The 115,343-nt window shown below is 37.9% G+C and carries 80 protein-coding genes (1 of these 80 only partly in view); 48 read left to right on the top strand and 32 right to left on the bottom strand.

What is annotated here, in order from left to right:
- The first annotated feature begins 141 nt into the window (after positions 1-141).
- From EZ456_RS14065 to EZ456_RS14010, 12 genes are all read left to right on the top strand, one after another.
- Entirely contained in the window at positions 142-492 is a 351-nt protein-coding gene (locus EZ456_RS14065; RefSeq protein WP_131531131.1) for a glycoside hydrolase family 78 protein, read from the top strand.
- 1,391 nt (positions 493-1,883) lie between these two features.
- Positions 1,884-4,754, top strand: a complete 2,871-nt coding sequence (locus EZ456_RS14060; protein WP_131531130.1) for a SusC/RagA family TonB-linked outer membrane protein — start codon at positions 1,884-1,886, stop codon at positions 4,752-4,754.
- A gap of 11 nt (positions 4,755-4,765) precedes the next feature.
- Positions 4,766-6,532 (top strand): RagB/SusD family nutrient uptake outer membrane protein, encoded by a 1,767-nt coding sequence (locus tag EZ456_RS14055; protein ID WP_131531129.1) that lies wholly within the window; start codon positions 4,766-4,768, stop codon positions 6,530-6,532.
- Positions 6,533-6,556: 24 nt separating this feature from the next.
- Entirely contained in the window at positions 6,557-9,787 is a 3,231-nt protein-coding gene (locus tag EZ456_RS14050; RefSeq protein ID WP_131531128.1) for a SusC/RagA family TonB-linked outer membrane protein, read from the top strand.
- 9 nt (positions 9,788-9,796) lie between these two features.
- Positions 9,797-11,548: a RagB/SusD family nutrient uptake outer membrane protein gene (locus tag EZ456_RS14045; protein ID WP_131531127.1), complete on the top strand. Its 1,752-nt coding sequence runs from the start codon at positions 9,797-9,799 to the stop codon at positions 11,546-11,548.
- 185 nt (positions 11,549-11,733) lie between these two features.
- Positions 11,734-15,885 (top strand): hybrid sensor histidine kinase/response regulator transcription factor, encoded by a 4,152-nt coding sequence (locus EZ456_RS14040; RefSeq protein WP_131531126.1) that lies wholly within the window; start codon positions 11,734-11,736, stop codon positions 15,883-15,885.
- A 274-nt stretch (positions 15,886-16,159) separates the two neighbouring features.
- The gene (locus tag EZ456_RS14035) at positions 16,160-18,925 is read left to right on the top strand and encodes a glycoside hydrolase family 2 protein (RefSeq protein WP_131531125.1); all 2,766 of its coding nucleotides are present in this window, start codon (positions 16,160-16,162) and stop codon (positions 18,923-18,925) included.
- Between the two features lie 175 nt (positions 18,926-19,100).
- On the top strand, positions 19,101-20,102 hold the full coding sequence (locus EZ456_RS14030; protein ID WP_131531124.1) for a glycosyl hydrolase: 1,002 nt from the start codon (positions 19,101-19,103) through the stop codon (positions 20,100-20,102).
- A gap of 155 nt (positions 20,103-20,257) precedes the next feature.
- Positions 20,258-20,740, top strand: a complete 483-nt coding sequence (locus EZ456_RS14025; RefSeq protein WP_131531123.1) for a hypothetical protein — start codon at positions 20,258-20,260, stop codon at positions 20,738-20,740.
- A gap of 323 nt (positions 20,741-21,063) precedes the next feature.
- Positions 21,064-22,038 carry a glycoside hydrolase family 5 protein gene (locus EZ456_RS14020; protein WP_131531122.1) on the top strand — a complete coding sequence of 325 codons (975 nt, stop codon included), beginning with the start codon at positions 21,064-21,066 and terminating at the stop codon, positions 22,036-22,038.
- Between the two features lie 8 nt (positions 22,039-22,046).
- Positions 22,047-23,276 carry a glycoside hydrolase family 27 protein gene (locus EZ456_RS14015; RefSeq protein ID WP_131531121.1) on the top strand — a complete coding sequence of 410 codons (1,230 nt, stop codon included), beginning with the start codon at positions 22,047-22,049 and terminating at the stop codon, positions 23,274-23,276.
- Positions 23,277-23,691: 415 nt separating this feature from the next.
- Positions 23,692-24,036 (top strand): sigma factor, encoded by a 345-nt coding sequence (locus tag EZ456_RS14010; RefSeq protein WP_131531120.1) that lies wholly within the window; start codon positions 23,692-23,694, stop codon positions 24,034-24,036.
- A gap of 784 nt (positions 24,037-24,820) precedes the next feature.
- Here the strand turns inward: EZ456_RS14010 and EZ456_RS14005 are convergent.
- The 4 genes from EZ456_RS14005 to EZ456_RS13990 all read right to left on the bottom strand — a co-directional run bounded on the left by EZ456_RS14005 (position 24,821) and on the right by EZ456_RS13990 (position 26,830).
- Positions 24,821-25,180, bottom strand: a complete 360-nt coding sequence (locus EZ456_RS14005; protein WP_131531119.1) for a DUF1801 domain-containing protein — start codon at positions 25,178-25,180, stop codon at positions 24,821-24,823.
- A gap of 224 nt (positions 25,181-25,404) precedes the next feature.
- Positions 25,405-25,659, bottom strand: coding sequence for a hypothetical protein (locus EZ456_RS14000; RefSeq protein WP_131531118.1), 255 nt, complete (start codon positions 25,657-25,659; stop codon positions 25,405-25,407).
- A 51-nt stretch (positions 25,660-25,710) separates the two neighbouring features.
- Positions 25,711-26,331, bottom strand: coding sequence for a Crp/Fnr family transcriptional regulator (locus EZ456_RS13995; protein ID WP_131531117.1), 621 nt, complete (start codon positions 26,329-26,331; stop codon positions 25,711-25,713).
- Positions 26,332-26,560: 229 nt separating this feature from the next.
- On the bottom strand, positions 26,561-26,830 hold the full coding sequence (locus EZ456_RS13990) for a hypothetical protein (RefSeq protein WP_131531116.1): 270 nt from the start codon (positions 26,828-26,830) through the stop codon (positions 26,561-26,563).
- Between the two features lie 318 nt (positions 26,831-27,148).
- Between EZ456_RS13990 and EZ456_RS13985 the strand changes: the two genes are divergently transcribed.
- On the top strand, positions 27,149-27,556 hold the full coding sequence (locus EZ456_RS13985) for a hypothetical protein (RefSeq protein WP_131531115.1): 408 nt from the start codon (positions 27,149-27,151) through the stop codon (positions 27,554-27,556).
- 381 nt (positions 27,557-27,937) lie between these two features.
- Here the strand turns inward: EZ456_RS13985 and EZ456_RS13980 are convergent, their stop codons facing one another.
- The 6 genes from EZ456_RS13980 to EZ456_RS13955 form a co-directional block, all read right to left on the bottom strand.
- Complete coding sequence (locus EZ456_RS13980; protein ID WP_131531114.1) at positions 27,938-30,229, bottom strand: GH92 family glycosyl hydrolase; 2,292 nt, start codon at positions 30,227-30,229, stop codon at positions 27,938-27,940.
- A gap of 82 nt (positions 30,230-30,311) precedes the next feature.
- Positions 30,312-31,538, bottom strand: a complete 1,227-nt coding sequence (locus EZ456_RS13975; RefSeq protein ID WP_131531113.1) for an acyltransferase family protein — start codon at positions 31,536-31,538, stop codon at positions 30,312-30,314.
- Between the two features lie 75 nt (positions 31,539-31,613).
- Positions 31,614-32,594, bottom strand: a complete 981-nt coding sequence (locus EZ456_RS13970; RefSeq protein WP_131531111.1) for a metallophosphoesterase — start codon at positions 32,592-32,594, stop codon at positions 31,614-31,616.
- 129 nt (positions 32,595-32,723) lie between these two features.
- Positions 32,724-34,322, bottom strand: a complete 1,599-nt coding sequence (locus EZ456_RS13965; RefSeq protein WP_131531110.1) for a RagB/SusD family nutrient uptake outer membrane protein — start codon at positions 34,320-34,322, stop codon at positions 32,724-32,726.
- 11 nt (positions 34,323-34,333) lie between these two features.
- The gene (locus EZ456_RS13960; protein WP_131531109.1) at positions 34,334-37,363 is read right to left on the bottom strand and encodes a SusC/RagA family TonB-linked outer membrane protein; all 3,030 of its coding nucleotides are present in this window, start codon (positions 37,361-37,363) and stop codon (positions 34,334-34,336) included.
- Positions 37,364-37,428: 65 nt separating this feature from the next.
- The gene (locus EZ456_RS13955; RefSeq protein WP_131531108.1) at positions 37,429-38,316 is read right to left on the bottom strand and encodes an inositol oxygenase family protein; all 888 of its coding nucleotides are present in this window, start codon (positions 38,314-38,316) and stop codon (positions 37,429-37,431) included.
- Positions 38,317-38,817: 501 nt separating this feature from the next.
- Here EZ456_RS13955 and EZ456_RS13950 point away from each other — a divergent pair.
- The 4 genes from EZ456_RS13950 to EZ456_RS13935 all read left to right on the top strand — a co-directional run bounded on the left by EZ456_RS13950 (position 38,818) and on the right by EZ456_RS13935 (position 43,631).
- Positions 38,818-39,825, top strand: coding sequence for a LacI family DNA-binding transcriptional regulator (locus EZ456_RS13950; RefSeq protein ID WP_131531107.1), 1,008 nt, complete (start codon positions 38,818-38,820; stop codon positions 39,823-39,825).
- A gap of 126 nt (positions 39,826-39,951) precedes the next feature.
- Positions 39,952-41,580 (top strand): sodium/sugar symporter, encoded by a 1,629-nt coding sequence (locus EZ456_RS13945; protein ID WP_131531106.1) that lies wholly within the window; start codon positions 39,952-39,954, stop codon positions 41,578-41,580.
- Between the two features lie 55 nt (positions 41,581-41,635).
- Positions 41,636-43,051, top strand: a complete 1,416-nt coding sequence (locus EZ456_RS13940) for a glycoside hydrolase family 28 protein (RefSeq protein WP_205945092.1) — start codon at positions 41,636-41,638, stop codon at positions 43,049-43,051.
- Positions 43,052-43,259: 208 nt separating this feature from the next.
- A complete protein-coding gene (locus EZ456_RS13935) occupies positions 43,260-43,631 on the top strand; it encodes a hypothetical protein (RefSeq protein ID WP_131531104.1) in 372 nt (123 codons plus the stop codon).
- Position 43,632: 1 nt separating this feature from the next.
- Here the strand turns inward: EZ456_RS13935 and EZ456_RS13930 are convergent, their stop codons facing one another.
- Positions 43,633-43,914, bottom strand: a complete 282-nt coding sequence (locus tag EZ456_RS13930) for a hypothetical protein (RefSeq protein ID WP_131531103.1) — start codon at positions 43,912-43,914, stop codon at positions 43,633-43,635.
- 276 nt (positions 43,915-44,190) lie between these two features.
- On the opposite strand from EZ456_RS13930, the gene EZ456_RS13925 reads away from it, so the two are divergent.
- Together EZ456_RS13925 and EZ456_RS13920 are read left to right on the top strand one after the other, a co-directional pair.
- A complete protein-coding gene (locus tag EZ456_RS13925) occupies positions 44,191-44,514 on the top strand; it encodes a TfoX/Sxy family protein (RefSeq protein WP_131531102.1) in 324 nt (107 codons plus the stop codon).
- A 183-nt stretch (positions 44,515-44,697) separates the two neighbouring features.
- Positions 44,698-46,578, top strand: a complete 1,881-nt coding sequence (locus tag EZ456_RS13920; protein ID WP_131531101.1) for a gamma-glutamyltransferase family protein — start codon at positions 44,698-44,700, stop codon at positions 46,576-46,578.
- Between the two features lie 253 nt (positions 46,579-46,831).
- Here the strand turns inward: EZ456_RS13920 and EZ456_RS13915 are convergent, their stop codons facing one another.
- The 3 genes from EZ456_RS13915 to EZ456_RS13905 are packed head-to-tail and all read right to left on the bottom strand — an operon-like array spanning position 46,832 to position 48,872.
- The gene (locus EZ456_RS13915) at positions 46,832-47,338 is read right to left on the bottom strand and encodes a GNAT family N-acetyltransferase (RefSeq protein ID WP_131531100.1); all 507 of its coding nucleotides are present in this window, start codon (positions 47,336-47,338) and stop codon (positions 46,832-46,834) included.
- Positions 47,339-47,340: 2 nt separating this feature from the next.
- Complete coding sequence (locus EZ456_RS13910) at positions 47,341-47,952, bottom strand: FMN-binding negative transcriptional regulator (RefSeq protein ID WP_131531099.1); 612 nt, start codon at positions 47,950-47,952, stop codon at positions 47,341-47,343.
- A gap of 29 nt (positions 47,953-47,981) precedes the next feature.
- Positions 47,982-48,872, bottom strand: a complete 891-nt coding sequence (locus tag EZ456_RS13905) for a DMT family transporter (RefSeq protein WP_131531098.1) — start codon at positions 48,870-48,872, stop codon at positions 47,982-47,984.
- 94 nt (positions 48,873-48,966) lie between these two features.
- Here EZ456_RS13905 and EZ456_RS13900 point away from each other — a divergent pair, with 94 nt between their 5' ends.
- Positions 48,967-50,379 (top strand): aminotransferase-like domain-containing protein, encoded by a 1,413-nt coding sequence (locus tag EZ456_RS13900; RefSeq protein ID WP_131531097.1) that lies wholly within the window; start codon positions 48,967-48,969, stop codon positions 50,377-50,379.
- A gap of 478 nt (positions 50,380-50,857) precedes the next feature.
- Here EZ456_RS13900 and EZ456_RS13895 read toward each other — a convergent pair whose 3' ends face one another.
- The 3 genes from EZ456_RS13895 to EZ456_RS13885 are packed head-to-tail and all read right to left on the bottom strand — an operon-like array spanning position 50,858 to position 52,723.
- Positions 50,858-51,052, bottom strand: coding sequence for a hypothetical protein (locus EZ456_RS13895; RefSeq protein WP_131531096.1), 195 nt, complete (start codon positions 51,050-51,052; stop codon positions 50,858-50,860).
- 11 nt (positions 51,053-51,063) lie between these two features.
- Positions 51,064-51,786: a hypothetical protein gene (locus EZ456_RS13890; protein ID WP_131531094.1), complete on the bottom strand. Its 723-nt coding sequence runs from the start codon at positions 51,784-51,786 to the stop codon at positions 51,064-51,066.
- Positions 51,770-52,723, bottom strand: coding sequence for a hypothetical protein (locus EZ456_RS13885; RefSeq protein WP_131531093.1), 954 nt, complete (start codon positions 52,721-52,723; stop codon positions 51,770-51,772). Before EZ456_RS13885 ends, EZ456_RS13890 begins: the two co-directional genes overlap by 17 nt.
- Before the next feature lie 398 nt (positions 52,724-53,121).
- Here EZ456_RS13885 and EZ456_RS13880 point away from each other — a divergent pair, with 398 nt between their 5' ends.
- The 8 genes from EZ456_RS13880 (at position 53,122) to EZ456_RS13845 (ending at position 65,101) form a co-directional block, all read left to right on the top strand.
- Entirely contained in the window at positions 53,122-54,540 is a 1,419-nt protein-coding gene (locus EZ456_RS13880; protein ID WP_131531092.1) for an amidohydrolase family protein, read from the top strand.
- Between the two features lie 27 nt (positions 54,541-54,567).
- A complete protein-coding gene (locus EZ456_RS13875) occupies positions 54,568-55,785 on the top strand; it encodes a hypothetical protein (RefSeq protein WP_131531091.1) in 1,218 nt (405 codons plus the stop codon).
- Entirely contained in the window at positions 55,782-56,285 is a 504-nt protein-coding gene (locus EZ456_RS13870) for a hypothetical protein (RefSeq protein WP_131531090.1), read from the top strand. The genes EZ456_RS13875 and EZ456_RS13870 overlap by 4 nt, the downstream gene beginning before the upstream one ends.
- A 708-nt stretch (positions 56,286-56,993) precedes the next feature.
- A complete protein-coding gene (locus EZ456_RS13865) occupies positions 56,994-58,076 on the top strand; it encodes an efflux RND transporter periplasmic adaptor subunit (RefSeq protein WP_131531089.1) in 1,083 nt (360 codons plus the stop codon).
- Between the two features lie 24 nt (positions 58,077-58,100).
- Entirely contained in the window at positions 58,101-61,271 is a 3,171-nt protein-coding gene (locus EZ456_RS13860; RefSeq protein WP_131531088.1) for an efflux RND transporter permease subunit, read from the top strand.
- Entirely contained in the window at positions 61,264-62,697 is a 1,434-nt protein-coding gene (locus EZ456_RS13855; protein WP_131531087.1) for a TolC family protein, read from the top strand. The genes EZ456_RS13860 and EZ456_RS13855 overlap by 8 nt, the downstream gene beginning before the upstream one ends.
- 731 nt (positions 62,698-63,428) lie before the next feature.
- Complete coding sequence (locus EZ456_RS13850) at positions 63,429-63,890, top strand: VOC family protein (protein WP_225876546.1); 462 nt, start codon at positions 63,429-63,431, stop codon at positions 63,888-63,890.
- Between the two features lie 65 nt (positions 63,891-63,955).
- Complete coding sequence (locus EZ456_RS13845) at positions 63,956-65,101, top strand: serine hydrolase domain-containing protein (RefSeq protein WP_131531086.1); 1,146 nt, start codon at positions 63,956-63,958, stop codon at positions 65,099-65,101.
- Positions 65,102-65,130: 29 nt separating this feature from the next.
- Here EZ456_RS13845 and EZ456_RS13840 read toward each other — a convergent pair whose 3' ends face one another.
- Positions 65,131-65,355, bottom strand: coding sequence for a DUF3606 domain-containing protein (locus tag EZ456_RS13840; RefSeq protein ID WP_131531085.1), 225 nt, complete (start codon positions 65,353-65,355; stop codon positions 65,131-65,133).
- 299 nt (positions 65,356-65,654) lie between these two features.
- Between EZ456_RS13840 and EZ456_RS13835 the strand changes: the two genes are divergently transcribed.
- From EZ456_RS13835 to EZ456_RS13810, 6 genes are all read left to right on the top strand, one after another.
- Positions 65,655-66,866: a glycosyltransferase family 87 protein gene (locus EZ456_RS13835; RefSeq protein ID WP_131531084.1), complete on the top strand. Its 1,212-nt coding sequence runs from the start codon at positions 65,655-65,657 to the stop codon at positions 66,864-66,866.
- 105 nt (positions 66,867-66,971) lie between these two features.
- Positions 66,972-67,145, top strand: coding sequence for a DUF3606 domain-containing protein (locus tag EZ456_RS13830; protein ID WP_131531083.1), 174 nt, complete (start codon positions 66,972-66,974; stop codon positions 67,143-67,145).
- A gap of 10 nt (positions 67,146-67,155) precedes the next feature.
- Complete coding sequence (ligD, locus tag EZ456_RS13825) at positions 67,156-69,852, top strand: DNA ligase D (protein WP_131531082.1); 2,697 nt, start codon at positions 67,156-67,158, stop codon at positions 69,850-69,852.
- Positions 69,853-69,901: 49 nt separating this feature from the next.
- Complete coding sequence (locus EZ456_RS13820) at positions 69,902-70,198, top strand: Dabb family protein (RefSeq protein WP_131531080.1); 297 nt, start codon at positions 69,902-69,904, stop codon at positions 70,196-70,198.
- Between the two features lie 363 nt (positions 70,199-70,561).
- Positions 70,562-70,882, top strand: coding sequence for a hypothetical protein (locus EZ456_RS13815; RefSeq protein ID WP_131531078.1), 321 nt, complete (start codon positions 70,562-70,564; stop codon positions 70,880-70,882).
- 103 nt (positions 70,883-70,985) lie between these two features.
- The gene (locus tag EZ456_RS13810) at positions 70,986-71,183 is read left to right on the top strand and encodes a hypothetical protein (protein ID WP_131531076.1); all 198 of its coding nucleotides are present in this window, start codon (positions 70,986-70,988) and stop codon (positions 71,181-71,183) included.
- A 192-nt stretch (positions 71,184-71,375) separates the two neighbouring features.
- Here EZ456_RS13810 and EZ456_RS13805 read toward each other — a convergent pair whose 3' ends face one another.
- Complete coding sequence (locus EZ456_RS13805) at positions 71,376-73,763, bottom strand: TonB-dependent receptor (protein WP_131531074.1); 2,388 nt, start codon at positions 73,761-73,763, stop codon at positions 71,376-71,378.
- A 158-nt stretch (positions 73,764-73,921) separates the two neighbouring features.
- Here EZ456_RS13805 and EZ456_RS13800 point away from each other — a divergent pair, with 158 nt between their 5' ends.
- Together EZ456_RS13800 and EZ456_RS13795 are read left to right on the top strand one after the other, a co-directional pair.
- Complete coding sequence (locus tag EZ456_RS13800) at positions 73,922-75,088, top strand: DUF3095 family protein (protein WP_131531072.1); 1,167 nt, start codon at positions 73,922-73,924, stop codon at positions 75,086-75,088.
- Positions 75,089-75,210: 122 nt separating this feature from the next.
- Complete coding sequence (locus EZ456_RS13795) at positions 75,211-76,374, top strand: sensor histidine kinase (RefSeq protein ID WP_131531070.1); 1,164 nt, start codon at positions 75,211-75,213, stop codon at positions 76,372-76,374.
- Between the two features lie 171 nt (positions 76,375-76,545).
- On the opposite strand, the gene mgrA is transcribed toward EZ456_RS13795, so the two are convergent.
- Positions 76,546-77,535, bottom strand: a complete 990-nt coding sequence (gene mgrA, locus EZ456_RS13790) for an L-glyceraldehyde 3-phosphate reductase (protein ID WP_131531068.1) — start codon at positions 77,533-77,535, stop codon at positions 76,546-76,548.
- A 406-nt stretch (positions 77,536-77,941) separates the two neighbouring features.
- Between mgrA and EZ456_RS13785 the strand changes: the two genes are divergently transcribed.
- Positions 77,942-79,114 (top strand): aldose epimerase family protein, encoded by a 1,173-nt coding sequence (locus tag EZ456_RS13785; RefSeq protein WP_131531066.1) that lies wholly within the window; start codon positions 77,942-77,944, stop codon positions 79,112-79,114.
- Between the two features lie 509 nt (positions 79,115-79,623).
- Here EZ456_RS13785 and EZ456_RS13780 read toward each other — a convergent pair.
- The gene (locus EZ456_RS13780; RefSeq protein ID WP_165501323.1) at positions 79,624-80,289 is read right to left on the bottom strand and encodes an HAD family hydrolase; all 666 of its coding nucleotides are present in this window, start codon (positions 80,287-80,289) and stop codon (positions 79,624-79,626) included.
- A 219-nt stretch (positions 80,290-80,508) separates the two neighbouring features.
- Here EZ456_RS13780 and EZ456_RS13775 point away from each other — a divergent pair, with 219 nt between their 5' ends.
- The gene (locus tag EZ456_RS13775; protein WP_131531062.1) at positions 80,509-81,117 is read left to right on the top strand and encodes a Crp/Fnr family transcriptional regulator; all 609 of its coding nucleotides are present in this window, start codon (positions 80,509-80,511) and stop codon (positions 81,115-81,117) included.
- On the opposite strand, the gene EZ456_RS13770 is transcribed toward EZ456_RS13775, so the two are convergent.
- Positions 81,114-81,752, bottom strand: coding sequence for a phosphatase PAP2 family protein (locus EZ456_RS13770; RefSeq protein ID WP_131531060.1), 639 nt, complete (start codon positions 81,750-81,752; stop codon positions 81,114-81,116). The two genes, EZ456_RS13775 and EZ456_RS13770, sit on opposite strands and share 4 nt — an antisense overlap.
- 559 nt (positions 81,753-82,311) lie before the next feature.
- Positions 82,312-82,662 (bottom strand): hypothetical protein, encoded by a 351-nt coding sequence (locus EZ456_RS13765; protein ID WP_131531058.1) that lies wholly within the window; start codon positions 82,660-82,662, stop codon positions 82,312-82,314.
- A 195-nt stretch (positions 82,663-82,857) separates the two neighbouring features.
- Between EZ456_RS13765 and EZ456_RS13760 the strand changes: the two genes are divergently transcribed.
- Both EZ456_RS13760 and EZ456_RS13755 read left to right on the top strand, forming a co-directional pair.
- Positions 82,858-84,075, top strand: coding sequence for a sterol desaturase family protein (locus EZ456_RS13760; RefSeq protein WP_131531056.1), 1,218 nt, complete (start codon positions 82,858-82,860; stop codon positions 84,073-84,075).
- A complete protein-coding gene (locus EZ456_RS13755; RefSeq protein WP_131531054.1) occupies positions 84,065-84,757 on the top strand; it encodes a lysoplasmalogenase in 693 nt (230 codons plus the stop codon). The genes EZ456_RS13760 and EZ456_RS13755 overlap by 11 nt, the downstream gene beginning before the upstream one ends.
- Positions 84,758-85,003: 246 nt before the next feature.
- On the opposite strand, the gene pbpC is transcribed toward EZ456_RS13755, so the two are convergent.
- From pbpC to EZ456_RS13740, 3 genes are all read right to left on the bottom strand, one after another.
- Positions 85,004-87,385: a penicillin-binding protein 1C gene (gene pbpC / locus EZ456_RS13750; RefSeq protein ID WP_131531053.1), complete on the bottom strand. Its 2,382-nt coding sequence runs from the start codon at positions 87,383-87,385 to the stop codon at positions 85,004-85,006.
- A 192-nt stretch (positions 87,386-87,577) separates the two neighbouring features.
- Positions 87,578-88,129, bottom strand: a complete 552-nt coding sequence (locus EZ456_RS13745; protein WP_131531052.1) for an REP-associated tyrosine transposase — start codon at positions 88,127-88,129, stop codon at positions 87,578-87,580.
- 147 nt (positions 88,130-88,276) lie between these two features.
- Complete coding sequence (locus EZ456_RS13740; RefSeq protein WP_131531050.1) at positions 88,277-93,868, bottom strand: alpha-2-macroglobulin family protein; 5,592 nt, start codon at positions 93,866-93,868, stop codon at positions 88,277-88,279.
- Between the two features lie 214 nt (positions 93,869-94,082).
- Between EZ456_RS13740 and EZ456_RS13735 the strand changes: the two genes are divergently transcribed.
- Positions 94,083-94,505, top strand: a complete 423-nt coding sequence (locus tag EZ456_RS13735) for a nuclear transport factor 2 family protein (RefSeq protein ID WP_131531049.1) — start codon at positions 94,083-94,085, stop codon at positions 94,503-94,505.
- A 50-nt stretch (positions 94,506-94,555) separates the two neighbouring features.
- Positions 94,556-95,707, top strand: a complete 1,152-nt coding sequence (locus tag EZ456_RS13730) for an ATP-binding protein (protein ID WP_131531048.1) — start codon at positions 94,556-94,558, stop codon at positions 95,705-95,707.
- Positions 95,708-95,715: 8 nt separating this feature from the next.
- On the opposite strand, the gene EZ456_RS13725 is transcribed toward EZ456_RS13730, so the two are convergent.
- On the bottom strand, positions 95,716-96,120 hold the full coding sequence (locus EZ456_RS13725; RefSeq protein ID WP_131531047.1) for a hypothetical protein: 405 nt from the start codon (positions 96,118-96,120) through the stop codon (positions 95,716-95,718).
- Between the two features lie 135 nt (positions 96,121-96,255).
- Positions 96,256-98,817: a type I DNA topoisomerase gene (topA, locus tag EZ456_RS13720; RefSeq protein ID WP_131531046.1), complete on the bottom strand. Its 2,562-nt coding sequence runs from the start codon at positions 98,815-98,817 to the stop codon at positions 96,256-96,258.
- A gap of 569 nt (positions 98,818-99,386) precedes the next feature.
- On the opposite strand from topA, the gene EZ456_RS13715 reads away from it, so the two are divergent.
- Positions 99,387-99,899, top strand: coding sequence for a glutathione peroxidase (locus EZ456_RS13715; protein WP_131531045.1), 513 nt, complete (start codon positions 99,387-99,389; stop codon positions 99,897-99,899).
- A gap of 123 nt (positions 99,900-100,022) precedes the next feature.
- Here the strand turns inward: EZ456_RS13715 and aqpZ are convergent, their stop codons facing one another.
- From aqpZ to EZ456_RS13700, 3 genes are all read right to left on the bottom strand, one after another.
- Positions 100,023-100,730 (bottom strand): aquaporin Z, encoded by a 708-nt coding sequence (gene aqpZ / locus EZ456_RS13710; RefSeq protein ID WP_131531044.1) that lies wholly within the window; start codon positions 100,728-100,730, stop codon positions 100,023-100,025.
- A 356-nt stretch (positions 100,731-101,086) separates the two neighbouring features.
- A complete protein-coding gene (locus EZ456_RS13705) occupies positions 101,087-101,923 on the bottom strand; it encodes an MBL fold metallo-hydrolase (protein ID WP_131531043.1) in 837 nt (278 codons plus the stop codon).
- 46 nt (positions 101,924-101,969) lie between these two features.
- A complete protein-coding gene (locus tag EZ456_RS13700) occupies positions 101,970-102,413 on the bottom strand; it encodes a MarR family winged helix-turn-helix transcriptional regulator (protein WP_131531042.1) in 444 nt (147 codons plus the stop codon).
- Positions 102,414-102,584: 171 nt separating this feature from the next.
- Between EZ456_RS13700 and EZ456_RS13695 the strand changes: the two genes are divergently transcribed.
- Complete coding sequence (locus tag EZ456_RS13695) at positions 102,585-103,817, top strand: MFS transporter (RefSeq protein ID WP_131531041.1); 1,233 nt, start codon at positions 102,585-102,587, stop codon at positions 103,815-103,817.
- A 211-nt stretch (positions 103,818-104,028) separates the two neighbouring features.
- Here EZ456_RS13695 and EZ456_RS13690 read toward each other — a convergent pair whose 3' ends face one another.
- A complete protein-coding gene (locus EZ456_RS13690) occupies positions 104,029-105,045 on the bottom strand; it encodes a LacI family DNA-binding transcriptional regulator (protein WP_225876545.1) in 1,017 nt (338 codons plus the stop codon).
- Between the two features lie 462 nt (positions 105,046-105,507).
- Here EZ456_RS13690 and EZ456_RS13685 point away from each other — a divergent pair, with 462 nt between their 5' ends.
- From EZ456_RS13685 to EZ456_RS13670, 4 genes are all read left to right on the top strand, one after another.
- Complete coding sequence (locus EZ456_RS13685) at positions 105,508-108,711, top strand: SusC/RagA family TonB-linked outer membrane protein (RefSeq protein ID WP_131531038.1); 3,204 nt, start codon at positions 105,508-105,510, stop codon at positions 108,709-108,711.
- Between the two features lie 91 nt (positions 108,712-108,802).
- On the top strand, positions 108,803-110,536 hold the full coding sequence (locus tag EZ456_RS13680) for a RagB/SusD family nutrient uptake outer membrane protein (RefSeq protein WP_131531036.1): 1,734 nt from the start codon (positions 108,803-108,805) through the stop codon (positions 110,534-110,536).
- Between the two features lie 37 nt (positions 110,537-110,573).
- Positions 110,574-113,648, top strand: coding sequence for a SusC/RagA family TonB-linked outer membrane protein (locus tag EZ456_RS13675; RefSeq protein WP_131531034.1), 3,075 nt, complete (start codon positions 110,574-110,576; stop codon positions 113,646-113,648).
- 98 nt (positions 113,649-113,746) lie between these two features.
- Positions 113,747-115,343 carry the 5' portion of a RagB/SusD family nutrient uptake outer membrane protein gene (locus EZ456_RS13670; RefSeq protein WP_131531032.1) on the top strand. Its footprint extends 155 nt past the window's final position, so the window shows 1,597 of its 1,752 coding nt (coding positions 1-1,597); it begins with the start codon at positions 113,747-113,749; its stop codon lies beyond the right edge, outside the window.

The following is a 115,343-nucleotide window of genomic DNA, read 5'->3' as shown; positions in this document are numbered from 1 at the left end:
TTGTGGTGATTTTTAATTGCTAGATTTATTTTAACGATCAGCTAAATTGTTCGTTTAATAACCAAACTGAAACTCAGTTGGGTGAAGTGACTTAATTCCCCTAATTAGAGAGAATAAAAACACTATCCGAATTTTTGTATCATGAAACAAACTCCTGCTTTTATTGCTACTATAAAAAAAATACAGATCACATTTGGATTAACCTGTTTGCTTACCCAGCTTTATGATCAGGTAGAGGTGACAGGATTGAAATGTGAATACCGGGAAAATCCACTCGGGATCGAAACACTTCATCCGCGCTTGAGTTGGCAGTTGCGTTCGCAGCAAAAAAATGTAGAGCAAACGGCCTACCGCATTTTGGTTGCAGATAATATTGACTTGCTTGCGAAAAATATTGGCAACATATGGGACAGTAAAAAGACAGTTTCGGATGCCTCTATCCAGATTAAATATAATGGCGCCAAATTACTGCCCACCAAGGCACACCTTTAGCCAACAAAAGGGCAAGCGCAATTAAATCTATAACTGTTCTGTACATATTTTAAAAACACTGACAGCTGCAAATAGATTTGAAAATATTCTTTTTCGAACATTATACCGTTTTTTCATTCATTTGCAAGGGAGAAATTATAGGTGACCGACCTGTTGAGGATTTGACTCTGACATTGGCCTTTGAAGTTAGATTACCTGCCTCGTAGCATATTCATGAATCTAGATAAGTAATTATTATAGATAATCATATCGTCAAACGTTTTAAGAACTAGTTACTATAGTTGCGTATTTTCATGAGCACAGAAGATGTCAATCCGGCTTAAGCGCAGAACATAAAATACAACTAAGATTTCAATATCAACAATCTAGCCGGTCTGCGCTGGCAACTTATAGGTGCGTCTGTTATTGCGCCAGTACTATCCGTTTACCAGTATCTGTTTTGTGCCAGGCCATCGCTATTCATTTAAGTGCATGGCTTCTGTTTCAATGGTTAGCTTTCTTTTGGCGGCAAGCTTAAATACTTGCGGGATTATCTCAGTAGTGATCGTTTTCAAAATCTCTTTTGTTATACTGCCGCCACTGGTTTAAGTATTATTGGTGGTGATGACTAAGGGTTGTTGGGTGCTTTGTGTGGTAACTTTTTTTTGAATTGGGATAAATGGAGGGGGCAGAGGAAGGACTTTGAAAATTTTCTTGGGTGGAGGGAGAGGCGGAGGTAATGGGATGGGTTAGGTTAGTGTTGTTGTTTGTTTCAATAAAATGGGCCGTTGTTTTTGCTTGGTATCAGATGGGGTTTGGGTTGTTTTTGGCTGTTCTCTGAGGGGCAGGCCATTTACTTTATCTTTTGTTCTGGATCGACGCTGCATGTTTTCTGATAGGAAAGGTAGATCTTCTGTTATTTTCTCTTTTTGTCGGCGTGTGTGGATGGGTATTGATTGAATCCGGGTGCAAATTTAGCTTTCCTGACCTGCACGTAAGAAGAAATTCTGGCATAAACGCATCATAACCGCATTGTCCAAAATTATCTATTATTACGCTGTTTTGAATGATAATTATTTGATTATCAAATCATTGTGTGTTTGTTAACATTTGTGCTATAATGATTATCAATCCTGTAGCTAATACGCTTCAACTTGTGATAGATTTATATTCGAATTTTGGGGGCGCCACAGAATTTGACTTAACCAAATATTCTTTCCGACTTTAACCATTGCAACAAAATGCTGTTTGAAAGTATACAAACTAAAGAAATTACTAACCAGATTAACCAAACATTATGAACAATTTTACTACAGTAACCAAACTGTTTCTTTCTCATCAATTGCAGCTTTTTTGTCCCAAGGAAATCCTGTCTGCTATTTGATCTCTTTAACCAATAATTTTTAAATAACATGAGAAAGAAAATTACAATTAAGCTTTTAGGGATTTTTATGTGCTTTTTCAGCATTGTAATAACGAAAGTTTCTGCGCAGGAAAAGCCCTTAAACAATATTAATAAGAAGGATAGCGTTATTGCTTTCGGCGATTCTGTATCTTCTAAAACAAGGATTTATCTTCCTTTTAGTATCCCATTATTTGCAAACTTATCCACTGTCTCCACACAAACCGTAGATAATTCAGATTTATTAAAGCACCCTGTTAACAGTGTTACTAATGCTTTAACAGGTAGAATAGCAGGCTTAAATACTCAGCAAAACTCCGGACAGCCAGGTTTTGATGCCGTTAGCTTGTCATTAAGAGGTAGAACGCCATTGATTTTAATTGATGGAATACCTCGTCTGATTTCAACAATCACTTTAGAAGAAATAGAGTCGGTAACGATTTTGAAAGATGCCATGTCTACCGCTTTATTAGGCGTTAGAGGAGCAAATGGTGCATTATCTATAACTACTAAACAAGGCTATAATGGTAAGGAACGCATTTCATTTACCATACAATCGGCGTCTCAAAGGCCGCTAAAAATGCCGCAAGCATTAAATGCCTTTGATTATGCTACACTAAGAAATGAAGCAATCCGTAACGAGCTTTCTGTAAATCCATTTTACAATACAGCATTACTTTACACTGCAACAGACCTTCAGGCATTTAAAGATGGCTCAGATCCATTCGGTCATCCTGACGTAGATTATCGGAACGAAGTTTTAAAAAGCAGAGCGCCTTTAAACCGATACTCTCTTAATATGAGTGGTGGAAATAGTACAATTACCTATTTTGCAGGTGTAGAACACCTTAAACAAGATGGACTTTTTAAAAGCACTGATATTTATGATACCAATAATTATCTGGCAAGTTATTTACTTCGTTCAAATATTAACATTCAGATCAATCCAAAACTTTCTGGTGGTATTCATTTATTTGGGAGAATAGGCAATACTAACGAACCAGGAGCTACTACAAGTGCCATTTACAGTTCGTTGCTAACCACGCCAAGCAACTCCTATCCAATATTTAATCCAAACGGAAGTCTTGCAGGTACAACAAGATTTACAAATAATATTTATGGAATGGCTGTTCAATCTGGTTATCGCCAAACCTTTAGACGTGATATCATCTCTGATTTTTATGTAAAAAGAACACTTGACGATATTACACCGGGCTTATACATAAAGGGTATGGTTTCATTTGCTTCTTACTTAATTGAGGAAACAAATAGAAGCAAACCCGTTGTTGCATTTCAAAGAAACGTTTCTGCTTCAGGCGTAGAAACGTACTCAAATGCACTAACGCAACCATCGCCTCAAACGAATGTTTCTATAATTAGTACCACCAGCGGGCAACCAAACGTAGGGCAGGGACGACAAACCTATCTGGAATTTTCTGCAGGCTACAACCGTACTTTTAAAGATCTTCATAATGTTAATGCGGCCGTAGTAGCTAATTATGATAGTAATGTTTACGGTTCTAATATTCCCTACAGTATAAAGGGCCTTTCTGGGAATGCATCATACGTATACAATGAAAAATATATTGGTGAATTTGCAGCATCTTACAGTGGGTCCAATTACTATCCAGGTAAGAGCCACTATAAAATGGGATTTTTTCCTGTTGCAGGATTGGGCTGGATAATTTCGAAGGAGGATTTTCTTAAAGATAGTAAAGCATTAAATTTCTTAAAATTAGCGGCTAATTACGGTAGAGTTGGTCATGATAACCCTGGTTATTTTTCTTATATACAACGCATATTTGGAGGTGCTGTAGCCTATTTTGGAACAGGAGCAGGAACAGTAACTACACTAAATGAGAGTACGCTGGCTAATGCAGACATAACTTATGAATACGCAAATAAGTTAAATATAAATCTTCAAGGCAAGTTTTTTAATAATCAATTAGGCTTTTCATTAGATTATTACAATAATAAGTTTAAAGATTTATTAACGCAAAGAGGAAGGAATACTTCGCTGCTAGGTAATTTTTATCCAAATGAAAATATTGGAAGGAACAAATATAATGGAGTTGAATTGCAATTGTCATGGCAACAGCAAAAGGCAAGCAACTTTAACTACTACGCAGCGCTAAATGTTGGTTTTCAACAATCGGTTGTTGAGTTTTTTGATGAAGTTGAACAGCCTTTTCCCTGGATGCAAAGAACCGGTCAGCGGGTTGGTCAGTCTTTTGGTTACGTAGCTGATGGACTTTACCAATCTCAGGCAGATATTGCAAACTCGTCTCAAAATGGCATAGCAACATTCATAGGTTACACGCCACAGCCTGGAGATATTAAATACAAAGATTTAAATGGTGATGGCATTCTAAATCAATTCGACCAAACCGTAATAGGCAGTAAAAGCCCATTAGCTATTTTTGGTGCAAATTTTGGGTTCAGCTATAAATTCTTCGATTTTAGTGCTTTGGTTCAGGGAGTTGCTAATTATACCATTAACCTAAGCAGCAACAATTATTTTGAGTTTCAAAATGGTGGACTTGGAAATGCTTTCTCGCAACATCTCGATCGTTTCACACCGGCAACTGCAGCTACTGCAAGCTATCCTCGTTTAAGTGTCGGATTCAATCAAAACAACCATACTTTCTCCAGTTATTGGCTCAGGCGGGCAGATTACATCAGGCTCAAAAATATTGAAGTTGGTATAACCATTCCCTCACGCCTTGTAAGTATTCTAAAAATAAGCTCGATTAGGGTTTTTGCAAACGGTACAAATTTATTTACGGCAACCAAACTAAAAGGTAATCTAGATCCTGAAGTTCCTGTTGATGCGTATCCATTGCAAAAGCTTTATAACCTGGGTGTTAATGTTAAATTCTAATCACAAAAATCATGAAAAAATCTTTTTCAATATATTTATTTTTTGTCTGCTTGGTGGCTTTACATTCCTGTAAAAAATTCGAAGACGAGCCAAAGGATTTAGATACATATGATATCATTTTTGACCCGGCAGATTTAAATGCGGTTAGGGCACAGGAATTTCTTAATAATATTTACACATTTCTGCCAACTGGCTTTGCCCGGGTTGGAGGAGATTTTTTGGATGCAGCAACTGATGATGCGGTTTCAATTGTTCCTACAGCCAACATAACTTATTATACCAATGGAATTGTAAGTGTTGTTAATAATCCCGACCAATATTTCAGCAATGCTTATTTTGGAATACGGCAGGCTAATATTTTTCTTGCAAACAGTGCGAAAATACCTGTGCCTGCCGGTAATCCCATCCGTACAAAACGTTTTAATGCCGAGGCCAGATTTATAAGGGCTTTCTTATATTTTCAACTTTTACAGCGTTACGGGGGTGTTCCATTAATTTCAGACAATGTATTTACCTTAAATGATAACCTTCAACTCAAGAGAAATACATTTGAAGAATGTGTAAATTATATTGCAAGCGAATGTGATGCGATAAAACCAGATCTGTATCCAGATAACGATTCTAATGCCAATAACTTTGGCCGCATTGTTCAAGGTGCAGCCGTTGCTTTAAAATGCAGGCTTTACCTTTATGCTGCTAGTCCGCTTTTTAATGGAGGAGGAGTAGAGGCAGATGCAGAACTTAAAAAACTTACAGGATACTTAACTACAGACATTACTCGCTGGCAGAAAGTTGTAGATGCTGTAGTAGAATTTAAAGCATTAGGAAATTATTACTCCTTACAAACAGGAGCTTCGGCATCTGGTTACAGAAATATTTTCATCAATAAAAAAAATTCGGAAGTAATTTTTGCAAAGCAAAGTGTAAATAATTTTGATATTGAGAACAACAATGCACCCGTTGGATATGTGGGATTTGCAGCTATTGCTGGTGGAGGGAGAACAAACCCAACGCAAAATTTTGTTGATGCATTTACAACGATAAACGGTAAACCAATAAGCCAGGATTTAAAATCTACAATAAATCCAAATGGATATGACCCAGCTAGTCCTTATGCAAATCGCGACCCTCGGTTTTATGTAACAGTTTTCTTTTCTAATGCTAATACACCATCGGCTGCTAGTTATAATTGGCTTAACAGGGCGGTTGAAACATTTGAAGGCGGAAGAGACAAACCCAATAACAATCTTATAACACAAACCAGAACCGGTTATTACCTTAGAAAGTTTATGGGGAACTTCGTTACCGGTACCACCTATTCTCAACAGAGCCACAACTTTATTTATTTCCGGTATGCCGAAATTCTGCTTAATAATGCTGAAGCATTAAATGAATTAGGCGGAAGAACTGAAGATGCCGTGAAAGAAATAATCGAAATACGGAAACGTGCTGGAATAAATGCTGGTACTGATGCCCGTTATGGAATTCCATCAGGCATATCTCAAGCGGCTATGAGAGATATTATCAGAAACGAAAGAAGAATTGAACTTTCTTTCGAAGAACATCGATTCTTCGATGTTCGCCGTTGGAAAAATGCTAACACAGAGTTGAATAAAACCCTTACCGGTATGAAAATTATAAGAGAAGCAAACGGTTCTTATACGCATGAAATTGTTCCTGTGGTAAGTATTACTTTTCAGGATAAACTCTATCATAATGCATTTCCTTATGATGAGACCGTTAAAAATTCGGCATTGAGACAAAACTTTGGTTGGTAATTAAGAATGTAAAAGATACGTAAAATGAAAAAATTTAAATTTTTTAGCATAGTATTTTTACTGCTGCTAATTACAAACTATGCAAGTGCACAGAACAAAACCATTAGCGGTGTGGTGCGTGATGTTCAGGGACCATTGCCAGGTGCAATTGTTGAAGAAAAGGGTACCGAAAACCGAACATCAACAAACGGTAACGGAGAGTATAAATTAACATTAAGAAGTACAGGAAATACCTTAATCGTTAGATTGATTGGATACGTTAATCGAGAGATTTCTATTAGCGGAAACAATTTAGCACAAATTGTTTTGCAGCAAGCTTCACAAGATTTATCAGAAGTGGTAGTAACAGGCTACACAACACAAAAAAAGATAACCCTCACCGGAGCTCAAAGTGCTGTTTCAGGTAATGATATCCGTCAAAATCCATCCGGAAGTTTACAAAATACTTTAGCGGGAAGGGTAACTGGATTTATATCGCAACAAAGAGTTGGGCAACCGGGTAGCGATGGAGCAGCATTTTTGGTAAGGGGTGAATCATCTTTAAACAACAACGCTGTAAATGGAGTTGCCAGTACCACAAATAACCCTCTAATTATTGTTGATAATATTGAATATTCTTATGAGCAATTCTCCAGGCTTGAAGCTAATGAAGTAGAATCAATTACCATACTAAAAGATGCCTCACAAACAGCAGTATACGGAATTAAAGGAGGGAATGGAGTTGTAATTGTTACCACCAGGCGGGGAAAGATTGGAAAGCCGAGGATTTCTGTCCGCACTGATTTTGCGCTTTCAGAACCAACAATTTTACCCGATTACCTTGATTCATACAATACAGCACTTTTAAGAAACCAAGCAGAAATTAATGATAATTCTTATGCCCCGAACCCATCATTTAAGCCAACCTGGAGTGCAGCTGATTTAGAAGCTTTTCGCACAGGTTCTGACCCGATAGGTCATCCCAATGTTAATTGGAAGGAAATGCTTTTTAAAAAATATGCTCCACAGTTAAAAACCAATTTCGATATAATTGGCGGTACAACAAAAGCAAGGTATTTTGTATCTCTAAGCTATCTTAATCAAGGTGGTAACACGAAAGATTATTATGAAGATTCAGGTGATAACATCAATAGTGGGTTCTACAATAAAAGATTTAACTATCGCTCCAACCTTGATATTAGTGTAACAAAAAACCTGACATTGCAATTAGATGCTTTCGGTAATATTGGAGAAATCAATAGACCAAATATTTTTTATCCAAGTACAAATGGAAATAAAGATGATTTATTTGCCGATTTCGGTAGCTACCTAGCACTGTCACCAATGGCATACCCAATTAAAAATCCTGATGGGAGCTGGGGTTACAGTCAGTTTCAAGCAAATAGTGCAAATTATTTAACACCTAATATTATCGAAAGACTAACCTACGGTGGGTTTAGACGGAACAACGAAAATAATATGGTATTATCTACTACAGCAACTGAAAAACTTGATTTCATAACCAAGGGATTAAGTGTTCAGGGTAGGGTAGCCTACACCAATAACTACACTGTTGCAAGGAGTTTAACCAGAACGAATTTACCTTCATATATCTTCAGACCGGCAGTTTTCGCGGCCGATGGTTCACTCACTAGTGCTGAACGTTACGACCCAGCCTTTGCAAACGTTTATACTATTGGTAGGTTGGGCAATGCTTATGGTACAAATGGTTCAGCTGGAAGCACGCAACGAAGACTTGCCGCACAGGCGCTGATAACGTATAGCAGGCAGTTTGCAGAAAATCATCACGTCGATTTTTTGGGTGTTTATAGTTTATCAAGCAATAATGTACGTAGTGACGATTTGACTTACAATTTTGTGCCGGCCAGTGTAATTAGCCGAGTTGCCAAATTAGGATACGATTATAAAAATAAATATATCGTAAATGTAACGGGTACACTAAGTGGTTCAAATAGATTTACCGGTAAAAAGAAGAATGGATTTTTTCCTGCCGCGTCTGCCGCATATAACATTGCAGAAGAAGAATTTTTTAAGAAAAGAATTTCATTTATTAACCTATTAAAATTTAGGGCATCATGGGGTATTGTTGGTAATGATCAATTGGCTCCAGGACGGCAATATGCGTATCAGCAAAGTTATGCTACCTCTACAACGAATTCTTACAGAACGAGCAACAATGGAACAAATTATTCCTTTGGCGAATCAAACGGAACATTATCTGCAAATACGGGCTACGCAGAAGGTGCTTTAGCAAACACGGATGTAACCTGGGATAAGGAAAGGCAATTTGATATTGGTTTGGATTTTGCGTTTTTCAACAATAAACTTACTGGTTTAGTAGATTACTTTAAATACAGAAGATACGATCAGTTGATTGCGATAAATTTAATTTCTGATCTTCAGGGTGTTTCACTACCTCCGCAGAATATTGGAGAATCTACCCGGAAAGGTTTGGAATTTGAACTAAACTATCGCTCAACAATCGGTAACGAGTTTGCATACAATGTTAGAGGTACTTTTTCCAATGTTAAAAATGCAGTGGTATTTAATGGCTTTGCCGATCCACAATACCCATGGCAGTCTGCTGTAGGTAAGCCGATTGGAGCAGAAGGTCTTTATCAATATCTAGGCTTCTTTAAAGATATGAACGATGTAACCAATAGTCCAACATCAACTTTTATACAAAGGCCTGGAGACTTAAAATATGCTGACCTAAATGGTGATAATGTAATTGATGATAAAGATAGGGTTGTTGCAGACTACAGCAATACCCCTCAAAATACTTTTGGGTTTCAGTTTGGTTTTAATTATAAAGGAATAGGTTTAAGTATATTATTTCAAGGTGCTACTAAATTTTATCTCCGTGGTACGGAAGAGGCTATTCGTCCTTTTTCTGCTAATCTTCAAGCAATACATCAACAGGCATGGACTCCAGCACTTGGCGATAACGCTAAGTTTCCGGTATTAACCACGCTGAGATCGATAAGCGATCCAGGAACCAATTCAACTTATTGGGCTGTTCCTGGTGACTATTTACGTCTTCGTACAGCTGAATTATCTTATGATATTCCTACAAGTATTGTAAAAAAACTAGGACTTCAAGGCATTAGATTTTTTGCAAGCGGTAATAATTTAATCACCTGGTCTAAAGCATTCAATTTATATGCTATTGATCCGGAGGCAACGCCGGGCAACGATCGTCAGGCATATCCACCATCACGCATCTATAACATAGGTTTGAACGTTAACTTATAACATACAAAAATGAAAAAGATTACCATTATTTTATCGGTTTGTATAGCAGCAATGGCCTGTAAAAAATCAACTTTTTTGGATAATAAATCTAATAATGCCCTTAATGAGGAAACAGTTTTCACAGATAGTGTAAATGCTATTAGCTTTTTAACCCGTGTCTATATGGAAATAGGGTATTCTTATGATAAGGATAGGTACGAAGCTGGTAGTACAGAGCAAGCTACTGATGATTCAGAATATGTAAATCTCAATCCTGCAAGAAGACCACTAATATTGTATGGATCTACCTATACTGCCGATAATACTACTGTATTTACTGAAACCTGGGTGCTACCTTATCAAAATATTAGAAGGTTAAACCTGTTTTTGTCGAAAATGCCAGTAATGCCATTTAAAGAAGTAACCAAAAAAAGGTTAATTGCAGAAGCCAAAATGTTAAGAGCATGGTATTATTATAATTTGTTAATCACTTTTGGAGGTGTACCCATTATAGGCGAAACATTATTTCCGGGAGATGAAATTATAACAGTTCCTAGAAGTACATTTAGTAATTGTGTTGATTATGTTGAGAAAGAATTGGATGCTGCTGCGGCAGATTTACCAATCGACCAGATTGGTAACGATTACGGACGTGTTACTAAGGGCGCAGCTTTAGCCGTTAAAGCTAAAATGTTACTCTTTGCAGCGAGCCCGCTTTTTAATGGGAATACTTGGCCTAGCGTTTCGGGTGGCACCAAAACACCGGAGCGTATTGCAGTTGCAGGTTATCCGAATTTTGATGTTATGCGCTGGCAAAAAGTGTTAGATGCAGCTGAGGCTGTTATAGCGCTTGGCTATACCTTAAATGTAGAAAATGCCAATCCAAATCCTGGTTATGGTTTTTACAACATGTTTTTGCAGCGTAGAAATAAAGAACATATTTTCTTTGTAAATCAACCACCCAACCGAGATTTTGAAACTTTTTATCTGCCACAAACAAGAAGTGGCAACAGATCTGGCAATCCTACTCAGAATGTTGTTGATGTTTTTCCAATGATTGACGGAAAATCCATAACGGAGTCGCCACTCTATAACCCGCAAGATCCATATAAAAATCGTGACCCAAGGTTTGGTTATTCTATTATATTCAATCAAGCATTATGGTTTAGTACCAGCACCAATACCAAAATTGCAGTTAACACTTATGTTGGTGCACCAACGGATGGATTTTACCAAGATGCCGGAACTTCTGGTAGCTCGGGCTATTTTTGTCGTAAAACACTTGATGAGGGATTAACCGGAAATAGCGGCACCACAAATCGAAATTGGATATTAATTCGTTATGCGGAAATTCTATTAATAAAAGCCGAAGCATTAAATGAAACTGGAAGAACAGCAGATGCTTATGGCCCGATTAGGGAGTTACGAAGTAGAGCAGGCATAAACGCTGGTACCGATTCTAATTATGGTATGAAAACAGGGATGACGCAAATGGAAATGAGGAGTTTTGTTCAGAATGAGCGACGCATTGAACTTTATAATGAAGACAAGCGTTGGGATGACGTTCGAAGATGGAAACTTGCAGAAACAATTTTTAACCGTTATAATAAGTTAATGAGTCCAACCAGAGTAACCGTATCTCCGCAATTCCCAACAGGTTATAAGTATGATGTTGTAAACTCTTTACGATTGCATGTATTTAAAGAGAGGAATTATTTATTACCAATGCAGATAGGTGAAATGTTAAAAAACACTGCCTTAATTCAAACTCCTGGCTGGTAAAAGGTTATTATTACTGCATGTTTATTTTAAAGTCTGCTGATTATTATCAGCAGACTTTGTGGCTAAAACGACTGGCAAAAAAAGCCCGAATTTTTATAATTAATGCTGTTTATATCAGCTGAAAAGAAATTTATCTCTAAATTATACCTTCTAAATCATCAGAGCACCGCCAAATAGTTATTCCTATGTTTCGAAATTTATTTATTGCTATATTTTTGTCTCTGTTTATTGTAACGAAGATATGGGCGCAGGCCGATCACTACCAATTTTCGCAGTTAACAATCTTGAACGGTCTTTCCAATAATCAGGTTTTAAGTATTTATCAAGACAAAAAAGGGTTTATGTGGTTTGGAACATTTTCTGGCCTCAACCGGTATGATGGACATAAATTTCGAGTTTTTAAACATGATTTTCACGATCCCAATTCCTTAAGCGATGATTTTGTATCCGCTATTTTTGCTGGACCAAATGAGAGAATCTGGATTCAGACCAAACAAAGTTATAATATTTATGATCCTTATACTGAGCGATTTGAAAGAACACCAAAGGCTTATCTCGCATCAATTGGTCTGCCTGATGCCGAAATAAAATCAATTAAAAATGATAGTAAGGGTAATTTTTGGTTTGTTTACGCCAACTTAGGCATATATAAGTACAACGAAATAAGTAAACAATCAAAGCATTTTTATAACAGTAAAGGTTTAGGTAGTATTTATTCGAGTGATGTTACTTCACTCTCCTTAAATGAAAAGGGGCAGGCCTGGATTGTGTACAAAGATGGCACAATCGATTTATTAGAGCCAAAATTAAATAAAGTGGTTTACCGATCCTCTGTTCTTCGCAATGCAAACAATGGTAAATCAATATCTTATTCTGTTTTTGCGGATAATGACAACGATTTATGGTTTTTTACAACTTCAACATCTTTAGGGGTATATTATTTTAATCCCGAAAAAAATATCCTTAAACACTTTGACAGAGATGGAACAAAAGGAAAATTCAGATCAAATATTGTGTATAATGTCTTGCAGGATAATGAGGGCTTGATATGGATAGGAACTGATCACGGTGGAATTACGATAGTAGATAAGAAAGATTTTAAAGTGACTTATCTTTTAAATCAGGATCATAACCAAAAATCGATAGCTCAGAATGCTATTCCATCACTTTTTAAAGATCAAATGGGGGTTATCTGGGCTGGAACTTTTAAAAAAGGAATTAGCTACTACCATAAAAATATTATAAAGTTTGCCCAATATAAGCATAGCGTACTGGATAAGAACAGCTTGCCCTTTGATGACGTTAACCGCTTCGCTGAAGATAATTTAGGAAATCTATGGATTGGTACAAATGGAGGAGGTCTATTATATTTCGATAGGAAACGAAATACCTATACAAAATACAAACATGATCCTCAAAATTCGAATAGCATTTCCAGTGATATAGTGGTTAGCCTATTGGTTGATCATGATGGGAAATTATGGATTGGAACATATTGGGGTGGTTTGGATTGCTTTGACGGTAATAAGTTCGAGCATTTTAAGCATGATGAAACCAGGCCTGGAAGCATATCCGACGACCGGGTGTGGAAGATATTCGAAGACTCTTCCAAACAATTATGGGTAGGAACTTTAGCTGGTGGTTTAAATCTTTTTGATAGGGCTACCAAAACATTTCGGCATTATGGCCCTGAAAAAAAGAATTCGATTACTTTCGGCTATGTTCCAGCCTTATTTGAAGATTCCAATAAAAATCTCTGGGTAGGAGGTTGGGGTATTGATGTATTAAATCATAAAACCGGAAAATTCAGACATTTTACCCGCAATCTAAAAAATCCTCACAGCCTCGTTCAGAATAATGTAAGCTCAATTATAGAAGACAGTAGAAAGCTTATCTGGATAGGCACTCGTGAAGGTCTTTCTGTTTATGACCCTTCTACAGCAAAGTTTAATAATTTCAGGAAAGAAAACGGACTTCCGGATAATACAATTCTTGGTATTTTAGAAGATGATGATAATAACATGTGGCTAAGTACGGCAAATGGTATCAGTAAGGTCAAAGTAAGTAGAAAAGGAAGTAAATACCTACTGCGTTTTCAGTATTTTGATGAATCTGATGGTTTGCAGGGAAAGGAATTTAATGAAAATGCTGCTTATAAAACCAAAGCAGGTGAGCTCATTTTTGGAGGTGCCAACGGTTTCAATATTTTCAAACCATCAAAAATTCAGATAACTAAAAATAAAATTAATCTTGTATTTACCGATTTTCAAGTTTTTAATAAAAGTATTAAGCCAAAAGAATCAGTAGAAGGACATTTGCTTTTACAAAAATCAATAACCGAGACCGAAAATATTGAATTGAAACACAACGAAAATGCTTTCGGAATTGAATTTGCAGCCCTAAATTTTTTCAACTCAAAAAAACTTACTTATCACTATATGATGAGGGGTTTCGACAAAAAGTGGATAGACGCTGAGAACGATATCCGGAAAGCCAGCTATACAAATTTAAATCCGGGAAATTATGAGTTTTTGGTAAGAGTAATTGACCCTGATGTACCAGGTTCATTCGAAGACAGGGCTTTGAAAATTCAAATATTACCCCCGTTTTGGAAAACAAACTTAGCTTATCTGTTATACTTTTTGACACTTTCTGGTTTACTACTTTATATCCGTTACAGGGGTATTCAAAAATTAAAAAAAGAATTTGCGATAGACCAGGAACGTGCTGAAAATAAACATATTTTGGAGGCGGAAAGGCAAGATGCAGAACGCATTCATGAACTTGATTTAATGAAGATAAAGTTTTTAACTAACGTAAGTCATGAGTTTAGAACACCAATATCACTGATCATGGCTCCGGCAGATAAAATGTTGCAAAATGCTGAATCACCAGACCAGAAGCATCAGATACAAATTATTAAACGCAATGCATATAGATTGTTAAGTCTTGTAAATCAGCTGCTGGATTTCAGAAAACTTGAAGTGCAGGAACTAAAATTTCATGGAACGTCTGGAGATATTGTACAGTTTATCGCCGATATTGTACAGTCTTTTACTGATGTAGCAGAAGCAAAGCAGATAGGTTTTGATTTTGATAGCGATATTGAGCAATACAACACCATATTTGATCATGATAAGATCGAAAGAATTATATTTAACCTGCTTTCAAACTCGTTCAAATTTACTACTTCAGGGGGGTATGTGACCGTACTGTTAAGTTTCAGGTCGAATGCTATAAATGAGGAACTTTCGCAACTCGAAATAAGAATAGTTGATACCGGAATCGGTATCCCTGAAGATAAGCTCGATAGAATTTTCGAACCGTTTTTCCAAAGTGATGTGCCAGGTTCCATGCTCAACCAAGGCAGTGGAATAGGTCTATCAATCGTTAAAGAATTTGTGAATATACATGGTGGTGAAATTTATGTAGAAAGTGAAATTAATCAGGGTAGTTGTTTTTCGATTATTTTACCATTAACCTTGACCACGAATAGTTCTAATTCGATTAATAAGGTTGTAGCCAAAAATAATTTGCAAGACGGGAAAAAGAAAATTGATTCAAGGAAACCAAAAATTTTGCTTGTGGAAGACAACGATGATTTTAGGGTTTACCTAAAAGATAGTTTAAAAGAGATATTTAATGTCCAGGATGCTGCAAATGGGAAAGATGGATGGCAAAAAGCACTTGCGTTACATCCCGACTTAATTGTAAGTGATATAAATATGCCACAGATGAGTGGTACCGAACTTTGCCATAAAATTAAAAATGACATAAGGACTTCCCACATTCCTTTCATCCTACTGACCGCACTATCAGAGGAAGCTGAACAGGTTAGTGGATTGAAAATCGGGGCCAATGATTATCTGACAAAACCCTTCAACTTCGAAATACTAATCTCCAAGATTAAAAACTTATTAATTCTGCAGGAAAACTTTAAAAAAACCTATACCAAACACCTGCAGGTCAACCTCCCGGAGATGGAAAGCCAATCACATGATGAGAAGTTTGTGACCAATGTCCTTAAATACGTTGAAAATAATATTATCAATCCCAACTTATCTGTAGAAGACTTAAGTAAGCAGATGAATATGAGCAGGGTTTCCCTTTATAAGAAGATACTGCTCCTTACCGGTAAATCTCCTGTCGAGTTTATCCGATCTTATCGCCTTCAGAAAGCTGCCCAACTATTTGAAAAAAGTCAGTTAAATGTTGTGGAGGTTTCTTACGAAGTGGGTTTCAATTCGCCCAATTATTTTTCTAGATCTTTCAAAGCAGAATTTAAAATGCTTCCATCGGAATATATTGCCCAGCTTAGAAAAAGGAATCTGAACTAAAGATTTTTTAGGATGGTTTCAATGTAAATGTTGTGATAGAATAACCTGTAAGTGCCTTGTAGATAGTTATTTATATTTTAGTTAACATTTATGCCATTTATATTAACATGCATGCGCCTGCTGTCATTGTAACAACTATAATTTTATCTGCAGGAATGATTTAATATTTGTTACCAGGAGGTAGAGCTTAATAATGTGAAAACAGACTTATTTATGTTGGTACCCTAAGTTTCGCAACAACAGAGATCAAACCGTTATAAATTACTAACCAAATATGTCAAAATTTAAATACCATTTCGTTTTACTATTTCTTATTCCGGCCTTGAACCTGATGGCGCAAAATACTGAAATTAAATATTTGTCAGGAAAAGATAATGTTAATACTGTTGATTGGGAATTTCAGTGTACCGCAGGACGAAATAGTGGAAGATGGACTAAAATCGCTGTTCCCTCCAACTGGGAAATGCAGGGTTTTGGAAATTATACCTATGGCTCAGAAAAAGAAGATATAAATGAAGCAGGTCTTTACAAACATACTTTTAAAGTTCCCCCGACCTGGAAAAATAAAGCTGTTTACCTGGTATTTGATGGTTCTATGACCGATACCGAGGTGAAAATAAATGGCAGATCTGCAGGGCCTGTACATCAGGGTGCGTTTTATCAGTTTAAGTACCACATTAATGCGTTGTTGAAGACTGATGGTGAAAACATCCTGGAGGTAAAGGTTAATAAGGTTTCAGCAAACCAAACCGTTAATGAAGCTGAGCGATCTGCAGATTTTTGGGTTTTCGGAGGTATCTTCCGGCCTGTTTTCCTTGAGGCTTTTCCTACGGAACATCTGGAAAGGACCGCGGTTGATGCAAAAGCGGATGGCTCACTAAAAATCAATGCATTTCTTGCTAAGGTAAAATCGGCGACAACACTCCTCGCTCAGGTTAAAACATTAAATGGAAAACCTTTCGGAAAGCCTTTTTCCATAAACCTGAAACCAGGAACTACTTCTGCCCAGTTAAACACAAAACTAATTAATCCGGCGCTTTGGTCTACCGAATTCCCCAATCTCTATAAAATCGATATTACACTTAAAAGAGGCAATGTAAAATTGCATAATATTACTGAAACCATCGGATTCCGTACTGTAGAACTTAGGCAACATGATGGTTTCTATGTAAACGGGCAAAAGATAAAATTTAAAGGTGTTAACCATGGAAGTTTCTGGCCTACTTCTGGAAGAACTACTAGCCGCCGCATTTCTGTTTTGGATGCAGCGTTAATCAAGGAGATGAATATGAATGCAGTTAGGATGTCTCATTATCCGCCCGATAAACATTTTTTAGAAGTCTGCGATTCTATAGGTCTTTTTGTAATTGATGAGCTTACTGGGTGGCAGTATCCACCTTATGATACCATGGTTGGACGAAAGCTTGTTAAAGAGATGATTATCCGCGATGTAAACCATCCAAGTATAATCATGTGGGCAAATGGCAACGAAGGTGGTTTTAATTTTGACTTACTGCCAGATTACCCAAAACATGACATCCAGGCCCGCCCGGTCATCCAACCCTGGATGAACATCAACGGTATGAATACGAAACATTACATCCCATGGAATTATGGAAACCGTACTTTTTTTCAGGGTAACGACGTCTTTTTTCCGACTGAATTTCTGCATGGTTTGTATGACGGCGGGCATGGGGCCGGATTGGATGATTTTTGGAATTTAATGCAGTCTAATCCTTTATCTGCCGGTGGATTTTTATGGGATTTTTGTGACCAGGGTGTTATGCGCACCGATAAAGATGGGAGGTTAGATACCAAAGGCAATGCCGCCGCTGATGGTATTTTGGGACCGTACCGCGAAAAAGAAGCCAGCTTTTTTACGATTAAGGAAATCTGGTCACCTGTTTATTTTCATCCAAAGTTTATCACCAAATTGTTTGACGGAAAGTTCGACATCGAGAACCGCTACAACTTCACCAACTTAAATAAATGCAGCTTTAGCTGGAAGTTAAAGAAAATAACTGGTTTTGATCAATCGGTTGGCAATGACTTGACTGGAAAAATAATTTCACCGGATATCAAGCCCCAAACCGGCGGAAATTTGAATGTGACATTGCCTGCGAACTGGGCGAAATATGATGTACTCTACATCACTGCTCGCGACTTATATGGCAAGGAACTATATACCTGGTCATGGCCTATAACTTCGCCAGAACAGTTTGCAAACAGAATGGTTGATAAGGGGGTAGGTGAAGTAGGGGCAACCGAGAACGAGGAAACTTTGAAACTATCCAGTTCTGGAGTTGAAGTTCAATTTAGCAAACAAACCGGTTTGTTGGTTGGCGTTAAAAATAAAAAAGGTACTATTTCTTTCACAAACGGTCCGGTTTTAATTAATGGTGAAGCAAATTTTAAATCTTTTAAACACTTTCGAGATTCGCTTGGGCGCTATATTGTCGTTGCAAACTATGAAAGCAAACAAAATTTTCGTGCTACCTGGACAATGATGCCGTCGGGCTGGTTAGAACTGAAATACCAGTACCGCGCCAACATCGGTGAGGAAATTCTGGGCATCAGCTTCAAGTATCCAGAAGAGAAAGTCGACAGGATGCATTTAGTAGGTAACGGGCCATATCGGGTTTATAAGAATAGACTCAAGGGCGTAACCTTAAATCTCTGGGACAAGAAGTATAATAACGCTGTTACTGGCGAAACATGGGAATATCCGGAATTTAAAGGCTATTACAGTAATTTTTATGGTGCCCGGATTGCAACAACTGAAGGACGTTTTGTAGTGCTGTCTCCTTCTGATAACCTGTTTCTGCACATGTTAAATCCACTTACGCCCAAAAGTTTAGGCAAAGCAAATTCGATTGCTATGTACCCTGCAAATGGAATATCATTTTTGCATGGAATCCCTGCTATAGGCACTAAAAGCCAAAAGAAAGAAGATTTAGGGCCCCAAAGCCAGCCTAACTTGACCTTCGCAAATGGTGGCTTGGATACTCAATCTGCTGTTTTATATTTTGATTTTCGTTAAAACATGATGCTGTGATATAATATGCGAATTATTTATGAAATTTAACGAGTGCTTCATTATTTACTAATTTTTAGATGCTAGACTTAAATAAAGTAGCATTGGTTTACCATCATCCACGATAAACAAAGTCCTGAACTATTAAAAAATTAGATAACAGTTATATAATTGTATTACCATGAAAACGAAAAATCCGATTTATATTTTAACTACACTTTTGTTATTGATGATTTTTATACCTTTTGAAGGGATATGCAGGCAGAAACACCTTTCAAATAAAGATGCATCGAAAGAAGCAAATGCACTTTATGCATACCTCAAAGAGATGTATGGCAAAAAGATTTTGTCCGGGCAAATGAGCTCCAGCTGGGGTGTTGATGAAATTAATTACATTAAAACTGTGACTGGTAAATCGCCCGCGATAAACGGTTACGATTTTATTACCGCAAAAGATAATCAAAATGAAGTAAATCAGGCTATTCAATGGTGGAAAACCGGAGGGATTCCGACAATCATGTGGCATATGGGAGCTCCAGGAAAAGGAGAAGGGTATGAAAGCAGTAAAAAGGCCATAGATACCGACAATTGTTTCATAAAAGGTACAGCCGAGTATGAGGTTTTTTGGGCTCAGCTTAAAGAAAAAGGCGATTTACTTCTTCAACTGAAAAAAGCAAATGTCCCTGTTCTCTGGCGGCCATTCCATGAACTGAATGGAAATTGGTTCTGGTGGGGAAAACAAGGTCCGGATAAATTCAAGAAACTTTGGATTACCATGTATGAGTACTATACAAAAACCCTAAAACTTGATAATTTAATATGGGTATTATGTTATACAGGCAAACCAGATGGAAACTGGTATCCAGGAGATAAATATGTAGATGTGGTTGGAGCAGATACCTATGATGTAGATAAGCGCGCACATAAAGCTATGTATGATGATGTAAACAAAATAGTTAACAACCGTTTTCCCATAGCTTTTCATGAATGTGGAACGCCGCCTGACCCTGATAAATGTTTAGAGGCAGATGCAATGTGGTCCTGGTGGATGGTTTGGCATACCAACCACTTGACAAAGCTAGATAAGGACTATCTTATAAAGCTTTATAATCACGAGCTGGTTATCACAAAAGACGAGATTCCGGATATTGTCAAACTGTATGGCAATGACAAAAAAAAATAAATTTATCAAGATTTAATGGATTCGATGCCGATACGTGTAGCTAGCTTCAGACTTGTTCGGTCGATAAACACAACTATGGAATTTTGAAGCACCTAATTAGACTGATCGGCTTAAGGATTGAATGATCAATTTGCTTTTATACAAAAAAAATTAAAATGAATTTTGAAATATTTAATGGCTCTACAGATGCCTGCGCAGCATTTACCCATCAGCTTATTAGCTCAGGAGCGAAGGTCAGGATTGTGGCGCGCAATGTTTTTCGCACTTTTCAGCCTAACCATTCATGTAAAAGAATAATCGAATGCCCTGGGCATGCTGGCGCTAGACCATTAAGATCTTTTGCATTACCGTCAAACATATCTCCGGATGTAATTTTATGTTTAGGGATAGTCGATCTGGGAGCCATCTGGCTGGACAAGCCTGCCATGATACGTCAGCAGTTGAAAAACGGTTGCGCGACGATGAATATAGTAGTATATGTCGAAAATATATTTCCAAATATATTTCTGACACATCAGAAATATAGCCATGAGCATATAAGCAGCGGCTATCTTATATCTGGCCCCACCTGTCTTGATGGTTCTCTACGGCACGAAATCAGGAATGTAAGTGATCTCAATGTTAATTTGCTTGTGTGATTTTTTTATTTATCTGGTTGGGTAATGACAACATATCTAGGATATACTGTCGGTTATATTGCTAATTCTCCCTTCAGCAATTTAGAATTAGTCAACCATAGACTAGGGATAGGGATGTAAAGAATGAACACCAATGCTAATATGATTGAAAACCTAATACAGAAAATAAATCTGCTTTTAGGGAGTCAGCATTTGCCGAAAGAAGTGTCCTTGAGCAAACAATACAATTGGCAAATGAATATAGTTTAAGGAGCGGGCTAAACACAAGGCATGATCTTTATTCACATGTAAAAGCCTTCAGTATATCAAATAAATACTTTTTTATGAAAAAAATTTCGTTTTTATCCATGTGCTTATTCTTGTATACCATCGGCTTTGCCCAAAATATAAATTGGCTTCAACGCAATGGAGCATTGAAAGTTGTTGGAGGAAAAATCCTCAATAGCAAGAACATAGAACCCCAGCTCCGTGGTGTGAGCCTATCTTGGAGTGTCTGGCAGGGAAAAAAATATTACAATGAAGATGTGGTAAACTGGTTGCAGTCGGACTTTAACATAAATTTATTACGTGTTTCCATGGCGGTTCAGCCAGATGGGGGATATCTGCAAAACCCTGTTGAGCAAGAAGAACTCATAACCAAAACAATTGATGCTGCAATTAAGAAGGGCCTATATGTGCTAATCGACTGGCATGATCATAACGCTCATCAACATCTTAATCAATCAAAAAATTTTTTTACAAAAATGGCTAAAAAATATTCCGGTAAACCAAATATTATCTATGAAATATTCAATGAACCTGAAAAGATAGCGTGGCAAACGGTTAAAGATTATGCCATCGCAGTTATTAAGGAAATCAGAAAGTATGATCCAAAAAATATAATTGTTGTGGGTAGCTCGCATTGGGATCAGGATGTTGATCTGGTTGCTAAAGATCCCATAAAAGGCTTTGATAACATTGCATATTCTTTTCATTTTTATGCTTCCGAGCCGAGTCATCAAGAACTTTTAATGCAACGCGCAGAAATGGCCATTGCTTCTAAATTACCCATCTTTGTAACAGAGTGGGGGGTGGGTGAAGCCAATGGTGACGGGAAATTCGATATTGACAAAACAAATAGATGGTTTGCTTGGATGGAAAAAAACAAACTTAGCTCCGCAAACTGGAATCTAACCGATAAAAATGAAACAACGGCAATCTTAAAGCCGGGAGCAGCTGCTGAAGGAAAATGGAGCATGGATACTTTAACTCCAGCAGGTCTCTATATCCGAACTCAACTAAAAAACTTAAACAAATAAAATAATCTATGAAACTTATATTTCTTTTAATGATCACATTCTTTACAGGCTCGGTTGGCTTTGGACAAGGAAACAATTACGTCCAGAACTATAAAAAATTTGATGGCCTGGCTTTGACACCGCCTATGGGATGGAACAGCTGGAACAGATTTGCTTGCAATGTAGATGAGAAATTAATCAAAGAAACAGCAGACGCCATGCTAAGTTCTGGTATGAAACAAGCCGGTTACACTTATATCAATATTGACGACTGCTGGCATGGGGAACGAGACAGTTTAGGCTTTATTCATCCCGATCTGAAAAGGTTTCCCTCTGGAATGAAAGCCTTGGCCGATTATCTTCATGGCAAAGGCTTGAAATTAGGCTTATATTCTGATGCGGGTTCTCAAACCTGTGGCGGTAGACCGGGAAGCAGAGGATACGAATTCCAGGATGCATTGACTTATGCAAGCTGGGGAGTTGATTACCTAAAGTATGACTGGTGCAATACCGAGGGATTAAAAGCCGAAGGGGCCTATAAAACAATAACAGCGGCCTTACGCAAAGCTGGCAGACCAATGATTTTAAGCATTTGCGAATGGGGTACCGATAAACCTTGGGTCTGGGGCCCGGCTGTTGGGCATCTGTGGCGTACTAGTGGCGATATTTTCAATTGTTTCGATTGTGTAGAAGATCATGGATCTTGGAAATCCTGGGGTGTAATGCAGATTTTGGATAAGCAGGATGGCCTAAGGAAATATGCAGGGCCAGGACATTGGAATGATCCGGATATGCTGGAGATCGGTAATGGAAAGCTAACAGCTGGTGAAGATAGAGCACACTTTGCAATGTGGGCGATGTTGGCAGCACCATTAATTGCAGGAAACGATCTTCGGAATATGAATCAGGAAACGAGGGAAATTTTAACAAATAAGCAGATCATTTCCATCAATCAGGATTCTTTAGGTATTCAGGGTTTTAGATATTCGAAGCTAGACGGATTCGAAATCTGGTTTAAGCCTCTGAACAAGGGGAAATGGGCTGTTTCATTTTTGAATCGCTCTGCTCGAGTTAAAAAGATTGACTTTAACTGGCGATCCGAAGATGTTAAAGATGAAATTTTTCAAAAAGAATTAAGTGCATCTATTCTTTATAAGATTAAAAATGCTTGGACAGACAAATCTATGGGGACAACAAAAAACAGTTTAAAAACAGAAGTCCCACCACATGATGTTTTGACTTTGATCTTGGAAGAATAAAATAAATTTATGATTTAGTTATTTCAGGTTGGTAAGGAACCAACCTGAAGTGATTAGAAATTCAATAACTCGGTAATCACTAAGCCGTATTCGCAAACAGTCGTCGCGATAATTTGGAGATCATCTACTAATTCCGGAAGTCGATTTATCAGTAATTGAGATTATTGGCATGAGAAGTCGCTATTAGGAAGTAAAAGACAGGTCCTCAGATTACTCCATTAAGTATGGCTTAGAAATACTGTTGCACAACTGAGATGCTGGCAAGATCAAGCTTTTGGAGGAGTTTAAGGTGATGATGCTGAACAGGCAGAATAGGGTGGAATGGTACCTGATTATCAGTTTATAAGCGATAGCTATCGGGAATATCTGAAACTTAAAAGCAGCGAATAGTGTTATCAAACTTAATGGTTATGATATGATCGCATTTATACTTACTCAACCAAACCTTGAATCACTTGTCCACTGCAAGGACAGAACGAACGGTCAGCAGATACTCTTGGCAAGGCTACGAGGTGAGGAGGTAAAAGCCTTTAATGAACTTTATATAATGTATTCCACAAATCTTTTGGGGGTTATCCTGAAAATTGTAGACCAACAGGAAATTGCGGAAGATCTTCTTCAGGAAGTCTTTTTAAAGATCAAAAAAAGCATAAGCACTTATGATGAGATCCGGTCACGTCTATTCACCTGGATGCTTAATATTTCAAGGCATACCGCAATCGATTATATCCGTCTGAGATCAACCTGGGGATTTCGCTAAAAGTGTGCACCAGATTTCATTCCAAACTGTACACCCGACTTTTTACCATCAGGTCTTGATGGAATCGTAAAGACTGAGCCAAATATATCCAATCTTCCCAGATTCCTTCCCTTCATTTTCCAATCAATCTTTCCTGCATCTGATCAGCCAATCCTCCACAGAAGATGGTTTTGCAAGAAAAATGGCCTTCCAGCACACGATTTACAGCAAATCAGCCCACTTTAAAAAACACATCAGAATAAGAGATATAATTTTTGATTTTAAGGCTATTAGAACATCTCCATTTCGGTTTCTCTAGGCGAAACGACCATTGAATCCAATCCTGCTTTTCTGGAGCTTAAAACCGCTTAAAATGAGCCGATTGGCCACTTTTAGCGAAACCCCCCACTTAGTGGTTTGACGGTTTAAACGTTACAGATTTATTTATTCAGATTGACTAAAATGGGGGTAGTTTTAATGGAAACAACTGCTCACGATTATTTGCAGAATAATTTTGGTTATGAACTAGGTGCCGAAGGCAAAATAATAAGAACAATTGAGTATAATCCAATACTCTAACAATTGAATTTAATCAATATTGTGTTTAATGAAAGATTTTCACTAGTAGAGCGTGGATTCTTTTGAAATTCTCTACTAGTGAAAATATATTGATTTTAATATTATATGCTCGCCAACTTCTTCAAATCCTGTATAAAGTGGTTCGAAAATTGTTCTGCCAAGACGACTTTAGAGGACAAAGTGAATTTATTCGAAGAGAATACCTCGGGACTTGCCTCGGGGTTGTTTATTTGTCCATCAGTTCAATCCAGGCATTAACCATTTTTTCAATCAGCTCCTTGTTTGCTGTTGCCTGATCCATGGAATAAAATTTCGCATAAACCTTTCCTTTACTAGCCTGTTCAAGAAAGTCTGATTTTACATTGATAAGTTCTCCTTTATGAAAGATAAGGGCAACGTAGTTTTTGATTCTTGGATTGAAGGTAGCCAGTTCTTCTTTGTAAAAAAAGCTTGGACCTCCCCATTTTATGTCTTCTTCTATTTTAGGGTTTGCATTGACAATGATAGATCTTACTGCTTCGAGTTCTGCTTTCAGGGGATGTTCGAGTTTAGACATAAACTCATCTACCTTCTTTGTATGATTCATAATGGTTTGATATTAATGGTTAAAACAAATATCAAACTCTTCTTTGTAGGGAATTAGGTGTGTAAATGACAAATTAACGGGCTGATTAGGACTAATCGGCCAGAAATCTCTCTGCTTTTTTGCGAGAGCAAACCGATAGCATAATCGATATTTGATCTCCATTCTGGCGCAAATCTTAGTAGTTATGGCGGTGGGTATTTCATCTCAAGAGATTGGAAGATCGATTAAGCAGGTGATTTAATTTTACAGACCAATACCAGGTCTGTAACGGTTAAACCATCCTTATCAGGAGAACTATAACGTTTTAGAATGAGAGTTTCAAAGTTGTTCTGCTCCAGGGCCGTAGATAAGTAATCTTCGCTATGATAATTTACATGCACCTTATCGACTGTGCTGGATATTTGATACCTCGATTTATTATTTTCCTGGTATATTTTTGCTGATTTGTCAAATGCTTCAGCAGCCTTTAATATTTTCATGCCTTTATCAATATTGTAAACAATGAAATTAAAATAACGCGCACCCTGGTTTTATGTTCTTTTGTTTTCGCTTGATCGGATCCTGCTCAGCGTTTCCAGTCGTAATCCAAGAAACGAAGCAATGTAGCGTAGCGGCACACGGTTAATCATCCAGGGAAAGGCCTGGAGCAAATGTTTGTAGCGCCCTGTAGCAGAGGGGATCTGGCAGATAAAGCCCCTGTCATATGCCCCTCTGTAATAAAGCTCCATGATCTTTCTTCCAATGATGTTTGCCTCTGCAAAATTTTTATAAAGCATGGTAGTGAGCTCATGAGGTATGGCAATCAGCTCTACATCTTCTATCGCCTGAAGGTATTCGTCTGATTCTTCTGCAGTCCATAGATTGCGGATGGTTCCTACAATTTCATATTCCTGGCATATCCAGGAAGTGATCTCGGTTCCCGAGTCCTTATAGAATCCCCTTACTACTCCTTTTAAAATCAGGTAAAGATATCTATTGCGGTCTATCGGGGAGATAATATACCTGTTCTTGCGGAAATTCACCGGAAAGGTGAGGGTATCTATAAGTGCCTCCATTTCCGCTGTTAGTGGATAAAAGCCATTGTATAGGGCAATGAGCGGGGAAGCGCCGTTATAGGAGTCCCATTTGCTGTTTTCCTGTGCACCAGCCATGATTCTTTCGTTTAGCTTCTCAGATAGATTATAAAAGTAATTAAAAGGCTAAACTTTTCAAATTTTCGTTATTCTGGATCAATCGGCTGGCCTTTTGATGTCAATTAGCCGTTAGTAAGGAAATTCGACTGGTCATAATAGTCCTGATAAAATACCAGGCCGGTAGCTATATCGTGGCTCACGAGAATAAATTTAGGTGAAGATTAATTGGCCTGTTTTTATAGCAACATCATTTGTTTTTGGCACTTAGCGATGTACGTAAAGGGCCAGACAGGGCTAGCATTTCGCAGACTTTATCATTCCAGTCTATCAGTGCATCTTCGGGAGAGGTTCCAAGGCCTGAAACATCGTGTTCCTCTTCAAAGGATAATACAGCGTAATAGCAATTTCCATCTTGATATATGGAGGGTTTAAACTGCATTACAAAAGTTGGTAACCTGTACCTGTTATAATCAAAATCCACAAGTTTTCCTGGGATCGTTCTGACCTGCTGTTTCATAGCTTGCTGTTTTTTGAAGCATGGTTGTTTACCTGTTTTCTCCTTACGGTAAACAAACGCATTTCTAAACTAGCCAATTGATGTTTCCTTAAGGTTAGCAGGTTATTGTTTATTTGTTAAGTGTTTGGTGAAAATGTGTTTTGGCGAAAAACACCTGTAAGCCACAACCTAATCTGGCAAAACAGGAAATTCGGCAAGAAATAAAGCTGCTCAGTAATACTCTTTCATAGATGAACGAGAAAGGTTACGAATCCTAACGGCATGATATGTGGTTACCTATAAGGGTATTTAATTAAAAATTCATTTATCCCTATAACAATGAAATTGCACCATAAGTGGTTATGCCTATGTCTTTTATGCTCACCTATATCCGTTTTAGCTCAAAATCCTCCTACAGCTGGAAATGCTTGTTATTACCCCAACTTCGGACAGATCTACCAGACTATTTACAGTGGCAATGATTTTGTGTATGATAATGGCAATGGTCCTTATACTTTCCTGGCGTGTTCCAATAAAACAGCCCTTCAAGCACTGGGTACTTGCAGAGTACGTATCCCTGACGGGCAGCCACAAGGCGGAAATTATTATCCGGGTCAGCTTTTTACCATTATCCAGGTCATTCCCTGCGATCTTGATGGACTGATCTATCTTCTCATTTTTCCCAGTATAGCAATGGCTTATGCTGTATTTAGGAAAAATTTAGCCAAGAAGGCTTTAGTGCTGTAGAAAGTTTCCGCAACCTGTGGAGAGATGGGGCATTAATTACAATGTTAGCTTCTTCGATATGTCAATGAATAAAGATAAAATTTTTTTGCTCTTAATCTTTTTGACTTAAACACAGTCAAATCTCATCTATACAGTTCTAACAATGCAGGTTGAAAAGAAAACATTAAAGACGTCAGATAAAACCGAGAGTGAGTCGGGTCAAAGCATCTTCCCCAAAAGGATGATAATTTTTATCTTTGTGTTAAGTACGATACTAATGATCTTGATTTTGTTTAGGGGTTAAACTGAGTTGAAATGTTTTTCTGGTATTGACGTGTTTGGCCCATTCGTAGTATGGTTGTTAATTCAATCTTTACTTATGTTTAGATCGTTTTTCAGGATTTAAAGTGTGGCTGGTTGATCTTGCAGATAAAAGATCAATTTTCCGCCCTGAACCAGGGATTGGTGTCTAATTTGGTTTTTGGTAAAAGGCCTTCCATTTAAACTTATTTTTGAGATGTAAATAGATTTTTTACTCTTTTTAATGGCTATTATGGTTAATTTTTTGCCATTACTAAAAGATATGGTAGTCTTTTTAAATAAAGGACTGGTGAGTTGGTAGTTTCCTGAAACTGGATCTACCGGATAAAAGCCAAGTGCTGCAAATACATACCATGCCGACATTTGCCCGGCATCATCGTTCCCACTTAAACCACCAGCGCCTTCACCGTACTCTTCTGCCAAAATGCGCGATACTTGCATCTGGGTTTTCCAAGGAGAAGGGGTATAATTATACAAAAAGGGGATCTGATGGCCAGGTTCGTTCCCATGCCAATATTCCTTTTTATCGAAAAGAGAATCCAGTTCATTTTCGAGGTTTTTACTTCCACCCATTAATTTAATCAATCCAGGCATATCGTGCGGTACGTAAAAAGTATACTGCCTTGGGGTTCCTTCTGTAATGTACGGTTCGCGGTGATCGGGATAAAAGGGTTTATACCAGCTCCCATTAGAAAAGCGGCCCCTAACCATCCCCACATTTGAATCGAAGATGTTCTGGTAGTTAAGAGATCGTTTTAACAGTTGCCGGTAATCGGCTTCTTTACCCAGATCTTTAGCAATGCTTGCAAGGGCATAATCATCATAAGCATATTCCAAAGTCCTGCTCACCTGCTCCCTTTTATGAAATGCGTTCGGTATGCTGTCTTCTTGCGGAATGTAACCATATTTTAAGTAACTGTTAATGCCTCGCCTGCCTTTTCCATTCAAATAATCAGCAGAATCAGGCATTTGAAACGCATTCTGTCGCATCAGCCGATAGGCTTCATTGATATCATAATTACGGATGCCTTTATTGTAGGCCGAGGCGATGAAAGCAGTAGCATGATCACCGATCATGGCGGCAGTATAACTGTTCCAACAGGGAAAAATGGGTAGCCAACCGCCTTGCTGACCTTTTAATACCATAGAATTAACAAAGCTATTGGCTAAATTGGGCTTCAGTAACTCCATTAAAGGTAATTGTGCACGATAAATATCCCACATGGAAAAATCATCGTAATAATTGCCTTTATTTATTGTTTTGTTCTGATATTTTCCATCAAACTGTGGATATTTTCCATCTACATCATTGTATAACCTGGGATGTTGCATGGCATGATAGAGCGCCGTGTAAAAGATTTTTTTTCCTTTTTCATTTGTATCTGTAATGCTTATCTGCAATAACGATTTTTCCCAAATTTGATTCGTTCGTGCCAAAACAGCATCGAAGTCCTCATTTTTAATTTCACTTTCCAGGTTAGCCTTCGCGGCATCAATACTGGTAAATGAAGTGCCAGAATACACGATTAGTTGTTCTCCTTTTTGCAGTTTAAAGCCTGCAAAAGCACCAATGTCCTTTTTATTGCTAATGTTTTGCTGCTTGAAAATATGACCTTCGCTATAAACCCCTGCTGAAGTAAATGCTTTTTTAAAGCGGATGAAAAAATAACCGCTAAAGCCTGCAGGTTCTCCCCATCCCTGATAAATCCGGTGAACAGGATTATAACCAGAGATTTCACCTTTTTCTGTGTTAACTTGAATAAATCCCTTGTTTTGATCGCTGTTGGGCGTAACTAAAATATAAACGCTATCTGTTTTTAGCGCGGTGATCCGCATTATACCGCTTCTGAGGCTGGCTGTAATTTCTGTTAACAGTTGATGCCGAGGTAATTTTAACTTGTAATAGGATGGAGTAGAAACTTCGTTTTCGTGGACATAATTTTCTGCATATTGAGCTGCATTGGTTTTAAGTTGGCCTGAAATTGGCATAATGGTGAAGCTTCCATAATCTTGAGTACACGAACCGCTGATCCAGTGTGTTGCCCTGAAACCATAAAATTTCTTGTTGTTATAATAGTAAGGAGCAAGGCATTTTTTTTCGGTCAGTTGTGTTTGTGGTGTCCACTGCGTCATACTGAATGGTGGCGCTACTGCTGGAATGGTATTGGCCAAACGCTCGGTTTTATCTTCGATATGTTGACTTGCCAAAGTAGTGCTTGCAGAAGTGCCCGAAAAAGGTTGAACATAGGGGATTAAATTTTGCTGCTGTGCATAAACAACATCTGTATAAAGGGCAGCTGTAGCCAAAAAGAACAGAAATTGTAGTCCTTTTTTATATTTTGATGTTATTTTTTTTAAATCAGTTAACAACATATAGGAGATGGGATTTAATATTAAGGAAGTTCTTTTATTGCTTCTTTTTGATTTAATGGAAATTTGGTGTTTTAATATCGTGTTAAATTTTTAAAAACCATTTCCTGTCATAAAGAAATTTCAATATGGCAAGTTGGATCAACAGTACACCAAGCCATAAACGTGCCTGCTGCCAAACTAAAGGGAGTTTAGCTATAACTCCACCGAAGAGGAATGTCGAAGTAGATTCGAAATTGAAAAGCCCATGAGCACAAACATAAATTAAAATAGAGTTTGTACCTATCCAGATGAATGGCATGCTCCATTTTTGAAGCCCTTTAATGTCAATAACGTAATAAAAAAATACAAATAAAACAGCACTAAAGCCCCCAGCCAGTAGCACGAAAGAACTGGTCCACATGTTTTTATTGATCGGGAAAAATATATTCCAACATAATCCGATAGAGATGAGTGCCAATCCTGCTACAAGGAGTGTAAGTGCTTTTTTAGTAGGGGTAAAACGGCTATTTTTAGAATTAAGAAATGTTCCTGTAAATACACCCAATAATGCGGTAGCAATAGCTGGAATAGTACTCAGTAATCCTTCGGGATCATAAATTGTGCGATGGAGTTTTCCAGGTAACCACAAACGGTCAATATAAGCGGCAAGATTCCCTTCGGGAGTTAATATGCCATTTCCAAAACCAGGTACGGCTATGGTTATCATTAGAATGTAGTAGCCTACCAAAATGCATACCAGCCAGATGATCTGTTTGTTTAACGAAAAATTAAGGTAAATTAAAGCAGCAAAAAAAGTAGACAAGGCAATGCGGCCAAGAACACTGGCGAAACGGATGTTTTCGTAACCCTGCCATTGCAATAAGCCGTTAACCACCATGCCGAGGATAATTAAAATCAGTGTTCTTTTGATAAGTGCATAATAAATGCCCTTTGCCGAACTTTTCTTGTCATTCGTAGCACTAAAATGTTTCTCGTAAGAGAAAGGCATTGCAATACCCGATATAAAAATGAAAAGCGGGAAAATCAGGTCGTAAAAGGTAAAACCATTCCATGGGGAGTGGTGCAGCTGATTACTCATGCCAACCAATATGCGCTCAAAAAACGATAGGTTACCATTGGTCGCAATCGTCCAATCGTTGGGGTTTCTGATCAGCGCATGTTCTTTCATTACTCCGTTTGCCAGACCATGAAAAATGCCTTCTCCGCTAATGATCCAGAACATATCAAAACCACGCAGTGCGTCTAAAGAAAGTAACCTTTTCTTTTTCGATAGAAACTGGTCTTTTTGTACAGGTTCGGTAATGGTCATGCGGGCTTTATAATTTATTGAGGATAATTGTCGATTCTATTTTCTAAAATAAGTCTTGAAAAGAGAAAAGGCCAACTATTTTTTAATTATTGTATTGTAAATAATTTCTCCTTCATCATTAATGGTTTGAATCCTGATCAGATCTTTACTGATTGAAAAGAGCATGAAGCCATAAACGGAGGCCACCATTTGCGCATCGTCGATAAGTTTTACAGGTGTTTTCTCTGAAGCTGCTCCAGAGATAAAATGATGTGTTTTGCCTGCAGGCTGGATATACTGCAAGCTGTGTTCGTGTCCGGTGAGGTATACATCTACGCCATAACGATCAAAAACTGGTTTAAGAGAACTGCGGATTGCTTTGGTATCATATCCATCTGTTCTGCTTCCTCCGGTATACATGGGATGATGACCTACAACAATTTTCCATCTAATGCTTGGGTCGGTATCACTTAACACTTTAACCAGCCAGCGTTTTTGCTGCGTGGTATCCTGACCTTTTACATTAGGCCCATATTCCGCATTTTTATAGAATTCCGGAATCAAAGGGTTGGTGTCAATAAAAGCAATTAAAACCTGATTGTTGAGGTCTCCATTGATGGGGAATTTCTTTGCATAATAACGGGAAGGCATTTTCCATCTTCTACTAATTTTCGAATAGGCAACCTGCGCATCCGGATTAGATTTATAGTCATGGTTACCCAATACCGGGTACCAATCCCATTGCAATGAAAATGCCGTGTAAATATCTTCAAAAGAATATTTAAAAAGTGGGTCGTGTTCGCTGATTACACCACTGGGATAGAAGTTGTCACCCGTAGAAATAATAAACTGTGCCTTAACATCTGCTGCGGTTATCCCCATTTGCTGAGCCACCTGTTTCTGATGGTCAGCGCCATTACGACCCCAATCGCCCATGGCAATGAAATTAACTGATGAAGCCTCTTTGGTTATGTTTTTTGTTACGGGGATACTTTCTGATGGCGTTTTTAACAAAACCTGCGCATGTAAGGAACCATAAGTGAGTAAGGAAATCAATAATAGTAAATGTTTACTCATGAAATCTTTTTTAGAAGGGATAATTAGCTTAACGAAATTAGCTGATTTTTTAGATAAAAATTTGGAAAGTATTTCTCTGCGCCGTCTGACGTAGAGAAATACTTCTCCAATAAATAACAATATTAATGCTTACTGTGGGTAACCTGGATTTTGCTTCAACTTAGGGTTAAGTAAAGTGGCAGTAGCTGGGATTGGGAATAGTCGGTGATAGGTTTGTGCATCGGTTTTAAAACCCCAGGTACCTTCATATTTTCCGAAACGGATCATATCATTTCTATGCCAGGTTTCCCAAGCCATTTCTCTGCAACGCTCTTTGTACAAATCTTCAAGGGTTACCGTAGTCCATGCTGCAGAAGTAGTACGTACTGCACGTAATTGGTTAACTAACGATAAAGCTGTTTGGCCTTGAGTTGGTGTAGCCCCACGAAGAATAGCTTCTGCTTTCATTAACAGAATATCTGCATATCTGAATACCGGTAAATCATTGTTTTGATTTCTGTTTGATGATGTACTATCACAATAAAATTTATTGTTGCGGTACCCCATGTTCCAGGCTATTTCATCATTTCCAGCGTCAAATGGTCTTGATGCATCTCTTAAAGTAACATTAGGTGTGATATTAACCTGATAAGTTAAAGGAGCTGCTCCATCAGCACCAGTATAAAATTGATCATAACCTTTTTTGGTAGTGCTAACTGTAACTGGAGTTCCATCAAACTTAAATTGAGGTCCGGTTATCCATTGTGCATTTCGCTTATCATTCGGATCGTTAAAGTTAGCGTAGTATTCTGGTAATGTACTCATAGGTGCGCTAGGAGTGTGTTTTAAGCTATATTTTGCTTGTAATGAGCGAGGTAATGAATATCTAGCATAAAACATATAACCACCACTAAATGAAGCATCGTAAGGAATCGCAAAGATAAATTCTTTAGTTTGCGGGCCATTATCAATAAAAAACATTTTACGATAATCAGATTCTAAACTAAATGGCGTACCTGTTGCCGTTATAATATTATCGCACATCGCAACTGCATCGTTATAACGATTTGTACCAATGTAAACTTCAGCATTCAGGAACATTTTAGCTAGTAAGGCATAAGCCGCAAATTTAGTTGGTCTGCCATAGGTAGGTACACCTATCACTGAACTCAAATCTGGTATAGACTCTTTTACTTCTTTTTCAATAAAAGCAAATACTTCTGCTCTTGGTTTGGTATCTGGTGGAGTTACATCTCCAAATTGAGTTACAATAGGCACATTTCCCCAAAGATCCATCATCATATAAAGTGCTAAAGCCCTAACTGTACGCATTTCAGCTGTTGCTGTTTTTTTAGCGGTTGTTTCAGGAGCATCTTTAATTAAAAAAAGACTTTGGTTTGCTTTACTTATGGTAGTAGAAAGAAATGTCCAAACGCCACCAATGTGTGCATTATCCTTATCCCAGGTATGTTTAGAGTGCTGTTCGTAACGGCCACCATCGTACCAGTTACCACCTCTGGCTGGCATTATTGCCTCATCGGTACTTAGGCTTTGTAAGAAAAAATATTCTACACTAATACCGCGTAACTGTGCATATACCTGACCAGTAAGTTGGATATAATGTTGTTCTGTTTGCGGAAAGGTTTCTGGCGTAAGTTGTGTTTTTACGCCCAAATCCACTTTTTGACAGGAAGAAAATGTTGCCATGGTTATTAAGGCACCAGATGCTATGTTGATAAGATTTTTCATCTTCTTAATGATTAATTAAATGATACATTTAAACCCAATAAAAATGTTCTGGTTTTTGGATAAAAGTTATTGGTATCTACACCAGGAGCTATACCACCCTGATTAATCTCTGGATCGATACCTTTGTAACCAGTAATGATAAACAGGTTATTTCCTGTTGCATATACCCTAAGCGTTTTAACACCTGGAATACCTTTTTTAAAGGTGTAGCCCAAAGTAGCGTTATCTAAACGCAGGTAGCTGCCGTTTTCAACAAAACGAGATGAATATCGGTAAGAGTTAAAATCTGCTGTAGATTCATCAGCTACTTCTACAGGGATGTTTGTAAACTGCGCTGTATTTGGACGGAAAAGATCAGCCCTGGTAATGTTCATAATTTTATTGCCCAATACGGCTCTCATAAAAACACTCAAATCAAAATTGCGGTAACTGATATTATTTGTCCAACCGATAAGCGCTTTAGGTTGTGCATTACCAACCGCATAATAATCAGTTCTGTTTGACGGTGTAGTTGTTAAATTCCCTTTAGCATCGTAATATTGAGATACACCTGCCGCATTTTTACCTGCGTAGTTGAAAGTATAAAAAGTTCCAATCGGTAATCCTGGCTCTAAAAGTTGTACTGTAGCTCCGGTTTGGCCACCGCCATCAGGTTGTACTGTATATACTTTCGCTAATGCTAATCTGCTATCAGATAAGCTAACAATTTTATTTACGTTTCTTGCCAGGTTGATACCAGTTGTCCAGAAGAAATCTTTACCAGCAATTGGGGTAGCGTTTAACACAAACTCAAGACCTTTATTTGTTAATTCACCAACGTTAGCCGTTATCGTACTTGCCGGATAAATATTTGGATCTACTTCATAAGTAAAAATTAAATCGCTGGTTTTTTTGTTATACCAATCAAATGATCCTGATAATCTGCCTTTAAATAAACTAAAATCTGTTCCTATATTCGTTGTAGCTGTTTTTTCCCAACGCAAATCTCTGTTTTCATTTTGAATAGCACCCAAAGCAGACTCATTAATGCCATTGTAATAGAATTGGCCAACACTGCCGTAAATTAATTTTGTGCTTAAAGGGTTAAATCCTAAAGAGTTACCCGCAATACCATAACTGGCTCTCAATTTTAATGAACCAATTAGGTTTTGATTTTTCATGAAGTTTTCCTGATCAATATTCCAGGCACCACCAACAGAAGGGAAGTAACCATATTGTTTGTTTATACCAAAAACTGATGAACCATCTTTTCTGATCGAACCTTGAATAACATATTTATTTTTATAATTGTAATTTACCCTTGCAAAGTCAGAAATCATCAGAACATCCTGGTAAGAATTGCCTCCATAATCTGTTCTGAAATCTTTTACTGCGTAAGGATTTCCTAAACTTAAGTTATAATAACCTACTTCATTAATAGGGAAATTTGTGGATGATGCTTGTACACCATCTCCATTTACCGAACTTTGATAAGAGTAACCAATAACTGCATTGATGGAGTGATTACCAAATTTGCGATCCCAGGTTAAATAGGTTTCAATAATTTTATTGGTGTTCTGGTATGCATTTCTTACCGCAACCCCATTTTGTCCGATTAGAGAAACAATAGTTGGATTAGCAGGTGGGTCTGGTGTGTTACGGACATTGTTATATCTGGAAGTATAAATGCTGTTATAAAAAGCACCATACACCGTTTGATAATTCTGGTAAGATGCCGATACATCGTAAGAAAATCCAAATGGTAACTTCAAGTTAGCAGTAAAACTAGCCAATAAGTTTTTATATTTTAAATTTTCCTGAGCATTGTCTAGCATTGATACAGGATTGTAATAATTCGATTGGGTTAAGTTATCAAAATATGAACCATCCGGATTTTTAATTGGCGCAGTTGGTAGATATGTTAACATCTGCGATAGAATTGTATTGCGATAAGGTACTAAATTTGAATTGCTTACAGAATTGGTTAAGCTAAATCCCAATTTTAATTTATCATTAATGGCTTTTTGTTCTACGCCAACGCGGCCTATAAAACGATCTAAATCACTCGTTTTGATGATACCTTGTTGTTTAAAATAGTTCAAACTGGCATTGTAAGTTGTTTTTTCGGTACCACCACTAAATGAAATGTTGTGGTTATAAGAAATTGCATCTTTACGTTGCACTTCATTTTGCCAGTTGGTATTCGCACCCTTATCATTTGCTGGGGTTAAGGAAGAGTTACTTTTTGCCAAAAAAGCACGCAATTGGTCAGCATCCATCATGTCGTATTGGTTAGAAACATTTTCTATACCAAAGTAGCCACTATAACTTAGCTGCGTTTGTCCGGCTATTCCTTTTTTTGTAGTAACCATAATTACCCCGTTTGCAGCTCTGTTACCATAAATTGCGGCGGCAGCGGCATCTTTTAATACGTCAATTGAAGCAATATCATCAGGTGCAAGAATAGAAATATCCGCTCCAATAACTCCATCAATTACAAATAAAGGCGATTGAGCACCCTCACGAAGCGTAGATGCGCCGCGGAGAATAATTGCTGCAGAACGGTTAGGATCGCCACTACGCGTAATATTCAAACCTGGAACTTTACCTTGTAACATTTGGCCCACATCACTTATCGCTCCTTTGTTCAAATCGTCACCTTTTACCGTAGAGATAGAGCTGGTTAATGCTTTTCTTGAGCTTTTTCCATAACCCACCACAACCACATCGGTTAACGATGCTGTGGCTTCATTTATGGTTACTTTATAGCTCGAAGCCGTGCCAATAGTAATCTCTTTGGGTTCGTAGCCCATAAAAGTAAATACCAGTTTGTCGCCGTTTTTGGCGGAGATGCTAAAAGCACCATTATCTCCGGTAACCGTTACTTTGCTAGTGCCCTTAACCGAAACTGAGGCGCCAATAATGGGCATGTTTTCGGTATCTAATAAGTTCCCGGTAATTTTTCGTTCAGTTTGCGCAAAGGCAATATTGAACGACTGGCTGATGAGTAAAAGCAGCAAAAAGATACTGCCATACTTTAAGCTTGTACATTTAAATCTCATGATTTTTGTAGATTTAGGTTCATAAATTGTTTGTTTTATTTGGTTATATGTTTTGAGATAGAATGTTAAAATTTGATAGTGGCGGGTAAATATTTAGCCACAAGTGCTTTGTAATAAGGCTCTAGTTCGGCCCAGCTTTTTTGATTTGGGTTTTTAGAGTACAGATCGTAAGGGTTAAACAGGTTTACCCATTTAAACATTTCGTGGTCTTTTTCGCTCATTAGGTGATCGTATGCATTTTCCCTGTGCTGCGAATAGAAGGAATGGTAACGGAGCATGTATAATCCTGGCTCCGGAATGTAGGGTTTCATCATGTGGTAAACATATTCATCATGTCCCCATGACATGTCTACATTATCCAAACCGCAATTTTGGGTATATACACCTAATTTGGTCTGATAGGTTTCGTTTTTAAAATCGGGGTTTTGGCTGAAAAATTCTGGATAGACAATTTTATCTGAATAAGCACAACCTACAGGGAAAGTATCGCCCACAACGGCCCACTGTGGCTCTCCGAATAAACAAAGCACCTTACCCATATCATGGATCAAACCCACCAATACCATCCAATCGGGGTGCCCGTCGTTTCTGATCGCTTCTGATGTTTGCAACAGGTGCTGCATCTGGTCCAGATCGGTGTCAGGATCAGAATCATCCACTAACTTATTCAAAAAATCAAATGCACTCCATATAGGCATTTCCTGTTTGTCGAACTTTAAATAATCTGCTTTTTTATCTTTTACAAAATCATATGTTTGGTAGGTATGGTTAAGCCTGTAAAATTCTTTTACACTATCCTTTTCCGTTTCATCATAATTTCTGAATTGCTCTTCTTTTTTTTCAGCGTTGATGTTTTTGGGATCAGGGTAGCGGATCAAAATATCCTCTTCCCATTGATCAAGATTTTGCAACGGATTTTGATTATCCTTTGAAGCTTCGCTTTGGTTTCTCATAAGGCTAGAAATTGATTTGGTTAAAAAAATCTTTGGTTTTATAAATTAAAGTTGAGTTTTTGAAAACTTAAACTTTCATGTTTTGCCTATTTTATTTACGTAAACGATTAAGTAAAATCTTGTATTTGATTGGTGAATACGGGTTAATTTGTTTAAATTTAAATGGTTGCAGTTGATTATGGTCTTATAGATGTCCTTTTCTGCCTGAGGTATCTGCCAGATAAATAGGCAAAAGAAAAAAAATAAACGTTGTTGTTACGATTATTTTATATTTTCGTTAATAAGAAGATATCTTTTCTTAGTCGAAAAAGATATTCGATTGCTAAACCAAATAAATGTTATGAACATCAACTTCGCTCAGCAAGATCTGTGTTGCCTGGCTGTTTGTTTTTAATATTTTTGGTAGAAAGAGGAAAAGCCTTAGCTATTGTTTCGATATTTTTTTCCGATGCACATAACCTTTCCTCTAATAAAATAACTAACAAAACAAATTTTAAGAACATGGCGGAAGCAGTAAATATTAAGCGGTTGGCTCAAGAGTTGAATATTTCAATAGCAACCGTTTCTAAGGCCTTAAACGACAGCTATGAGATTAGTTTAAAGACCAAAAACAGGGTGTGGACTTTAGCTAAGGAACTAAATTATACACCCAATCCGGCAGCCAGCAACCTGCGGAGCCATAAAACTAAAACGGTAGCGGTGGTTATTCCCTGTGTAGCCAATAATTTTTTCTCGCTATCTATAAAAGGAATCGAGGAAATTGCCAGACAATATGGCTATCATGTGCTTATTTACCAAACTCACGAAAATATAGAAGCAGAAGTTTCCTTCACCAATAGCTTGTTAAATGGCCGGGTAGATGGTATTCTTACATCTGTATCGAGCAGTGAGTATAACAGTGAATATTATACCAATCTGGTTAAGAAAATTCCATTGGTATTTTTTGACCGTGTTTACGAAAATCTGGATGCTGTTAAAGTAACTACAGATGATTACGAAATTGCTTTTCAGGCAACCGAACATTTAATTGAATGCGGCTGTACCAAAATTGCGTATTTATATGGATTGGAAAATCTTCCTGCTGGTAAAGCTAGGTTTGCAGGTTATCTTGATGCACTGAAAACGCATGGGATAAATGCTGGGGATCAGCTTGTTGTCAAATATCAGGATGATGAAGAACTTAACCTTCAACATATAAAGGAGCTGCTCAGGAATTATAAACCCGATGCACTTTTTTCTTCTATTGAAGAATTTATTATTCCTGCATATTGTGCTTGCAGAGAAATGGATCTAAAGATTCCAAATGACGTTAAAGTACTTAGTTTTTCGAACCTGAGTACCGCAAAATTGCTGAGTCCTTCACTTACTACAATCACACAGCCAGCCTTCGAAATCGGGCGTGAAGCGGCAAAATCCCTGTTCAAAATTCTCAATAATAAACAACTGGATGATGAACAGAATATCATATTGAAATCGATGCTGATCAAGCGCGAATCGACAGGTTGTTAACAGGGGTAAATCTATGTTATTGCCACCAGCTAGGCGAAAACGTTTACGTAATTAAATAATCGAATTAAGCCCGCAACATTGGGATTTTTTCTGATTTTTAAAAAAAACCAAATATAAAAAATCCTTATGAACCACCTGTCCGCATTCGATTATGCTGTTTTTTTGATGTATTTTATTATTGTTTCGGCATATGGCTATTGGGTTTATCGGAGCAAGAAAAAAAAACGTACCGATACCAAGGATTATTTTCTGGCAGAAGGCTCGCTCACCTGGTGGGCAATTGGTGCATCTATCATCGCTTCTAATATTTCTGCCGAACATTTTATTGGCATGTCGGGTTCGGGCTTTGCTATGGGGCTTGCCATTGCAAGTTACGAATGGATGGCAGCCGCCACGCTAATTATTGTAGCCATATTCTTTCTACCCATTTATATCAAGAATAAAATTTATACCATGCCGCAGTTCCTGTCTAACCGCTATAATAATACGGTGAGTACGCTAATGGCTGTTTTTTGGTTACTCGTTTACGTGTTTGTAAACTTAACCTCTATTTTCTTTCTTGGCGCTATAGCTATTGAAACGATTACGGGCGTTCCTTTTAGTATATGTATCATTTTTCTAGCCATTTTTTCTGCCATTATTACATTAGGAGGGATGAAGGTAATTGGTTATACTGATGTAATACAGGTTTTTGTTTTAGTTGCAGGCGGACTAATTACCTGTTATATGGCGCTTAAACTCGTATCTGAAAAATTAGATGCGCCCAGTGTTTTAGCCTCGCTTCCTTTATTACGCAGTGAAGCATCAGATCATTTTCACATGATATTTTCGAAAGGAGATAAATTTTACAACGAACTGCCAGGTATAGCGGTACTGGTAGGTGGTTTGTGGATCAATAATTTAAATTACTGGGGCTGTAATCAGTATATCGTTCAAAGGGCATTGGGAGCCGATTTAAAGACCGGGCGTAACGGATTAATATTTGCCGCATTTTTAAAATTACTCATTCCGGTAATTGTTGTTATTCCAGGTATTGCGGCTTATGTGCTCTATCAACGTGGTTATTTTCATTCCGAAATGCTCGATGCAGCCGGAACGGTTAAACCCGATCATGCTTATCCGGTACTGATGAATTTATTGCCTGCTGGGATAAAAGGCCTTGCTTTTGCTGCACTCACTGCCGCCATCGTAGCCTCTCTAGCCGGCAAATGTAACAGTATAGCCACCATTTTTACACTTGATATTTACAAAAAGTTTATCAAACCCGAAGCTTCAGAAACACGTTTGGTTTCAGTCGGTCGTTGGTCTGTGGTTATTGCATCTTTAATTGCTATTATTATTGCTCCCGCATTGCGTAGTTTCGATCAGGTTTATCAGTTCATTCAAGAATATGTCGGCTTTATTTCGCCAGGTGTTTTTGCTATCTTTTTGCTGGGCTTTTTCTGGAAGAAAACTACTTCGCGGGCAGCACTTACCGCTGCTTTATTAACCATTCCCTTATCTATTTTATTTAAATTCTTACCCATAATAACCAATGGAGCTATCTCACCGATTCCTTTCTTAAACAGAATGTCGTGGGTGTTTATGATTATAATAGGTTTAATGGTTCTGGTCACGCTCACCGATCCGAAAAGTAAAGATAATCCGCAGGGCCTTGAAATTGATAGCAGCATGTTTAAGGTTACTCCGGCATTTACCATTGCCTCAGTGATTATATGTGGCATTCTTGCAGCACTTTATACGGTTTTTTGGTAAAACATAAGCTAGTCTGAGCAATGGCTATGCTCATTTATCCCTAATGAATAAAAAAATGAAGATTAAAATCCTACTTATTTTTGCGCTGCTGATTTCTTTTGGTGCAATGGCACAAAAATCATACAACATTAAAAACTATGGCGCAGTTGGCGATGGCAAAACCAACGATGCAGCTGCCATTCAGAAAACCATCGATGCCTGTACAGCAGCAGGCGGCGGACAGGTAATTGTACCCGCTGGTCACGTGTTTTTAACTGGTCCTTTTAACTTAAAATCATTCATCGATTTAAGAGTAGAAGGTGGTGCTAAGCTCTTGGCTAGTCCTGATGAAAAACTTTATACACAAAGTGCCTTTAGAGAAAATAAAGGTGAAGGAACCATCTGGATCGGCGGAGAAAAACTAGAACAGGTGAGCATTAGCGGAGCAGGTGTGATTGATGGGAATGGGATTTCGTTTATGGGGGAGGAGCTTAGCGACTCGTATGTATTAAAACCTTTTAATATTATAGATCCAAGGCCGCATTTACTTACTTTGATCGGTTGTAATAAACTGAATATAGATGGGGTAACTTTTCAGAATTCAGCCTACTGGACGGTTCATTTAGTGGGTTGTAACGATGTATCTATATCGAATATAACGTTGCTGAATAGTATTAAAATCCGCAACAGCGATGGTATTGATCTGGATCATAGTAAAAATGTGAGGATTACCAATTGTTTTATCGAATCAGGTGATGATTGTATCTGCTTAAAAAACAGGCGTGAGTTTGCAGAATATGGTGCCTGCGAAAATATTGTGATTAGTAACTGCACCATGACCTCTAGTTCTTGCGCCATCAAAATAGGCTCTGAAAATATGGACCGGATCAGTAATGTGCTCATCAATAATTGTAATATCACGAAAAGCAACCGTGGCATTGGTATTCAAAACCGTGATGAGGGTACAGTAAACAATGTGATTTTCTCCAACCTGTTAATCGAATCTAAACTTTTTTCGGATGTATGGTGGGGCAAGGCAGAGCCGATTTATATTACTGCTTACCCAAGAGCAACCAGCAACAATAAAGATGCTGGTTGGCGTTTGCCAAAGGGACAAACTAAGGGAAAGGTTGGAGCGGTTAAGAATATTTATTTCAGTAATATCCGATGTACGGGAGAAAGTGGTGTGTACATCAGCGGCGAAAGTCCTGATAAAATTTCCGATATCTACTTTGATCAGGTTAGTGTTTATCTCGATAAAACGACAAAGGTGGAAGGCGGCGTATACGACCGTAGGCCAAGCAATGTAGAAGGCCTTGTTAAAAGCGCTATTGCTGGGTTTTATTTTGAAAATACGGGATACATTAGTGTTCTTAATAGCAATGTGGTATGGGGTGTAAATAAACCTGGATATGCAGGAAAAGCCTTGGGACAAAAGAATGTAAGTAAGCTCAAAATCGTGAACTTTAGCGAAACTACAGTAGACAAATAATTAGAGATTGAATCCAAGAATTAAACCTTCGGCTGTACGTCGGTTGGTTAGGCACTGTTACGCCCTAACCTTTCTGCTATGGGGCTTTTCTACTTAAACGTTTACGCAAATAAATACGCCTAAATCCAATTAAAGGCCTGCTTTTTTTAACAACTTCGTTCTATCATAACCGATACCTGAGGCAATAATCCAGAAAATAATAGCAATTGTGAGCGGAAAGAAGTATATGTTAAAAATGATAAACGTATTGGTTGATCTGCCAGATTTTGGTGTTATAGAGTTGCCCCTAGTTTATACAATGAGCATAGAGGAGGGTAAAATAGGCGTTTGGCTAGTCAATTGTAAGGTAGTGTTGAGCGCCGAAAATCTACCTGAATGGCTATCAACCACTACTTTTAGCATTGTTTATACCCAAGCTGAAGCTGAAAATGCAAACATTGTTTCAGTGAACACCGATAACGGAACTACAAATCGTTATCATGAAATAATGCTGAGCATTGTATCATCGTACATTAAGCTTAAGGAAGATCGTATTGGTTTAAACCAGCACTTAATAACGACTAAAAGTACTATTAATTAAGTTATTGGAATTCAGGCTGCTGCTCTCTTTGTGAAATTTCAGTCATTGCAACAGCGATTTCGTTAATGGTTTTAATACTGAAGACATGCCTGCCGATTAACCACCTTTTGATTTCATCAGGATTAATATCCAGTATAAAAGCAAGGTCGTATTCGGTTGAACCTTTTTCTGCAAGCACTTCTGTAGTTTTATTGGCAACTTCCAGGTTTAATTGCGCTAGTTTCTCAATTGCAGGATTTCCGGTTTCTTCCAGCCAGATAGAAACAAAATCGTTTTCTTCCATTTTATTCTTTTTTTAGAACAACAGTATGCTTTAGCCATCAATTGTTCGTTTGGCCGGCAAATTTAGCGATTAAGCCCATTATTGCAAACCAGAATCAAAAGAAAAGTAATAACCCAATGAATTAGCGCGTGGGCATACTTAATATAATCGACGATTGTTCCTATCTTAGTGCTTGAAACAAGGCGGAATTTAATCTTAAAAACAGTTAAAGACCTTCTTTTCGATTATTCAATAGCCTTAATCATGTTCCAAAGTTCAAATTAGATCAATTTACAAATGGCATCAGACCAGAAATTCGTAGATTTTATAGTAGATCAGATTAATTATGCTGAGCAGGTTACCTATAAAAAAATGTTTGGCGAATACGGGTTGTATTTTGGTGATAAGTTGTTTGCGCTGGTGTGCGACAATAAGCTGTTCGTTAAGCCAACATTAGCTGGAAGAGCGCATATAATGGATGTTGTGGAAGCACCACCTTACCCAGGCGCAAAAAATCAGTTTTTAATCGAAGAACAATTGGAAGATCGCGATTGGTTAAGAAAACTGGTAAGCCTCACAGTAGCCGAACTGCCAGAATCCAAACCTAAGAAAAAGAAATAAGAATAGAATCTTGCTTTATTCTAGGCAGACAAATTGCCAAAGCTGACTAAGAAAATATTTATATGCTATGGCCAACCGTTCTGGTGGCGCTTAATTTGTAACAAGCTTGTTTTATTGCCCAGAATTAAACGATGCTATGTCATTGTAGCAAGCTATGGTTCATATTTTAGCTATATTGGAACGATGAAAAATTTAGCCCTGTTTCTGTTGTTATTGCTCTTATTTCGCCCTTTGCTTGCACAGCAAACACAAAAGCCAATGCTTTACGGCAACAGTTGGATGGCCATTACCGGAAAGCCGATGGCAGCAACAGCAGGCTCGATGATCTTTCAGCAGGGTGGCAACGCGGTTGATGCGGCATGTGCCATGTTGGCTGCAACCTGCACAATGTGGGATACCTTAAGTTGGGGAGGAGAAACACAAGCGCTGATCTATAACCCGAATACAAAAAAAGTGATCGCCATTAATGCGATGGGTGTTGCCCCAACAGGAGCAACCGTAGCCTTTTTTAAAGGTAAAGGTTATCACTTTCCACCAGAATATGGCCCTTTAGCCGCAACTACGCCAGGTACACCTGGCGGGCTAATCTACATGCTGAGTAAATACGGAAGCATGAGTTTGGGTCAGGTTCTGGCACCTGCCATGCACATGGCTGCAGGTTATGCCATAGAAGCACAGGCCGCAAACAGTATGGAGCGCGATAAAGAATTGATTAAAACCTGGCCTTACAGTAAAAAAGTGCTGTTGCCACATTTGGGCGAAAAACGTGAAGCCCCTGAAGCGGGAGAGGTTTTTATTCAAAAAGACCTGTTGGCCACCCTAACCAAAATGGTTGAAGCAGAGCAAGCTGCGCTGAAGAAAGGCAGCTCGCGACAAGAGGCGTTAATGGCCGCTTATGATCGTTTCTATAAAGGAGACATTGCGCAAGAATTTGTTCGCGGGAGTAAAGAACAAGGCGGTTTAATTACCATGAATGACCTTGCTAAATGGAAACCAGTTGAAGAAGAAGCACTAAGCACCGATTATAAAGGCATTAAAGTGTATAAATTAAAACAGTGGACGCAGGGACCGGTTTTACTGCAAGCTTTGAATATATTAGAGAATTTTGATCTTAAAACAATGGGTTACAATAGCTCAAAATATATCCATACCGTTTACCAGGCAATGAATCTGTCTTTTGCTGACCGTGATTTTTATTATGGTGATCCAAACCAAAGTCCTGCTGAACCGATGAAAGGCTTATTAAGCAAAGATTATGCAAAACAACGGGCCTCGCTTATCCAAACTGATCAAAATGATGCGAACATCGGTCCTGGAGATCCTTACCCATACGAGGACAAGAAAAACCCTTATCTAAATCTGTTAAAAAGCAGGGGTTTTAATCCCGATACAACCAAGCGTAACTTTGCGCCGAAACACGATCTGGGTAACAATACGCCAAAAGAAATTTATGAAGACCGTTTATGGCGTGGAACAACGTCGATAGAAGCTGCAGATAAAGAAGGGTGGGTGGTATCAGTTACCCCAAGCGGAGGCTGGCTTCCAGCGTGTATTGCCGGTAATACAGGTGTTGGGATGAGTCAACGCATGCAAAGCTTTGTGCTCGATTCTGCCTTAAATCCCTTCAATGTTGTAGCACCGGGCAAACGGCCAAGGGTAACCTTGTCGCCCTCCTTGTTTCTTAAAGATGGTAAACCTTTTGTATCGGCCGCAGTTCAGGGCGGAGATACCCAGGATCAGAACTTGTTGCAATTCTTTTTAAACATGGCTGAGTTTGGTATGAATGTTCAAAAGGCAACCGAAGCGGCTAACTTTAACACGAATCAGCTTTGGCTTTCTCTTGGTGGTGCTAAAACGAGCGACAGAGAACCAAAACCCGGCCAGATATTATTAAATGCCAATACAAAAGAGGACGTGCGAAACGAACTGAAAAAGATGGGTTATACCCTCAGTTTTTCAGAACGGACCAGTGGGCCAATCAATGCTATTTATTTTGATTGGAAGCATAATAGTTTGCAAGGTGGGTCAAGTAACCATGGCGAAGATTATGGTATTGCATGGTAGGGAATTTTTTTATTAATACCTAAAAAATAACACTTTGGTCTTTGGCTCTTTTTGGTTTCGATGTAATAGCCTACTGAAATTTCGTATTAGCTATAATCATAATTGCTCAGTTTATAGAGGCTGTAATCATACCTATAGCCAATGCGTAGATTAGACCATATAAATAATTCGCTGATGAAACTAACTGGGGTCGCTTTGTAGAAAGAGTTTGGGTTGAACGCTATATTCACAGGCTAGTCGAATGCTCGGATAATTAAATTTGCATTTCGAATAAACTAACTGGCTTGTGATGATAATGTGCCGGAAGCTGATCGGTGTTGCTTAGCTCGTATAGTCCCAAAAAGTCAAATCCAAATTTCTGATAATGGCGAATCAGTCCTTCGTTTTCACCTACAGTGTCTAATCTAACAAAGCGTTTACCATTTTCTTTGGCATAGGTTTTAGCCCAGTTTATAATCGGGCCAACCAGGTTCTGCCCCCTGAAATCGGGATTTGTGGCAATGCGGTGAATGTAAATGGCTGGATCGAGATTCTTTTCTTCCCATATCTGAGGATCGCTAAAAGTAGTAGCCCAAATGCAGGCTACCTTTCCATTAATGCTTATTTTCCACTGCCTGTTTTCCATAATCTCCTTTTCGATCAGCGAAAGTTCAAATTTTGGCCAATGAACACTGTATTTCGTTTTCTGGAAATTGGTTGCGATTTCATACAAACGGAAGATTTCGGCTATATCGTGTCTTGTGCTATTTTCTATCTGCATGTTTATGGCTTTAGGTTTTTAATGAATAGAGCGAGTTCTCTTTCTACAGCGTTGTTGCTGTTTTCGAGGTGTGCTACAATGTTTTTTCGTTCCTGTTCCGATTTGTTCTGACTTAATTTTTTCTTCCCTTGAATACTGGTCACTTCCAGTTCAAAAGCGATGATTCCCCGCATCATACCTTGTTTAAATTTCGCTGAAAGACTATCCCATTGCACGAGATATTCCTTTTCATAATACGCAATCATTTCTTTCAGCGCTTTTTCTTTAGCGCCCTCATCACTAATAATACGGCCTCTTCCATAAGCATGTACGCTAATATAATCCCATGTGGGTACACTTTCATGTTTTTCGTAGTGGCTGGGCGAGATATAGGCGTGTGGCTCAGCAAATATAATGAGGGATGTATGGTGCTCAATATATTTCACCTGCTCATTCGCTTGTGCAAAGTGACCGCTTATCAAAACCTTTCCATTTACTTCGTTTACAACAAAGGGTAACGGAGTAGCTATGGGTAAATTGTTGTGGCTGGTAATGATTGTGGCAAAGCTATAGCGCTTCATAAAGGCAATTTGCTCACTTTGGTCATCAAATTTAAAACTATTGGATATCAACATTTTTTTAGATTTTGAACGGACGATTATTGTTATTTAGCGAACTTTTTTGAGCCTGCAACGCAAAGAATTACACCCATTGTAATGGCCAGCATACCAATACTTACTTTTTCATGGAGCAGGGTAGTGGCAAGGGCCAATCCAAAAAAAGGCTGGAGGAGTTGGAGTTGTCCAACCGCTGCGGTTCCACCTTGTGCAAGACCTCTGTACCAGAAAATAAATCCGATGAACATACTAAAGAGCGATATATAGGCAAGGCTAAACCAGGCAGGAGTACTCACCTCAGCAAATGATACTGGTTGGTATATGAACATTAAAGGTAACATTAATGGGAGCGAGAGCACAAGCGCCCAGGAAATTACCTGCCAGCCGCCCAATGTTTTAGATAGCTTTGCACCTTCTGCATAACCAAGTCCGCAAAGAACAATTGCCAGTAACATTAAAATATCGCCAATTGGAGCAGCATTAATTCCCTGATAAATGGCATAGCCAATCACCAGAAAGCTACCTGCAATTGAAAAAAGCCAGAATATAGGCTTAGGACGCTCGCCTCCCCTTAAAACAGCAAAAGCGGCTGTAGCCATGGGTAAAAGACCTAAGAATACCAAAGAATGTGCCGAGGTAATGTGTTGTAAAGCAAGAGCACTTAATAAAGGAAAGCCAATTACAACACCCAAAGCTACAATCGTTAATGAGATTAAATGTTTGGTTGATGGTCGTTTTTCTTTAAATGCAATTAATACACCAAGTGCGAGCAGTGCAGCTATTGTGGCACGGGCAACGGTTACAAAAACAGGGTTCATGTCCATTACCGCCAACCTTGTGGCTGGCATAGAGCCGCTGAAAATAAGTACCGCGATAAATCCGTTAAGCCAGCCACTCGAAATATGCGCTTTGTTTAACTCAATTCCTGTTTCTTTCATGTCTTTTGATTTCTTAAATCAAAGGTGCAAAGGTAAAAGTGATAAATACAGTATCAGTTTTGTATATTTGTATGGGTACAGTTTTTTGATGATTATGGAAAAAGTTTACAGGTACAATGAAATAGCAAGCGGAATTGCCACACAGATTAGGGATGGTATTTTGAGATCTGGAGATAAACTTCCCTCTGTTAGAATGCTCTGTAAGGAATACGCGGTAGGCATGAATACAGCAAAGCGAGTGTTTTTGGAACTAGAGGCACAATCGCTGGTTGAAGCCAAGCCACAATCGGGTTTCTTTGTGAGTAACCGTAGGATAGAACGGCTTCCACTACCTGCAGTAAGTAAGCCATCACTCATTGCAAATCATCATGAGCCGAGCGAACTGAGTACTCAGGTATATTCTAGCATTGGGCGTGATGATTTAACCCTTTTTTCAATTGGCGTTCCATCGGGCAGTATGTTGCCATTGGCAAAACTCAAAAAAGAGATACTTTATGCTACGCGGACACTTAAAGAAGGAGGGACGGAATATGAACCCCTTCAGGGCAATGTTAAACTACGAAGAATGGTTGCAGTGCGATCGCTAGGGTGGGGAGGAAACCTTCATGAAGATGATTTGATTACTACCGCGGGCGGCATGAATGCATTATCTTTTTGCCTGATGGCTTTGGGTAAACCAGGTGATACTGTGGCCATAGAAAGTCCCTGTTATCCCGGGATTCTCCAATTGGTAATTAGTTTAGGCTTAAAAGTACTCGAATTGCCTACGCATCCGGTTACCGGTATTGAAATAGATGCACTTAGGAAAGTGGTGTCGAAAATTGGTATTTGCCTGTTAATACCCAATTTCAATACGCCATTAGGTAGTTGTATGCCTGATGAACACAAAAAAGAAGTCGTTCAGCTTTTGGCCGCAAATGATATTCCTCTTATTGAAGATGATATTTATGGTGATCTTTATTTCGGTACGCAACGACCAAGATGCTGCAAATCATTTGATACTAAAGGTAATGTGCTGTGGTGCAGCGCCGTTTCGAAAACCCTGGCACCAGGATACCGTGTAGGTTGGGTGGCTCCTGGAAAATATAAAGAAAAACTTCTTAAACTAAAACTGGTACATGCCATTGCCTCAACTTCTGTCATTCACGAGGCTGTAGGTAATTTTCTCAAAACTGGACGGTATGATCGCCATTTGCATCAGCTCCGTCGTACATTACAGCAAAATTATCAGCATTTTATCGATGCGGTTACAGAATATTTTCCAGAGGGTACAAAAACAACCAGGCCACAAGGTGGACTTGCCATATGGATAGAATTTAACAGAGAAGTAAATGCAGTAAAATTGTATGAACTGGCCATGAAACAAAAAATTAGCATTGCTCCAGGGCCAATGTTTACGTTACAAGATCAATATCAGAACTGTATCCGCCTCTGTATTGGTCTTCCATGGTCAGATGAGCTTAAATTTAAGCTGAAACAATTGGGTAATCTGGCAAAAATGATGTAATCGGATAATTGGCCTTAATTTCATTGAAGGTCAATTCTAGTTTAATGCCGATATTTCTATGCGGATTAAGAATTAGTATTTTCTGTCTCAGGAGTATTCGGCGTCTCCTCTAAGGAGCCTATTCCACAAGCTGCCCAGATAAATTTAAAAATATTTAGGAATTCACATTGGATATCCCTGTCAGATTGTATTTCGTTTTCCATGTTGTGCCGTTTTAATCTGTTTATTTAAACAAAGAAAGGCTGTTTTTGTGTTAGCGAAGGTAATCCTTTAATGTAAGTATACTGTTGCCTAAATGTTAAGGATCATGTTTTTTAACTAGTGAACTGGTTGCCAGAGCCGTTGAAGGAACTGCTCCGGCCAGCGTAAGGCCAATTCTCAAATCTTGGATAAATTTTCTGCGTTTCATTTAGTTGTATTGTCGTTAAAGAGCATTAATTTTAGTTTTTGAGGATGTTTGCGGTTGAAGTGGTAAGAATTATAGCGAATAACAGCGATCTGTTCCTGTTTGCCTTCTGCATTCTTCACAAGTAGTATAGGTTATACCTGTTTCGGACCATCCACCGTCTTTTCTTTCGAAAACACAAAACTCGCCATCAATTTCTACGCACCTTAATGTAGATAAGAAAAACAGTTTATCTCGCTTAGCCCTTTTTTTTCTTAATTTTCTCATGATTAACTGTGTTAAGGTTTCAAAATAATGGTGTCTTCATACCTCATAATAAGCGATACCTTATCGCCCAATACGTCATCTACCGATATCACAAGTGCTTTGTTGTCGCTTAGTTGATTGTCTTGCGTAAGCACGACCTTTTCAATCCGAAGGCTGTCTGATTTGAAGCTAGCGCCATATTGCTTATCCAGTAAAAAATAGAGTTTGTTGCTTTTTCTAATCGTTGGAGCATAGGTTGTGCCCTTAGCAGTAATACTAAAAGTTTCATCAGCGAGGAGATATGGACCAGATGCACGGCTTTCTAAAATTCCGTAGTAAAAAGGACTGAAACCTGTTGCAGCATCGGTTTCTAACCATGGCCGCTGTACCGTGAAAAACAAAAAACTATTCTTATTGCCATTTTTCGCATCAAATAAAATGAGGTAAACATCATATTCGCTTTTACCCCCACGGTTATAGGAAGTAAATTCATTTTTACGCTGTTTACTCAAAACAGCCCAGTCTACGAAATGATTCTGTTCCATCCAGCCTTGAAGAAAACCAGCTTTATATACTCTTGCGCTTGTGGCATTCTTTTCGGTGGCCAGTATAGATTTGCTTCCACTGATCACGCTTTGTAAAAAAGTGTGATCAATATTTCTATTAAAGTTAAACGGATGTTTCCTGACTGTGCAAGAATAGCTCAGCGCCACCAGCACGAAAATAATGAGCTTGCTGCTATTTAACTTTAACATAATTGATATTATTAAATGATCCTCCAATAAAAACCCTGTTCACATCGTTATTTGGATGCAAAGGCATTTTGCCAATCACATGTATAAGATCTTGAAAAGAAAATATAGTTCCGTTTTCACCAACCCTTAATGAACCCAATACACCTGCATCAACACTAAAATGCTCGTTCAATCCAATCCTCAGATGATATTGAGAGCTGTTGTAATTCGAATCTTTTTTTCTCCTAGACTGATCATCCTTCGCCTCCGAATATGGAGGGACATCAATACCGATAATTTCTGAAAGTTCGAACAAAAATGGCTGGTAGCCGGTAAACTGATCGAAACTTAATTCCCCATAATTAAAAGCCCTGCGGGAGTGTACAAAAAATGAACCGCCACCTGTCCACCAGCGATCAAAACCATCACCAATGCCAAACCATTTTACAGGCGCAGCACCATCATTATAATAATTAAAGCTAAGTCCTGGGCCAGAAAGGGTAACCGAGCCCACCACTTGGTTGCGCCGATGGTTGTTGAGAACAATATTGGTAGATAGCAGGCCAAAGTAATTATTGTTTAAGTTAAGGTTATAGAAAGCAGAATTCTGCATCGTGCGTATCAGTTTTTTATAACTTAGCGGTTTGCCACCATATCCTGCAGATATAGAGTTGGTAAAGTCTATCTCAATATTATCAATTAAAGGATTCAGATTAGTGCCAACAGTTCTTCTGTATATAGAAATACTCCCTCCATAGTTGGCAATAAAGCTATTCCTGTATTCGGCACTCACCGCAAAACCACCATACAGGTTTACGCCGGGAAAAGTTTGCTTCTTTCCATAGTTAAGATTTAAATTAAGTCCGAAACTGAAATATGGCGCATAAACCCAATCTTTTTGGGCATAGGTTCTACCATTAAAAATGACCAAGATGGCAAGTGTAACTAAATATTTCATGGTAGGAGAGGCTTAAATAATCAGTTGTTTATACAATCAATTAGCTGTACTTCCTTAATCAGATAGCGCTAACTTATTCTTTAGGGTGTAACAGTAGTTTGTATTGATTATGCAATTTAACCAATGTCGGGCAGAATACAAATACCCATTAGCCGGTATTTATGGTGCTTTTTCGATAGCGTACAATTAGATTTTATACCTATTAGCGGGTATTGGAATCTATTGGGTGTTCCGTTATATTTACGTATTCGATAACAGTATGCTTTTGATGTAAAAGCGGACCGGTATCTGCGGTTGAGTGCTGTATTTTTCACTTGACTTAATATTACCCAGTATTATCCCCAAGCGGATTTTTGTGCTGTGCCTTAGGGAGTATTTCATCTAAAACCTTTCAGCTCATGAATATTTCTATTGCAGATTTACATTGCCATCCTTCGATGAAACCTTACGGACGTAGCTTTCCTGACAGGATACCTGGCGCAGACCCTTTGGTAAAAGATTGCATTTATTTCTATGGTAATCCACCATTTGTTAAAAAGATTCTGAATAAAATTTTAGGTATTACCAGCTTTCCTCAAGCAGGTATTCAGGCGCTTGAAAAAGGAGGTGTTGGACTTGTTTTCTGTTCACTCTATCCTTTTGAAAAAGGATTTGTCAGGAAAAATGCCTTACCTGGTGATTTGGTAACAGATAGTGTAAACCTGGTTACTGGCATAGGAAAAGAGCGTATACATTATATTCAGGATCAAAACAATGGGTATTTTACCGACCTCGAAAATGAATATGCTTTTTTAAAGGCTTTAGATGGAAGAATATTCACTTTTGGATCGAAGAAACTTAGGTATGTATTATTAATAGATTTTCAACATATTGCCCAAAGCACAGATGATGAGGCCTATACCGTATACATCGGATTATCTTTTGAAGGGATGCACGCACTTTACAATCGCTTTGAAGATGTAGGAAGCGACGATCCTTTAGTAAAACAAAGTTTAATGGATAACCTGGCTAAGGTAAAGGCATGGCCACACTGCCCTTTGTTTATCACTTTTGCCCATCATTTTTATAATGGATTATGTGGGCATGCAGCTAGTTTAACCGATTTTTCAGTGAAACTGATCACCAATCAAAGTGAAATGCTTGGAAAAGGTCTCAATGCATTGGGTAAGGATATGATAAGGGCTTTGTTAGCTAAAACAAACGGAAAGCGAATCCTTATTGATATTAAACATATGAGCATTGTGGCCAGAAAGGAATATTTCGAGCTTTTAGACCAGGAATACAAAAATGAGCACATACCCGTAATTGTTAGTCATGGAGCAATATGTGGCGATGATTATGCTTATAACTGGTTTTTAAGTGCAGATATTAACTTCTCTGATCTCGAGATTGTACTTATTGCACAAAGTGAAGGACTGTTTGGGATACAGTTAGATGAGCGGCGTATTGCCAGTAGTCATGAAATTGCACTCTTTAGAAAGCACCTTGGGAGTGAGGCAATCTTGCTCCATGCTGCACTATTTGTGTGGAGACAAATCCGCTATATTGCGGTGCTGCTTGATATCAATAGACTTCCGGCCTGGGATATCCAATGTTTGGGAAGCGACAACGATGGCATTGTTAATCCTATTGATGGGATATGGACCTCTGCTGACTTTGGATTACTGAAAGACAGGCTTCTTATCCATGCAAATGCCTTTGTTGAAAATCCAGATTATACCATGTCGATGCCAGGTAACCTAATCTCCGGTGAAGAAATTGTAGAGAAGTTTATGAGCGGTAATATGCTCAGTTTTATGGAGAAAAATTTCAGGTAATAGCATAATTAACCTAAAGAAAATGATATGAACAACGATCGTGAAGCCATGGATCCTGCAATAAAAAAAGATCTTATCGATAAACTGCTCAATAACAAAATTACGGTTAGTGAACTTATTAAATTGCGGCCTGAAATTAATGAGTTTGATCTTTCTGAAATTATTCAACACATCTACGATCTTAATCTGGAGCAAGTGCGTAAAATAGCAGCCCTAGAACCGATTATGGCCAAAGTAGATGCATTGAAGAATAGCCAGCGTAATACCCGTTTTATAAAAAAGGTAAAAAATAACTTTCGTAAACATACGGCCAAACATAACGGACTTAAAAACAGGGTGGTGGTAGTAGAGGGCGATTCTTGGTTCAATTATCCTATTCTTTTAAGCGATGTTATCGACTGGGTTTCTATGGAAGAGAATATGGCTGTTTATAGTCTGGCCTCTGGAGGCGATTGGCTTATGAATATGGTTAGTGCCAAAAAATATGTCGAACAGCTTTCTACGCTCCAACCCGATGTATTTATCATTAGCGGGGGAGGAAATGACCTGGTTGGAAACCGGAGAATAGCAGCAATGGTTACACACAAAGGAGACTCTAATGAATTTGAAAATAGTGCATTTGCGAAATATTTGTATCAGAACGCGGCTAACACACCAGATAAACCAGAGGACTTTCAAAGAGGTACCCAGTTCATATCTAAAGATTTTTATGCTTTACTGGCCTTTTTTCAGCTCCAGTATTACTTTATTATAAATGGGATTCTTACCGGGGGCAAAGGCAAGGGTGAACACGGTAAATTTCCAGGGATACAAATTATTACACAAGGTTACGATTACGCCATTCCCAGCGATAAAAAAATAGCAGGATATAATCCACTTAAATGGTACAGGTTGTTTGCACGAACTTTTCTCGGACATGGGGGATGGCTAAAAACACCTTTGCAACTCAGGGGGATTTACGACCCCGAAGATCAGCGCAAAATTGTTTATGCGATGATTTACCTCTTTAACGAAATGATGATTGATATCGGTCGCGTTTTTAGTGAAATGTTAGGTGAGAATAGGGTATTCCATATCGATTCAAGAGGATCAGTTGGTGAAAACGGTTGGACAGATGAATTGCATCCATTGCCTAAACATTTCAAAAAAACAGCAGCAGCCTTTATTCACTGTATTAACAATCCAAATAAAAATGGAAGTGCAGTTATAGAAGTTGTAAAACAACAGGAAGGAGGCCAGAAATGAAAAAGATATTGATCCTAGTATTTATCATCGTTTGTGCGGTGATGTCCTTTCAAGGGAAGATACTTCAGCACTTCAGTGGAAAAGGAATCATCAGCCTGGAGCTTGCCAATAAAGATACAGGAGTGGAAATTATTTCGCTTTGGAGCGATACGCTCTATGGCGATCAGAGCCTTTTAAACATCGCGCAGAAGAATACATACCTCGATTTTCTATTTATATTGGTATATGTACTGCTCATCATGACGCTATCTAACTCACAAATGCAAAGAGAAAAAAGGAGTTGGCTAAATGAATTGCTGCGGCTTAATTTATTTCTGGCATTCTTAATTGGCTCACTGGATATTATGGAGAATATCAGGCTACTCCACAGTTTCCATCACCCAGGAAATCTGGCTGAATTTTGGCGAACAGATTTTATTGCATGGCCGAAATTTGTGATAGCAGGCTGGGTAATTTTGATCTATCTTTTCTCGGTAATTAAGGGTTACTTTATTAAGTGATTTTGGTATCATCCTACAGATCATTAAGAAATTAAGGTCATTAAGATGATTCTGGTCTAATGTTAAATAGCCTTGATCGCTTAGCGGCCTTTCACTCCAAATAATCCTTCGACTCTGCTACAACTGACAGATTCCAATAGAATAATCGTCATTCCCGCGCAGGCGGGAATCTTAATGCAATATATTAATTCATTAAAATTCCCTGTCATTCCTATTGACTTTTATACAATAATTTATCCCTCAGGATGACAAGAGTAGTACGTGCCTAACTTCCTTTAACTCCGCTTAAAATTATGTTTGTTGGTTAACTTATGTTAGTTTATCGTCAACAAATACAATTTACCATCATTCTGAAAATAGCGTAAAATGGAGTGTTTAGGTTGAAAAGTATCATTTCTTCATGTAAATATAGCGGTTAACTGATAATCCGTCCAAGAAGCGGAGGTAAATGTTCTGTTTGTTGTAATAAATCATCTTTTATTTGATGAAAATACAATTTATCTAATCCAAACATGAAGTTCAACTTCATTATAACTTCATAAATCTGTATTTATTTCGCTCTCGAATTAAACCATTGCGTAACCATAATTTATTGAAATCAATTAAGCATCTACACAAGTTGTAGACTGCTTTTCATCATAAATTGGTTGCCGATGGAAGCTAATTAGAGAAAAAATAAATCAGATTAAAACCATTTAACAAAAAAAAATGAAAAGAGTTGTCATGTGCTTAGGCTTATGTACTTTGCTTTACGTAACGGGTTGTACCTCGAAAAAAGAAGAAAAAGAAGAAGTAGCTACTTATGCGGTAACTACACCGTTAAGAATGGATACTTCGTTTACCAAGGAATATGTTTCGCAGATTAAATCTGTGAGGAATATCGAAGTTAGAGCCCAGGAAAAGGGGTATCTCCAAAATATTTATGTAGATGAAGGCCAGCATGTAAAAGCAGGTCAGTTGTTATTTAAGATTATGCCTAAAGCGGCCCAATCTGAGTTGTTAAAAGCACAGGCCGAAACTAAATCGGCAGAAATTGAATTAGAAAACACGAAATTACTGTCTGATAAAAACATCGTTTCTAAAAATGAACTGGCTATGGCTAAAGCCAAACTACAATCGGCAAATGCCGAAACCTCATTGGCCAAATTTCATTTATCCAATACCGAAATCAGGGCGCCTTTTGATGGTACCATCGATCGTATTCCTTTAAAACTGGGTAGCTTGGTTGATGAAGGTGCCTTATTGACCAGTCTTTCAGATAACAGCCAGGTTTTTGCCTATTTCAATGTATCTGAGCCAGAGTACCTGAATTACCAGAGTACTGCAAAGGCAAAAGGTCAGCAAGAAGTTAGCCTGTTATTGGCAAATAACGAGTTACTGAAATCGAAAGGTAAGGTTGAAGTAATCGAAAGCGAATTCGATAATGAGACAGGAAACATCGCTTTCAGAGCAAGGTTTAACAATTCTGATAACTTGCTTAAAAATGGAGAAACGGGCAAGATCCAGATGGTAGTGCCCTTAAAAAATGCCTTGGTAATTCCACAAAAGGCTACTTACGATATTCAGGATAAAACTTATGTTTTTGTGATTGATAAAAATAACAAAGTACATTCCAGAGCCATCACCATTGCAGGCGAGGTGCCAGATTTGTACATCATTGGCGATGGCATCACCACGGATGATAAAATATTGCTTGAAGGGGTGCAGAAGGTAAAAGACGATGATAAAATTGCCTTCAAATTCCAGCAGCCTCAGGAAGTGATGAAACAATTGAGATTGAAAACAGAATAATCTACCACCCTCCATACTTATTTTATGTTTAGTAAATTCATACAAAGGCCCGTCCTTTCTATAGTAATATCGCTTGTCATTGTGTTTCTTGGGGTGTTGGCCATCAGCTACCTGCCCGTTACACAATTCCCTTCTATTTCGCCACCTAAAGTTAATATTACGGCAGAGTACCCGGGGGCAAATAACGAGTTGTTGATCAAATCGGTGGTTATTCCGCTCGAACGTGCGCTTAACGGTGTGCCAGGCATGAAATATATTGCCTCTGATGCCGGTAACGATGGTGAAGCATCCATCCAGGTAGTATTTAACTTAGGTACCGATCCCAATCAGGCTTCGCTTAACGTACAGAACCGTGTAGCGGCCGTTACCAATAAACTTCCTCCTTTGGTAGTTCGTGAGGGGGTAAAAATCACCCGCGAGGAGTCTAACATGTTAATGTACATCAATTTGTACAGTAAAGACCCTAAAATGAACCAGAACTTCCTTTACAATTATGCCGATATCAACTTGCTTTCTGAGTTGAAAAGGGTTGATGGTGTGGGTTTTGCCGATATTTTGGGTGATAGGGATTATGCCATGCGGATCTGGCTTAAACCCGACCGTATGCAGGCTTATAAAATCTCTGTAGATGAAGTGATGAAAGCGCTTGATGAGCAAAGTTTAGAGGCGTCGCCAGGTAAAACCGGTGAGAGTTCTGGTAAACGGTCTCAGGCTTTCGAATATGTGTTAAAATATTCCGGACGTTTTAGTACCAAGCAAGGCTATGAAAATGTGGTGTTAAGGGCCAGTGCCAATGGCGAATTGCTGCGTTTAAAAGATGTGGCTGATGTAGATTTTAGCGCTTCTGCCTACAATTTATATTCTACGTTAAACGGAAAGGCTTCGGCAGCGATTGTATTGAAACAATCCTACGGTAGTAACGCCAGTCAGGTAATTAAAGATGTGAAGGCGAAAATGGCCGAGATTAAATCGAGCTCTTTTCCTAAGGGATTGGATTATGAAGTAAGTTACGACGTTTCTAAATTTCTGGATGCCTCGATAGAAAAAGTAATCCACACCCTTGTCGAAGCCTTTATCTTGGTGGGTTTAGTAGTATTCCTGTTTCTTGGCGATTGGCGTTCAACCCTCATTCCAGCTATTGCTGTTCCAGTATCCTTAATCGGAACCTTTGTGTTTATGCAGTTCTTCGGCATTACGCTCAATCTGATTACCTTATTCGCCTTAGTATTAGCGATTGGTGTGGTGGTAGATGATGCGATTGTGGTAATAGAAGCGGTACACGCCAAGATGGAGCATAACCGAAAACTCTCGGTATTGAGGGCTACTCAAGAGGCTATGAAAGAAATTGGCGGTGCAATTATTGCGATTACCTTTTTAATGGCATCGGTATTTATCCCGGTAGCTTTTATGTCGGGGCCAGTAGGTATTTTCTATCGCCAGTTCTCTATCACCATGGCAACAGCAATTATCCTTTCGGGTATTGTGGCGTTAACACTTACGCCTGCTTTATGTGCTATTATGTTGAAGAATAACCATGCATCGAAGAAAAAGAAGACCATTGTTGATCGCTTTTTAGACGGTTTTAACAATGGTTTTGCTAAACTTTCGGGCAAATATGAACGGGTACTAACCAAAGTAGTAAGCCGAAGGATATTAACCTTTGGAATATTGGTCGCCTTTTGTTTAGGTGTTTGGGGATTAAGTGGAAGCGTACCATCAGGTTTTATTCCGAACGAAGATCAGGGAATGGTTTATGCCATTATCCAAACGCCTCCTGGATCTACTTTAGAACGTACCGATCAGATTGCGGAGAAACTGCAGAAAATGTGCGAAGATATTGATGGCGTAAAATCTGTTTCATCTTTGGCTGGATATGAGATCCTAACAGAAGGTACAGGATCTAACTCAGGTACCTGCTTAATCAACCTGAAAGATTGGAGCGAACGTAAACACTCAGCAGTAGAGATTATCGAAGAACTTGAAGAGAAATCAAAATCTATTCCTGGTGCAACTATCGAGTTTTTCCAACCACCAGCCGTTCCTGGTTATGGTGCTGCGGGAGGTTTCGAACTTCGTTTATTGGATAAGGCAGGTAGCGGCGATTATAAAAAGATGGAAACTGTTGCCAACGATTTTGTAAGGGAGCTGAACAAACGTAAAGAGTTATCTTCTGTGTTTACTTTCTACAGTGCGAGTTTCCCTCAGTACATGTTAGATGTTGATAACGATATTGCGCAACAAAAAGGAGTGAGCATCGATAACGCGATGAATACACTCTCCACTTTTGTAGGTAGTAATTACGAAACCAGCTTTATTAAATACGACCACCAATATAAAGTAATTGTGCAGGCATTGCCTCAGTACAGGGCTTTACCAGGGGATATCTTAAAACTCTCGGTTAAAAACGACCGCGATGAAATGGTGCCTTTCTCAGCTTTTATCAAAATGCGGAAAGTATATGGTTTATCAGAGATTACCAGGCACAACATGTATAATGCTTCGGAGATCAGCGGACAATCTGCTCCAGGTTACAGCTCGGGCGAAGCCATTAAAGCCATTACTGAGGTGGCTAAGAAATCACTTCCAAGAGGATTCGGTATTGATTGGGCAGGTATATCTAAAGATGAGGTATCAAGAGGTAACGAAGCCATTTATATCTTCCTGATCTGTTTGGGCTTCGTTTACCTGGTTCTGGCTGCACAATACGAAAGTTTCATTTTGCCTCTTTCGGTTATCCTTTCCTTACCGGCAGGTATCTTTGGAGCCTTCCTGTTCCTAAAGTTATTGGGATTGGAAAACAATATTTATGCGCAGGTTGCGATGGTGATGTTGATCGGTTTACTCGGTAAAAACGCCGTGCTTATTGTGGAGTTTGCTGCACAGCGGCACGCTCAGGGGGCAACGGTTCTAAAGGCAGCAATGGAAGGTGCAAGTGTGCGTTTCCGCCCGATTTTAATGACCTCATTTGCCTTTATTGCTGGTTTAATCCCTTTAATGATTGCTTCCGGACCTGGAAAAATAGGTAACAGAACTATTGGATCTGCTGCTGCCGGCGGTATGCTTTTCGGTACCATTTTCGGAGTAGTTATTATTCCTGGATTGTATTATGTATTTGGAACAATAGCTGCCAAACACAAGCTGATCAAAATTGAAGAAGAACATCCATTAACTGAAGAAGTAGAAGATAATGTTTAAGAATAATATTTATAAATGCCTTGGTTTAGTGTTGATAAGCACTGCTTATACAGCATGTAAATTGCCAGAAGTGGCCCAACGCGCCGAAAATAAAAATGTTCCTGCGGCCTTTAGTAGCGCACAGGATACCATAAGTACAGCCAGTATACAATGGCGTAAGTTTTTTACCGATCCAAATCTGGTAAACCTGATCGATACAGCATTGAAGAATAATCAGGAGCTAAATATCACCCTGCAGGATATAGAGATTGCTAAAAACGAAATCAAAGCCAAAAAAGGGGAGCTTTTGCCAAGTGTAACCTATGGTGTTGGTGCTGGATTAGAGAAAGTGGGCCGCTACACCAGTTCAGGTGCCGGCGATGCCTCAACGGAAATTACCCCAGGTAAAGAAGTGCCCGAAGTATTGCCCGACTATAGGTTTGGCTTACAGGCCAATTGGGAAGCCGATATCTGGCACAAATTGCGCAACGCGAAAAAAGGCGCCGTGAGTCATTATTTGGCAACGGTTGAAGGTAAGAATTTCGTAGTCACCAATTTAATTGCAGAAGTTGCAAATTCATATTATGAATTGTTAGCCGAAGACAATCAGTTGGACATTGTGAAAAAGAACATCGCTTTGCAAACCAATGCTTTGGAATTGATGAAAATCCAGAAACAGGCCACCAGGGTTACCGAACTTGCAGTACGTAAGTTTGAAGCAGAGGTTTTGAACTCCAAGAGCCTCGAATTCGATATTCAGCAGAATATTACCGAAACGGAAAACAAGATCAATTTCCTGCTGGGCCGTTTTCCTCAGCCGATTGTTAGGGATAAATCGAGTTTTACTGATCTGGTACCACCAACAGTACAAGCAGGTTTACCTTCGCAATTATTAGCTAACCGCCCTGATATTAAACAAGCTGAGCTAGAACTAGCTGCGGCTAAATTAGATGTTAAAGTGGCTAAGGCACAGTTTTATCCATCATTGGGAATTTCTGCAACTATCGGCTATCAGGCTTTTAATCCATCTTATTTATTGAGAACTCCTGAATCTTTAATCTATTCGCTAGCGGGAGATTTAGCCGGACCGCTAATTAATCGCAATGCTATTAAAGCAGCGTATTTAACCGCAAATGCAAAGCAGTTGCAGGCCGTTTACGATTACGAAAAAACGATTCTGAATGGTTATATAGAAGTAGCTAACCAGATGTCGAAGATTAGTAACCTGCAAAAAAGTTATGATCTTAAATCAAAACAGGTAACTGCACTTACCCAGTCGATAGATATTTCTAACGATTTGTTTAAATCGGCAAGGGCTGATTATTTTGAGGTATTGATGACTCAACGCGATGCTTTGCAATCAAAATTAGAGCTTATAGAAACCAAAAAACAGCAGTTAAATGCTGTAGTAGATATTTATCATGCGTTGGGTGGGGGATGGAATTAAGTAAATAGCTATAATTCTAATATTCCTTGTAAATCTATTAAGGCTGTTCCAAACCGGACAGCCTTTTTCTTTTTTTGTCATTCTGAGTGCAGCGAAGAATCTTTATAGCTGCTAATGCTCGTTTCTAACGAGCGTCGAATAATCGATCGTTTACGACGATAAATCATTTAGTTATTTACGCACTCATTTAGAAACGAGCGGAAAAAACCAAAAGCAATGCGAAGCAAATTTTTTAGCATGAAACATTAACTCGTTTCGTCATCCTGAACTTGTTTCAGGGTCTTTACTGGATAGATTGATCAAGTTCAAAGATCTCTCCACTCCGCATTGCTTCGGTCGAGATGACGATTTTTCTGTTGGAGTCTTTCAATGGTAGCGAAGGAAAAAACCAAAAGCTCCGCGAAGCAAATTTTTTAGCATGAACATATTAACTCGTTTCGTCATCCTCAACTTGTTTCAGGATCTTTACTTGATACATGGTCAAAGTTCAAAGATCTCTCTATTTCGCCTTGCACCATCCGATAGCTATCGGATGGTGCAAGGCGACCACTTTTGGGGTTTTTTACACACTTTGTCATGCTGAGCGGAGTCGAAGCATCTCTAAACAAAAATGTTAACTAAGTTATATTATCTGTGTATATCTTTTTTATCTGTAGTTAAATGTGCTGTCACCAACCAAAGAATGTTTAACTTTTATTGAAATTATTCCTTTATAAATTTGATATTTAAACATGAAAAAAACCTTCCTGTTTACCACTATATTATTTTCCATCATTTTTCAAAAAGCCATGGCGCAAAATAAACCTGAAAATGTCCCTGCAATTTTAAACCATATTGCTGTTTACGTAGCCGATTTAAACAAAGCAACAACTTTTTACGAAAGCGTGTTTAACCTTAAAATCATTCCTGAACCTTTTAAAGATAACCGTCATACCTGGTTTACTTTGGGGTCGGCCGGACAGCTGCATTTAATCCAGGGCGCAAAAGGAAATGAGGTTTTTGATAAAAACATGCATTTGTGTTTCAGCGTTCCTTCTGTTGATGATTTTGTAAAGAAACTCAATGATAAAAATATCAGCTTTGAAGATTGGGCCGGAAAAGAAAAAGGAATTACACTACGGGTAGATGGCGTAAAGCAGATTTATTTTAAAGATCCAGATGGGCATTGGCTGGAAGTAAACGACGCTAAGTAAATTTTTTGGTACGTCAGAACTTTCTTTTACAACATCGTTTATATTTATTTCTTATCCCTAAGGCCATGACATTGAAATCCTTTAAATACTTTTTTGCATTTCTTTTGATTGTTGGTTTAGTAGTACAATCAAAAGCACAAAATGAAAAAGCTGAAACTGATTTCCAGCAAATAATGGAGAAGTTTAATGCAGTGGGTGCTGCTGTGGCTGTAGTTAGGGATGGCAAGATCATTTATACCCACGCTTTTGGCCTAAAGGATTTAGAAAATAAAAAGCCGTTAACCGATAAGGATATTTTCAGGATTGCTTCGATCTCTAAATCTTTTTCGGCAACATCAATTATGCAATTGGTAGAGGCAGGGAAGATTTCTTTAGAGGATGATTTTGGCGATCTGGTAGGGTTTAAAATCAGAAATCCAAAATTCCCTGATCAGAAAATTACTTTAAAAATGGCTTTGTCGCATACCTCCAGTTTAAACGATTCGCAAGGTTATTTAAATCTCGATGTGATCAATCCCGATAAAAATCCAAACTGGGCCAAATGTTATAACGATTATGTCCCGGGAAGCAAATTTGATTATTGTAATCTTAATTTTAACCTCATTGGTACAATCATCGAGAAGAAATCGGGTGAACGTTTTGATAATTATGTAAAAAAGCATGTATTGAAACCCTTAGGACTTTATGCTGGTTATTGTGTCGATTCTTTAGATAGTACACGTTTTGTTAATCTATATGAATATCATGCTGATACGAAAACCTATACGCCCTCGCCAACAGCATATGCTCCACGAAGAACAGAAATTGCAAATTATATAATGGGTTATAGTACACCCGTTTTTTCGCCCACAGGTGGAATGAAGATTTCGGCTAATGATTTAGCTAAATACATGATCATGCACATGAATTATGGCACATCAAAGGGTGTTAAAATAATTACTAAAAAGAGTGCAAAAAAGATGCAGACTGCCCTAACTGATGATGAAGGATATGGCTTGGCCATCAGGACTGCAGATCACCTTATCCCAGGTGTAAAACTGAAAGGACATACCGGTTCCGCTTATGGCTTGTTCAGCACAATGTTTTTTAATCCGAAAGAAAAATTTGGTTTCGTTATTATTACAAATGGTATAAATGCTACCTATACCGATGGCTTTCCTGATTTTAGTAGGGCAGCTATTAACAGTTTATATCGGGCATTTATTAATTAAACCTAAATTAATCTTCAAAGACATACCAGTTACGAAGGATTAAGAAAGCGTTTATAAGCACTTCCTGATTTAATTTTTTCCATTGTCAAATATTCTTTTACAATAGAAAATTCCATACTTTGGATAGCTTTAACTACCGATTTTAGTTTTTCAGCTGTAACGCCTAGTCTGGCAGCCCAGTAATTGCGATCCTGCTCATCAGCAATCTCAATAAACTCTTTTCGGGCATTCATCGAATTAATTTGATATTCCATCTTTTTACTGATTTTGGTTAGTTAATATGTAATACAAACACCGCTAATTCTGATTTGGTTTTGGAGTTTCGCCGATAGATGATCAAATATAACTGTGCAAAGGCTTTAGTTGATGATGATCATGAAGCAAAAGCACTTAGCAGGCTTAAACCGATCACGAAACTGGTCTTAAAAATCGATTTAGGAATGTTCTTTTGATGCTATATTTTTATCTCAAAAAAGAGTAACATTTTCTTTACAAAACATTAGGAATTCTCAATCAGCATTTTTATTATTGTATTGTAATATAATTTTTACAAATGCTAAATCATTTTCTAACCAACGCTTCTGGTCTATCCTTGCGCCCAAAATATTATCAGGACAATCGTTTTGTATTATTTCTTTGGGTATTGATTACACTCATTTTTGTAATCGATTCTTGGGCAACACATAGGTATAATAACTACCTCATTTTTGAAAATACCTTCAGGAACCTTCTTCAAGAAAAATCGCTTTATGCACCGTACCCTGCCTATCATGAAGATGCCAATCACTATGGCCCCATTTTTAGCATTTTAATTGCTCCGTTTGCCTTAATGCATAACTGGATTGGCTTACTGTTTTGGAACCTGTTTAACTGTTTCCTGCTTTTTAAAGCTGTTCAAACTCTACCTTTAAGCGAAGGTGAAAAAGTAGTTATCGGTTATATTGCCATTCCCTGTTTAATAGAATCGATGCTTAACCAGCAGTTTAATGCAGGCGCTGGTGCTTTAATGATATTGAGCTATACACAAATAAATAAAGACAAAGGCATATGGTCTGCACTATGCATTGTGCTGGGTACATTTATCAAACTTTACGGCATTGTGGGCTTGGTATTCTTTTTCTTCGTCAAGAAAAAGCCTGCTTTTATATTGTGGCTGATACTATGGTCGATCGTTATATTTTTATTGCCAATGCTGTTTGCCTCTCCAAATTATATAGTTCAATGTTACGTGGATTGGAAAAACTCTTTGGTTGGGAAAAATATGATCAATGTATCGGGCGAGGGAATAGACATTTCGATTATGGGTTTTTTTAGGCAATTATTTAATATTCCAAAAGTATCAAATTTTCTTTTTCTTGCTTTTGGCTCCCTGTTGTTCATGTTGCCTTTTTGGTACTTTACTTATTTTTCGAAAAGTAAATTCCAGTTGATGATTTTATCTTCAGTATTGTTATTTCCGGTACTGTTTAGTACTGGAGCTGAAGATTGTACATTTATCATTTCTATAACTGGTGTAGGCATTTGGTTTGTGAAAGAAAAGAACAAAGCACTTAAAAATGCATTGTTGCCAATTTTACTTTTCACCGCCTGTAATTTCCCTTTGCTGCTTTTTCCAACTTTTGCAAAAGCACATCGTTTATCATTATCCATCATTAGCTTTCCATATTTTTTGGTTTGGTTAAGGATCATTTATAATTCCACAAACCACAAGTTCGTCTATGCAGAGGAAACAGCGCCCGAAATGGCGAATGCGCTAACAGATTAAGTTTAAAATTTATTTTTCTCGTGGTTTTAATATCCGTTTGTAAAAATGGCTGTTAAAACCTTTTTTGTTATTGGGCTGTTTTATAGCTGTCTGATCAAAATTGTTATGGATGATAAACAAAAAAACGGTAGTGCTGATCGGGTGAGGATCAACATTAACGAAGGTTATGAGGTAGACTATTGGTCGAATAAATTTGGTGTAAGTAAAGATAAGCTGAAAGCAGCTGTACAAACAGTAGGTACATCTGCCCATGCAGTAGAAGATTTTTTAAAAAAGTAAAACATTCGTTATGAGTTTGAAAAAGTATGTTGCCAAACGTGATTTCTCGAAGACTACCGAACCAAAATCGGGTAAAAGCAGCGATCGGAACAAATTACATTTTGTGATCCAAAAACATGATGCTTCACGGCTGCACTACGATTTCAGGCTCGAAATGGAAGGTGTTCTAAAAAGCTGGGCCGTATCGAAAGGCCCATCTACCGATCCGAAAACCAAACGCTTGGCCATGATGGTAGAAGATCATCCATACGATTACAAAGATTTTGAAGGCATTATCCCTGAGGGCGAGTATGGCGGCGGAACCGTTATTGTATGGGATGAAGGAACTTATGAGCCTATAGAAGCGATTAAAGGCAAAAAAGCACAGGAAAAACATTTATTAGGACAGCTAAAAGATGGTTCTTTAAAAATCAGGCTAAACGGGGAAAAGCTTCATGGCGAGTTTGCGCTTGTTAAAACCCATGGTATGGGTGAAAACGGTTGGCTGTTAATCAAACATAAAGATTATTATGCTTCCACAAAAGACATTACCAAAGAAGATAAATCAGTGCTTTCTGGAAAAACAATCGAAAAGATGGAAAAAACATCCGATAAGGTTTGGAAAGAAGGGAAGGAGCAGGATTTAAAAACTGAAAAAAAAAGCCCGAAACAAATAGTAACGAAAGAAATCAAGCCAGTTGGTGATGACGTAACGATAGACGTTAAAGCCATACTGAAGAAAGCACCCAAAACAGCCATGCCAAAAGGGATAAAACCCATGCTAGCCACTTTGGTTGACGAACCTTTCGACGATAATAATTGGCAGTATGAGGTAAAATGGGACGGTTATCGCGCGCTGGCATCTATCAATAAAGGAAAGGTTGATTTGTTTTCGCGAAATAATAAATCCTTTAACGAAAAATTTTATCCCATTTACGATCTGCTTTTAGATTGGAAAATAAATGCAGTGTTTGATGGCGAGATACTGGTGTTAAATAGCAAAGGTGTATCTAATTTTGGCTCATTGCAGAATTGGCGAAGCGAAGCGGATGGCGAACTTGTTTTTTATGTCTTCGATATCCTCTGGTACGACGGTAAGAACCTGATGGAACTGCCACTTTATCAGCGACAAGCCATATTGAACGATGTATTGCCAACGGATGATGACCGTGTGCGCCTTGGGAAAGTTTTTAAAGCCAACGGAGTCGACTTTTTTAGTGCGGCCGAGAGAATGGGCTTGGAGGGTATTATCGCAAAAAAAACAGATAGCATTTACGCAACAGACCGAAGATCGAAAGAATGGCTGAAAATTAAGGTACACAAGCGGCAAGAAGTGGTTATTGCAGGATTTACCAAAAATGCAGACACCTCCAAATCTTTCAGCTCCTTATTGTTGGGCGTATATGAGAAAGGGAAATTAAAATATGTAGGTAAGGTTGGAACAGGGTTTTCTGATAAGTTGCAAAAAACAATGATGGAGCAGTTTAAACTGATTATTATCGACAAAAGCCCCTTCGAAAGTATGCCCGATGTAAATAAACCCTCACGCTTTAGGCCCAATCCACCAAATGCAAAAGCAACCTGGTTAAAGCCAGAATTGGTATGCGAAGTTGCTTTTGCTGAAGTAACCGATGATGGTGTTTTTCGTCACCCATCTTTTCAAGGTATGCGTGAAGATAAAAAAGCCAGAGAAGTTGTAAGAGAAATGGAAATGCCAACAGAAAAAATTGTTGACAACACTAAAGAAGAAAACCCGCATGCGCAGGCAATAAAAGCACCAAAAAGTAAAGAACCTAAAACTTTGCTGAATCCGAAAGATGAAACGCAGGTAAGGAAAATTAAAGGTCACGAACTTAAATTCACCAACTTGAGTAAAGTATATTGGCCAGAAGATAAAGTAACCAAAAGAGAGATGTTTAACTACTATTACCAGGTTGCTGAATATATTTTGCCTTACCTGAAAGACCGTCCACAATCGCTTAACCGCTTTCCGGGTGGAATTCATGGCCCTAGTTTTTACCAGAAAGATGTAAAAGGAAAAGCACCAGATTGGGCCGAAACTTTTCCTTATGAAAATGGCGAAGGCGAAAAAAAAGAATACCTTGTCGGAACAGATGAAGCTTCATTACTCTGGATGGCCAGTTTAGGCTGCATAGAAATGAATCCCTGGTTTAGCCGTGTACAAAGCCCTGATAATCCCGATTACTGCGTAATTGATTTAGATCCCGATAAACATACTTTTGATCAGGTGGTTGAAGCAGCTCTGGAAACTAAAAAAGTGTTAGATGCCATAAATGTTCCCAGTTACTGCAAAACCTCGGGATCAACCGGAATGCATATTTACATTCCCTTAAATGCCAAATATAGTTACGAGCAAAGCCAGATGTTTGCTAAAATTGTGGTTAACCTGGTGCATAATCAAATACCAGAGTATACTTCACTTGAGCGTATGATCGCGGCCAGAAAAGGTAAAATGTATTTAGATTTTTTGCAGAATAGGCCAGGGGCAACTATTGCCGGACCTTATTCATTACGGCCGAAAATTGGTGCAACAGTATCAATGCCTTTGCATTGGGACGAAGTTAAGCCGGGCTTAAAAATGAAAGATTTTAATGTTTTTAATGCCATCGATCGCTTAAAAGTTGAAGGAGATCTGTTTAAAGGTGTACTCGGCAAGGGAATCGATTTAATAAAGGCTATCGATAAAGCCAAAAGTGTTTTTGGATAAAGCTTATGATCTTTTCCGGCTTTCATTATATTTGGAAAAAATTAAAAAAATGATCGCACACCACGTTTTATTCTGGCTAAAAGCCGATACCACCGACGAGCAGAAAGTTGCTTTCCGCAATAGTTTACAAACATTAGAAAATATTGAAGTTGTTAAAACTTTTCACATTGGCGTACCCGCACCGATTGAGCGCGCTGTTGTAGATACCACTTATACATTTAGCCTTCTGCTGTTATTTGAAGATTTAGCTGCACATGATGTTTATCAGGTTCACCCTTTGCATAAAGCTTTCTTAGATGAATTCAGGATTTACTTCGAAAAGGTTGTAATTTACGACGCAGAATAATAGAAATAAGGTCGTATCATAATGACGATTTAACCTCAGATGCTGTCATGTTGAGCCTGTCGAAACACCTTAAAGAGTATGTAATAGGCCCTTCGACTACGCTACCAATGACAGATTCCAAAAATCGGCCGTCATTCCTACGCAGGTGGGAATCTTAAAGCTTATTGCATTACGATTCCCAATCAAGTTGGGAATGACGAACCGCTAAAACCTGTCATTGCAACTCCAATGTTTTTCAGTTAAAAACTGACCTCTCAGGATGACAAATCTATATTTATGATATAACTTCATTTTTTGCACAGCTTTTATCAATAAGTGGAATTTATATTTGTTATAATCTATCAATCAATTTAAGGTAAACCCATGTGTAAAACAACTGTTCTTGCTCAAAACGAAAACATCACCATCGCTCAGTGCAATAATTGTAAAGTTTTAAATATATGGCGCTCAGGCGTTTTGATGAATTTTTCTTTTAATCAGTTTGATGCCTTTTATGTGGCTACCAAAAAACTCAATTTCGATGATTATTTAGAGAATAGGCCCGATGGGAGGCAGGTTGTTATTTTGTCAACCCCATTTCCTGATATTAGCTTAGTTTTTACCAGGGAAGAATGGCATGAGTTTTTTATTAAGATAGACGAAGCATTATATATGAAACGAGTTTATGAGATTGTGTATTGCTAATTAACACTACAATTTTGTATGTTTGATGCTTATTAATAAGTAATTTACTGTACTACAGAACCAAAGCGTTTTCGATTACGTAAATAACCCAAACTGCAAACTTATGGAAAAAACAGCTACATTAATTAAAAGAGCATCCCTTAATGTAAATCAGTTAGATAACATTAAAATTGGCGATTTATTATCTGATGAATATGGTAAATCGGGTAAAGTATGTGAAATTGAAAAAGTAAACCGCCACGGTGAATTTCACTATTATTTTAAATTATTTAAATCAGGTACTATTCTAATTATACTTTAGTTCCTTTCTTGGCTTAAACAAACTCGTTATATTAGTAGTACGAGGAAATATCTTGTAACCATTGGTTTCGCTTTGCTGATCAAGAAAAAAAACAAATAACAGCGATAGACGATATTTGAATTGCCTACTAATAAAAACAAAAAGCTCCAGATCTGCCGACCTGGAGCTTTTTGTTTAACCTATTTTTTGTTATTAAAATTTATAAGATAATGTAGTTAAAAATTGGCGTGGAGCAATTGGGTTTACACTATAGTTTTCGTGAACGAAATAATTCAGCTCATTGGTTAGGTTAGAAACTTTAGCAAGTAAGGAAATTTTTCTCCAAGAATATCCTACTGATAAATCAAGTGTTGTAAAAGCACTTAAAGGAATAATGCCTGTTGTTGTACCAGATTTAGTCTGATTTCTACCTCCTAATCGATCACCAGTATATACGGCTGTTGCGCCAAGTTTAAGCCCCTTAATTCCTCCCTCTTGGAATGTGTAAAACAGAGTACCATTGGCCGTGTTTTTGGTACTTCCAACTACTCTTTCACCTTCAATAATACCTGTTTTGTCAAGAGTGTTAGTGTAACGATAATAATTATAGCTATAACCTGCAAGGAAGTTTAAACCTTTAACAATAGTTCCACTTAAATCAACCTCTAAACCATCACTAGCAGTTGCACCACTAAATTCACGCTTAGTGGCATCGGCTAAAGCGGCCTGGGCTAAGTTGCTGTTTTTTATCCTGTAAACAGTAACATTAGCAGATAATCTGCCCTCGAGGAAATCATTTTTAATGCCGGCTTCATATTGGTCTATTATTGAGGGAGCCATTGGCGCATCAGTAGCAATGTCAATTCCTGTATTTGAAGTGAAGTTATTAGCATAACTAATATAAACTGACGTTGTTTTTAACGGCTGATAAACGAATCCGAATTTAGGTGAAAACGCTTTGTCAATTTTATCAATAGCTGTTCCTGAGCTTTCAATTCCATTACTTAGGTTGGTGATTGATGTTGTAGGTGTTTTTTGAAACGTCCATCTTATACCTGCTAAAACTTTAAACTGTTCAGTAACTGCTATTAAATCCTGAACAAATCCACCCATTCTAAATACAGGAGCAAATGTTCTTGTGGTATTGTTTGCTGTTGGCTCGATACCACTTCCAAAATATGTAGATGGATCTAACAAATTTACATTTCCATAATTAAACATAGCAGCATTATTACTATTGAAAGTAAAACCGTTAGAAGTTGTTCTTGATTGATCAGCATCTAAACCTACAAGTAAGGTATGTTCAATTTTCCCAGTTTTAAAAGATCCGTTTAAATTAATTTGCTCATTATAAGTAAATTCTTTTGTCTTTGCTCGTGTAACCAAACGATTTGCAATTCCATCGGCTAAAAGTGCAAATGGACGTTCGGCACTAAAATAATCACGGTTATATGATTGTAAATTAGCAACCACATTTAATTTCCAAGTATCATTTAATTTGTGATTAATATTTAGTTGAGTACTAACAGTATTCGTATTGTTGTAAGCCCAAGGTGCATTAACAAATGCATTTCTTCCTATATCGGCTATCTTATTGGCAACAGTTCCTACACCAAAATCTGGTGTCATGTCATTTTTTAAATAATCGCCTTGTAACAAGATGTCGGTTTTTTCGCTAATTTTATAAAGTAAAGAGGGATTAACATAGATTCTGTTAGATTTTACGCTGTTTCTAAAACTGGCAGCATCCTCGTAAGTACCAATTGCTCTAAAAGCAAGTTTTTTTGATATTGGTCCATAAAGATCAACGATTGGTTTGTATTGATCATAGCTACCTGTTCTCATACTTACTTCTCCACCATTTTCAAATTTAGGTTTTTTCGTAACCATATTCACAACAGCTCCACCAGTTACACCACCATAAAGCAAAGCAGCACTTCCTTTTAAAACCTCTACCGACTCTAAAGTACTCGCCTCGGGGCTGCCACCAATACTTGTTCTTGCACCATTTTTTAAAATATTATTGCTACCTAAACTATAACCCCTGGCAAAGAAGTTTTCACCAACGGTACCACGATTAGCACCTAAAGCTACGCCGTTCACATTTTTCATTACGTCGCCCAGGCTATTTACCTGTTGGTCAGTAATTACCTGATTGCCAATAATCTGCACTGCCTGTGGAAGATCCATAGGGGCAATGGCAATTTTACCCAGGTTAGCTGGCTTTCTGTTTGGCGTTTTGTAACCATTAATGGCTACTTCATCCAACTGTGAGGAAGATTCTGCAATAGTGAAATCAGTACTTGCAGTCTGACCCGCAACAACAGTAACCGATTTTTCCTGAGCAGAAACGCCAATAGCAGATGTTTTGATCGTATAAGTACCGGGTGTTACATTTTTGATGATAAAATTACCTTTCTCATCTGTTTGAGTAGTTTTTCCTGTGTTTTTTAAACCAACACTCACATAGCTTGCTGGATTGCCATCGCTGGTTTTAATCGAGCCTGAAACAGATCCGTTTTTGCTTTGTGCCATTGTATTTCCCGCTAAAAACAGAAAAAAAGCTATAAAATTTAAAAGAAAAGTAAATTTTTTATTCATCTTTATTTAGATTAATTCTTAGTTGGCGCAAAGGAACCACTTTTGCTGCATAAAAGCAAAATTATTTTTATTTGTTCTAAATAAGATTAGTTTTAATCACTTGTTTAGAAATACTTAAGGTTTTCTTATGCGTATATTAGGCTGTACTAATTCGAATTATGCCAAATAGCGAAGACCATTTCTACTCCAATTTGCCCATTCATAAAATACCATTACATCAATTATTGATTCAAAATCGATTATTTGAAAAAGTGGATGCAAGCTGGTGTGTAATCATCACCGATATCAAGAGTTCAACAGCTGCTGTAAATTCAGGCTTACACGAAAATGTTAATCTTATTGCTACAGGAAGTATTGTTGCTGTACTTAATATTGCATTTAAAGCAAACATTTCAGTCCCATTCTTCTTTGGTGGTGATGGAGCCACTTTTATTGTTCCGCCCAGTATTGTAGAAGATGTGATGAAATCGCTGTTGAAATACAAAGATAATACCTTACGAAATTTTAACCTCGATTTAAGGGCTGGGATTATGCCTGTTGATGAAATTTACAAACAAGGCCATACGCTTAACATTTGTAGATTTAGTAGTGCTGAAACGTTTTCTATACCCATTATTTTGGGCGATGGTCTGGCTTATGCAGAACAAATTATAAAAGGAGAAAATTACATGCTAGCGGGCCACGATACTGCAAGCGATGAAATCGATTTAAGTGGTATGCAATGTCGTTGGGACAAGATCGAACCACCCGAAAACAGTGAAGAGGTAGTTACACTGATCGTTATAGCTTTAGAAATACAACAACAGGCAACAGTGTTCAGCAAAGTGATCCATCACCTCGATCAAATTTATGGAAGTCCAGAAAAGCGTCAGCCAATTTCTGTTTCTAAATTAATTTTCAAAACAAGCTTCAACAGTTTAGGGCAGGAGATGAAACACCGAATAGGAAAGATTAAATTTTTTGAACTGATTAAATCATGGTTCATCAATATTTATGGATATATCTATTTCCGAACGGAGCGTGGTAAAAAATATCTTAAACAGCTTGTAGAAATGTCTGATACACTGGTGATAGACGGGAGGATAAATACCGTAATTACCGGAACTGCGAAGCAACGATTAACCTTGCAAAATGAGCTTAACCGACTCGAAAAGAATAACGAAATTTTATATGCCCTCTACGTAAGTGGTGAGTCGATCATGTCTTGCTACGTTAGGGATTTAGAGGATGATCACATTCATTTTGTTGATGGGGCAGATGGAGGATACACCCAGGCCGCAGGCATACTTAAACAGAAAATACGCGATAAATTAAATGTTAGATGATAAAAAGTTAATAATTTAACTGGCTAACCAAACATTTGTAAAGGCCAACTTGTATGATAGTTAGTACGATTTATTTTAATCAAAAACATTAGTGTAGTCGAACTTTAATCTTCAATGTATAAATGGCAAGTTATTCAAAGGTTTTAAGTAATAATCAAATTTTAGAGGTTCTTTCTTTATCGAAAGATGCAACAGCCATATATACTTCAGAGCACATCGTAATTGAAATGGCTAACGATGCCATGATTGCTTTTTGGGGTAAAGACCGTTCTATTATCGGAAAACCTTTAGAAGAGGCTGTGCCTGAATTAAAAGATCAGCCCTTTATCAATATGCTGAAAAATGTGCTGCTAACAGGGATTACAGATAAAGGAGATGCTATTCCAGCTGAAACCATGAGAAATGGGAGATTACAGACCGCTTATTATTCCTATGAATACCGGGCCATTAAGGATGAATCTGGGATACCTTATTGTATTCTTCATACGGCAAGCGATGTGACCGACATGGTTAAGGCTAAAAAAGCCATTAAAGAGACTGAACTACAACGAGAAGCACTAGATCAGGAACAGGTCTTGATTAGCATAAAAGAAGAACAGCAGAAGAATGATTTTATCAGTATGGTAAGCCATGAGTTAAAAACACCTTTAACCTCTATTAGTGCTTACATCCAATTGATGCAGAATAAAAGCTTAAACGATCTTTTTGTAGTGAATACTTTAGATAAAGTTCAAAAACAGATCCGGAAAATGAGCTCAATGATTAGTTCTTTCTTAAATGTATCCCGTTTAGAGTTTGGAAAAATCCACTTGAATTTATCTGATTTTGACCTCGATAAGTTAGTTTGTGATGCTGTCGAAGATTTGAGGTTGGTCTATTCATCAAATCAGATTATTTTTGTAGAGGGAGAGTCTAAATTTATCAATGCAGATAAAGATAAGATTGGTTCTGTTATTTCAAATTTAATTAGTAATGCTGTAAAATATTCAGATCATGGCAGTACAATTTTGGTACAATCAGAAGTTATTGGAAACGAAATGCATGTTTCTGTATCAGATAAAGGCATTGGCATTCAGTCTCATGATCTGGCTAAACTTTTTGATCGGTTTTATCGCGTGGAAGACCAACAAACTAAAACCATTTCGGGTTTTGGGATAGGTTTATACCTCAGTGCAGAGATTATAAATTTACATCATGGTAAAATTTGGGCAGAAAGTAATTACGGTGCTGGTTCTACCTTTCACTTTTCACTTCCTGTAAGCACTAATTTAAAATCAAAATACTGATATTCATGTTGTTATGTATGATCATTGCGTAATCAATTCTTCATTGGAAGAATCAATTCTTTTAACGAGAGGTAAACATAAAAGATTGCTTCGTCGGCTGAAAAGACTTCTCGCAATGACGATCGATTTTTAGAAACGTCATTCCCAAACGAGTGGGAATGACGATCAGTTTTAACCTAAAATTTCATCAATCAGTTTTACTTCTGTATCACTAAATTCAATATTATCTAAAGCTTTAATTGAGTCTGTAATCTGTTCTGGTTTACTGGCACCTATCAAAACCGTGGTAATTCTCTTGTCTTTCAGTATCCACGATAAAGCCATATGTGCTAATTTTTGTCCGCGCGATTTAGCAACATCATTTAATTTGGAAATTACAGCTAATTTTTCGGGCGTAATATTACTTTCTTTCAGGAAAATGCCGCTGGTAGCTATTCTCGAATCGGAAGGAATACCATGCAGATACTTATCGGTAAGTAAACCTTGCGCCAATGGTGAAAATGGAATACAGCCTACACCATTTTGCGCCAAAACATCAAGTAAACCATCTTCTACCCAACGTTCAAACATCGAATATTTAGGCTGGTGGATTAAACACGGAGTACCGTTATCTTTTAAAATTCTGATTGCTTTTGCGGCTTCTTCAGCTTTATAATTCGAAATGCCTACATACAAAGCTTTTCCCTGTTGAACCAAGAGACTTAAAGCCCCCATGGTTTCTTCAAGTGGAGTTTCAGGATCGGGGCGATGGTGGTAAAAAATATCAACATAATCCAGTTTCATGCGTTTTAAGCTCTGGTCTAAACTAGAAACCAGGTATTTTTTCGAACCCCAGTCGCCATAAGGACCATCCCACATGGTATATCCGGCTTTGCTTGAAATAATCATTTCATCGCGATAGCCTTTAAAATCTTCATGAAGAATTTTTCCGAAAACTTCTTCAGCCGAACCAGGAGGCGGACCGTAATTATTTGCTAAATCGAAATGGGTAATTCCATTGTTAAAAGCAGTATAGATTAGGTTTTTGCTGTTTTCAAAAACGTTTACATGTCCGAAATTATGCCATAAACCCAACGATATTGCGGGCAATTTTATGCCACTGTTTCCACAACGGCGGTATAGCATTTTGTCGTAACGATCTGTTGAAATGATTTGATTCATATTTGGGATTTGATTGCCGCAATAATAATCAGTTTTAGCGAATTTTAATCGATATTTGGTTAATATTATCGCCAAATAAACAAAAACGTAGAAAGTTCAATTAAGCTGTATGATAATCGTCATGCCAAACCCGTTCAACATCTAGTATTTAGCTCATTTTTTAAAAAGATTCTGAAATAAATCCGATAGTTATCGGATCAGGAAGACGATGACAATAAATCAAAGATTTTTAATCATTCTACATTTTGTTATCACCGATTCTACAAATTGTATCATTGCTGATGTTTAAATAAATTATTCTTTAATATATGCTTTTGAATTCTTCTAAATCGTTTTATTTGTAAAGTTAAGTGATATACTTATGTTTAAAACCTTAATTAAAAATCTAAACCAAATATTCCATTTTATGAAACTACAATCATTAACAAGCCTCAGTGTGCTGGCTGCAATTGGGTTTGCATCTTGTCAATCCGGAACCAAAAAATCTTCATCAACAGATAGTTTAAAAGGCGACTCAATAGCAGTTGTAAAACTTGTTGCCGATTCTTTTAAAAAAGAAATTGATGGTAAACAAACAGCATTGTATACCTTAAAGAATAAGAATAATGCGGAAGCTATTTTTACCAATTACGGTGGGCGCTTGGTTAGCTTATTGGTACCCAATAAAGGTGGTAATTTAGTTGATGTGGTGGTGGGTTTTAAAAGTATTACTGATTACGAAAAATCGACCGAGCCCTATTTCGGGGCAACTATTGGCCGATATGGTAACCGCATAGCAAAAGGTAAATTTACGCTTGAGGGTAAAACCTATTCATTATTTACCAATAACGGACAGAATACCCTTCATGGGGGAAAAAAAGGCTATCAATATGTAGTTTGGGATGCCAGTCAACCGAGCGCTAATAGCTTAGTGCTTCATTATTTATCAAAAGATGGCGACGAAAATTTTCCTGGTAATTTAGATGTTAAGGTAACTTATACATTAACGGATGATAATGAACTGAAAATGGATTATGAGGCTAAAACAGATAAAATTACTGTCGTAAATTTAACAAACCATGCATTTTTTAATTTAAATGGAGATGGAAGCGGTGAGATTTTGAACCACGAGGTGCAGATTTATGCAGATGAATATACACCTGTTGATTCTACCTTGATCCCGACAGGAAAAATTGAAAAAGTTAAGGGTACTCCATTTGATTTCACTACTGCAACCACTATTGGTGCACGTATAAACGATAAAAACGAACAGTTAACTTTCGGGAAAGGTTATGATCATAACTACGTGCTGAATAAAACCAAAGCAATGGGCATGTTCCATGCGGCTACGGTTAAAGGAGATAAGTCGGGTATAGTGATGGATATTTATACGCAGGAGCCAGGCTTACAATTTTACAGCGGAAACTTTATGCAAAGTAAAAATACCTTTAAAACTGGTGCTAAAGATGATTTTAGAACAGCTATTGCATTGGAAACACAGCATTTTCCAGATTCACCAAATCAGCCCGCTTTTCCATCAACTGTTTTAAAGCCCGGACAGGTGTATAAAACAAGCTCGGTTTATAAATTTTCTAAATAATCGGGTTGGTGATCCCTGCATCCAACGATGATAAATACATAAGGCAGTATCATAAATATAGATTGTCATCCTGCGGAATAATTTATTGTATAATAATCAATATGATTGACGTATATAATTGATTATTTTTAATCCTACGGCTCATCCTTGCCTCGGCTCGCCGCCGCCGATGGGCTCTTTCTTTTTGGTGTTAAAAAGAAACAAAAAACACCGGCTGAAAATTTTTCTTTCGAAGCTAGGGGGATGGCTGGGGCAGTAGAGCCCGAAAAATTTGTTAGGCCGGATTTAAGTAGAACGAAGATACAGTACTATGGCCTAGCTGGGCAGAAATGTATATTGCAAATAAAGTGCTTATCATTATATGATTACGAATAACATCAATGGTAGCCTGTCGAAGGACTGGATTAAATGGCCTTGGCAGAGCGTTTCGACTACTTGTCCCGATTAATCGGGAAGCTCAATGTGACAATTCAAATCGAATTTAACTTTTTGATACAGCCTTATGTATTTTAGAAAAGATCTTGTATAACGGGATCTGTATAATCTTCTATAAAAGCTATAATGTTATGGTAAGCTGAAAATTCATCCTTGGTGTGCATAGTTGTTAGCGCAACACATTTCATTCCGGCATTCTGCGCTGCTTCAACACCTTTTGGTGCATCTTCAAAAACAATACATTCGCTAGCTGCAACGCCTAAAATTTCAGCGCCCTTGGTAAAAGTTTCCGGATCTGGTTTACTATTTACCACATCCTCGGCACTTACTACTGCCTTAAAATAGGAACGGATATTTAAATTATCGAGTACAAAATTGATATTGAATGGAATAGCTGCCGAACCAATAGCCATTTGAATGCCTGATTGTTTTGCTTTTTCTAAAAAATCGTCTAAACCAGCTATTAAGGTTAAATGTTTTTTATATGCTGCTTGATATCTATGCTCTTTTTCAATAGAAATCTGATCAATCTGTTCCTGAGAGAAATGACCAACACCAAAAACACGTTCTAACAGATCTTGGTTTTTACCATACATCTGTTTTTTAACGGCATCGAAGCTAATACTCGCACCTAAATCTTGTGTAAGTATGTTATGCCAGGCATGATTGTGGAAAGCCATATCATTAATCATGGTTCCATTAAGATCGAAAAGGAAAGCTTTAGGTTTATTGTTCGTCATGGCGGCAAAATTATCAGATTTTTTTATGATTAAGTTAAAATACAGTTATCAAAGTGAAAATTTGACGAATAATTTATTCCTTAAAATGGTTCCGAAAGCAATATTGTGAAAAATAAATTTTGACAACTGTAATTTTTTCGCTGTTGCACACGTTTTCATATTTGGAAATCCGGTATTCAAGTAATAGCTTGCATAGTTTTAAAATCCTGGATAAATATTATGACCGCTGCCAATCATGAAAGTGATCCTCTTACCAAGTATTTAAATGAGCTGCAGCCATTAAGAGAAGAAATAATAGAACGGTTAAAAACCGAAACATTCAAAATCGCTGTACGTAAGAATGAGGTTTTGCCTAACCTTAGCGATATTAGTGGCGATTGTTTATTCTTTATTGTTAAAGGCTTAGTACGCGCTTTTGTACTGGATGATGGAAAAGATATTACCGCCTGGTTAACCGACGAAAATCACCTGATTGGCAGTATTCGAAATCCAGGAACGCTTATTCCAACTTATCAAGAACAATATCAGGCACTGGAAGATTCGGAATTGCTTATACTCCCATATCGTTTTATCGACGACATGTATCTGCAATTTCCTGAAACCAACATTTTAGCTAGAAAGTTATTGGCCATACATTACCATATGTCGCAAGAGCGATCTATCTTATCACGCATTCCTTCAGCAGAAGTAAGGTACAAACAATTTAAAATCGGATATCCTACTATAAAGTCTAGGGTTCCATTAAAATTTTTAGCCAGCTATCTGGGAATGCGGATTGAAACCTTGAGCAGGATCAGAAAAAAAGAAAAACTGGAAGAAAAAAGTTAATTTGTTTTCTTTTTAAAATAAAAATAACAAAGTGGGAAAAGGCAAATTAATCCCAACAGAAAACCACCAACAGTATCCGTAAACCAATGTGCACCTAGGTAAATTCTGGATGGTACAATGGTAATCATCAAAAATGCTGATAAATAAGTCACTAGATTTTTAGTCAGCTTCGGCACGTTTTTCAAAGTACTCATCAAAATAATTAAAAAGCCAAAAAAGAGCGTATAAGAAAGTACATGTCCGCTAGGATAGCTCTGAAACCGGTTTACTTCCACCAATCGTACATAAAATGCAGTAGGGCGTGGACGGTTAATCACATTTTTTATACCCAGGATAATTAATCCAGACAATAGAACCGTTGAAATGAATAGGCCTTCGCGTTTATACTTCTGCTGATAAAATATGATCGCCACCACTACTACCGAAAGTAATGAATAAGGGAGTTCGCCAAAAAAACTGATTGCCAGCATTAATTTATCTAACCAATCTGCATGGTATTGCTGAATAAACAACGAAGTTTTAAGGTCAAAATCAAGTATCTGATGCTGCGCAATGAAAAAACTTAAACAAGTAAAAGTAGCAACAAGTACAATGAGTATAAAAATTAACGTATTTCGTTTTAAAAGTATAGACATAGGTTGATCAAAAAATCAAAACTATGGATTTTATGCCAATAGATGCGAAAAGTTTTAGTTTTTTAGAAATAGATGCGATTTAAGAATTAAAATTAGTGAAAGTCTGAAATTTAAGTATAAGAAAAGCTACAAGACCAAAAATATTCATCAAGGAAATAAAACGATTCATCAAGGAAATACGCCTATATGTATAATCCGTTATGATATGTTGAAATGATTTTTAATCTTCGAATCAGATAATAAGGATATCTATGCTTACTAGGTTGGCAGGATTAATTTCCTGCCGACTGAAGAAGCACATCATTCGACAATTTACTCATAAATTATACTTTTTGTATTAACGCTCCAACCCAAGCCCCCTCCTTTAAATGAGGAGGTGCTTAGGTTGATATACATAGATTGTTCTACCATTAAATAATTTACACCTATTAATGCTTTCTTAATACCGTAATGCGATTTTGGGAATACGAGGTAAATAAAGTTTAACTGCTTGTTAATCAGGTTTGGCTTTATCGCAACAGCTAAAGCTGAACCATACCACTGTTCGATGATTAGTAGATTATTTTACGATAATCTGCTTCGGATCGGTAACTAAAATCTGTTTTTTACCTTTAAAATCGGTTACGATTCCAGTAATACAGATTTTATTTCCCATAAACATGCTTGAAGGTTCTGAAGGAAATTTACGCTGATCTTCTTTATTGATGATTACAGTGATCAGTTCTTTTGGGTAGGCGCCGCCTAAATTAATTAAGGTTAATTTATCTAAAGCCTTAGTACTATAAACCGAATCGCAAATGGTTACATTTTTACCGATATATTGAGCGGCATCTTTGGCTAATACTAGCGTTTGGCTCTTTGCATAAAATGCCGAGGCAATTAGCAAAATAAGGAGAGATAATTTTTTCATAGATGGGATAATTTAAATGAAAATTTATTAACGCCAAAACCATTGATTTAGCCTTTCAAAGGTAAGGTGAATTTGATAGAAATGAATAACGAAAACCAAACAAGTACAAATGTTACATGAATTAGATTTTATGTTGACCTGAAAATTTTCTAAATTGTAAGGTAATATTGCTAGCCAAATATTTTTTGTGTTTATATGAAAGTAGATTACATTGCGTTATCTGTACCGGTTTTTTTTATTCTGATCGGAATAGAATTGGCCTATAATTTTTATAAAAAACTAAATTATTATCGGCTTAATGACAGTATTGCCAATTTAAGTCAGGGTATAGGGCAACAGCTCACCGGGATTTTTATGAAAACCGCATTGTTTTTTGGTTACAAATATATTTTTGAGCACTGGCGTTTATTTGAATTGCCCAAAACAATATGGATTTGGATACTGCTATTTATTGGTGTCGATTTTTTCTATTATTGGTTTCATCGGATGAGCCATGAAGTAAATGCTTTATGGGCGGCACATATTGTACATCATCAATCAGAGGAATATAATTTAACCGTGGCTTTAAGGCAAAGCTGGTTTCAGGGCTGGTTTAGCTGGGTATTTTACCTCCCACTAGCATTTGTTGGTTTTGATCCGATCATGTTCTTAACATTAAGTTCTTTCAATACTTTGTATCAGTTTTGGATTCATACCAGAGCCATTAAAAGCATGGGCTTTTTAGAGTACATTTTAAATACACCATCACATCATCGGGTACACCATGGCTCTAATCCAAAATATATCGATAAAAACCACGCTGGTACATTAATTATCTGGGATCGCTTTTTTGGAACTTTTCAGAAAGAAGAAGAAGAGGTTTATTATGGTATCACCAAACCTTTAGCCAGTTGGAATCCTGTTTGGGCAAATCTTCATTATTGGGATGATCTGGTTAAAACAGCAAAGCAATCACCTAAATTTAGCGATAAAATTAAAGTTTTTCTTAAACCCCCAGGCTGGCTTCCATCACATCTAGGTGGATTTCAATCAGCACCAGAAATAGATGTAGAAGCCTATGAAAAATATAATCCAGTATATCAATCTAAGCTAACAGGTTATGTTTTAATCCAGTTTTTAGTTGCTCTAACTACGGGCTCTGCGATATTGTTTTCTTACCATAAAATGGAAACCATTTCTTTAGTTTCTGGAGCTATTTTTACCATATGCACGTTAATTACCTGTGGCGCTTTATTAGAACAAAAAGCATGGCAAATTAGATTTGAGTATTTTAGGCTGTTGTTTGGTGTTTTGTTGGTCCTGTTTTTAAAATTTCCGCTCGGCTATCAAGTAATTTTTGTGGCTATCCAGTTAATATCCGTAATTTGGTTCTTTAATTTGCAAAAGGCAAATCCCGATCCTGATGAAGACTAAGCTATTTTCATTTATATTTTTCCTTGTATTTGTAATTCAGCTATATGCAGAATATGTCAATAATATTGAATTACGTAATTTCTCTAAGCCATTAATTGTGGTGGTACTTTTGGTATGGCTTTATCTCAGTACAAATTTGAAGGGACGTTTCCATAAGAGAATTTTTGCAGGATTAATTTTTGCATGGATTGGCGATATTCTGCTGATGCTTCAAAGCGGTAAACCAGTTTTTTTTATTTATGGGTTAATCGCCTTTTTAGCTTGCCATATTTTTTATATAAGGGCATTTACGCTCGATCATAGATCGAACCCTAACCACAAAACACCATATTTTTTGTGGGCCATAGGCGCTTTTGCCATTTTTTGCTCAGGCCTGTTTTTCTATCTTCAGCCAAAACTAGGGGCAATGCAGTTTCCCGTTTTAATTTATGCCATTATTATAACCGTTATGGCAATTCTGGCCGTTAATCGGTATGGGAAAGTGAATATTTTTAGTTTTAAACTCATCCTGTATGGGGCGCTGTTTTTCTTATTGTCTGACAGTGTGTTAGCCGTGAATAAATTCGCTCAGCCCATTCCACAAAGCGGGGCTTTAATTATGGCTACCTACATGATTGCGCAGTATTTGATTGTTTATGGAACAATTTCGCGGCAGTTAGTGGTTACAAGAACCGAGATATAGCAGATTTAAATAAAGTGATTTAATTTGTTGACTTTTTGAAAAGCAGGGTTTTGTGGTAATCGGTTACGGAAGACCTGCTATCGTTCCAATCTTTTTAATATCGATGGTTGTACTGAAAAGTTATGTTGCTGCAAATTAAAAAGGATTTTTACTATATCAGGTTTATAAAACTTTAGACAGTTGAAACAAGCAAAATATAAACGGGTGTTAGTGCTTAACCGCCTAAACCTTCAACCTTATTGCCCTTTACCTTCCGCCTTTTTTCTCTTTGTCCAAAACCGTAAAAGTTTGAACCAGTCTTTCTCCATTTTCATCAACTAAAGTTAAGGTATGTTTACCAGGTGGTGGATTAATAGCCAATTGATGAAAATTAGTGGTGGTGCTTATATATTCATTATCAATATGCCAATATATTTTAGCACTTGGATTTCTGTGCGCTGCATTAATCACAATTTTACCTCTTGTTCCATCCAGTTCTAAGGGAATATAAACTATTGCATTGTTTTTCGGGTAAATTACCTCCATTACACTATTTCCGCCTGAAAGGCTGCAACCATCTTTAAAAGGCGGGAGGGATTTATAATCGCTATTTTTTATTTTGTAATAATATTCCATCGCCGGCGGTAAAATAAACCAGCTTTTGTGCTGCATATGGGTTATACTTTCACATTGGTCAGTAACCCGGTAAGTACTGGTATTATCTAAGTGAACCAATTTATGAAAGGGGCAAACGGCCGTTTTCTCTCCTGATACAGGCACTAATTCTTCAGCAACATCTGTACAGTATTCTCCAGCTTTATAACCACTCTGCTTGCATATTTTTATCTTTTTTAGTTTGGTGCTTGGTACTTCGAACCATTTTCCATTAGGCAATAACCTAAAAATATCAAATAGAACGGGAGCAGCTGCTTCAATCCCTACCAGGCCAGGTCTTCCTTCGCCATCGGCATTGCCTACCCAAACACAAACTACATAATTTGGTGTTAATCCAATAGCCCAGGCATCGCGAAAACCAAAACTCGTTCCCGTTTTCCATGCTACTCTTTGCGATGAAGAAAATTGTTCCCATAAACCTTCATCACCTGGCCGCATCACCTCTTCCATCGCATTAAAAGTGGCGCAAATGGAGCCGTGGTCTAAAAAGGATGTGCGCTGATAATCTTTTTCATCTTTACTGTCACTATTGAAGTAGCTTGCTGGTTTATAATCTTCAGGATTATACAAACCTTTATAGGTGTTGAAATGATTCAGGGTACGCACCATTCCCATATAGGTGTTGGCCAGGTCCCACATTGTAACTTCGCTACCGCCTAAAATTAACGACAAACCGTAATGATCTGCTGGTTGGTTCAGCGTTCCTATTCCCAGTTTTTTTAGCTTATCGTAAAAACGTTCGTATTTGTATTGCTGCAACATTTTTACCGCAGGGATGTTTAAGGAGCGGCTCAGGGCTTTATCGGCAGCAATGGCACCATCATAGCCCAGATCGTAATTTTGAGGCGAATAGCCCGCTATTTGAGTCGGGATATCAGGAATTAAGGTATGAGGCAATATGAAGCCGTCATTAATCATACTGGCGTAAAGCAACGGTTTTAAGGTACTTCCAGGACTGCGTGGCGCTTTAATCATATCCACGTGGCTTTGCAGGTCGGCATTTTCTGGCTGATAAATATTACCTACATAACTTACTACCTGACCTGTTCTGGCATTGAGTATCAACGCCGAAATATTGTTGATGTCGTTTGCCCGGTAGCGGTTATTGTACCTTTTAAGTATAGCATTAACTTTTCGTTGGATATTTTCATCTAAGGTAGAAGTAATTCTGGTGGAGGGTATTTTAAGACTCGCTCGTTCTAATTTAAAACGGTTCAATAGATGTGGCGCATTCTGGGGCAAGGGCATGGGCTTGCCTGGAACGGGTTCTAATTTAGCTAAATTAGCAGTTGCCTGATCGATGTATTTTAGTTTGGCCAGCTTATCTAATAAGTCGTTTCTCTTTTTAATTAATCTCGTCGAATTTTTACCCGGATGAACCAAAGAAGGGCTATTAGGCAATACAGCCAATGTTGCCATTTCGCCCCATGAAAGGGTTTTGGCATTGCGACCATAATAGCGCCAACTCGCTGCTTCTAAACCAACAACATTACTTCCGAATGGTGCATTGGCGGCATATAGGCCTATAATTTTTTCTTTCGAATACCTCGTTTCTAAACGTAGCGCCAAAATCACTTCTAATAATTTTTGCCAAACCGTTCGTTCTTGTTTTCGCGATAACCGGATTACCTGCATGCTTAATGTACTTCCACCGCTTACCACGCTCTTTGCCTTCCAGTTTTGCTGCATCGCCCTGCTCATGGCCAAAAAATCGATGCCGAGGTGACTATAGAACCGCTTATCCTCGAAAGCAATAATGCAGTCCTTAAATTTTATAGGTACACTATCCGCCACCGGAAACCGCCATTGTCCGTCGCTGGCAATTGCTGCACTTAATAAATTTCCATTGCTGGCCTCAATTACAAACGATGTGGGTGTTTTAAACAGTTTTGATGGTAACGAAAAAAGAAATGCCAAAAGCAAGGCAAAGCAGAAAATATCGGAAATGAGGAAAGCTTTAGGGATTTTGTTCATTTAATTTTTAACTCTAGTCTTAGCGTCACGCTAAGACATTTATTTCTTTTTATTTTTCGAAAGTCGTAGCGCGACGCTACGACTAGATACAGCCTAATCTAATTCTAGTCTTAGCGTCTCGCTAAGACATTTGTTGTTTTTTATTTTTAGAAAGTCGTAGCGCGACGCAACGAATAGGTACATATTAAAAAGTTATTCAATAATAATAAGATCAACCTGTCCCTTTCTAATTTGATAATAATCGCTGGCACTACTGTTAATCCAATCTTCTTCTTTTTCCACAAAGCCTGCCTTCACAGGATTTTGGTGGATATAATTTAAACGCTGGTCTAAAATTTCATTAGTATCTAGCTCTATGGGGTGACTGTGTTGTTGCCAAAATTGAAAGTCCTTATTTCTTTCATTTCTACTCCCTAATTCTTTCATAATTTCTAACATCCACAATTTTCGACTTTCAGTATTGCTATTTTCGATGGTTTTTCTGATATGTCTAGAAGTAAAACTTTTAAAATCTCTAACAATATCAGATAGCACTCTACTTTCAGTCCCAATAATTAGATGAATGTGATTTGTCATAATACAATAGGCATATAATTCTAATCCTTTTTCTTTTTGACAAAACCTTAAACTATCATAAATAATGTCTACGTATTTTTTTCTTGTAAACACGTCTATCCAATTAACAACAGTGAAAGTCACAAAATAGAGTTTAGAATTATCATGAAACCTATACTTTCTTCCCATCTTTTATTTTACAAACGTTCCTAACCTTAGCTTCTCTTGCTAGTCTTAGCATCTCGCTAAGACTCATAGTAACTATTCTTTTAAAACATTCCAAGCCTAATGTTTTTAGGTCGTAGCGAGACGCTACGGCCAGTATTCTTGGGGAATCTACTTTACCACCTGTACCCATTTACCAGCTTCTGTAGCCGAAATATCATTATTGTACATCGCTTCACACTGAACGGCCGATAAATAATATTTACCTAAATAAGAGGCATTAAGCAATACCTTGTAAACTAAACTTTCACCTTCCCTTACATTAAAATAAGTGAAAACGCGATCATCTCTGATATCCTGATAGGTAAAAGGAGAAGAAGCTAAAATACTTTGGTTATCGTTAACCCGTGTATTGATAATTTCCCATCCTGAAGGGAAGATCTGTGTTAGTGCCATTTGTTCGTAATAACCCATTCTGCCAGGGTTTTTTACAGTTACCTCTGCATAAAAATCAGTTCCCTGTTTTAACGTAGTTGGATCTAGAACTTTACCATTTAAACGTTTGTAGGTAACGCTCATATCCAAAACCTCAGGTCGGTTAGGTAAGAAGTTATTTTGACCTGCAATTGGCTGTCCTTCTAAAACCAAGCGCACAAACAGTACATTATTCCCATTATTACTAACAGAAGCGGTATTGCCTTTAAAGCTTACAGGTGTACTGTTGATGTATTGGTTAGAGCTTACAGGAGCAGATTTTCTATCCAATACATATTGATATTGCAGTTTATTCGCCGATTGGTTTGAACCACAGAATTTAGCAATAGCCAACAAACTATAAGCGGTTGTTTGTGTGCTGTACCAGGTGTTTTCGCCCAGTTTAGCAGCTAAAGGCTGTAATAAACTCGCAGCTTTTGCTTTCTGACCAAGCAGGGTAAGGGTTTCTAAAATCATGGCTTCATCGCGAACATCAGAACCGTAAGTTCCACCTAATTGTTTGTAGGCCTGAATGGATGTATCTAAACCTCTGATCATATTTTGGGCAACATCATTTTGGCCGGCCAGTTTATAAGCAGCTGCTAATCGCCATTTTGCAGCGATTGATAAATATTCAAAAGCTTTTAAACGGTTCATTGCGGCCATTTCAGGTTTTTTAGCCAATGCAAGCATGTATAAACGATAAGCTTGGGATAAATCACCACCGTAAAAATTGTTGCTATTTGGTGCCCAGTTAGCCGCTTTTGATTTTTGAAAGCGTAACAGTTCATCCAACAGACCAACAGGTAGGGTGTAACCTGCATTTTGGGCTTCAACCAAGAAATGTCCGGCGTAGTTGCTTCCCCATTCATCAGAAGTACTTTCACCTGGCCAGTAAGATAAACCGCCATCTGTAGTCTGGAAGCCCTTGATTCGGTTTATTCCGGCTTTAATGTTTTTCTCTGTTGTTGCTTTTTGCTGTTCATTTAACGGACTCAATCTATCCAAAAATAGTTGAGGGAATATGCCCGAAGTAGTTTGCTCAATACAGCCATGTGGATACTGAATGAGATACCCTAATCTTTTACCAAGGTTGATTGCAGGGATGGAAGAGACTTCTAGTGAACCAGAATTTGTTCCTGTCATGCCAATTGGCAAATAGTTAACCGCCCATTTGGTATGAGGCTGAACAGTTGCCGACACCACGTTAGTTACGTAAGGATTTGGATTTCTGATATCCATTTCCACATCATAAACTGTTTTTTCAGCTCCACTTTGTGCAATCACTTTTACTTTGGCAATACCTACCGTGTTTGGTGCTTTAACTTCGAAATAGGTCATTTGTTCGCCTGTTTGTTTGTAGTAAAGCTGTTGTTTGTTACTGCCTTGAACAATTAAATTATTTGCCTGAAGTTGTACTGATACATTTTTCAGGTTATTCTCTGTTGCAAAAACAGTTACTGGTAAGGTAAAACTCTCTCCCGGACCGATAACCCTTGGTAAAGTAGCTAAAACCATTAATGGTTTTTTAACCTGAACCGATTTTTCGGTAAAACCATATGCAGCATCTTGTCCGGCAACTACCATAGCTCTTACTGCACCAATGTACTGTGGCAATTTAAATTTGTGTGTCTTATTTTCGCCTTTACCAATAGTAAATGGCCCCATAAATTTAACCACTGCTTTAAAACGGTTGGCTTTTGCAGGATTTAAGTTTTTGTTGATGCTACCATCACCACCAATGCTTAAAATACGTTCTAGATTTCCTCCCCATGCACCTAACACATAGTCGAATAAATCCCATGTTTTAACCCCCAAACCTTCGCGGGCATAAAATGCGCCGTGTGGATCTGGTGTTTTAAAACGGGTGAGATCCAACAAACCTTCATCAACCAAGGCAATGGTATAGGTCATAGCTTTACCGTTCTGTTCGCCTACTGTGATGGTGTTTTCGGTTTCCGGTTTAATTTTATCGGCCATTTTAATGGTCGGTTTCAAAATGGTTTGCGGATCTTCTACCGAAAGTGGAATAGCCCCGTACATTCTAATTGGTAAATCGTTAACAGTTTGTGCATGAGGTTGTAATAATGTGATATTGGCAAAAACATTAGGCGCCATTTCTTTTTCGGCCTTAAACTTAAATTGTGTTTGTCCGGCTTTGGTATCTACCCAGAAAGTTTTTAATACGCGGCTCCCATTTTCAATAGAAATTAATGCCCTTCCATTTTTACCCGTTGGGATAGTTAGCGTAATATCTTCCCCAACCGTAAATTTTTCTTTATTAGCAGTGAAAGATAACATAGAGGCCTCTGTTGGGTTGCTGCCTTGTTCGCGCTGTGCCCAGCCTGGCCAATCGATATAAACCGATTTTCCGGTAACGTGTCCACCATTTACGTCGCGCACTAAAATCAAATAACGGCCCCATTCTGGTTCATTTACGCGTAAATTCCAGCTTCCTTTTCCGTTGAACAAGTTTACCTGATGACTTTCAACTAATTTGTTGTATTGGTTTTGCGTAAAGTTGGCGTAAGTGTTTTGGTCATCCTGTTCCCACCACCAACGCCATTGCGTTTTATATAATTCTACCTGAACGGTTTTAGTGCCGTTCAACAGCTTTCCGTCGGTATTTACATTTACAATTTCGATTTTATGCTCTTTCCCGGTAACTAGCATACCACTCAAACGGTCACCTTTTTCTGGTCGGATACCTAAATAACTGCTATATACATGATAAGGTATGCTAAAGTTATCGATGCTGAAATTACCACCTGGTTCGAAAACTTTGGTCGTAAAGTTTGCTCTTAACACGCCAGGAGCGGTATTATTCTCATTGAGGTTGGTGTTAATCTGTGCTGTACCGTTCTGGTTTAAAGTGCCTTCGAAAATAGTTTTAAGCTGCGATTCGAAGTTAACGGTAGGATTATCAAAACTAAAACCTTCAAAGCCCTTAAATTTGGTTTCAGTAGTGTTTAAGTTTACATCAACCTTTGCTTTTAAGTTCTGTGCAACGGCACCGAATAGCCATTTGGCCGATAGGGTAGCGGCTGATGTTCCTGCACTTAAATATGTCCTATTGCCAACGTTGAAATCAATTTTCAAACGGTTTGGCATTACGGTTTCAATTTTTAAGGTCTTGGTAAAGGTAGCACCACCCGCTTTAACTTTTGCCATCCAGTTACCAGTAGGTGCTGTACTTTCAGTAGCAGTTTTGAAAGTGTAGAAGCCATTTAAAGGTTTGCCATTAATCAATCGTTTATACAATTGACCTTTGGGGTTATAGAACTCCATGGTTACTGGATAATTTGCGGGAAGTTTTTTTAGTTTGTCTTCCAGAACGAAAGAAACAAATAAACTGTCGCCTGGTCGCCAAACGCCACGTTCACCATAAATAAAGCCTTTTAAGCCACTTTGGACTACATCGCCACTCACATCGAACCTGCTTAAAGGAAGTGAACTTCCGTCGTCTAATTTAAGGTAGCCGCGTTCTGAGCCATTTTTAGCAATCAATAGAAAAGGTTGGCGTTTCAGGTCAAAGCTTGCAAAACCGTCGCCGTCTGTTTTCGTTGTAAAGATGATTTGTTTTTGGTAATCCATTAACTCCAGGTTTACACCACTTAATGGTTTTGCCGTCAATAAATCTGTAGCAACAATAAGCATACTGTTATCGTTACCTCGTTTGGCTACCAAGCCAATATTAGAAGCAATTAAGTTTCTACTTGCCCAGCGCTGGTTGGTATAAAATGATGGTGTACATGGATTGTCTTTATCATTCCACCTGTAATTTGGTGGGTAATAATTGTTGTAGCGCTGCCAAAAATCGTCTTCTTCATCAATCTTTTCTCCGTAACCTTCGTAATCTCCATATTCACTTTCTTCTTCACCATCACCAACTTTTTCTTCTCCAGTTTTACAATTGTAAGCATTGTACTCCTGTCTGAAAGCAATGGTAACTCGGTACATCGCACCTGGCTCTGTACGGATCATCTTATCAAGATCGAGGGTGAAACGGTTCTTTTTGTGGAGGTTAAGTGCCTTATCTTCATCTAAACGTATTGTTTTTTGCAGAATAGGTTTGGCCACCCTACGCAATTCGTTACCATCTTTGTAACTATTAGTTTGAAAAAACTGCGGTATATTGTTTTCATAAATTTTGATCACCGTAACATCAACAGCCTTTAAATTAATGGCTTCGAAAGGCAAAACCAGCTTTCCTGAGTTGGGTAAAATCGTACCTGCACCAGCAATAGTAACCGCCGGTAATTTATCTTCGAAAACAAGATTGGCCATTTTGCCATTAGCCAGTTTCTTCGCATTGATATTCTCGACACCCGCATTTACATTTAGGGCGTAATTGCCTTTAAGTTCTTCTGCGGCATAAACTTTAACCTGACTGGCATCAATGGTGTACCTTAAATCGCTCAGGTTACCGAGTGTGATCATGCCTGTTAAATCCTGTCCAACACCAATTGGTTCTGAAAACTGTACAAGCGCATAATCTTCTTCGCCTTGAATGGCTTTCATGTCCAGAATTTCGAACTTATTTATAGCCGGAACACGGATTTCTACTTCTCCCTTTTGTTCGGCATCAATGGCATCACCATCCCAATCTATTTTTAAAGTTTGGTCGTTACCAGTCTTTTTTATACTGTCGATCGTGAATTTTGAGGTGTTTTTCGCCGGATCGTGTTGCCATTTGATTTTTAACTTTTGATCAAAATCCAATGAAATGGTTTTTTCTATTTTACTGGTTTCTTCTACATCAGCAGTAGCCACTTCGCCGGTTAATTTCATGTAATCCATCGCAGTATTGTTCTGCGAAACCAATCCATTTTGAGAAAGGATGATCCCAGGTGTGATCACTTTAAATTCAAAATCGAAATCTTCCAGACCTTTTTCTGTAGCAGAAACTTCTGATAGTTTAAAAGTAGCTTCGTAATTTTTGCCTGGTTTAAGGTTTTCATCAGGTCTAAATTCAACGGTTTGTGGATCTATCCAATAGGTTTTTCCCGAAATAGAAGGAGAGAAGTCGAAAAGTTCGCGTGAATCTGCTTTGCCCAAATCTTGCATACCTGTTGCCGCATTGGCCAGGTGAACCCTGATAAAACTCTTTTTAGAAATGGTTCCAGAGGTATAGGCTTCGATATATTTTGCATAAGCCTGATTTTCTTCATGATTTTTTTTCTTTCTATTAAAATAGATAAATACAATTGCTGCTATGGAAACAGCAAGTAATCCGATGAAGATAAATTTCTTTTTGGAGGATGATTGGTAGGTAGATGGTTGTTCCATGTTTGAAATTCGTTAAGATAAATGGGAATATAATGTTGCGGTAAAAGCAATAGATGTGCCGCAGTTAATCCTTTGCAACCGAAAACCCTATATTCCATCCGAAAATTAACTAAAATCCACGTTAAAATAAATAATGTTGAAAATTAAAGCCAATGTTTTGCTCCTTTGCATGGTTTTGGATAAGTTTACAGCATCAACCTCAATACAACCAGATATGATAAAAAAACTCTTGATTTTTTCAAGCCTGTTAATTTCGACTAGCTTTTGTTTTGCCCAAAAAACAAAAGTAGAAGATGCCGTAACCAAATTAAGCAAACTGATGGTTACACCCGATAGCTTAGCGATTGACGAAATGATATTGAATAGCCTAAGCTATGGCCATTCGAGTGGAAAGATTCAAACTAAACAAGAGTTTATGCACTCATTGCTTTCGGGCGAATCTGATTTTGTGGATATTAATTTAACCGATCAGACTGTTGTTGTTCAAAATAAAACAGCTTTGGTACGCCATACGCTAAATGCCAAAACAAATGATAAAAATGTTCCAGGAAATGTGAAATTATATATTCTTTTAATCTGGAGTAAAGAAAAGTCGGGCTGGAAATTAATTGGAAGACAAGCGGTTAAGGTATTATAGTAGACATTTTTACAATTTCGGAATTCGATTCCGAAATTGTAAATTTGTTTATGATTCAACGACTAGCTCAAAAAGAACTATTAGGATTAAGTGCGCAATTTAAATCTGTAGCAGTAATTGGTCCTCGCCAATCGGGTAAAACTACGTTAACTAAAAGTGTATTCCCAAACAAGCCATATGTTTCTTTAGAAAATCCAGATACTCGTTTGTTTGCGGAAGATGACCCTCGTGGATTTTTGAGTCAATTTCCTGAAGGTGCCATTTTAGATGAGGCACAAAGGACACCTAATCTTTTTTCATATCTCCAGCAAATTCTTGATGAGTCTTCGTCGCCAGGGAAATTTATTATTACAGGTTCAAATAATTTTCTCTTACAGGAAAGTATAGTTCAAAGTTTAGCCGGTAGAATTGCTTATATAAAACTTTTGCCATTTTCTATTCCAGAACTCAAAGCTGCAAATATTATTTCTGATAATGTAAACGAATTTCTTATTAAAGGAGGTTATCCGCCAATTTATGACCAAAATATTCCTTCATACAAATGGCACCAAAACTATATTCAAACTTACTTAGAGAAAGATGTAAGGCAAATCAAGAATATAACTAATTTATCCCTATTCGAAAGATTTTTAAGGTTGTGCGCAGGTAGGGTTGGACAATTATTGAACATGAATAGCTTGGGGATTGAGGTAGGAGTGGATAGTAAAACTATAGCATCGTGGATTGGTATTTTAGAAAGTAGTTTTGTTGTATATCTTTTAAAACCCCATGATCAAAATTTTAATAAACGAGTAGTAAAAATGCCTAAGCTATATTTTTATGATACTGGGTTGGCGGCTGCACTTCTTGGTATACAAAATGAATCTCAACTCGATACTCATCCTGTTAAGGGAAGTCTTTTTGAAAATATGGTTGTTATTGAAATGCTAAAGAGTAGGTTTAACTTAGGTTTAAGTGATAATATTTTCTTTTGGCGAGATAATGTGGGGAACGAAATTGATATTCTGATTGATGATGCAGGGAAATTGGTGCCTGTTGAAATTAAAGCTGGTAAAACAATTAATAGCGATTACTTTAAGGGAATTACTTTTTGGAATAAATTAACAGGCAGTACTGGCGGGCAAATAATATATGCAGGCAATGAAAAACAATTAAGAAGTAATAATATTAATATATCTCCGTGGAATAGTACAGATTTTTAATCTTCCCTTTATTTAATCATCACCCCAGGTCTGTTTACCAGTGGAATTTTGATCAGATTGAAATCGATGATGCTTTCAGGTAAGAAAATAAATTTCTTATCGTAAATGGTGCTGCCGATGTAATAACTCAACCAATATTCATTTGTTAAACCAAATACTTCAGGATCAATGGCTTCAACGCCTGAGAATGAATTGGCTTCCATATCGCCTACAAAATGCCTTAAAACAGAAGTTTTTACCTGCTTGCCGTCTTTTTCGCCATATCCTTTAGAGCTGATTAAAACATTGGTTATTGGTTCGTTTTTTAAATTAACGAGATAAACCGTCCAGCTTTTTACTTCAGGTGTTTCGCCCATTAATACAACGGCCATTGCAATATCTTCAACTGTATTTTCTGGTAAATCTGCTTTCATACTTTAATCAATCTGTCATGTTGAGCTTGTCGAAACACTTTGTTTAAATGTCCTTCGACAGGCTCAGGATGACAATATGGACAATTTGGATTGCCAAACTTTATCTTGGCAATCCAGAAATCATTTAATCCTGGCCTATTTTTTCTTTGCTACAGCCTTTTTAGCTGGGGCTTTTTTCTTTGCCGGGGCTTTTTTCTTTGTTTCAAAAGCATTAGGTACTTGCTCTACAATCATCTTTTTAACCACTTCCAAATCAATATCAACCAGTTCTTCCGGCGTATATTTTTGTTTGGTAGCTTCGTTATATCGCAGTTTAAGCATTAGTTTTCCAAAACGGATAAACGGTCCCCAACGGCCATTTTCGATAGAAATTTTTTCAGCATCCCAGGTTTTAATGAAACGGTTGGCTTCTTTTTCTACTTTTTTGCTAATTAAGGTATTAATATCTTCCTGTGTTAAATTATCGAAATCGTAACCTTTTGCAGGAATATTAATAAACAGATCGTTCCATTTTATAAACGGACCAAAGCGGCCTTTGCCTTTTGTTACACCTAAACCTTCGTAATGTGCAATTGGGGCATCATCATCCATTTTCTGTTTGATAATTTCAACTGCTCTTTCATAAGTTACCGATAAAGGTTCTTCGTTTTTAGGAAGCGAAATAAAACTTTCGCCCCATTTTACGTAAGGACCAAAACGGCCAACACCAATCATCACTTCTTTGTCTTCAAAATCAGGAAGTTGGAAAGGAAGTTTAAACAGCTCCAAGGCATCATCTAAAGTAATGGTTGCAACAGATTGCGTACGCATTAAGCTGGCATATCGAGGTTTTTCGGCCTCATCAAGCTCTCCAATTTGAACCAATGGTCCAAATTTACCAACCTTGGTGTATACATTTTTACCAGTTGCCGGATCTAAGCCTAACAAGCGCTCGCCAGTTGCACGTTCTGCTGTTTCAAGCGTAGTTTCTACTTCAGTATGAAATGGATTATAGAACGCGTGTAGCATTTTAGTCCACTCTTGTAAACCCTGCGCAATTTCATCAAATTCTTTCTCCACCTTTGCCGTGAAGTTAAAATCGACGATACCTTTGAAATGTTCTACCAAGAAATCGTTTACTACCTCACCAATATCGGTAGGGAAAAGTTTTTGTTTTTCTGCACCTGTAATTTCAGATTTTACATCTTTACTCACTTTACCATCAGCTAAAACGATAGAAGTAAACTTACGTTGTTTACCATCTCTATCTTCTTTAACCACATAACCACGGTTCTGTACCGTAGAAATGGTTGGTGCATAAGTAGACGGTCGACCAATGCCCAGTTCTTCTAGTTTTTTAACTAAACTGGCCTCTGTATATCTTGCTGGCGGGCGTGAATAACGCTCCGTTGCCTGCATTTCTTTTAAAAATAGTTCCTGTCCTTTGCTTAAAGGAGGTAAAATTGCACCACCTTCTTTTTCTTCGTTTTCTTCATCGTCAGTAGATTCCAGGTAAACTTTTAAGAAACCATCGAACTTTAATACTTCGCCTTCGGCCACTAAGTGTTCTTTTCTGGTTGAGGCCGTAATCTGAGCGGTTGTTTTTTCGAACAAAGCTTCACTCATTTGCGAAGCAATTGAACGTTTCCAGATTAAATCATATAAACGTTTTTCTGAAATATCTCCATCTACACTATGTCTGTCGAAATATGTGGGGCGGATGGCTTCGTGAGCTTCTTGTGCACCAGCCGATTTTGTTTTGTAAACGCGGTGCTGGTGATATTTATCGCCGTAAGCAGATTTAATCTCGGCAGCAGCTGCGTTTAATGCCGTTTCTGATAAGTTTACAGAGTCTGTTCTCATGTAAGTAATCTTACCCGCTTCGTACAGTCTTTGTGCAACCTGCATGGTTCTGGCTACCGAAAAACCTAATTTTCTGGAAGCTTCTTGTTGTAAAGTTGAGGTGGTAAATGGAGCAGCAGGATTACGTTTTGCAGGCCTTGTTTCCAAACTGGTAATGTCGAACTTAGCATTTGCACAGTCCTGAAGATAATTTTCAGCATCAGCCTCATTTTCGAAGCGTTGTGGCAATTCTGCTTTTACAATTTCTTTTCCCTTGCCAGTAGAAAACTGGGCGGTAATTTTATAGGCTGCAGCTGCATTAAAATTTAAAACTTCTCTCTCTCTCTCAACAATTAAACGTACGGCCACTGACTGTACACGGCCCGCAGATAATGATGGCTTCACTTTTTTCCATAATACAGGAGAAAGTTCGAAACCCACCAAACGATCTAATACACGGCGTGCCTGTTGGGCATTTACCAGATTATAATCAATTCCACGCGGACTATCGATTGCTTTTAAAATTGCTGGTTTGGTAATTTCATGAAAAACGATACGTTTTGTTTTCTCCACTTTTAGGCCTAAAGTTTCGAATAAGTGCCAGGAAATAGCTTCCCCCTCGCGGTCCTCATCGGATGCTAGCCATACCATTTCGGCTTCCTTAGCTAGTTTTTTTAATTCGGCAACAATATTTTTCTTGTCGGCAGGTACCTCGTAGGTTTGGGCAAAATTATTCTTGATATCAATCGCCATATCGCCCTTAACTAAATCCCTGATGTGGCCGTAGCTAGATTTCACCAGGAAATCTTTACCTAAATAGCCTTCTATAGTTTTAGCTTTTGCGGGTGACTCGACGATTAATAAATTTTTGGCCATGAAATACGTTTTTGTGCAAATAAAGCTATAATTAAAGCATAAATCAAAACATGAATAGAATTAAATACAATTTTTTTATTAAATGTGGGTAAAATATGTTGGTTTACAGGATGATTTTAATAAGGTTTAATCTTGTTTTGTTTTTGAAAAGCAATACCCATGCTATTAGGTAAGGGTTGGTCCCGCCCCCGTTTCTGCCGATGAAAAATCGGCATCTCACTTCGGTCGGGTTTAGGTGGCTTGGCTGATACTGCTATTTAGGTTTTAATAGCGTTTTGCCAGGCTGAAGGTACAAAAGAACAACTGACTTTGTTAATTAAACCCGATAGAGCAGAATAGCCCGGAGCGCAGCGAGGACTATAAGCGATAGCGGGACTGTAAACTGCCAAGAACCACTACCCTCAATTTCCTAATCAAAAAAAGATTCTTATTTGAGCTATGAAATACCTGTTTTCATTTCCAATCTCAAAACCTTAGGCTCTTTAACTATCTATATCATATAATTTACAGCCGCATTACATCAAGGCAACCGATTTGTACTTATATTCGTATATAAAAATAAAACAACGATGATCAGCACAATTTTAATCCTATTAAACTTATTGGTGTCGCCACCAAAAAATGTTTACGATTTCAGCTTTAAAACCATTGATGGTAAAGAAATTAAACTATCGAAATTTAAAGGCAAAAAAATCTTAATTGTTAACACAGCTTCTAAATGTGGTTTCACTCCACAGTATGAGGATTTAGAAAAACTTCAGAAACAATACGGTAAAAAAGTGGTATTGATTGGTTTCCCGGCAGGTAACTTCGGTGGACAGGAGTTTTCTACCAATGCTGAGATTAAAGAATTTTGTACAGGAAAATACAATGTATCTTTTATGTTGGCAGAGAAAAGCAGTGTGAAAGGCGATGATATTAGTCCTTTATTCAAGTATTTAATTTCTCAGACCAATACTGAAGAGCAGGGCGATATTAAATGGAATTTTGAGAAATTCTTAATCAACGAAAAAGGAGAATTGGTACACCGTTTCCGTTCTAAAACAAAACCTACTGACGAGGCGATTGTAAAGAACCTGTAGTTGAGGTAAGATGTGAGATGGAAAATGGAATGTTTTTCTATTGCATTAAATAAAAGGGAAGATGTGATAAAGAGTGGACTAAACACCATTCTCCATATTACATCTTCCCTTTTCCATTTTAACCTAGTTCTTCTCCAGCACAGTTTTCCAAACTAAAGCACTTAGTGCCGCACCAATAATTGGCGCTACAATAAAGAGCCAAACTTGACTTAACGCCTGTCCGCCAACTAATAGGGCAGGGCCGACACTTCTGGCAGGATTTACCGATACGCCTGTTACTGGGATACCCACAATATGAATGAGTGTTAAACTTAAGCCAATTGCTAGTCCAGCAAAGCCTCCGTTAATATTTTTAGTAGATGTTGAGCCAAAAATGACCAATAAGAAAATAAAAGTTAGTACAATTTCTGCAATAAAACCAGCCTGTAAGCTGTAATGTTGTGGAGATAGCGCGGCAAAGCCATTTTGCCCTAATCCATTTGATGTTAAAGAGTATTCTGGTTTTCCTGAGGCAATTTGCAGCAAAATAAATGCCCCTGCAATGCCACCTAATACCTGCGCCACAATATAATAGGCAGCTTCGCCAATTTTCATGCGGCCCGCTATTACCATTCCGATTGAAATTGCCGGATTAATGTGACAGCCTGAAATATGACCTATAGCATAAGCCATTGCAGTAACTGATAAGCCAAAGGCAAAAGATATGCCTAATAAGCCTACACCTGTGGTTCCATTTGCGCCGGCTATAACCGCACTACCACAGCCCATTAAAACCAACACGAGCGTGCCCAGAAACTCGGCACTGAATTTAGAAAGTTTACTTGTCTCCATATAATTTATTATTTAAAGGTTTAAATATTATCTCCGGATGATTGTCAATCGAATATAACTAAAAATTTAGAATATAAAATGGAATAAAATGTGATTGATTTTAGCCTCAGCTAATTGCAAAATTTTAGGCAAGAGAAAGGGGCTTAAATCCATAAGCCCCAATAAACCAAACAAACTATTTATGAAGTCTATATATAACTCGTGATTAAATAAAATGTTTTTGTTGAAAAAAAATTATTTATACTTTTTCGTGCGTAATTTTTGGCCTTGGTAGTTTAATTGCGCTTAACGCACAAAATACATCGTACTGTAACCGAATTGATAGAAAACGGTAAACTGTTTTTGACTTTAAGGTGTTAAAAGAGGTTAAGTTGTGCTGGCTGATGCAGGTTAGGGTCGAAATTGTAAGCTTCAGGTGTGTTTTGAACGTTGCTTACGTAATAGAGTTCGGTTTCCTCATATCTTGAAGCTACTTTAATAAAAGTATTACCGGCAACATTTTTAAAAAGATTTTCAACAAGCTCCGGGTTGTTATTATCTTTTGATAAGTGGCTCAATAATAAATGACTCATGTATGGGGCTTTATGGTTGATGAAAAGCTCTAATGCCTGTGCATTGCTTAAGTGACCATGTCCACTCATAATCCTTCTCTTCAAAAAATAGGGATATCTGCCATTTTCCAGCATCTGCGTATCGTAGTTAGCTTCTAAGAAAGCTGCGTGGCAATTTTTGAAATGTGAGATTAAACGGTCGCATACGGAGCCTATATCTGTAAAAATGCCAACCTTTACCTCGTTACATTCAACGGTAAAGCTGTAAGGATCAGCTGCATCGTGGAATTTAGAAAAGGCGGAAATCTTTAAATCGCCAATCTGAATATGCTGTAAATGGTTTAATGAAAAGGTATTATTTGCATCCAAAAGTAGCCGACTGCTTTTTAGCGTAGCTGTACTAATGTATACCGGGAGTTTATGTTTTTTAGCAAAAACGGTTACGCCTTTAATGTGATCACTGTGTTCGTGCGAGATAAAAATCGCCTTTAATTTGCTTATTGGCAAACCCAAACGGTTCATCCGTGTTTCAACCTCTTTGCAGGTTAGGCCAACATCAACCAAAACAGCTTCATTATCATTACCCACATAGTAACAATTGCCATTACTGCCCGAATTGATTGATGTAAAGTATAGTGCCATTTTCAGCTTGCAAGATAAGGCTTATTTGGCGAAGGAAAAAGGAAAACTATACTCTTGCACCGTTGTGTTCTACCAAACGCGAAAGAAGGGGTAGAAAAGCCTGAATCAAGTTGATTTCTTCCGAAGAAAAGATTTTTTCCATGGTTTTTACCAACCATTCTTCTTTTATTTTTCTGCTGGCAACAATGTGTTTTTCACCAAGCTTAGTTAAGCCAATAAAAACCTTTCGTTTATCCTCTTCGCTTGGAAAGCGCGCTACGCATTTGGCATCGAACAGGCGGTTAATGATCTGCGAAATAGCTTGTTTAGATACTCTTTCCATGTCTGCCAACTCGGTAGATAACATTTTGCCATGTTGTTCGAGCAGCGACATGGTCAACAGTTCAGCGTTACTAAAGTCTGAACTTACATTCTGCTTGCGTAACTGTCTGGTTAAGCGGGTAACGGTGCTTCTTAGCTTTGCGGCAATTTCTTGTGTTTGAGTAGGCATCTTAATGGTAAATAAACTTTACAAATATAAGCTTTTAATTTTATAGATAAACCAACAGGAGTTTCTGTTTTGTGTGAATTGTGATTATAGCGTGATAAAACTGTGTATTTTTTGTTTTATTGTTTGGGTATAAATTTATACTTTTGTAAAGTTACTTTACTATTTTTAAACATGAGTATTTTTCGTTCGTTAAGGCATTACAATTACAGGTTATTTTTTACTGGTCAGGCTATTTCATTAGTTGGTACATGGATGCAGCGCGTAGCCATTAGTTGGTTGGTTTACCGTTTAACTGGATCGGCTTTTTTGTTGGGCTTAATTACTTTTTTGAGTTTAATTCCTTCGCTGGTGCTGGCGCCGTATGCTGGGAGCTACGTAGATAGGCATAATAAGTATAAAATATTGGTGATTACCCAGGTCATCTTAATGCTGCAGGCAGGTGCCTTAGCCTTGATGATCTGGTTTAAAGTATACGATATGTTCTGGATTGCGGCGCTTTCGCTAGTTCAGGGTTTGGTAAATGCTTTTGATGTTACCGCCCGTCAATCGTTAATGGTAAATTTAATTGATGATAAAGAAGATTTGCCCAACGCCATTGCACTCAACTCTTCAATGTTTAACGCGGCCAGACTAATCGGACCTGCTTTGGCAGGGGTAATTTTGAGCACCCTGGGTGAAGATATCTGTTTCCTGATCAATTTTGTAAGCTTTATTGCGGTATTAGGTTGTATGGTAATGATGAAACTTAAACTCACTGCACATCAAAAATCGAAGGAAAATATCTGGATCGACCTGAAAAAAGGTTACGATTATCTTAAATCATCTCCAGATTTAGCATCTATGGTGTTAATGATGGCTGCATCAAGTTTATTGGTCATCCCTTTTACCACTTTATTGCCTGTGTTTGCCAAAGATATTTTTAATGGAAATGCCACAACATTTGGCTGGTTTGAAAGTGCCGCAGGATTTGGCGCCTTCTTTGGTGCCATTTATATGGCTACATTAAAAGTGAGTCAAAATTTACAGAAAATTGTAATGATGTCGGGTATTTTATTAGCCATTTCGGTTGTGGCGCTGGCTATATCACCGTCACTTATTCTGGCTTTAATTTGTACTGGTTTAGCTGCTTTAGGTTTGATGGCGCAAACCTCATCTATCAATACTTATCTGCAGACCCATGCCGATGATGTAATGAGGGGTAGGACTTTAAGTTATTATATCATGGCTTATCAGGGTGTATTACCAATCGGCAGTTTGTTAATGGGTTACCTGGCACATCTTTTCGGTACGCAGATTGTAGTTGCTTTTGAAGGTGTTGCAGGGCTGTTGATCGTGGCTGCGTTTGTGTATAACGAAAACCGTCGCAATCAATTAAAGAATAAATTTTCTCTTTTCGGAAATTAATAAAACCATTAAGAACATTAAGGTTTTGTACAAAAATATTTCTTAATGACCTTAACTTCTCAATGGTGAATAATTATTTAAGTTTTGTTATCATTAGGGAGTTAAGAAAATTAAGGGTTGGCACAGAGGTTATTCCTGCAGATTGCGCAGAAAATGATCACATTTAGCTTTTTAAGCAATATTTACGCTAAACGCCATACGCCAAACGCTTCTACCCATGCACAATTAACTTACAATCGACCATTATTTTTTGGTAATGCTGGATATCGATTTCTTTGTTGATCAATTGTATCAATAGCTTAATTGCATTTTCACCTACCGATTCGGGGTTTTCTTCAATAGAAGCAATAGGGGGTGAATCGAGATAACTGATGAAAGAAGTATTTCCAAATCCTATACATTCGATTTTATCAAAGTTTGGGTGATTTATCGACCTTAGGTATTTTATCGCATCGAACAAAATAGGTTCTTTAAATGCCACAAGCGCAGTAGGCATATTTTCTGGATTGGCAAATAAATTCTTAATGGCTGAGATTGTATTTTCTTTATCAAAATCGGTATAAGCAACCAATTCTGATGAAAAAGGTATTTGATTATCTTTTAAAGCATTGATGTAGCCATTAAATCGATCGTGTGTAAAATTAATCATTTTTGGACCGCCTAAATAGGCAATCTTTTTATGTCTTCTGTCTATTAAAAACTTTGTGGCCTGATAACAGCCCTGAAAAGTATTGCCCAAAACTTTATGGCAGCTTAAGTTAAAACTCGGGTTTCGGGTATAATACACCACCGGAATGCCCATGTTTTCGAACTGGTCTAAATGCGCAAAATCTTGTGTATGTTTTGAAATAGCCACAATTAAACCGTCAACCCGGCTACGCAACAACATATTTGCAGATTGGATCTCTTTTTCCAGATCATCGTGAGATTGACTGATGATCACATTGTATCCATTTTGTGTAGCAAACTGTTCCACACCATAAATACTTCTGGTAAAAAAGTGATCTAAAAGATTGGGTAAGATAATACCAATAATGTGCGATTTCTTTTCCTTTAAATTAATAGCCGATTTATTGGGCGTAAAATGCAAATCGCGGGCCATTTCCTGAACACGTTGTTTCGTGTATTCGTTTATGGTTGGGTAGTTATTAAGGGCCTTTGATACTGTTGATACTGACATCTTTAACTTTTCAGCCAAGAATTTTAGTGTAACAGGGGTATTATTCATCATCTTTTCCAATCTCAATGCATAGTTAAGAAAAAAAATGCAATTATTTCAAACGTTTGAAATGTAGTTTCAGTGTATTTTATTGCGTTTTAGACTATTTTAAAACGTTTTAATCTTTTAAGCTTTTCTAAATTCGTTATCGCTAACACAAACTAACCAAATAAACATGATGAAATCATTACTTACTAACTTCAGTTTTAAAAGGGCATCTACTGAAGTATCAAGTTTAGTTGCAAAAACTAACCTCATTCTGTCGCAAAAATATTACGCTTCAAAGACAAAGTCATATAATTCTCAAGACGCTTAAAAACAAAGCTCAAACATTTTCCTGATCGCTTATCTGACAGCTGGTGAGCGAGATATTAGATTAAATTAATTGGATCTGTACTGTTACAGATCTAGTTATTAAGGGCTAACTACGCATTAAATTTTAACAAAATAGATTTAGTATTTATTATAATTATGGATAGACTTTACAATTTGAAAAGCACTTTACCATCTTTTGGGTTTGAGAAAATCCACTGGTTAAAAGTGCTATATACCTTCACTTTCCTTTTTCTGATCAGTTGTTCATTTACGGCCTTTGCACAAACAAGGGTAACTGGTACAGTAAAAGACAATAAAGGGGTTACCTTACCAGGCGTAAGCATTAGGGTTAGGGGTACTACCGTAGGAACGGTAACTGATAACGATGGTAAATTTTCAATTAAAGCAGCTGAAAATGCAACTTTAACCTTTACTTACATTGGGTATATAAACAAAGAGGTTGCTGTAAATAGCAGAAGCAGTTTAACCATTGTATTGGAAGATAATTCTCAAGGTTTGGATGAAGTGGTGGTGATTGGTTATGGTGCACAGAAAAAATCTACCTTAACCGGAGCCATTGCCCAAATCAGTTCTGAAGAGATCATGAAATCTCCAACGCCAAATCCAACCAATAGTTTAATTGGTCGTTTGCCAGGCTTATTGGCGGTACAAACGAGTGGTCAGCCTGGTGCAGACGGTGCACAATTAAAGGTGAGGGGTGTTGCTACATATGGTGCCAATAATGCGGCTATTGTAGTTGTTGATGGAGTAGAACGTCCGAGTTTTTCAGATGTTGATGCCAGTGAAATCGAAACCATTACGGTGTTAAAGGATGCGGCTTCAACCGCTATTTATGGTATTCGTGGTGCCAACGGCATTATTGTAATTACAACAAAACAGGGTAAAATTGGCGCGCCAAAGGTTACTTATACCGGTAATTACGCATTGCAAACTTACACGGGCTTAGCCGTGGGGCTTCCGGCATTTGAGAATGCTTCTTTGTTAAATCAGGCTTATAAAAATGATAGTTTTGGCTTAGCAACACCGCTAACTCCACCATTTTCGGATTCAGCACTACAAAAATTCAAAGATGGGTCAGATCCGATCGGTTATCCTGATGTGCAATGGTTCGACTATTTAACTAAAAAGTATTATTCTCAAACGCAACATAATATTAATATTAATGGGGGAACGAAAATCGCCAAATACTTTGTTTCAGCTGGTTACGCTTTTCAGGATGGTATTTTCAAAAAGTTCGATTCACCATACGGAATCAACACCGTTCCAAATTATAACCGTTATAATTTCCGTTCAAACGTAGATTTAACCTTAAATAAAGATTTTACTGTAGGTATTAAATTGGGTGGCCGTTTTGCCGATCGGTATCAGCCTGCGGGTTTGAGGTCTTCATCTGCTTTTTCTTATGATACGATTGAGGGTATGATCTCACGTATTTTACAGGTGCCTGCTTATGCTTATCCGGTTACTTTACCCGATGGAAGAATCACAGCTAATCCGAATGTGGGTACAAACATCTGGAATCCATACGCAGTTTTAACACGTTTTGGAACCCGCAATGATGATAACAATACCATCGAGAGCACATTTAATCTGAATTATAAACTGGGTTTCATTACCAAAGGTTTAGGTTTTAAAACGGTATTTGGCTACGATTCGTACTATAATAATATCGAAAGAAGAAATGCAAACTGGGCAGCCTATGTGTACAATCCTATTACGAAAGAGGTAACCTTATCAACCGATACCCGTAACCGCGATGAGCCTTTGGGTGCAGTACAGGACGGTGGTGTTACCGAAGGAAGTACAAACATGAACATACAATCGGGTTTTGATTATAACCGTGATTTTGGTAAACACAGTATTGGTGCTTTATTATTGGGAACAAGGCAGTTAATTAAATCAACAGGTAGTACCGCGTTTACTGCACCTCCAAGAGCATCACAAGGTATTGCAAGCCGTGTTACCTATAACTATGATGAGCGTTATTTTGCTGAATTTAATGCTTCTTACAACGGATCAGAGAACTTTGCACAAGGCTTACGTTACGGTTTCTTTCCAGCAGTATCAGCAGGGTGGACATTAACGAACGAGTCATTCTGGAAAAAGAATGATATTTTAACTTATTTAAAAATTAGAGGTAGTTATGGTTTAGTTGGTAACGACCGTATTTCGGATAGCCGTTTCTTGTTTCTGACAAGTTATTCTACTTACACCTCAACTACAGCTGGTGGCCAGGTAGCACCATTTGGAAACCCCAACTCTATTACCAATTATCCGACCATTCTGATCAGAGATCCCCAGTTTTTTGGTGCAGCAGGAAATGATTTAGGAAATGAGTTGGTAACCTGGGAGACTGGTACAAAACGTAACATCGGTTTTGAGGCCCGTTTGTTAAAAGATAATTTAAAAGTAACTGTTGATTTATTTGATGAAACCAGAAGAGACATCTTAACACCATCATTAAGCGGATCAGCGCTTTTTGGACATACTTATCCAAACTTTAACAGGGGGATTGTTTACAATAAAGGATACGAAGTTGAGCTTGATTATCAAAAACAGATCGGAGCCATAACACTTGGGCTTAATGCGCAGATCAGTTATGCTAAAAATAGAATCATCGAAAATGATGAACCAGATGGATTGCCTTTTTCAGTTGCTAGAAAAGGAACAAGTGTTGGACAGTTTTTTGGCTATAGAACAGATGGTTTCTTTCAATCTGCAGCAGATATTGCAGCATCGCCAAAATTACAGGGTTATTCACCGATTCCAGGAGATTTAAAATTTAAAGATTTAGATGGCGATGGTATCATCACCAGTTTAGACCAGGATAAGATTGGATATACCAATACACCAGAATATGTATATAGTTTTAGTCCCCGCATCTTGTACAAAGGGTTTTCGCTTTCTGCCTTATTCCAGGGCGTTGCGCACGTAAGTTCAAATGTTATTTTGAACGAGCAGAATAATGGTCAACAAATGTATCCTTTCATGCTCGACGCTTGGACACCTGAAAATGCAGCTACAGCCACATGGCCAGCTTTACATGCCAGGGGTACGGCATCGCTAAACTATGCCTTAAACGATTTTACCTTGCAAAATTCGGCCTATTTAAAAATCAGGAATATAGAATTCGCATGGAATTTACCAAAGGAATGGGCTACCGCTTTAAAACTAAGCAATGTGAGGCTTTTCTTACAGGGGCAGAATTTGTACACCTGGACTAAATACAGGTTTTATGTAGATCCGGAAAATGTGAACACCATCAATACGGCTTTCCCATTACAAGCGCTTTATCCAACATCAAAGGTTTACAATTTTGGTTTAAACGTTCAATTCTAAGGAAATGAAACCATCATGATCATATCGTTCACAAACAGTAATGAATATGCTCATGATAGCTTCATCACCGCTCAAAAACAAATATATAGAAATGAAAAATTATAAAATATTTACGGCAATTCTTTTATTTACACTCTTCGCCGTTTCTTGTAAAAAAGATTATTTAGAACGTACACCAGGCGTTGCCATTAGTGAGGACGAGATTTTTGCCGATCCGGCATTGGCTGCAAGATTTGCTGATAACGCCTACAATTACGTAATTACCAAATATGTACGTTTTAACGATCACCGTGGTTGTACGGCACAGGCATCTGATGAGGCTGTTTCTGGCAACTCAGAGGGTTCGGTAACCTCGTTAAACAGAGGCTTATATCACGATCATTCAAATGGGCCGTCTTTAAATGATATTTATGGCGTTTGGAAATTGATGTACGCGGGTATTGCGGTACAAAATAAAATGCTGGCTAGGATAGGTGAAGTACCGCTTTCGCCAAATGCCTCGGTTCCGATTTTTGATGCCAAACGTGTAGAAGGTGAGATGCGTTTCTTGCGTGCATTATCTTATTTCGAGCTAACTAAAAGATTTGGTGGCGTACCCATTGTAGATAAGGTTTATGGCGTTTACGATGATATCAATTTGCCTCGCAGTACCTTCGCTCAGGTAACGGCTTTTATACTTAAAGATTTAGAAGTTGCCATTACGAAGTTAGGTACCGATACTGAATATGGAGCTTCTAATTATGGCCGCCCAACCATTGGCGCAGCATTGGCGTTAAAGGCAAGGGTATTATTATATGCTGCCAGTCCGCTAAACAATTCAAGTAACGACAAAACCAAATGGCAGGCTGCTGCCGATGCCGCTGCTGAAGTAATGAAAGGTGCAACGGGTTTGGCAAGGCAAACTTATGCATTACAAGCCACTTACGGCGATCTGTTAAATCTTCCCAATTCAACAGAATACATCATGATCAGAATAAAAGGGCCTACACCTTTATCAGGTGAGATGATGCAGGATTTTTCAATGTCGCCTGCTTCTGGTGGCGCACAAGGACAAATGAACCCTACGCAAAACCACGTAGATATGTATGAGATGGCAAACGGTAAAGCCATTACCGATCCAACATCTGGTTACGATCCGCAAAAGCCTTATCTAAACCGTGAGCCGCGTTTTTATAATAACATTATCTATAACGACTTGGCTTGGCAGGGTAGAAAAATCGAAATGTGGACCACTAAAGATGCTAATAACAACACCATATTCGGTAGGGATTACAGTACTACCATTACTTATACCGCAACACGTTACTATTGCAAAAAATACTGGCCGGAGGTTTATAGAACTGTTGGCGGAAGTACTACGTTACTAAACTACATCTATTTCCGCTATGCTGAAATGATGCTAAATTATGCTGAGGCACAGAATGAAGCGGTAGGGCCTGATTTATCTGTTTATAAGCAATTAACAGATATCCGTGCACGTGCTGGAATAGCTCCTGGCGCAGGCAGTTTATATGGTCTAAAAGCGAATATGACTCAGGATGAAATGCGTATAGCTATCCGCCATGAACGTGCCATTGAATTGGCTTTCGAAGATCATCGCTGGTATGATATTATGCGGTGGAAAATTGGCGCACAAACCATTGCCATTCCGATGAAAGGTATGGATGTGGTAAAAAATGCCAACGGAACTTTTACTTATACGCCGATTGTATTAGGGCCTACTTTCCAAAAAAGCTGGACAGAAGCTCAAAATCTTTATCCAGTTCCCAGAGCAGAGATTTATAAAAGTAAAGGAGTGTTAACTCAAAATCCAGGTTGGGAATAGTCAGTTAATCAATATAACGCTAAAAAGATTTTTCAATATGAAATTTATAAAATCAAAATATATCATTTGTCTCTTATTCATGATGGCAGGAATGCTACACGTTTATGGGCAAAAACCTGACGAGAAACTAACGGTAACCGGAAAGGTTGTAGATCAGGATAAAAAACCACTGCCGGGAGTAGCCATTTCCATTCAGGAAGACAAAACCAATAAAGCTGTTTCTACCGGAACAGATGGTAGCTTTTCAATCGATGTGAGTAGCAGTGATGTGCTGGTATTTAAATTCGTTGGATTTGGTACCGTTTTAAAACCGGCAGGCGAAGTGAGCAAAGGGGATGTAGTGTTAACCAGATCTTTAGTTGATGCTGGTGATGATGACAATGTATATATCCCTTTTGGGGCAAGAAAGCGAAGAGAGGTTACCGCCACCATTAGTACCATTCGTGCTGAGGACCTTCCTCAAATCCCTTCATCATCATTAACCAATGTTTTTACTGGCAGATTAGCGGGATTAGCCGTTTATCCCAGTGGTTCGCAGCAACCAGGCTACGATGCTTCCAGTTTCCTGGTAAGGGGACGCTCATCTTACAACAGTAATCAGGAGCCTTTGGTTATCGTTGATGGTATTGAAAGAGACTTCACCTCAATGGATTTAAATGAAATTGAGAGTGTAAGTGTATTAAAAGATGCTGCAACATTGGCCTGGTACGGTATGTATGGTGGTAATGGCGTAATTTATGTGAAAACCCGCCGCGGCAGTGCTACTTCAACCAAAGTAAGTTTCGATGCACAGGCAGGACTTCAGGCTCCTTTGCAGATTACTGCTCCTTTAGATGCCTATTCATACGCTACACTCTATAACGAGGCATCCATCAACAGTGGTGGTGCCGCAATTTATAGCCCAGCGGCATTACAGGCTTATCAGGATGGTTCAGACCCGATAAAATATCCAAATAACAATTTTGTAAGGGATTTTACCAAAAGAGTGGCGCCAACACAACGTTATGTGGCTTCGGTAACAGGTGGTAATGCTTTTATCAAGTATTATACGGTTTTAAGTGCTTACCAACAAGGTGGTTTTTACAAAGGTGGCAATAACGAAACTTATGATGCCAATACCGATTTTAACCGTTATAACCTACGTACCAATTTAGATCTGCATGTAAATAAAAATTTAGATGTTGCATTAGATATTGGTGGTAGGATCACTAACCTTACCTTCCCAAATGCGGGTACAGGTACCTTTTTAACCACGGTATATGCTACACCTGCTAATGCATTTCCTATCTTAAATCCTAACGGATCTTACGGCGGAACATCAGTTTATCAGCAAAGTAATCCATTGGCGATGATGCAGTCAAGGGGTGCAAGTACCGATTTAATGCGGAATATGATTGCTACTATTAGTGCCCGTCAGAAAATGGATGGCATTTTAAAAGGTTTATCTGCTGAAGTATTTTATGCCTATGATATTGCTGGCTTATACCGCTCAGGTTTTGCCGAAACCTATGCAACAGCCGTTCTTAATGCTGATGGCTCTTACTCGCCATTTGGCACAGCCAGTAAAGTGAATTATCAGGGTAATGTATTTTCAGGTAATGTGAAAAAAAGTGAGTTTTGGGCTGGTTTAGATTACAATAGAACATTCGGTAAACATGATATTAAATTTTCTACCAGGGTTTCAAGAGCAAATTTATCTTCTTTCGGGAATTTAGATGTACGCAGAGAAGGTTGGTCTAACCGCTTATCATACAATTTTATCCAACGTTATTTTGTAGATGTAACGGCTAACTATTCTGGATCTGAAAATTTTGCACCAGGTAAAAGATATGGCTTTTTCCCTGCTGCCTCGGCCGGATGGATTATCTCAGATGAGAATTTCATGAAAGAATCTGCTGGGTTTCTCGATCTGCTAAAAATCAGAGGATCTTATGGTTTAGTGGGTAATGATGCTATTGGTTCTGCCAGAAGATTTGCCTTTAACGATTTCTTTAGCAGAAGTACAACCGGTTATAACTTCGGAACCGCTTTTGCAGGCGTTGGTGGTACAGGTCAATTGGCATTGGCCAATCCTGATTTAACCTGGGAAAAAGCATATAAAACCAGTGTCGGTTTTGATGCCAAAATGTTTAAACAATCATTAGCCATCAGTGCCGATTATTTTTACGAAAACAGGAAAGATTTAACTACCGCGTCTTTATTGCCAAGTTTACTCGGGCAAGGCCTAATTTATGTGAACGAAGGTGAAGCAGAATACAAAGGCTTTGAAACCAGTATTAATTACAACAAAAAAATAGGAGCCGTAGATTTAAACGTTTTCGGGAACTTTACCTATAACGTTAGTAAAATCCTGGCCATAAATGAGGCCGCTGGTCTACCAGCTTATCAAAAACAACTGGGACATCCCATTTCGAGTGTAATTTCTCCTGCAGCAACCGCAACTACTGCAGCTGGATATATTTCTACCATGTTGATCTCTGATGGTATTTTTCAGTCTCAGGCGCAGATTGATGCTTCCCCAAAACAAATCTTGTCAAGAGAGGTAAAACCGGGCGATATTAAATATGTTGACCAAAATGGAGATGGAATCATCAACGATCTGGATAGAATAAGAACTGATTTTAACTTTGTACCTAAAGCTTTCTTCGGTTTTGGTGCATCGGCTTCTGCTAAAAATTTCGATATCAATTTCTTATTTCAAGGTACGAGTGGCAGGTCAATTACTATTCAAAATTTAGTTAACTCTGGCAATGCCAACAATGGTTACCTGAGTCAGTTTAGTGTAGATAGGTGGACTCCAAATAATCCGGGTGCTACTTACCCGCGACTGTTATTAACCGATAGGGGCAACAACACTGCCAATTCTGATTTTTGGATCCGTTCTGGCGATTACATCAGGCTGAAAAACGTAGAACTTGGTTATTCGCTACCCTCGTCATTTACCAGAAAGTTAAAAATCTCACAACTTCGTTTTTATGTGGGTGGCTTAAACCTGTTAACATTTGATAAACTTGGCGATTTACCTATCGACCCAGAATTGCCAGAATCGGGATACAATGCATCATATCCTTACATGAAAATTTATTCATTAGGTATGAACTTGAAATTTTAAAAGATAAGACAATGAAACCATCATGATTTTACAACTTTCTAATAAGATATGCTTAAAATCATGATAGCTTCATCACCGTTGAAATAAATAAAAAAAAGATGAAAAAAAATATATTTTATCTAATCCTTGCCTTTGTGGCTTTAGCGATAGCTGGATGTAAAAAATCTGACTTTCTTCAAGATGGTTCTTTTAGTGGAGGTAACGATATTACCGAAGCGCAATTATGGGCAAACCCTGATTATGCCAGGAATTTTCTGAACAATGTATATGCTGTGCTTTCTGATCGGTATAACCTCGGTGATGGAGCCTTACTGGCCTCAGGTAGTGACGAAGCGGTAAATTCTAATCAGAATTCATCAATTTCTACACTTAATAATGGTACCTGGAGCCCCGTGAGGACCTTTGATGAGGTATATGCCGATATGTATGTAGGTATTAGAAAAGCAAACATGTTCCTCGAAAAAGTTGATGGTAGTGCAATTGTTCCAATTGATGAGGTATTGCCGGCAAATGTTGCCGAAAACCAAACTTATGTCGCACAAATAGAGCGTTTAAAAGGACAGGCTTATTTTTTAAGGGCATTTTTTCAATTCGAACTGCTTAAACGTTATGGAAGTTTTCCAATTGTAACCAAAACACTAACCATAAATGATAATTTGGATTTACCCCGAAATACTTTCGATCAATGTATTGCCCAGATTTCGGCAGATTGTGAAGCTGCCATTGCCAGGCTGCCAATTTCGCCATCAGATTGGAACAACGTAAACCGCGGTAGGGCCGCACAAACATCAGCAATGGCACTTAAGTCTAGGATGCTGTTATATGCTGCAAGTCCTCAATACAATTCAACAGGTGACGTTACTAAGTGGCAGGCAGCTGTGGATGCGGCAAAACGTTTGATGGATACTGGCAAACATGGTATTTATACTTCTTATCCGAATATTTGGTTATGGAATGTGTCAGGTGCGGCTTATAACAATGAGGTTATTTTTGCTACGCAAACGCTCAATACGAATACTATCGAAAGTAATAATGCACCAGTTAGTTATGATGGCGCAGCTGGCCGTACTAACCCAACACAGGAAATGGTTGATGCCTTCGAGATGAAAACAACAGGTAAGCCTATTACAGATGCAGCATCTGGTTATGTTGCCACCAACCCATATGCAAACCGCGATCCAAGGTTGGCTTTTGCGATAATGTTTAATACAGCCTCAGTTCAACCAATAGTAACTGCCAATAACTTTAAAGGTAAACCTGTAGAAACCTTTGTAGGTGGTAAAGATGGTTTAGGCCTCAATGTTAATGCCACTAAAACGGGTTATTATATGCGTAAATATTTAAGCGAAAGCGCTGTTTGGGCAGGTACAGCAACCAATATTCGCCGTCCATGGGTATTTTTTAGATATGCAGAAATACTTTTAAATTATGCTGAGGCCCTAAACGAAGTACAGGGAGTAGGTGGACAAACCGAAATTTTAAGGGTTTTAAACCTAATCCGTAACAGAACAGGGGTAGCCATGCCGCTATTACAAACAACCAATCCTGCAGGAAATGGTTACGTTATCCCAAGTAAAGAGGAGTTCCGTAAAAGAATCCGCAACGAGCGCAGGGTAGAACTTTGCTTCGAAGAACAACGTTTTTACGATGTACGCCGTTGGAAAGAAGGAGAGGCGACATTTAACAAACCAGTTA

The sequence above is a fragment of the Pedobacter psychrodurus genome (assembly GCF_004331735.1).
Lineage (GTDB): Bacteria > Bacteroidota > Bacteroidia > Sphingobacteriales > Sphingobacteriaceae > Pedobacter > Pedobacter psychrodurus.
The sequence above is the reverse complement of the archived record's forward strand: the minus strand, read 5'-3'. Positions and strand labels throughout refer to the sequence as shown.

Excerpts from the sequence above, each read along its gene's own strand:
- EZ456_RS13830 (WP_131531083.1), top strand. The coding sequence starts at position 66,972 with ATGGATGATAAACAAAAAAACGGTAGTGCTGATCGGGTGAGGATCAAC.
- EZ456_RS14060 (WP_131531130.1), top strand. The coding sequence starts at position 1,884 with ATGAGAAAGAAAATTACAATTAAGCTTTTAGGGATTTTTATGTGCTTT.
- EZ456_RS13805 (WP_131531074.1), bottom strand. The coding sequence starts at position 73,763 with ATGAATAAAAAATTTACTTTTCTTTTAAATTTTATAGCTTTTTTTCTG.
- EZ456_RS13965 (WP_131531110.1), bottom strand. The coding sequence starts at position 34,322 with ATGAAAAATCTTATCAACATAGCATCTGGTGCCTTAATAACCATGGCA.
- EZ456_RS13890 (WP_131531094.1), bottom strand. The coding sequence starts at position 51,786 with ATGTTAAAGTTAAATAGCAGCAAGCTCATTATTTTCGTGCTGGTGGCG.
- EZ456_RS13865 (WP_131531089.1), top strand. The coding sequence starts at position 56,994 with ATGAAAAGAGTTGTCATGTGCTTAGGCTTATGTACTTTGCTTTACGTA.
- EZ456_RS13990 (WP_131531116.1), bottom strand. The coding sequence starts at position 26,830 with ATGAAACAGCAGGTCAGAACGATCCCAGGAAAACTTGTGGATTTTGAT.
- EZ456_RS14045 (WP_131531127.1), top strand. The coding sequence starts at position 9,797 with ATGAAAAAGATTACCATTATTTTATCGGTTTGTATAGCAGCAATGGCC.
- EZ456_RS13815 (WP_131531078.1), top strand. The coding sequence starts at position 70,562 with ATGTGTAAAACAACTGTTCTTGCTCAAAACGAAAACATCACCATCGCT.
- EZ456_RS14010 (WP_131531120.1), top strand. The coding sequence starts at position 23,692 with ATGATCGCATTTATACTTACTCAACCAAACCTTGAATCACTTGTCCAC.
- EZ456_RS13775 (WP_131531062.1), top strand. The coding sequence starts at position 80,509 with ATGACCGCTGCCAATCATGAAAGTGATCCTCTTACCAAGTATTTAAAT.
- EZ456_RS13870 (WP_131531090.1), top strand. The coding sequence starts at position 55,782 with ATGAAAAAGATATTGATCCTAGTATTTATCATCGTTTGTGCGGTGATG.
- EZ456_RS13950 (WP_131531107.1), top strand. The coding sequence starts at position 38,818 with ATGGCGGAAGCAGTAAATATTAAGCGGTTGGCTCAAGAGTTGAATATT.
- EZ456_RS13930 (WP_131531103.1), bottom strand. The coding sequence starts at position 43,914 with ATGGAAGAAAACGATTTTGTTTCTATCTGGCTGGAAGAAACCGGAAAT.
- EZ456_RS13945 (WP_131531106.1), top strand. The coding sequence starts at position 39,952 with ATGAACCACCTGTCCGCATTCGATTATGCTGTTTTTTTGATGTATTTT.
- EZ456_RS13745 (WP_131531052.1), bottom strand. The coding sequence starts at position 88,129 with ATGGGAAGAAAGTATAGGTTTCATGATAATTCTAAACTCTATTTTGTG.
- EZ456_RS13690 (WP_225876545.1), bottom strand. The coding sequence starts at position 105,045 with ATGAATAATACCCCTGTTACACTAAAATTCTTGGCTGAAAAGTTAAAG.
- EZ456_RS13800 (WP_131531072.1), top strand. The coding sequence starts at position 73,922 with ATGCCAAATAGCGAAGACCATTTCTACTCCAATTTGCCCATTCATAAA.
- EZ456_RS14005 (WP_131531119.1), bottom strand. The coding sequence starts at position 25,180 with ATGAATCATACAAAGAAGGTAGATGAGTTTATGTCTAAACTCGAACAT.
- EZ456_RS13725 (WP_131531047.1), bottom strand. The coding sequence starts at position 96,120 with ATGAAAGCAGATTTACCAGAAAATACAGTTGAAGATATTGCAATGGCC.
- EZ456_RS13735 (WP_131531049.1), top strand. The coding sequence starts at position 94,083 with ATGATAAAAAAACTCTTGATTTTTTCAAGCCTGTTAATTTCGACTAGC.
- EZ456_RS13835 (WP_131531084.1), top strand. The coding sequence starts at position 65,655 with ATGCTAAATCATTTTCTAACCAACGCTTCTGGTCTATCCTTGCGCCCA.
- EZ456_RS13785 (WP_131531066.1), top strand. The coding sequence starts at position 77,942 with ATGAAACTACAATCATTAACAAGCCTCAGTGTGCTGGCTGCAATTGGG.
- EZ456_RS14055 (WP_131531129.1), top strand. The coding sequence starts at position 4,766 with ATGAAAAAATCTTTTTCAATATATTTATTTTTTGTCTGCTTGGTGGCT.
- EZ456_RS13900 (WP_131531097.1), top strand. The coding sequence starts at position 48,967 with ATGGAAAAAGTTTACAGGTACAATGAAATAGCAAGCGGAATTGCCACA.
- EZ456_RS13675 (WP_131531034.1), top strand. The coding sequence starts at position 110,574 with ATGAAATTTATAAAATCAAAATATATCATTTGTCTCTTATTCATGATG.
- EZ456_RS13760 (WP_131531056.1), top strand. The coding sequence starts at position 82,858 with ATGAAAGTAGATTACATTGCGTTATCTGTACCGGTTTTTTTTATTCTG.
- EZ456_RS14035 (WP_131531125.1), top strand. The coding sequence starts at position 16,160 with ATGTCAAAATTTAAATACCATTTCGTTTTACTATTTCTTATTCCGGCC.
- EZ456_RS14015 (WP_131531121.1), top strand. The coding sequence starts at position 22,047 with ATGAAACTTATATTTCTTTTAATGATCACATTCTTTACAGGCTCGGTT.
- EZ456_RS13975 (WP_131531113.1), bottom strand. The coding sequence starts at position 31,538 with ATGACCATTACCGAACCTGTACAAAAAGACCAGTTTCTATCGAAAAAG.
- topA (WP_131531046.1), bottom strand. The coding sequence starts at position 98,817 with ATGGCCAAAAATTTATTAATCGTCGAGTCACCCGCAAAAGCTAAAACT.
- EZ456_RS13955 (WP_131531108.1), bottom strand. The coding sequence starts at position 38,316 with ATGAGAAACCAAAGCGAAGCTTCAAAGGATAATCAAAATCCGTTGCAA.
- EZ456_RS13770 (WP_131531060.1), bottom strand. The coding sequence starts at position 81,752 with ATGTCTATACTTTTAAAACGAAATACGTTAATTTTTATACTCATTGTA.
- EZ456_RS13700 (WP_131531042.1), bottom strand. The coding sequence starts at position 102,413 with ATGCCTACTCAAACACAAGAAATTGCCGCAAAGCTAAGAAGCACCGTT.
- EZ456_RS14000 (WP_131531118.1), bottom strand. The coding sequence starts at position 25,659 with ATGAAAATATTAAAGGCTGCTGAAGCATTTGACAAATCAGCAAAAATA.
- EZ456_RS13995 (WP_131531117.1), bottom strand. The coding sequence starts at position 26,331 with ATGGCTGGTGCACAGGAAAACAGCAAATGGGACTCCTATAACGGCGCT.
- pbpC (WP_131531053.1), bottom strand. The coding sequence starts at position 87,385 with ATGAACAAAATCCCTAAAGCTTTCCTCATTTCCGATATTTTCTGCTTT.
- EZ456_RS13960 (WP_131531109.1), bottom strand. The coding sequence starts at position 37,363 with ATGAGATTTAAATGTACAAGCTTAAAGTATGGCAGTATCTTTTTGCTG.
- EZ456_RS13940 (WP_205945092.1), top strand. The coding sequence starts at position 41,636 with ATGAAGATTAAAATCCTACTTATTTTTGCGCTGCTGATTTCTTTTGGT.
- EZ456_RS13780 (WP_165501323.1), bottom strand. The coding sequence starts at position 80,289 with ATGACGAACAATAAACCTAAAGCTTTCCTTTTCGATCTTAATGGAACC.
- EZ456_RS13840 (WP_131531085.1), bottom strand. The coding sequence starts at position 65,355 with ATGGAATATCAAATTAATTCGATGAATGCCCGAAAAGAGTTTATTGAG.
- EZ456_RS13905 (WP_131531098.1), bottom strand. The coding sequence starts at position 48,872 with ATGAAAGAAACAGGAATTGAGTTAAACAAAGCGCATATTTCGAGTGGC.
- EZ456_RS13755 (WP_131531054.1), top strand. The coding sequence starts at position 84,065 with ATGAAGACTAAGCTATTTTCATTTATATTTTTCCTTGTATTTGTAATT.
- EZ456_RS14030 (WP_131531124.1), top strand. The coding sequence starts at position 19,101 with ATGAAAACGAAAAATCCGATTTATATTTTAACTACACTTTTGTTATTG.
- EZ456_RS13695 (WP_131531041.1), top strand. The coding sequence starts at position 102,585 with ATGAGTATTTTTCGTTCGTTAAGGCATTACAATTACAGGTTATTTTTT.
- EZ456_RS13740 (WP_131531050.1), bottom strand. The coding sequence starts at position 93,868 with ATGGAACAACCATCTACCTACCAATCATCCTCCAAAAAGAAATTTATC.
- EZ456_RS13810 (WP_131531076.1), top strand. The coding sequence starts at position 70,986 with ATGGAAAAAACAGCTACATTAATTAAAAGAGCATCCCTTAATGTAAAT.
- EZ456_RS13820 (WP_131531080.1), top strand. The coding sequence starts at position 69,902 with ATGATCGCACACCACGTTTTATTCTGGCTAAAAGCCGATACCACCGAC.
- EZ456_RS13845 (WP_131531086.1), top strand. The coding sequence starts at position 63,956 with ATGACATTGAAATCCTTTAAATACTTTTTTGCATTTCTTTTGATTGTT.
- EZ456_RS13685 (WP_131531038.1), top strand. The coding sequence starts at position 105,508 with ATGGATAGACTTTACAATTTGAAAAGCACTTTACCATCTTTTGGGTTT.
- EZ456_RS13985 (WP_131531115.1), top strand. The coding sequence starts at position 27,149 with ATGAAATTGCACCATAAGTGGTTATGCCTATGTCTTTTATGCTCACCT.
- EZ456_RS14050 (WP_131531128.1), top strand. The coding sequence starts at position 6,557 with ATGAAAAAATTTAAATTTTTTAGCATAGTATTTTTACTGCTGCTAATT.
- EZ456_RS14040 (WP_131531126.1), top strand. The coding sequence starts at position 11,734 with ATGTTTCGAAATTTATTTATTGCTATATTTTTGTCTCTGTTTATTGTA.
- EZ456_RS13795 (WP_131531070.1), top strand. The coding sequence starts at position 75,211 with ATGGCAAGTTATTCAAAGGTTTTAAGTAATAATCAAATTTTAGAGGTT.
- EZ456_RS13925 (WP_131531102.1), top strand. The coding sequence starts at position 44,191 with ATGGCATCAGACCAGAAATTCGTAGATTTTATAGTAGATCAGATTAAT.
- mgrA (WP_131531068.1), bottom strand. The coding sequence starts at position 77,535 with ATGAATCAAATCATTTCAACAGATCGTTACGACAAAATGCTATACCGC.
- EZ456_RS13705 (WP_131531043.1), bottom strand. The coding sequence starts at position 101,923 with ATGGCACTATACTTTACATCAATCAATTCGGGCAGTAATGGCAATTGT.
- EZ456_RS13880 (WP_131531092.1), top strand. The coding sequence starts at position 53,122 with ATGAATATTTCTATTGCAGATTTACATTGCCATCCTTCGATGAAACCT.
- ligD (WP_131531082.1), top strand. The coding sequence starts at position 67,156 with ATGAGTTTGAAAAAGTATGTTGCCAAACGTGATTTCTCGAAGACTACC.
- EZ456_RS13730 (WP_131531048.1), top strand. The coding sequence starts at position 94,556 with ATGATTCAACGACTAGCTCAAAAAGAACTATTAGGATTAAGTGCGCAA.
- EZ456_RS13860 (WP_131531088.1), top strand. The coding sequence starts at position 58,101 with ATGTTTAGTAAATTCATACAAAGGCCCGTCCTTTCTATAGTAATATCG.
- EZ456_RS13980 (WP_131531114.1), bottom strand. The coding sequence starts at position 30,229 with ATGTTGTTAACTGATTTAAAAAAAATAACATCAAAATATAAAAAAGGA.
- EZ456_RS13885 (WP_131531093.1), bottom strand. The coding sequence starts at position 52,723 with ATGAAATATTTAGTTACACTTGCCATCTTGGTCATTTTTAATGGTAGA.
- EZ456_RS13895 (WP_131531096.1), bottom strand. The coding sequence starts at position 51,052 with ATGAGAAAATTAAGAAAAAAAAGGGCTAAGCGAGATAAACTGTTTTTC.
- EZ456_RS13920 (WP_131531101.1), top strand. The coding sequence starts at position 44,698 with ATGAAAAATTTAGCCCTGTTTCTGTTGTTATTGCTCTTATTTCGCCCT.
- EZ456_RS13765 (WP_131531058.1), bottom strand. The coding sequence starts at position 82,662 with ATGAAAAAATTATCTCTCCTTATTTTGCTAATTGCCTCGGCATTTTAT.
- EZ456_RS13970 (WP_131531111.1), bottom strand. The coding sequence starts at position 32,594 with ATGAGTAAACATTTACTATTATTGATTTCCTTACTCACTTATGGTTCC.
- EZ456_RS14025 (WP_131531123.1), top strand. The coding sequence starts at position 20,258 with ATGAATTTTGAAATATTTAATGGCTCTACAGATGCCTGCGCAGCATTT.
- EZ456_RS13855 (WP_131531087.1), top strand. The coding sequence starts at position 61,264 with ATGTTTAAGAATAATATTTATAAATGCCTTGGTTTAGTGTTGATAAGC.
- EZ456_RS14020 (WP_131531122.1), top strand. The coding sequence starts at position 21,064 with ATGAAAAAAATTTCGTTTTTATCCATGTGCTTATTCTTGTATACCATC.
- EZ456_RS13850 (WP_225876546.1), top strand. The coding sequence starts at position 63,429 with ATGAAAAAAACCTTCCTGTTTACCACTATATTATTTTCCATCATTTTT.
- aqpZ (WP_131531044.1), bottom strand. The coding sequence starts at position 100,730 with ATGGAGACAAGTAAACTTTCTAAATTCAGTGCCGAGTTTCTGGGCACG.
- EZ456_RS13915 (WP_131531100.1), bottom strand. The coding sequence starts at position 47,338 with ATGCAGATAGAAAATAGCACAAGACACGATATAGCCGAAATCTTCCGT.
- EZ456_RS13910 (WP_131531099.1), bottom strand. The coding sequence starts at position 47,952 with ATGTTGATATCCAATAGTTTTAAATTTGATGACCAAAGTGAGCAAATT.
- EZ456_RS13715 (WP_131531045.1), top strand. The coding sequence starts at position 99,387 with ATGATCAGCACAATTTTAATCCTATTAAACTTATTGGTGTCGCCACCA.
- EZ456_RS13680 (WP_131531036.1), top strand. The coding sequence starts at position 108,803 with ATGAAAAATTATAAAATATTTACGGCAATTCTTTTATTTACACTCTTC.
- EZ456_RS14065 (WP_131531131.1), top strand. The coding sequence starts at position 142 with ATGAAACAAACTCCTGCTTTTATTGCTACTATAAAAAAAATACAGATC.
- EZ456_RS13875 (WP_131531091.1), top strand. The coding sequence starts at position 54,568 with ATGAACAACGATCGTGAAGCCATGGATCCTGCAATAAAAAAAGATCTT.